Origin of the sequence: Salmonella sp. SG203 (assembly GCF_013350575.1) — a bacterium.
Taxonomy (GTDB): domain Bacteria; phylum Pseudomonadota; class Gammaproteobacteria; order Enterobacterales; family Enterobacteriaceae; genus Salmonella; species Salmonella enterica.
On sequence record NZ_SNMT01000002.1, the window covers coordinates 400,728 to 516,070 of the forward strand.

Annotated in this window: 104 protein-coding genes, 12 tRNA genes and 1 pseudogene (2 of these 117 cut by a window edge); 60 read left to right on the top strand and 57 right to left on the bottom strand. The window is 53.2% G+C overall.

Translation table 11 applies throughout. The annotated features are described in order from the left end of the window. The 3 genes from modB to HV477_RS05045 form a co-directional block, all read right to left on the bottom strand. Window positions 1-17, bottom strand: partial view of a molybdate ABC transporter permease subunit gene (gene modB, locus HV477_RS05035; RefSeq protein WP_000604026.1) — the 5' end (the start) only. Its footprint begins 673 nt before the window's first position; the window shows 17 of its 690 coding nt (coding positions 1-17); its start codon is at window positions 15-17; the stop codon falls past the left edge of the window. Beyond that, a complete protein-coding gene (gene modA, locus HV477_RS05040) occupies window positions 17-790 on the bottom strand; it encodes a molybdate ABC transporter substrate-binding protein (RefSeq protein WP_000951421.1) in 774 nt (257 codons plus the stop codon). Before modA ends, modB begins: the two co-directional genes overlap by 1 nt. Window positions 791-956: 166 nt before the next feature. After that, a complete protein-coding gene (locus HV477_RS05045) occupies window positions 957-1,106 on the bottom strand; it encodes an AcrZ family multidrug efflux pump-associated protein (protein ID WP_000891513.1) in 150 nt (49 codons plus the stop codon). A gap of 128 nt (window positions 1,107-1,234) precedes the next feature. Between HV477_RS05045 and modE the strand changes: the two genes are divergently transcribed. From modE to gpmA, 8 genes are all read left to right on the top strand, one after another. Next, entirely contained in the window at window positions 1,235-2,023 is a 789-nt protein-coding gene (modE, locus tag HV477_RS05050) for a molybdenum-dependent transcriptional regulator (RefSeq protein WP_001147416.1), read from the top strand. Window positions 2,024-2,090: 67 nt separating this feature from the next. Next, window positions 2,091-3,566, top strand: coding sequence for a molybdate ABC transporter ATP-binding protein ModF (modF, locus tag HV477_RS05055; RefSeq protein WP_021000083.1), 1,476 nt, complete (start codon window positions 2,091-2,093; stop codon window positions 3,564-3,566). Between the two features lie 170 nt (window positions 3,567-3,736). Next, window positions 3,737-4,645: a DUF2167 domain-containing protein gene (locus tag HV477_RS05060; RefSeq protein WP_017465743.1), complete on the top strand. Its 909-nt coding sequence runs from the start codon at window positions 3,737-3,739 to the stop codon at window positions 4,643-4,645. A 222-nt stretch (window positions 4,646-4,867) separates the two neighbouring features. After that, window positions 4,868-5,884 carry a UDP-glucose 4-epimerase GalE gene (gene galE, locus HV477_RS05065; RefSeq protein ID WP_001265465.1) on the top strand — a complete coding sequence of 339 codons (1,017 nt, stop codon included), beginning with the start codon at window positions 4,868-4,870 and terminating at the stop codon, window positions 5,882-5,884. Window positions 5,885-5,894: 10 nt separating this feature from the next. Then, a complete protein-coding gene (gene galT / locus HV477_RS05070; protein WP_000187473.1) occupies window positions 5,895-6,941 on the top strand; it encodes a galactose-1-phosphate uridylyltransferase in 1,047 nt (348 codons plus the stop codon). Between the two features lie 2 nt (window positions 6,942-6,943). Continuing rightward, the gene (galK, locus tag HV477_RS05075) at window positions 6,944-8,092 is read left to right on the top strand and encodes a galactokinase (RefSeq protein WP_079899211.1); all 1,149 of its coding nucleotides are present in this window, start codon (window positions 6,944-6,946) and stop codon (window positions 8,090-8,092) included. Continuing rightward, window positions 8,086-9,126, top strand: coding sequence for a galactose-1-epimerase (galM, locus tag HV477_RS05080; RefSeq protein ID WP_079899210.1), 1,041 nt, complete (start codon window positions 8,086-8,088; stop codon window positions 9,124-9,126). Before galK ends, galM begins: the two co-directional genes overlap by 7 nt. A 223-nt stretch (window positions 9,127-9,349) precedes the next feature. Further along, window positions 9,350-10,102 (top strand): 2,3-diphosphoglycerate-dependent phosphoglycerate mutase, encoded by a 753-nt coding sequence (gene gpmA / locus HV477_RS05085; protein WP_000301556.1) that lies wholly within the window; start codon window positions 9,350-9,352, stop codon window positions 10,100-10,102. A 90-nt stretch (window positions 10,103-10,192) separates the two neighbouring features. Here gpmA and HV477_RS05090 read toward each other — a convergent pair whose 3' ends face one another. The 7 genes from HV477_RS05090 to HV477_RS05120 all read right to left on the bottom strand — a co-directional run bounded on the left by HV477_RS05090 (window position 10,193) and on the right by HV477_RS05120 (window position 17,916). Beyond that, window positions 10,193-10,969 carry an ABC transporter ATP-binding protein gene (locus HV477_RS05090; RefSeq protein WP_001214709.1) on the bottom strand — a complete coding sequence of 259 codons (777 nt, stop codon included), beginning with the start codon at window positions 10,967-10,969 and terminating at the stop codon, window positions 10,193-10,195. Then, window positions 10,969-12,048: an iron ABC transporter permease gene (locus tag HV477_RS05095; RefSeq protein ID WP_000128339.1), complete on the bottom strand. Its 1,080-nt coding sequence runs from the start codon at window positions 12,046-12,048 to the stop codon at window positions 10,969-10,971. The genes HV477_RS05090 and HV477_RS05095 overlap by 1 nt, the downstream gene beginning before the upstream one ends. A gap of 379 nt (window positions 12,049-12,427) precedes the next feature. After that, window positions 12,428-13,126 carry a triphosphoribosyl-dephospho-CoA synthase gene (locus HV477_RS05100; RefSeq protein WP_001005993.1) on the bottom strand — a complete coding sequence of 233 codons (699 nt, stop codon included), beginning with the start codon at window positions 13,124-13,126 and terminating at the stop codon, window positions 12,428-12,430. A 118-nt stretch (window positions 13,127-13,244) separates the two neighbouring features. Further along, a complete protein-coding gene (locus HV477_RS05105; protein WP_023262200.1) occupies window positions 13,245-14,546 on the bottom strand; it encodes an oxalacetate decarboxylase subunit beta in 1,302 nt (433 codons plus the stop codon). 15 nt (window positions 14,547-14,561) lie between these two features. Then, on the bottom strand, window positions 14,562-16,337 hold the full coding sequence (gene oadA, locus HV477_RS05110) for a sodium-extruding oxaloacetate decarboxylase subunit alpha (protein WP_114063897.1): 1,776 nt from the start codon (window positions 16,335-16,337) through the stop codon (window positions 14,562-14,564). A 15-nt stretch (window positions 16,338-16,352) separates the two neighbouring features. After that, window positions 16,353-16,598 (bottom strand): oxaloacetate decarboxylase subunit gamma, encoded by a 246-nt coding sequence (locus HV477_RS05115; RefSeq protein WP_001670696.1) that lies wholly within the window; start codon window positions 16,596-16,598, stop codon window positions 16,353-16,355. A 49-nt stretch (window positions 16,599-16,647) separates the two neighbouring features. Beyond that, on the bottom strand, window positions 16,648-17,916 hold the full coding sequence (locus HV477_RS05120; RefSeq protein WP_175064930.1) for an SLC13 family permease: 1,269 nt from the start codon (window positions 17,914-17,916) through the stop codon (window positions 16,648-16,650). Window positions 17,917-18,138: 222 nt separating this feature from the next. On the opposite strand from HV477_RS05120, the gene HV477_RS05125 reads away from it, so the two are divergent. Next, entirely contained in the window at window positions 18,139-19,122 is a 984-nt protein-coding gene (locus HV477_RS05125; protein ID WP_000282119.1) for a LysR family transcriptional regulator, read from the top strand. Here HV477_RS05125 and HV477_RS05130 read toward each other — a convergent pair whose 3' ends face one another. Next, a complete protein-coding gene (locus HV477_RS05130) occupies window positions 19,123-20,013 on the bottom strand; it encodes a LysR family transcriptional regulator (RefSeq protein WP_000405927.1) in 891 nt (296 codons plus the stop codon). 129 nt (window positions 20,014-20,142) lie between these two features. Here HV477_RS05130 and HV477_RS05135 point away from each other — a divergent pair, with 129 nt between their 5' ends. Then, window positions 20,143-20,988 (top strand): fumarate hydratase, encoded by an 846-nt coding sequence (locus tag HV477_RS05135; protein WP_000086831.1) that lies wholly within the window; start codon window positions 20,143-20,145, stop codon window positions 20,986-20,988. A 14-nt stretch (window positions 20,989-21,002) separates the two neighbouring features. Further along, window positions 21,003-21,548, top strand: coding sequence for a FumA C-terminus/TtdB family hydratase beta subunit (locus HV477_RS05140; protein WP_000970374.1), 546 nt, complete (start codon window positions 21,003-21,005; stop codon window positions 21,546-21,548). 93 nt (window positions 21,549-21,641) lie between these two features. On the opposite strand, the gene aroG is transcribed toward HV477_RS05140, so the two are convergent. Next, complete coding sequence (gene aroG, locus HV477_RS05145) at window positions 21,642-22,694, bottom strand: 3-deoxy-7-phosphoheptulonate synthase AroG (RefSeq protein WP_001109233.1); 1,053 nt, start codon at window positions 22,692-22,694, stop codon at window positions 21,642-21,644. A 319-nt stretch (window positions 22,695-23,013) separates the two neighbouring features. Here aroG and HV477_RS05150 point away from each other — a divergent pair, with 319 nt between their 5' ends. Beyond that, a complete protein-coding gene (locus HV477_RS05150; RefSeq protein ID WP_175064931.1) occupies window positions 23,014-23,400 on the top strand; it encodes a YbgS-like family protein in 387 nt (128 codons plus the stop codon). 110 nt (window positions 23,401-23,510) lie between these two features. Continuing rightward, window positions 23,511-24,449, top strand: coding sequence for a CDF family zinc transporter ZitB (zitB, locus tag HV477_RS05155; protein WP_079899380.1), 939 nt, complete (start codon window positions 23,511-23,513; stop codon window positions 24,447-24,449). Here the strand turns inward: zitB and pnuC are convergent. The 27 genes from pnuC to HV477_RS05290 all read right to left on the bottom strand — a co-directional run bounded on the left by pnuC (window position 24,446) and on the right by HV477_RS05290 (window position 48,692). Then, window positions 24,446-25,165 (bottom strand): nicotinamide riboside transporter PnuC, encoded by a 720-nt coding sequence (pnuC, locus tag HV477_RS05160; RefSeq protein ID WP_000345361.1) that lies wholly within the window; start codon window positions 25,163-25,165, stop codon window positions 24,446-24,448. The two genes, zitB and pnuC, sit on opposite strands and share 4 nt — an antisense overlap. A gap of 24 nt (window positions 25,166-25,189) precedes the next feature. Further along, window positions 25,190-26,233, bottom strand: a complete 1,044-nt coding sequence (nadA, locus tag HV477_RS05165; protein WP_024792426.1) for a quinolinate synthase NadA — start codon at window positions 26,231-26,233, stop codon at window positions 25,190-25,192. Between the two features lie 392 nt (window positions 26,234-26,625). Further along, window positions 26,626-26,701: transfer RNA gene (locus HV477_RS05170), tRNA-Lys, on the bottom strand. Between the two features lie 134 nt (window positions 26,702-26,835). Next, a tRNA-Lys gene (locus HV477_RS05175) sits at window positions 26,836-26,911 on the bottom strand. Window positions 26,912-27,053: 142 nt separating this feature from the next. Then, window positions 27,054-27,129 (bottom strand) — tRNA-Lys (locus HV477_RS05180). Window positions 27,130-27,132: 3 nt separating this feature from the next. Beyond that, a tRNA-Val gene (locus HV477_RS05185) sits at window positions 27,133-27,208 on the bottom strand. 136 nt (window positions 27,209-27,344) lie between these two features. Next, a tRNA-Lys gene (locus HV477_RS05190) sits at window positions 27,345-27,420 on the bottom strand. 164 nt (window positions 27,421-27,584) lie between these two features. Beyond that, on the bottom strand, window positions 27,585-28,373 hold the full coding sequence (gene cpoB / locus HV477_RS05195) for a cell division protein CpoB (protein WP_000097552.1): 789 nt from the start codon (window positions 28,371-28,373) through the stop codon (window positions 27,585-27,587). A gap of 9 nt (window positions 28,374-28,382) precedes the next feature. Continuing rightward, on the bottom strand, window positions 28,383-28,907 hold the full coding sequence (gene pal / locus HV477_RS05200) for a peptidoglycan-associated lipoprotein Pal (protein WP_001176621.1): 525 nt from the start codon (window positions 28,905-28,907) through the stop codon (window positions 28,383-28,385). Between the two features lie 34 nt (window positions 28,908-28,941). Further along, window positions 28,942-30,234 carry a Tol-Pal system beta propeller repeat protein TolB gene (gene tolB, locus HV477_RS05205; protein ID WP_001562341.1) on the bottom strand — a complete coding sequence of 431 codons (1,293 nt, stop codon included), beginning with the start codon at window positions 30,232-30,234 and terminating at the stop codon, window positions 28,942-28,944. A gap of 123 nt (window positions 30,235-30,357) precedes the next feature. Then, entirely contained in the window at window positions 30,358-31,536 is a 1,179-nt protein-coding gene (gene tolA / locus HV477_RS05210) for a cell envelope integrity protein TolA (protein WP_114063896.1), read from the bottom strand. A gap of 64 nt (window positions 31,537-31,600) precedes the next feature. Continuing rightward, a complete protein-coding gene (tolR, locus tag HV477_RS05215) occupies window positions 31,601-32,029 on the bottom strand; it encodes a colicin uptake protein TolR (protein WP_000124676.1) in 429 nt (142 codons plus the stop codon). A 3-nt stretch (window positions 32,030-32,032) separates the two neighbouring features. Continuing rightward, window positions 32,033-32,725: a Tol-Pal system protein TolQ gene (gene tolQ / locus HV477_RS05220; RefSeq protein ID WP_000131318.1), complete on the bottom strand. Its 693-nt coding sequence runs from the start codon at window positions 32,723-32,725 to the stop codon at window positions 32,033-32,035. Beyond that, window positions 32,722-33,126, bottom strand: a complete 405-nt coding sequence (gene ybgC / locus HV477_RS05225) for a tol-pal system-associated acyl-CoA thioesterase (protein ID WP_001046240.1) — start codon at window positions 33,124-33,126, stop codon at window positions 32,722-32,724. Before ybgC ends, tolQ begins: the two co-directional genes overlap by 4 nt. Window positions 33,127-33,354: 228 nt before the next feature. Continuing rightward, on the bottom strand, window positions 33,355-33,648 hold the full coding sequence (ybgE, locus tag HV477_RS05230; RefSeq protein WP_000148790.1) for a cyd operon protein YbgE: 294 nt from the start codon (window positions 33,646-33,648) through the stop codon (window positions 33,355-33,357). Further along, the gene (gene cydX / locus HV477_RS05235; RefSeq protein WP_000270278.1) at window positions 33,648-33,761 is read right to left on the bottom strand and encodes a cytochrome bd-I oxidase subunit CydX; all 114 of its coding nucleotides are present in this window, start codon (window positions 33,759-33,761) and stop codon (window positions 33,648-33,650) included. The genes ybgE and cydX overlap by 1 nt, the downstream gene beginning before the upstream one ends. A 14-nt stretch (window positions 33,762-33,775) precedes the next feature. Further along, window positions 33,776-34,915 carry a cytochrome d ubiquinol oxidase subunit II gene (cydB, locus tag HV477_RS05240; protein ID WP_000568258.1) on the bottom strand — a complete coding sequence of 380 codons (1,140 nt, stop codon included), beginning with the start codon at window positions 34,913-34,915 and terminating at the stop codon, window positions 33,776-33,778. 15 nt (window positions 34,916-34,930) lie between these two features. Next, the gene (gene cydA / locus HV477_RS05245) at window positions 34,931-36,499 is read right to left on the bottom strand and encodes a cytochrome ubiquinol oxidase subunit I (RefSeq protein WP_000884369.1); all 1,569 of its coding nucleotides are present in this window, start codon (window positions 36,497-36,499) and stop codon (window positions 34,931-34,933) included. Window positions 36,500-38,081: 1,582 nt separating this feature from the next. Then, window positions 38,082-38,951 (bottom strand): succinate--CoA ligase subunit alpha, encoded by an 870-nt coding sequence (sucD, locus tag HV477_RS05250; protein ID WP_000114631.1) that lies wholly within the window; start codon window positions 38,949-38,951, stop codon window positions 38,082-38,084. After that, on the bottom strand, window positions 38,951-40,117 hold the full coding sequence (sucC, locus tag HV477_RS05255; RefSeq protein ID WP_001048590.1) for an ADP-forming succinate--CoA ligase subunit beta: 1,167 nt from the start codon (window positions 40,115-40,117) through the stop codon (window positions 38,951-38,953). Before sucC ends, sucD begins: the two co-directional genes overlap by 1 nt. A gap of 141 nt (window positions 40,118-40,258) precedes the next feature. Further along, window positions 40,259-41,467, bottom strand: coding sequence for a 2-oxoglutarate dehydrogenase complex dihydrolipoyllysine-residue succinyltransferase (gene odhB / locus HV477_RS05260; RefSeq protein WP_000099858.1), 1,209 nt, complete (start codon window positions 41,465-41,467; stop codon window positions 40,259-40,261). Window positions 41,468-41,481: 14 nt separating this feature from the next. Beyond that, window positions 41,482-44,283 (bottom strand): 2-oxoglutarate dehydrogenase E1 component, encoded by a 2,802-nt coding sequence (sucA, locus tag HV477_RS05265; RefSeq protein WP_001181504.1) that lies wholly within the window; start codon window positions 44,281-44,283, stop codon window positions 41,482-41,484. Between the two features lie 525 nt (window positions 44,284-44,808). After that, a complete protein-coding gene (gene sdhB, locus HV477_RS05270) occupies window positions 44,809-45,525 on the bottom strand; it encodes a succinate dehydrogenase iron-sulfur subunit SdhB (RefSeq protein WP_001537859.1) in 717 nt (238 codons plus the stop codon). Between the two features lie 16 nt (window positions 45,526-45,541). Then, window positions 45,542-47,308: a succinate dehydrogenase flavoprotein subunit gene (gene sdhA / locus HV477_RS05275; RefSeq protein ID WP_000775561.1), complete on the bottom strand. Its 1,767-nt coding sequence runs from the start codon at window positions 47,306-47,308 to the stop codon at window positions 45,542-45,544. Continuing rightward, window positions 47,308-47,655 (bottom strand): succinate dehydrogenase membrane anchor subunit, encoded by a 348-nt coding sequence (sdhD, locus tag HV477_RS05280; protein ID WP_000254356.1) that lies wholly within the window; start codon window positions 47,653-47,655, stop codon window positions 47,308-47,310. Before sdhD ends, sdhA begins: the two co-directional genes overlap by 1 nt. Beyond that, window positions 47,649-48,053 carry a succinate dehydrogenase cytochrome b556 subunit gene (gene sdhC / locus HV477_RS05285; RefSeq protein WP_000263340.1) on the bottom strand — a complete coding sequence of 135 codons (405 nt, stop codon included), beginning with the start codon at window positions 48,051-48,053 and terminating at the stop codon, window positions 47,649-47,651. The genes sdhD and sdhC overlap by 7 nt, the downstream gene beginning before the upstream one ends. Before the next feature lie 393 nt (window positions 48,054-48,446). Then, entirely contained in the window at window positions 48,447-48,692 is a 246-nt protein-coding gene (locus tag HV477_RS05290) for a hypothetical protein (protein ID WP_001539488.1), read from the bottom strand. 100 nt (window positions 48,693-48,792) lie between these two features. On the opposite strand from HV477_RS05290, the gene HV477_RS05295 reads away from it, so the two are divergent. Both HV477_RS05295 and HV477_RS05300 read left to right on the top strand, forming a co-directional pair. Further along, on the top strand, window positions 48,793-50,076 hold the full coding sequence (locus HV477_RS05295) for a citrate synthase (protein WP_000785808.1): 1,284 nt from the start codon (window positions 48,793-48,795) through the stop codon (window positions 50,074-50,076). A 136-nt stretch (window positions 50,077-50,212) separates the two neighbouring features. Beyond that, window positions 50,213-51,259: an AbrB family transcriptional regulator gene (locus tag HV477_RS05300; RefSeq protein WP_023237461.1), complete on the top strand. Its 1,047-nt coding sequence runs from the start codon at window positions 50,213-50,215 to the stop codon at window positions 51,257-51,259. A 54-nt stretch (window positions 51,260-51,313) separates the two neighbouring features. Here HV477_RS05300 and nei read toward each other — a convergent pair whose 3' ends face one another. The 5 genes from nei to ybgI all read right to left on the bottom strand — a co-directional run bounded on the left by nei (window position 51,314) and on the right by ybgI (window position 55,292). Further along, window positions 51,314-52,105, bottom strand: coding sequence for an endonuclease VIII (nei, locus tag HV477_RS05305; protein ID WP_001113968.1), 792 nt, complete (start codon window positions 52,103-52,105; stop codon window positions 51,314-51,316). A gap of 121 nt (window positions 52,106-52,226) precedes the next feature. Beyond that, entirely contained in the window at window positions 52,227-52,961 is a 735-nt protein-coding gene (gene pxpA, locus HV477_RS05310) for a 5-oxoprolinase subunit PxpA (protein WP_001017922.1), read from the bottom strand. Continuing rightward, window positions 52,951-53,883 carry a 5-oxoprolinase subunit PxpC gene (gene pxpC, locus HV477_RS05315; protein ID WP_000932043.1) on the bottom strand — a complete coding sequence of 311 codons (933 nt, stop codon included), beginning with the start codon at window positions 53,881-53,883 and terminating at the stop codon, window positions 52,951-52,953. Before pxpC ends, pxpA begins: the two co-directional genes overlap by 11 nt. Further along, window positions 53,877-54,533 (bottom strand): 5-oxoprolinase subunit PxpB, encoded by a 657-nt coding sequence (gene pxpB, locus HV477_RS05320; RefSeq protein WP_001188371.1) that lies wholly within the window; start codon window positions 54,531-54,533, stop codon window positions 53,877-53,879. Before pxpB ends, pxpC begins: the two co-directional genes overlap by 7 nt. Before the next feature lie 15 nt (window positions 54,534-54,548). Next, window positions 54,549-55,292, bottom strand: coding sequence for a radiation resistance protein YbgI (ybgI, locus tag HV477_RS05325; RefSeq protein ID WP_079899338.1), 744 nt, complete (start codon window positions 55,290-55,292; stop codon window positions 54,549-54,551). Window positions 55,293-55,620: 328 nt separating this feature from the next. Here ybgI and HV477_RS05330 point away from each other — a divergent pair, with 328 nt between their 5' ends. Further along, window positions 55,621-57,102: an MFS transporter gene (locus tag HV477_RS05330; RefSeq protein WP_001041123.1), complete on the top strand. Its 1,482-nt coding sequence runs from the start codon at window positions 55,621-55,623 to the stop codon at window positions 57,100-57,102. Window positions 57,103-57,140: 38 nt separating this feature from the next. On the opposite strand, the gene phrB is transcribed toward HV477_RS05330, so the two are convergent. Next, the gene (gene phrB, locus HV477_RS05335) at window positions 57,141-58,562 is read right to left on the bottom strand and encodes a deoxyribodipyrimidine photo-lyase (RefSeq protein WP_001142016.1); all 1,422 of its coding nucleotides are present in this window, start codon (window positions 58,560-58,562) and stop codon (window positions 57,141-57,143) included. Between the two features lie 111 nt (window positions 58,563-58,673). Next, entirely contained in the window at window positions 58,674-58,880 is a 207-nt protein-coding gene (locus HV477_RS05340; protein ID WP_000401435.1) for a YbfA family protein, read from the bottom strand. A 336-nt stretch (window positions 58,881-59,216) separates the two neighbouring features. Here HV477_RS05340 and kdpF point away from each other — a divergent pair, with 336 nt between their 5' ends. The 10 genes from kdpF (at window position 59,217) to HV477_RS05390 (ending at window position 71,828) form a co-directional block, all read left to right on the top strand. Next, window positions 59,217-59,306 carry a K(+)-transporting ATPase subunit F gene (kdpF, locus tag HV477_RS05345; protein WP_001670793.1) on the top strand — a complete coding sequence of 30 codons (90 nt, stop codon included), beginning with the start codon at window positions 59,217-59,219 and terminating at the stop codon, window positions 59,304-59,306. Then, on the top strand, window positions 59,306-60,985 hold the full coding sequence (kdpA, locus tag HV477_RS05350) for a potassium-transporting ATPase subunit KdpA (protein WP_079899337.1): 1,680 nt from the start codon (window positions 59,306-59,308) through the stop codon (window positions 60,983-60,985). The genes kdpF and kdpA overlap by 1 nt, the downstream gene beginning before the upstream one ends. A 20-nt stretch (window positions 60,986-61,005) precedes the next feature. Continuing rightward, a complete protein-coding gene (gene kdpB, locus HV477_RS05355) occupies window positions 61,006-63,054 on the top strand; it encodes a potassium-transporting ATPase subunit KdpB (RefSeq protein WP_000088026.1) in 2,049 nt (682 codons plus the stop codon). An 8-nt stretch (window positions 63,055-63,062) separates the two neighbouring features. Beyond that, window positions 63,063-63,647 (top strand): potassium-transporting ATPase subunit KdpC, encoded by a 585-nt coding sequence (kdpC, locus tag HV477_RS05360; protein ID WP_001518103.1) that lies wholly within the window; start codon window positions 63,063-63,065, stop codon window positions 63,645-63,647. Continuing rightward, on the top strand, window positions 63,644-66,328 hold the full coding sequence (gene kdpD, locus HV477_RS05365) for a two-component system sensor histidine kinase KdpD (protein WP_000997473.1): 2,685 nt from the start codon (window positions 63,644-63,646) through the stop codon (window positions 66,326-66,328). Before kdpC ends, kdpD begins: the two co-directional genes overlap by 4 nt. Beyond that, window positions 66,325-67,002 carry a two-component system response regulator KdpE gene (gene kdpE / locus HV477_RS05370; protein WP_000186059.1) on the top strand — a complete coding sequence of 226 codons (678 nt, stop codon included), beginning with the start codon at window positions 66,325-66,327 and terminating at the stop codon, window positions 67,000-67,002. The genes kdpD and kdpE overlap by 4 nt, the downstream gene beginning before the upstream one ends. Before the next feature lie 277 nt (window positions 67,003-67,279). Then, window positions 67,280-67,384 carry a leader peptide SpeFL gene (gene speFL, locus HV477_RS05375; RefSeq protein WP_015632840.1) on the top strand — a complete coding sequence of 35 codons (105 nt, stop codon included), beginning with the start codon at window positions 67,280-67,282 and terminating at the stop codon, window positions 67,382-67,384. 379 nt (window positions 67,385-67,763) lie between these two features. Continuing rightward, window positions 67,764-69,962, top strand: a complete 2,199-nt coding sequence (speF, locus tag HV477_RS05380) for an ornithine decarboxylase SpeF (RefSeq protein ID WP_001292402.1) — start codon at window positions 67,764-67,766, stop codon at window positions 69,960-69,962. After that, window positions 69,959-71,278 (top strand): putrescine-ornithine antiporter, encoded by a 1,320-nt coding sequence (gene potE, locus HV477_RS05385; RefSeq protein ID WP_000042658.1) that lies wholly within the window; start codon window positions 69,959-69,961, stop codon window positions 71,276-71,278. Before speF ends, potE begins: the two co-directional genes overlap by 4 nt. A 64-nt stretch (window positions 71,279-71,342) precedes the next feature. Next, the gene (locus tag HV477_RS05390; RefSeq protein ID WP_000070053.1) at window positions 71,343-71,828 is read left to right on the top strand and encodes a pyridoxamine 5'-phosphate oxidase family protein; all 486 of its coding nucleotides are present in this window, start codon (window positions 71,343-71,345) and stop codon (window positions 71,826-71,828) included. A gap of 129 nt (window positions 71,829-71,957) precedes the next feature. Here the strand turns inward: HV477_RS05390 and pgm are convergent, their stop codons facing one another. Both pgm and seqA read right to left on the bottom strand, forming a co-directional pair. Then, a complete protein-coding gene (pgm, locus tag HV477_RS05395; RefSeq protein WP_000974387.1) occupies window positions 71,958-73,598 on the bottom strand; it encodes a phosphoglucomutase (alpha-D-glucose-1,6-bisphosphate-dependent) in 1,641 nt (546 codons plus the stop codon). A 24-nt stretch (window positions 73,599-73,622) separates the two neighbouring features. Next, window positions 73,623-74,165 carry a replication initiation negative regulator SeqA gene (gene seqA / locus HV477_RS05400; RefSeq protein ID WP_000848395.1) on the bottom strand — a complete coding sequence of 181 codons (543 nt, stop codon included), beginning with the start codon at window positions 74,163-74,165 and terminating at the stop codon, window positions 73,623-73,625. A 184-nt stretch (window positions 74,166-74,349) separates the two neighbouring features. Between seqA and ybfF the strand changes: the two genes are divergently transcribed. From ybfF to tcuC, 9 genes and pseudogenes are all read left to right on the top strand, one after another. Then, window positions 74,350-75,120, top strand: a complete 771-nt coding sequence (gene ybfF / locus HV477_RS05405; RefSeq protein WP_000773245.1) for an esterase — start codon at window positions 74,350-74,352, stop codon at window positions 75,118-75,120. A 133-nt stretch (window positions 75,121-75,253) separates the two neighbouring features. Further along, window positions 75,254-75,547 carry a LexA regulated protein gene (gene ybfE, locus HV477_RS05410; protein WP_001040939.1) on the top strand — a complete coding sequence of 98 codons (294 nt, stop codon included), beginning with the start codon at window positions 75,254-75,256 and terminating at the stop codon, window positions 75,545-75,547. A 150-nt stretch (window positions 75,548-75,697) separates the two neighbouring features. Next, window positions 75,698-76,228, top strand: coding sequence for a flavodoxin FldA (gene fldA / locus HV477_RS05415; RefSeq protein ID WP_001018620.1), 531 nt, complete (start codon window positions 75,698-75,700; stop codon window positions 76,226-76,228). 203 nt (window positions 76,229-76,431) lie between these two features. After that, window positions 76,432-76,517 (top strand): annotated as a pseudogene (locus HV477_RS28200) (ryhB-regulated fur leader peptide). Then, window positions 76,510-76,962, top strand: coding sequence for a ferric iron uptake transcriptional regulator (gene fur / locus HV477_RS05420; RefSeq protein WP_000131699.1), 453 nt, complete (start codon window positions 76,510-76,512; stop codon window positions 76,960-76,962). Before HV477_RS28200 ends, fur begins: the two are co-directional and overlap by 8 nt. A 114-nt stretch (window positions 76,963-77,076) precedes the next feature. Beyond that, the gene (tcuR, locus tag HV477_RS05425) at window positions 77,077-78,003 is read left to right on the top strand and encodes a tricarballylate utilization LysR family transcriptional regulator TcuR (protein WP_000423371.1); all 927 of its coding nucleotides are present in this window, start codon (window positions 77,077-77,079) and stop codon (window positions 78,001-78,003) included. Between the two features lie 97 nt (window positions 78,004-78,100). Next, a complete protein-coding gene (gene tcuA, locus HV477_RS05430; protein WP_000228705.1) occupies window positions 78,101-79,504 on the top strand; it encodes an FAD-dependent tricarballylate dehydrogenase TcuA in 1,404 nt (467 codons plus the stop codon). After that, window positions 79,491-80,630 (top strand): tricarballylate utilization protein TcuB, encoded by a 1,140-nt coding sequence (gene tcuB, locus HV477_RS05435; RefSeq protein ID WP_017465563.1) that lies wholly within the window; start codon window positions 79,491-79,493, stop codon window positions 80,628-80,630. Before tcuA ends, tcuB begins: the two co-directional genes overlap by 14 nt. A 50-nt stretch (window positions 80,631-80,680) precedes the next feature. Beyond that, entirely contained in the window at window positions 80,681-81,985 is a 1,305-nt protein-coding gene (gene tcuC, locus HV477_RS05440) for a tricarballylate/proton symporter TcuC (RefSeq protein ID WP_000057014.1), read from the top strand. A 48-nt stretch (window positions 81,986-82,033) separates the two neighbouring features. On the opposite strand, the gene chiQ is transcribed toward tcuC, so the two are convergent. From chiQ to nagE, 4 genes are all read right to left on the bottom strand, one after another. Beyond that, complete coding sequence (chiQ, locus tag HV477_RS05445) at window positions 82,034-82,366, bottom strand: ChiQ/YbfN family lipoprotein (protein ID WP_000722260.1); 333 nt, start codon at window positions 82,364-82,366, stop codon at window positions 82,034-82,036. 49 nt (window positions 82,367-82,415) lie between these two features. Further along, window positions 82,416-83,822, bottom strand: a complete 1,407-nt coding sequence (chiP, locus tag HV477_RS05450; protein ID WP_001258803.1) for a chitoporin — start codon at window positions 83,820-83,822, stop codon at window positions 82,416-82,418. Between the two features lie 661 nt (window positions 83,823-84,483). Next, window positions 84,484-86,151: a glutamine--tRNA ligase gene (gene glnS, locus HV477_RS05455; protein ID WP_079899180.1), complete on the bottom strand. Its 1,668-nt coding sequence runs from the start codon at window positions 86,149-86,151 to the stop codon at window positions 84,484-84,486. A 210-nt stretch (window positions 86,152-86,361) separates the two neighbouring features. Further along, a complete protein-coding gene (nagE, locus tag HV477_RS05460; protein WP_079899181.1) occupies window positions 86,362-88,314 on the bottom strand; it encodes a PTS N-acetyl glucosamine transporter subunit IIABC in 1,953 nt (650 codons plus the stop codon). A gap of 326 nt (window positions 88,315-88,640) precedes the next feature. On the opposite strand from nagE, the gene nagB reads away from it, so the two are divergent. The 13 genes from nagB (at window position 88,641) to HV477_RS05525 (ending at window position 96,274) form a co-directional block, all read left to right on the top strand. Further along, window positions 88,641-89,441, top strand: coding sequence for a glucosamine-6-phosphate deaminase (gene nagB / locus HV477_RS05465; protein WP_001237059.1), 801 nt, complete (start codon window positions 88,641-88,643; stop codon window positions 89,439-89,441). Between the two features lie 59 nt (window positions 89,442-89,500). Then, a complete protein-coding gene (nagA, locus tag HV477_RS05470; RefSeq protein ID WP_023245076.1) occupies window positions 89,501-90,655 on the top strand; it encodes an N-acetylglucosamine-6-phosphate deacetylase in 1,155 nt (384 codons plus the stop codon). A gap of 4 nt (window positions 90,656-90,659) precedes the next feature. Beyond that, window positions 90,660-91,880: a DNA-binding transcriptional regulator NagC gene (gene nagC, locus HV477_RS05475; protein ID WP_000187578.1), complete on the top strand. Its 1,221-nt coding sequence runs from the start codon at window positions 90,660-90,662 to the stop codon at window positions 91,878-91,880. A gap of 46 nt (window positions 91,881-91,926) precedes the next feature. Further along, window positions 91,927-92,679, top strand: coding sequence for a ribonucleotide monophosphatase NagD (gene nagD, locus HV477_RS05480; RefSeq protein WP_000153143.1), 753 nt, complete (start codon window positions 91,927-91,929; stop codon window positions 92,677-92,679). Window positions 92,680-92,968: 289 nt separating this feature from the next. After that, a complete protein-coding gene (gene asnB, locus HV477_RS05485; RefSeq protein WP_000337034.1) occupies window positions 92,969-94,633 on the top strand; it encodes an asparagine synthase B in 1,665 nt (554 codons plus the stop codon). A gap of 221 nt (window positions 94,634-94,854) precedes the next feature. Next, window positions 94,855-94,931: transfer RNA gene (locus tag HV477_RS05490), tRNA-Met, on the top strand. A gap of 8 nt (window positions 94,932-94,939) precedes the next feature. After that, window positions 94,940-95,024, top strand: a tRNA-Leu gene (locus tag HV477_RS05495). Between the two features lie 23 nt (window positions 95,025-95,047). Next, a tRNA-Gln gene (locus HV477_RS05500) sits at window positions 95,048-95,122 on the top strand. 35 nt (window positions 95,123-95,157) lie between these two features. Beyond that, window positions 95,158-95,232 (top strand) — tRNA-Gln (locus HV477_RS05505). 15 nt (window positions 95,233-95,247) lie between these two features. Beyond that, window positions 95,248-95,324 (top strand) — tRNA-Met (locus HV477_RS05510). A gap of 46 nt (window positions 95,325-95,370) precedes the next feature. Beyond that, a tRNA-Gln gene (locus HV477_RS05515) sits at window positions 95,371-95,445 on the top strand. 43 nt (window positions 95,446-95,488) lie between these two features. Beyond that, window positions 95,489-95,563 (top strand) — tRNA-Gln (locus HV477_RS05520). Between the two features lie 135 nt (window positions 95,564-95,698). Continuing rightward, on the top strand, window positions 95,699-96,274 hold the full coding sequence (locus tag HV477_RS05525) for a hypothetical protein (protein WP_058805521.1): 576 nt from the start codon (window positions 95,699-95,701) through the stop codon (window positions 96,272-96,274). Window positions 96,275-96,340: 66 nt separating this feature from the next. Here HV477_RS05525 and ubiF read toward each other — a convergent pair whose 3' ends face one another. Then, window positions 96,341-97,516: a 3-demethoxyubiquinol 3-hydroxylase gene (gene ubiF / locus HV477_RS05530; RefSeq protein ID WP_079899182.1), complete on the bottom strand. Its 1,176-nt coding sequence runs from the start codon at window positions 97,514-97,516 to the stop codon at window positions 96,341-96,343. A gap of 143 nt (window positions 97,517-97,659) precedes the next feature. Here ubiF and miaB point away from each other — a divergent pair, with 143 nt between their 5' ends. The 12 genes from miaB to HV477_RS05590 all read left to right on the top strand — a co-directional run bounded on the left by miaB (window position 97,660) and on the right by HV477_RS05590 (window position 111,039). Further along, entirely contained in the window at window positions 97,660-99,084 is a 1,425-nt protein-coding gene (miaB, locus tag HV477_RS05535) for a tRNA (N6-isopentenyl adenosine(37)-C2)-methylthiotransferase MiaB (protein ID WP_001519200.1), read from the top strand. Between the two features lie 204 nt (window positions 99,085-99,288). Next, complete coding sequence (locus HV477_RS05540) at window positions 99,289-100,335, top strand: PhoH family protein (RefSeq protein ID WP_001018045.1); 1,047 nt, start codon at window positions 99,289-99,291, stop codon at window positions 100,333-100,335. Next, the gene (ybeY, locus tag HV477_RS05545; protein ID WP_000084477.1) at window positions 100,332-100,805 is read left to right on the top strand and encodes an rRNA maturation RNase YbeY; all 474 of its coding nucleotides are present in this window, start codon (window positions 100,332-100,334) and stop codon (window positions 100,803-100,805) included. The genes HV477_RS05540 and ybeY overlap by 4 nt, the downstream gene beginning before the upstream one ends. Before the next feature lie 157 nt (window positions 100,806-100,962). Next, complete coding sequence (gene corC, locus HV477_RS05550) at window positions 100,963-101,841, top strand: CNNM family magnesium/cobalt transport protein CorC (protein ID WP_001278615.1); 879 nt, start codon at window positions 100,963-100,965, stop codon at window positions 101,839-101,841. A 19-nt stretch (window positions 101,842-101,860) separates the two neighbouring features. Beyond that, window positions 101,861-103,399, top strand: a complete 1,539-nt coding sequence (gene lnt / locus HV477_RS05555) for an apolipoprotein N-acyltransferase (protein ID WP_079899209.1) — start codon at window positions 101,861-101,863, stop codon at window positions 103,397-103,399. A gap of 355 nt (window positions 103,400-103,754) precedes the next feature. After that, window positions 103,755-104,663, top strand: coding sequence for an amino acid ABC transporter substrate-binding protein (locus HV477_RS05560; protein ID WP_001518176.1), 909 nt, complete (start codon window positions 103,755-103,757; stop codon window positions 104,661-104,663). Between the two features lie 159 nt (window positions 104,664-104,822). After that, window positions 104,823-105,563, top strand: a complete 741-nt coding sequence (gene gltJ / locus HV477_RS05565) for a glutamate/aspartate ABC transporter permease GltJ (RefSeq protein ID WP_000020930.1) — start codon at window positions 104,823-104,825, stop codon at window positions 105,561-105,563. Next, window positions 105,563-106,237, top strand: a complete 675-nt coding sequence (gene gltK / locus HV477_RS05570; protein ID WP_000272794.1) for a glutamate/aspartate ABC transporter permease GltK — start codon at window positions 105,563-105,565, stop codon at window positions 106,235-106,237. Before gltJ ends, gltK begins: the two co-directional genes overlap by 1 nt. Further along, the gene (gltL, locus tag HV477_RS05575) at window positions 106,237-106,962 is read left to right on the top strand and encodes a glutamate/aspartate ABC transporter ATP-binding protein GltL (protein WP_000631369.1); all 726 of its coding nucleotides are present in this window, start codon (window positions 106,237-106,239) and stop codon (window positions 106,960-106,962) included. Before gltK ends, gltL begins: the two co-directional genes overlap by 1 nt. Before the next feature lie 116 nt (window positions 106,963-107,078). Beyond that, window positions 107,079-108,014, top strand: coding sequence for a pyrimidine-specific ribonucleoside hydrolase RihA (rihA, locus tag HV477_RS05580; protein ID WP_001578322.1), 936 nt, complete (start codon window positions 107,079-107,081; stop codon window positions 108,012-108,014). Window positions 108,015-108,045: 31 nt separating this feature from the next. Then, window positions 108,046-109,284, top strand: a complete 1,239-nt coding sequence (locus HV477_RS05585) for a hypothetical protein (RefSeq protein WP_079899183.1) — start codon at window positions 108,046-108,048, stop codon at window positions 109,282-109,284. A gap of 75 nt (window positions 109,285-109,359) precedes the next feature. Further along, entirely contained in the window at window positions 109,360-111,039 is a 1,680-nt protein-coding gene (locus tag HV477_RS05590) for a molecular chaperone HscC (protein WP_000368035.1), read from the top strand. Window positions 111,040-111,060: 21 nt separating this feature from the next. Here the strand turns inward: HV477_RS05590 and HV477_RS05595 are convergent, their stop codons facing one another. The 4 genes in view from HV477_RS05595 to HV477_RS05610 are tightly spaced (at most 11 nt apart) and all read right to left on the bottom strand, a layout consistent with a single transcriptional unit that may run on beyond the window. Then, complete coding sequence (locus HV477_RS05595) at window positions 111,061-112,524, bottom strand: J domain-containing protein (RefSeq protein WP_079899184.1); 1,464 nt, start codon at window positions 112,522-112,524, stop codon at window positions 111,061-111,063. Further along, window positions 112,521-113,225, bottom strand: a complete 705-nt coding sequence (locus HV477_RS05600) for a DUF1266 domain-containing protein (protein ID WP_023182248.1) — start codon at window positions 113,223-113,225, stop codon at window positions 112,521-112,523. Before HV477_RS05600 ends, HV477_RS05595 begins: the two co-directional genes overlap by 4 nt. Before the next feature lie 11 nt (window positions 113,226-113,236). Then, the gene (locus tag HV477_RS05605) at window positions 113,237-114,670 is read right to left on the bottom strand and encodes a J domain-containing protein (protein WP_079899185.1); all 1,434 of its coding nucleotides are present in this window, start codon (window positions 114,668-114,670) and stop codon (window positions 113,237-113,239) included. Then, a protein-coding gene (locus HV477_RS05610; protein ID WP_079899186.1) for a DUF1266 domain-containing protein crosses the window boundary here: on the bottom strand, window positions 114,667-115,343 show its 3' portion. 31 nt of this gene lie beyond the right edge of the window; 677 of the gene's 708 nt are visible here — the last part of the coding sequence; its start codon lies beyond the right edge, outside the window; its stop codon occupies window positions 114,667-114,669. The genes HV477_RS05605 and HV477_RS05610 overlap by 4 nt, the downstream gene beginning before the upstream one ends.

The following is a 115,343-nucleotide window of genomic DNA, read 5'->3' on the forward strand; positions in this document are numbered from 1 at the left end:
GGATCGGTCAGTATCATTACTTCGTCGTAAATCCATAACGTTTAAAGATTGCCGAGGCCTGCGGTCCTTTCAGGTAATCATAGAACGCGCTGACGGTCGCATTTTTATGCCCCTCCACGATAGCGATGGGGTATTCCACTTTTTTATGTGAATCTTCCGGGAACGTCGCCACCACGTTGACCCCCTTGCTGGCGACCGCATCAGAACCGTATACAATGCCCAAAGGCGCTTCGTTACGTTCGACCAGCGCCAACGCGCCGCGCACATCCTCGCCCGGCGCCAGTTTCGGTTCAAGCGTTTGCCATGCGCCCAACTTTTGCAGCGCTTCTTTGGCATAAATTCCCGCCGGTACGTGTTGCGGATCGCCCACTGCCAGACGCCCGCCGTTCAACAGACGAATCCAGTCCGTTTTGTTGTCGATGGTAAACGGTTTCTGCTCGCTGGCTTTCGGCGCTACCACCACCAGGCTATTGCCAAGCAATGTTTCGCGCGTCGTGGTATCCACCGCTTTTTTATCGGCTGCATAATCCATCCATTTCTGATCAGCAGAGATGAACAGGTCCGCCGGCGCGCCCGCTTCTATCTGGCGCGCCAGCGTTGAAGAGGAGGCGAATGAGGAGACCACATCCACATTTTTCTCTTTTCTATATTCTGCCGCAATGTCTTGCATCGCGTTCGTTAGCGACGCGGCGGCAAATACGGTGATCTTGCCTTCATCCGCCAGCGCATGACCGGCGATGACGAAAGATAATGTTGCCCCTGCGACCAGGCGTAACCAGGAATGCGCCATCTGTAACTCCTTGTGCGTTTCGTTATGTAAACGACAATATAACGATAATCTCAGGGGTTTCCCAGCGGTTATTCATACCCATTAACGATTAAACACAGAAAATATCGGCAGGAAAAGCAGGATCTTGAGTAACAAAAACGCCCGACTGAGCGGGCGTTTGGGGAAATCAGCGGTTCTGTCTGGACTGGTCTTTCTGACCGATACCGGAAAAAATGTTGAACACCTCACCCAGACCGTAAATCAGACCGAGGATGATGGCCATCACTACCGGTACCATGATGACGGCGAATACCAGACTTTTTAATAACTCTAACATGGGCAACTCCAGATATAGTCCTTTTTGTATTTTAACCGCATCACACAGAAAAGCACTCCCCTTTTGTGCGGTCGGCTTTGCGCTGACGCGCTTTTCAGTCACAATAGTCTTTTTACCAGGAGCTGGTTATGCAGGCCGAAATCCTTCTTACCCTGAAACTTCAGCAAAAGCTTTTTGCCGATCCCCGACGTATCTCTCTGCTGAAACACATTGCGCTTTCCGGCTCTATTAGTCAGGGCGCGAAAGACGCGGGAATCAGCTATAAGAGCGCCTGGGATGCGATAAACGACATGAACCAGCTTAGCGAACATATGCTGGTTGAACGCGCAACGGGCGGCAAAGGCGGCGGCGGCGCGGTATTAACCCGCTATGGTCAGCGTCTGATCCAGCTTTACGATTTGCTGGGCCAAATTCAGCAAAAAGCGTTCGATGTGTTAAGCGACGATGACGCCCTGCCGCTTGACAGTCTGCTGGCCGCTATCTCCCGCTTTTCACTGCAAACCAGCGCCCGAAATCAGTGGTTCGGCACCATTACCGCCCGCGATCGCGATCAGGTGCAACAGCATGTCGACGTGCTGCTGGCCGACGGCAAAACGCGGCTCAAAGTCGCGCTGACGGCGCAAAGCGGCGAGCGTCTCGGCCTGGAGGAAGGTAAAGAAGTGCTGATCCTGCTAAAAGCGCCGTGGGTTGGCATTACCCGGGATGCAGCCGTTGCGCGCGCCGCTGACAATCAGTTGTCGGGAACGATCAGCCATATCGAGCGCGGCGCGGAACAGTGTGAAGTGTTGATGGCGCTGCCGGACGGCCAGACGCTGTGCGCCACGATACCGACTGCGGATGCCGCCACGTTAAAGGAAGGCGATGACGTGATTGCCTGGTTTAATGCGGACAGAGTGATTATTGCAACGTTGTGCTAAGCACATTGACATCCGTTGCCGAAAGACGTATCCCTGTCATTTATCGCTGCAAAAAATGGGATGCAAAATGTCATCGTTGCAAATTTCGCAAGGCACGTTTCGTCTGAGCGATACAAAAACACTTCATCTGGATTCGCTGACGCTCAATGCGGGCGATAGCTGGGCATTCGTTGGGGCTAACGGGAGCGGGAAGTCGGCGCTCGCCCGCGCGCTGGCGGGTGAACTGCCGTTATTAACAGGCGAGCGCCAGTGTCGGTTTACCCGCATTACTCGTCTGTCCTTTGAACAATTGCAAAAGCTGGTCAGCGATGAGTGGCAACGTAATAACACCGATATGCTCAGTCCTGGCGAAGACGATACCGGGCGCACTACCGCGGAAATTATTCAGGATGAAGTTCACCATCCTGCCCGCTGTGCGATGCTGGCGCAGCAGTTCGGCATTTCCGCTTTACTCGACAGGCGTTTTAAATACCTTTCTACCGGCGAGACGCGAAAAGCGCTGCTGTGTCAGGCGCTGATGTCTGAGCCGGAGTTATTGATCCTTGATGAACCGTTCGACGGGCTTGACGTGACCGCCCGTCAACAACTGGCGCAACGCCTGACGGCGTTGAACCAGGCGGGTATGACCCTGGCGCTGGTACTCAACCGTTTTGATGAAATCCCGGACTTCGTGCAGTTTGCCGGCGTGCTTGCCGACTGTACCCTGGCGGAGACCGGAACGACGACAGAGTTACTGCAACGGGCGTTGGTCGCTCAACTCGCGCACAGCGAGCGTCTGACCGACGTACAATTACCCGAACCGGACGAACCTTCCGCCCGCCATGCGTTACCCGATGGCGAACCACGGATCGTACTTAACGATGGCATAGTCTCGTATAACGATCGCCCTATCCTCCACCACCTAAGCTGGCGAGTCAATCCGGGCGAACACTGGCAGATCGTCGGTCCTAACGGAGCGGGTAAGTCTACGTTGCTTAGCCTTATTACTGGCGATCATCCGCAAGGCTACAGCAACGATCTTACGCTGTTCGGGCGGCGGCGAGGAAGCGGCGAAACAATCTGGGATATCAAAAAACATATCGGCTACGTCAGCAGCAGTTTACATCTGGATTACCGCGTCAGTACCACGGTACGCAATGTCATTCTCTCCGGCTATTTCGATTCTATCGGCATTTACCAGGCCGTTTCAGACAGGCAACGAAAACTGGCGCAACAGTGGCTGGATATTCTGGGAATCGATAAGCGTACGGCGGATGCCCCCTTCCACAGTCTCTCCTGGGGACAGCAGCGGCTGGCGCTGATCGTGCGCGCGCTGGTTAAACATCCGACAGTGTTGATTCTGGATGAGCCGCTGCAAGGGTTGGACCCGCTGAACCGCCAACTGGTACGTCGTTTTGTGGATGTATTAATTCGCCAGGGAGAGACTCAACTGCTGTTCGTTTCCCATCATGCAGAGGATGCGCCTGCCTGTATTACCCACCGGCTGGAATTTGTACCAGAGGGCGAACGTTATAAGTACGTTTCCGGACGATGCAATAATTAAATGTATTATCAGAATGGCGCCGCGCGCCATTCTGGAACCACTCTCCTTTTATTAAGAATAATAATAACGGTCGATAAGCTTACTATCTCTTGAATCGCTGACCGCCTCATTGTCATAATAATCCTGAAATTTTCGACAATGATGTCGTATGTGAATATAAGGGATTCATTATGGCTTTTCGTTTTCCACAAATAATACTATTTTTACTGGCAGCCATGTTATTTTGCCCCGGCAGTTATGCTGAGCAAAAGCCTACCGCTGCGCAGGAGGCGCGTAAAACCGCCGTTGAGGTCGCTGTTGAAGGCATGAGTCGCGCCGCCGTTGCGGGTCCGACAAAGATTAGTTTAGGTGATAAAGCCACGCTTAATCTGCCGGAAGGATTTACCTGGATACCCGCAAAAGAAGCGGCGGTATTTATGCGTGAAATTGGTAACTATGTTGACGATGAATATTTTTACGGTCTCGTATTTAAAAAGGAAATGAATGGATTTATTTCTATCGAATATGATGATTCTGGTTATGTAAAAGATGATGATGCAAAAAATTGGGATGCCGATGAATTAATGGATAACCTGCGCAAAGGCACAAAAGAAGCAAATAAAGATCGTATTGCAAAAGGCATTGAGCCGATAGAAATTATTGGCTGGATCGAGAAGCCTACCTACGATGCAACCAATCATCGTCTGATCTGGTCCGCCGCCATCCAGGATATCGGCACCAACGAACCACTGAATGAACAAGGCGTGAACTACAACACCTATCTGCTGGGACGTGAAGGCTATTTTTCTTTAAATCTGGTGACTGACAGAGGTTCTGTTAACCATGAAATCCCGTTGGCGAAAAGAATTCTCAGTTCCGTCAAGTTCAACGCTGGACAACGCTACGCTGACTTCAACGAATCAACGGACAAAATAGCGGAGTATGGGCTCGCCGCGCTGATTGGCGGTATCGCGGCCAAGAAAGTAGGGCTGCTTGCTATGCTCGGTATCGCGTTACTTAAATTCTGGAAAGTGACCGCCATCGGCGTCGTCGCTGTCGGGGCGCTCGCCAGGAAGCTACTCTCGCGTAAAAAAGACTGACAGCTCCTGCCCCGTCCGTTTCATTCCCAGGCGCGTAACGCGCCTTTTTTTCGGATAAAAAGCAGAAGCATTCTCAAGCCAGATGATTTGTAATCATTTAATTGATATAAATGCGTAAAATCACCAGCGTGTAAACGATTCCACTAATTTATTACATGTCACACTTTTCGCATCTTTGTTATGCTATGGTTATTCCATACCATAGGCTTAACGGAGCGAATTATGAGAGTATTGGTTACAGGTGGTAGCGGTTACATTGGAAGTCATACCTGCGTACAATTGCTGCAAAATGGTCATGACGTCGTCATCCTCGATAACCTCTGCAACAGCAAGCGCAGCGTGCTGCCCGTTATTGAACGTCTGGGCGGTAAGCACCCGACCTTTGTCGAAGGCGATATTCGCAACGAAGCGCTTATAACCGAAATTCTGCACGATCACGCGATTGATACCGTGATTCACTTTGCCGGCCTGAAAGCCGTCGGCGAATCGGTCGCCAGGCCGCTGGAGTACTATGACAACAACGTCAACGGTACGCTGCGGTTGGTCAGCGCCATGCGTGCGGCCAACGTTAAAAACCTTATTTTTAGCTCCTCCGCCACCGTTTATGGCGATCAGCCCAAAATTCCTTACGTCGAAAGTTTTCCTACCGGCACGCCGCAAAGCCCCTACGGCAAAAGTAAATTGATGGTAGAACAGATCCTCACCGATCTGCAAAAAGCCCAGCCGGAGTGGAGTATTGCGCTGCTGCGTTATTTCAACCCGGTCGGCGCGCACCCGTCGGGCGACATGGGAGAAGATCCGCAAGGTATTCCGAATAACCTGATGCCCTATATCGCCCAGGTCGCCGTGGGTCGTCGCGAATCGCTCGCCGTTTTCGGCAACGATTACCCGACCGAGGATGGCACCGGCGTACGCGATTACATTCACGTTATGGACTTAGCCGACGGGCACGTCGTGGCGATGGAAAAACTGGCGGACAAATCCGGCGTACATATTTATAACCTCGGCGCGGGTGTCGGCAGTAGCGTCCTGGATGTGGTCAACGCCTTTAGTAAAGCCTGCGGTAAACCCATTAATTACCACTTCGCGCCGCGTCGCGACGGCGATCTCCCGGCGTATTGGGCGGATGCCAGCAAAGCCGATCGCGAGCTGAACTGGCGCGTCACCCGCACGCTTGACGAAATGGCGCAGGACACCTGGCACTGGCAGTCACGCCATCCGCAGGGATACCCAGATTAAGGACGTTGTTATGACCCCATTTAATCCCATCGATCATCCGCATCGCCGTTATAACCCGCTTACCGGCCAGTGGGTTCTGGTTTCGCCGCATCGCGCAAAACGCCCCTGGCAGGGGGCGCAGGAAACGCCGTCTCAGCAAATGCTGCCGGCCCACGATCCGGACTGCTTCCTGTGTGCGGGCAATACGCGTGTCACCGGCGATAAAAATCCCGATTACAAAGGGACTTACGTCTTTACTAACGATTTCGCGGCGCTGATGGCCGATACGCCGGATGCGCCGGACAGCCACGATCCGCTGATGCGCTGTCAGAGCGCGCGCGGCACCAGCCGCGTGATCTGCTTTTCTCCCGATCACAGTAAAACGCTGCCGGAGTTGAGCCTGCCCGCGCTGACGGAAATCGTCAGAACCTGGCAGACGCAGACCGCCGAGTTAGGCAAAACCTATCCGTGGGTGCAGGTCTTTGAAAATAAAGGCGCGGCGATGGGCTGTTCGAACCCGCATCCGCATGGACAGGTCTGGGCCAACAGCTTCCTGCCGAATGAGGCCGAACGCGAAGATCGTTTACAAAAAGCCTACTTCGCCGAGCAGCGCTCGCCAATGCTGGTGGATTATGTCCAGCGAGAACTGGCGGACGGCAGCCGCACCGTGGTCGAAACCGAACACTGGCTGGCGGTGGTGCCTTACTGGGCGGCGTGGCCGTTCGAAACGCTACTGTTACCCAAAACGCATGTCCTGCGCATTACCGATTTAAGCGACGAGCAGCGCGACTCTCTGGCGCTGGCGTTGAAAAAGCTGACCAGTCGTTATGACAACCTGTTTCAGTGTTCCTTCCCCTACTCAATGGGCTGGCACGGCGCGCCGTTTAACGGTGAAGAAAACGCACACTGGCAGTTGCACGCACACTTTTACCCGCCGCTGCTGCGCTCTGCGACCGTCCGTAAATTTATGGTCGGCTATGAAATGCTGGCGGAAACCCAGCGTGATTTAACCGCAGAACAAGCGGCTGAACGCCTGCGCGCGGTCAGCGACATCCATTTTCGCGAATCCGGAGTATAAAAATGAATCTGAAAGAGAAAACGCGCGCGCTGTTTGCTGAAATTTTCGGCTACCCTGCTACCCACACGATTCAGGCGCCAGGCCGCGTCAATCTGATCGGCGAGCACACTGATTACAATGATGGTTTTGTTCTGCCCTGCGCTATTGATTACCAGACCGTAATTAGCTGTGCGCCGCGCAACGATCGTACCGTACGGGTGATTGCCGCCGATTACGACAATCAGGTGGACGAATTTTCACTGGATGCGCCGATCGTGACCCACGATAGCCAGCAGTGGTCTAACTATGTGCGCGGCGTAGTGAAACACCTGCAACAGCGTAACAACGCGTTTGGCGGCGTGGATATGGTCATCAGCGGCAATGTGCCGCAGGGCGCCGGGTTAAGCTCCTCCGCCTCGCTGGAAGTGGCGGTGGGCACAGTCTTCCAGCAGCTTTATCACCTGCCGCTGGACGGCGCGCAAATTGCGCTCAACGGACAAGAGGCCGAGAACCAGTTTGTCGGCTGTAACTGCGGCATTATGGATCAGCTCATCTCTGCGCTCGGCAAAAAAGATCATGCGTTGCTGATTGATTGCCGTACGCTCGGCGCCAAAGCGGTTTCCATGCCGAAAGGTGTCGCCGTGGTGATCATCAACAGTAACTTTAAGCGCACGCTGGTAGGCAGCGAGTATAATACCCGTCGTGAACAGTGCGAAACCGGCGCCCGTTTCTTCCAGCAGCCGGCCCTGCGCGATGTCAGCCTTGAGGCGTTCAATGCCGTCGCCAGCGAACTGGACCCGGTAGTCGCAAAACGCGTTCGCCATGTATTGAGCGAAAATGCGCGCACCGTTGAAGCGGCAAGCGCGCTGGAGAAAGGTGATTTGCAACGTATGGGCCAACTGATGGCGGAGTCCCATGCCTCAATGCGCGATGATTTCGAAATTACCGTCCCGCAGATAGACACGCTGGTAGACATCGTCAAAGCGACCATCGGCGATCGAGGCGGCGTGCGCATGACCGGCGGCGGCTTTGGCGGCTGTGTTGTCGCGCTGATCCCGGAAGATCTGGTTCCCGCTGTGCAGCAGGCCGTTGCGCAACAGTACGAAGCGAAAACCGGAATCAAAGAAACCTTTTATGTATGCAAACCGTCACAAGGAGCAGGACAGTGCTAAATGAAACGCCCGCACTGGCCCCCGATGGTCAACCGTACCGCCTGCTAACCCTGCGCAACAGCGCAGGGATGGTGGTAACGCTGATGGACTGGGGAGCCACTCTTCTTTCCGCCCGTATTCCGCTGTCTGACGGCAGCGTTCGGGAAGCATTGCTGGGCTGCGCCAGCCCGGAACACTACCCTGAACAGACGTCATTCCTCGGCGCCTCTATTGGCCGTTACGCGAACCGTATCGCCAATAGCCGTTATACGTTTGCCGGCGAAACCGTACAGTTAAGCCCAAGCCAGGGCGAGAACCAGCTACACGGCGGACCGGAAGGCTTTGACAAGCGCCGCTGGCAAATTGTGAACCAGAACGATCGCCAGGTATTATTCGCGCTCACCTCTGATGACGGCGACCAGCGCTTTCCTGGCCATCTTTGCGCCACGGCGCAATATCGTCTGACCGATGACAATAGAATCTCCATCACCTACCGGGCGACGGTCGATAAACCCTGTCCGGTGAATTTGACCAACCACGTCTATTTTAATCTGGACGGCGATCGGACCGACGTGCGCCAGCATAAGCTGCAAATTCTGGCGGATGAGTATCTGCCGGTAGATGAATCCGGTATTCCACGCCAGGGGCTAAAATCGGTAGCCAATACCTCGTTTGACTTCCGGATGCCAAAAGTCATTGCCAGCGAGTTTCTCGCCGATGACGATCAGCGCAAGGTTAAAGGCTACGATCATGCTTTCCTGCTACAGACGCAGGGTGATGGCAAAAAGCCGGCGGCCCGTCTGTGGTCACAGGATGGAAAGCTACAAATGATGGTTTACACCACCGCCCCGGCGCTACAGTTTTATTCCGGCAATTATCTGGCGGGTACACCTTCCCGCGGACCGGAACCTTATGCCGACTGGCAAGGGCTGGCGCTGGAAAGCGAACTGCTGCCGGACAGCCCGAATCATCCTGAATGGCCGCAGCCTGACTGTATCCTTCGCCCTGGCGAGGAGTACGCCAGCCTGACCGAGTATCAGTTTATTCCGTTCTAACGATATGCCGCTACATGCCCGATGACGCAAGCTTATCGGGCCTACGCGCCATTGCCCTGCTCAAACCTCCACCACTTAAAGACAAAATCGCAACTCTGAGTTCACAAGAACCTTACACTGCGCCACTATTTTCGCTATGGTTATGCGTAAGCATTGCCGCCAACACCTCGCGGCAATATAATGAGAATTATTATCATTACATATGATTTATAGGAGTGAGAGTATGGCTGTAACTAAGCTGGTTCTGGTACGTCACGGTGAAAGTCAATGGAACAAAGAGAACCGTTTCACCGGCTGGTATGATGTTGACCTGTCTGAAAAAGGCGTAAGCGAAGCAAAAGCAGCGGGTAAACTGCTAAAAGAAGAAGGTTTCAGCTTTGATTTTGCCTACACTTCCGTACTGAAACGCGCTATCCATACGCTGTGGAACGTACTGGATGAACTGGATCAGGCGTGGCTACCGGTGGAAAAATCCTGGAAACTCAATGAACGTCACTATGGCGCGTTGCAGGGGCTGAATAAAGCGGAAACGGCAGAAAAATATGGTGACGAGCAGGTTAAGCAGTGGCGCCGCGGTTTTGCCGTGACGCCGCCGGAACTGACCAAAGATGATGAGCGTTATCCGGGTCACGATCCACGTTATGCCAAACTGAGCGAGAAAGAGCTGCCGTTGACCGAAAGTCTGGCGCTGACCATCGACCGCGTTATTCCTTACTGGAACGACACCATCCTGCCGCGTATGAAGAGCGGTGAGCGCGTGATCATCGCCGCTCACGGTAACTCATTGCGTGCGCTGGTGAAATACCTGGATAACATGAGTGAAGATGAGATCCTTGAGTTAAACATCCCGACCGGCGTGCCGCTGGTGTATGAGTTCGACGAAAACTTCAAGCCGCTCAAACATTACTATCTGGGCAACGCTGACGAAATCGCCGCGAAAGCGGCTGCCGTGGCGAATCAGGGTAAAGCGAAGTAATCACCTTTGCCGGATGGCGGTATAACTGCCGTATCCGGCCTACGAGCAATGGGTAGGCCGGATAAGCGCAGCGCCATCAGGCAATATGTCTTAAACAGCGATCACGCCGTCCAGCACCACCTGCAATTTACCCTGCGAACAGCGCTCCACGCGTCCTCGTACCCGGTACACGTCAGCCAGACGCTCCGCAGTAATCACCGTCTCCGGCGCGCCGCTGGCGACCAGCCTGCCGTCTTTTAGCATCAGGACATGGTCACCATGACGCAGGGCAATATTAATGTCATGCGCCACGACTATCGTCACCCTATTTTGCGCCTGGGTATCCCGACGCACGAGATCCATTACGTGAAACTGATAGTTTAAATCCAGCGCGCTGAGCGGCTCATCCAGCAACAGAAGTTCAGGGCGACGAATCAGCGATTGCGCCAGACCCACTAACTGCCGCTGACCGCCGGAAAGCTGGTCGAGATACTGCAACGCCAGATGCGTTATGCCCAATTGCTCAAGGATAGCCAGTATCTGCGCTCTGCCCTGCGCATTGTCTCTGCCGCCTGATGCCCGCAGTACCACGATAATCGACTCCAGTACATGCAGATGTACGCCCTGCGGTAATGACTGCGGCAAAAACACAACTTTCTGCGCCCGCTCGGCAAACGATAACGACATGAGATCTTCGCCATCAAGCAGCGCCTCGCCGTCGGCGTTATTCAGCCCGGCCAGCGAACGTAGTAACGTCGATTTACCACAGCCGTTCGGCCCCAGCAAAATGGTAATTTTCCCGCGCGGCAGTAAGGGAACGTTGAGATCTGCAATAACCGGCTGAGTGGAATAGCCGGCGCTAAATGAGCGGAGCATTAACCCGCGCATCAGAGACTCCCCCGATGTCGCAATACAATGCTTAAAAAGAACGGAACCCCGACCAGCGAGGTGACAATCCCCACCGGCACCATGACGCCCGGAATACTATTTTTCGCCGCAATAGAGGCCAGCGATAACACCAGCCCGCCTATCAGCACGCTGCCCGGAAGGTAGAAACGGTGATCTTCCCCCAAAAGTATTCGTGCAATGTGCGGTGCAACGAGACCAATAAAACCAATCGGCCCGACGAAAGCTACCGCCAGCGCTGATAACAAGCTGATACGCAACAATGACAGCAGGCGTAAACGGCGGACATGAATCCCAAAGCTCATCGCCCTCTCTTCGCCCAGACGTAATGCCGTGAGTTGCCAGGCGCTTCGTAACGCGCAAAAAAGCACAGCAATAAACACCACGGCCAGTACGCCCAATTTTTCCCACGACGCGCGGACCAGGCTCCCCATCGTCCAGAATACCAGCCCCTGCAGCGTATCTTCATCAGCCACAAACTGCATAATGGCGACCAACGCGTTAAAGGTGAATACCAGCGCAATACCGAACAACACCACTCCGGATGCGGCGACGCCTGTCCAACGGGTAATACCGTCCAGGAGTAACGCGGATAACAGCGCAAAGATGAACGCATTGGCCGGGATAAACCAGGCGGCAGGAATACCGGGAATACCGATCCCCAACACAATCGCCAGCGCAGCGCCAAAAGCCGCCGCGGACGATACGCCGAGGGTAAACGGCGTCGCCAGCGGATTATTTAAAATGGTTTGCATTTCGGCGCCCGCTAACCCTAACGCCATGCCCACCAGTAGGGCCATCAGGGCATAGGGTAAACGAATATCCCAGACAATAACGTGTATGCCCGCATTCACCTTTTCCGGCTGGAAAAGCGCCTGCCACAGCGCACTGAGCGGTAAACCAGAAGACCCACAGGTTACATCCACCATCAGTGAAGCCATCATCGCCAGCGCAATAGCTAACATGAGCACGGCCCGTTTGCGTATGATCTGGCGATAGCGCGGAATGACGGGCGTGGAAGCGAGACCGGGGGCTAAAAGTGATTTGTCCTGACAGGTCATGGTTCGGGCTACGTTATTAATCAGAGGAGAATTATAGCGCCGAATTATTCCGTTATATATTTATTTATATTTCGATTGATGACACGGTGGGCTATCTCATCGGTTTCCAATAAATATCCTCCGGCATAGCCCTGTCTCTTGATCAGACCTCCTGATCAAGAGACAGGGCCTGGCTGGGGGTTTTCCATAGACAAAAAAAGCGTGGAGCCATCCACGCTTGAGGCTGCTGACAAAATGTAACCAGGTGGCAATGTTCCAACCACGGACCTACAAAAAGTACGTAATCTGTTGATATTCTCATTTCGTAAGTCAGGCAAAGCGCTAGCTGCCTCTCGCAGAAATGCCAACACAACAGATAATTGTCAGCAGTCCTCATTTTTCAGTCAGCAAATATCGGCCCGGCAGGGAATTTCGCCAGAAACCCGGTGACGGCCAGCAGCGACCACAGCCCGGGCCACTCAATCTGGCGCTCCCGCAGTTCATCATCCAGCGTCATAAGCGCAAACTCACCTTTATCGCCCAGCACGCCGCCCTGCCAGAGCAGCCGCTGCGCCTGCTGCCGCGCCCAGGGAGAATCGCTCTTCCAGGCCAGCAGGTGCAGCAGAGCCTGCTGCAGGCAGACACCGTGAGAATGTTGATCCCGCAACAGCCGCCGGTAAACCGGCAGCGATATGCTGCGCACGGTATAAAAACCGCTGCGGGTTTCGCTGTCAACATCTGCCATGCCAGCACAGAACTGACTGGCCAGGTCACATAAACGATTGTGCGTCAGCGGCTGGCGCAGGGCATCCAGACGACCTGCTGCGGCACACAGCAGCCCGCTCCTTTGCCGTTCTTGTGGCAGCGAATCAGGCAAAACCGCTACCGTTTCAGCCGCCCCGGCCTGCGCATGCTGTACGCCCGCGTCATAACAACGGACAAAGAAATCATGGCTGCCACGGACGATTGACGGGTGCGCCAGCAGATTCAGCGCCGGGTGCAGTTGTTCAAGCTCGTCCAGTGACGCCAGCGTGTAATTGACAACCACATCTTTTGTCGATGCCCGGCCTTCCGGACGAAATGCTATGGTTTCATTCATCAAAGTCTCCTTATGGGACATTCCCGGAGGCGATGCTGCGCATCTGTCCGGGCTACAGATCCATGCAATCCGGTAGCCCGGACAGGCGCAACGCGCCGCCTCCGGGAAAGGAACAGATTTACATCGCCAGCACGTACTTCAGCATCACCCCGGCGGCTATCGCCGAGCCAATCACCCCCGCCACGTTCGGGCCCATCGCGTGCATCAGCAGGAAGTTCTGCGGGTCTGATTCCAGGCCCACTTTGTTCGATACGCGTGCCGCCATCGGCACTGCCGACACCCCCGCCGAACCGATAAGCGGGTTGATTTTGTTCTTACTGCACAGGTTCAGCAGCTTCGCCATCAGCACCCCGGCCGCCGTCCCAATCCCGAACGCAATCACACCCAGCAGCAGAATGCCCAGCGTCTGCGGCTGCAGGAACTTGTCCGCCACCAGCTTCGCGCCCACCGACAACCCGAGGAAGATGGTCACGATATTAATCAGCCCGTTCTGCACCGTGTCGCTCAGACGCTCCACCACCCCGCTTTCACGCATCAGATTGCCAAAGCAGAACATCCCCAGCAGCGGTGCGGCGTCCGGCAACAGCAGGGCCACCAGCATGAGCAACACCACCGGGAAGAGGATTTTTTCCCGCTTGCTGACGGTGCGCAGCTGCACCATGCGGATTTTCCGCTCCGTCTCGCTGGTCAGCGCCTTCATAATCGGCGGCTGGATTAGCGGTACCAGCGCCATATACGAGTACGCCGCCACCGCGATGGCCCCCAGCAGCTCCGGCGCCAGCTTGCCCGACAGGTAAATCGCCGTCGGGCCGTCCGCGCCGCCGATAATGCCGATGGCCGCCGCCTGCGGCAGGGTGAAGCTGATAAGGCCGAAGTAGTTCAGCGTCAGCGCCCCCAGCACCGTGGCGAAGATGCCGAACTGCGCCGCCGCGCCCAGCAGCAGGGTGCGCGGGTTGGCCAGCAGCGGGCCGAAGTCGGTCATCGCGCCCACGCCCATAAAGATGACCAGCGGCGCGACACCGGAGCCAATCGCCACTTTGTAGAACAGCGCCAGCACCCCCGGCGTGTAGCCCATGTCCACCGCCAGGTTCTCCATCTGGCTCTGCACCGACGGCAGCGCCAGCGCTAATGCCTCTTTAATGGCGTGCACGTCCGGCGCGCAGTTAAGCTTCGCGGCAATCACCGCCAGCTGCCCGGCGTCGTGATGCGCCAGCAGGCTCTCCAGCGCGGTCAGCGCCATACCCGCTTCCGGGATGTTGGAGAGCAGACCGCCGAAGCCTATCGGCAGCAGCAGTAACGGCTCGAACTTCTTCGCTATCGCCAGCCACAGCAGCAGCAGGCTCACCAGCAGCATGATGGCCTGGCCTGCGCCAAGGTGCATCAGCCCCATGCCCTGAAGCAGGGCGTTCAGACTTTCCATTTCCGCTCCTCGTCCTTACGCCAGCGTCATCAGGGTGTCGCCGACGGAAACCGCATCGCCGGACTTCACCGCGATACCGCGTACCGTCCCGGCCTGCGCGGCGCGGATTTCGGTTTCCATCTTCATGGCTTCCAGAATCAGCAGCACATCGCCTTCGGCCACCGTCTGGCCCTCGGTGGCAATCACCTTCCAGATGTTGCCCGCCAGCGGGGCGGTGACCGGGGTGCCGGCGCCTGCGGGAGCGGCAGCCTGAACCGGTGCGGAAGAGGCTGCCGGAACAGCCGTAGTAAGCTGGCTGATATCGCCGCCGTCGCTGACCTTCACCACAAAGGCTTTGCCTTCCACTTCCACGGTGTAGATACCGGAGGCGGCAGGCTTCTCTGCTTTTGCCACCGGCTGCGCGGCTTCCGCCTGCGGCAGTGGCTCAAACGCCGCCGGGTTATTGCGGTTCTCAAGGAATTTGAGGCCGATTTGCGGGAACAGCGCCACGGTGAGCACGTCGTCGATGGCGTTTCCCGCCAGAGTGATGCCCTTCTCCTGCGCCTGGCGCCTGACGTCCGCTTCCAGTTCAGCCAGTTCCGGTTTGAGTAAATCCGCCGGACGGCAGGTCACCGGGGCGCCCCCTTCCAGCACGCGGGCCTGTAACGCGGCGTTAACCGGCACCGGCGTGTGGCCGTATTCGCCTTTCAGTATCCCGGCGGTTTCTTTGGCAATGGTTTTGTAGCGCTCGCCGGTCAGGACGTTGAGCACCGCCTGGGTGCCGACAATCTGCGAGGTGGGGGTCACCAGCGGGATAAAGCCGAGGTCCTCGCGCACGCGGGGGATTTCCGCCAGCACCTGGTCGAGTTTGTCCGCCGCGTTCTGCTGCTTCAGCTGGCTTTCGAGGTTGGTGAGCATCCCGCCCGGCACCTGGGCCACCAGAATGCGGCTGTCGTAGCCTTTCAGCTGGCCTTCAAAGGCGTGGTACTTTTTGCGCACCTCGCGGAAGTACGCGGCGATATTTTCCAGCTTCAGGATATCCAGCCCGGTGTCGTGCTCAGTACCTGCCAACGTCGCCACCAGCGCTTCGGTGGCCGGGTGGCCGTAGGTGGCGCTCATGGACGAAATTGCCGTGTCGACGCCGTCGACGCCCGCCTCGATAGCCTTCAGCAGGGCCATCTCCGCCATCCCGGTGGTGGCGTGACAGTGCAGATGCAGGCGTACCTCAAAACGTTTTTTGATTTCGCTGACCAGCTCATACGCCGCCATCGGCGTGAGAATGCCGGACATATCCTTGATGGCGATGGAATCGACGCCGGTTTCCAGCAGCTGTTCGGTCAGGTCCAGCCAGGTCTGCAGGGTGTGGGCCGGGCTGGTGGTGTAGGAGAGGGTGCCCTGGGCGTGCGCCCCGTGGCTGCGCACCGCCTGCAGTGCGGCTTTCATATTGCGCGGGTCGTTCATGGCATCGAAGACGCGGAACACGTCCATGCCGTTTTTCACCGCCCGCTCAACGAAGCGTTCCACCACGTCATCGGCGTAGTGGCGATAACCGAGCAGGTTCTGACCACGCAGCAGCATCTGCAACGGGGTTTTGGGCATGGCTTTTTTGAGTTCGCGCAGGCGCAGCCACGGGTCTTCGCCGAGGAAACGGATGCAGGCGTCAAAGGTGGCGCCGCCCCAGCACTCCAGCGACCCGTAGCCCACGTCGTCGAGCGCGGCGGCAATCGGCAGCATATCGTCAAGGCGCAGACGGGTGGCGAAAAGGGACTGGTGGGCGTCACGCAGGACGACGTCGGTAATGGAAATGGTCATGGATCCCTCCGGGAATTAAGCATTAAGGCGGTGATGGTGAATGGCGGCGGCAATCACCGGCTTTAAGCGGGTGAAGTCGTCCACGGGCGCGGCGGCGGCAGGTGCCAGTTTTGGCGCCGGAGCCGGTTCAGGGAAGAAACGGTTGACGGCGGCGGACATGCCGCGGATGGCGAAAATCAGCAGGAACAGAAACGCCAGCACGAACCCCATGCCGAGGAACATCAGAGTGAAGCCTTCACCTAATAGCACCGAACTATTCATAATAAAGTCTCAAATTTAATAATCTAAAATAGAAAAGTAATATCAGGCATTAATAGAATGGATAAAATACCGGTAGTAAAATCATACTAACGATAAAACAAACCAAACTAATCGCCAATCCGGGTTTTAAGAAATCTTTAAATTTAACATTCCCCGGGCCAATAATCATTGAGTTTGCTGGAATAGCCATTGGGGTACAAACAGCAACACTACTCGCAATAAAAACAGCAATAACAACTGCACGAGGGTCTGCGCCAATAGACTGTGCGATAGTCCATCCTACCGGGCATAACAACGTACATGCTGCAGTGTTACTCATTACTTGAGTCAAAGCCCATGTAAGTATCCACAATGACGCCATAATAATCATAACGCCAGAATCTCCGGTTACTGAAATAACGGCATTGGCAATCATTTCTCCAGCACCAGTAGAATTAAGCGCGGCACCTAAAGGCATCATAAACGCAAGCATGAAAACAGTTAGCGTTTCAAAAGAATTAAAAGTTTCCTTTTGTGTTAAAACGCCAGCGAATACAAGAACAATAGCCGCACAACATGCAATAATATGCATTGGAGGCAGAAACTTAATATAATCAGTTGCCACCATTCCAGCGATAGACAGAATAAAAACGGCTAAAGTTAAATTTCTATGCCAGGCCGGAATTTGGCTATAATCCATTTGAGAATCAGATTGTGTATTTCCATCACGATCTGCGATGAGTTTTGAACCGAAGAAATAGAGAAATATAGAGCATGCAATCAGCAAAGGAATACCAATTTTAGCGTATTCGAAAAATAGCACCGACAGACTTCCCTTACTAAAAGTTTCAATAGTATTTTTAGCAATCAGATTTCCTGGCGAACCGATAATAGAAATGTCAGCACCGATTGTTGCCCCAAAAACCAGAGGCATAAGAAGTTTAATAGGCTTAATCTGACTACTGGCGGCAATACCTAAAACAATAGGAATTAGCACAGCAACTGTTCCGCTATTAGAAACAAAGGCAGACATAACTCCACCAATAAGAAAAATCAATACACTAAGGCTTCTTTCTGTTTTAGCATATTTTAGTAAAATTTTACTTGATTGCCATGCCAAACCTGTTTTAAAAAATGCCGCACCGAGTACACACATGGCGACGATAAGAATAACATTCGCATTTACGATTGAAGCAAAAATATCCTTAGCATCGATAACACCGGTAAAATAAAGTGCCATTGGGACCATAAATGCAACTAATCCCATAGGAAGACGATCGCTAACAAAGATAATTATTGCAACCACTAAAACCAACAAAGTAATAATCGCTGGTGACATGTATACGTCCTTATATTATTAGGGTACAAAAACAACTCATTACAGTCATGAATACAACTGCAACAAGCATAAATCACATGTTATACTAAAATTACATCTAATTAATTTCTATTGAGAAAGAATACACTCACATAAATAACAACACTTACCCGACAAAGGCATAACATATTCTTACTGCTTTTGTTTTTGTTTAATCAAATAATTTCCTCTTAAAATCTGTCTGTGTATAATGCTACTTATATAAATGAAACTCATCCAATGCTAATAAGGTTGCAGCTTATGCAATATCGGCATCACCTCGAACTAACATGGCTCGAAGACTGTCTGGCTCTAAAAGAAACGTTGAATTTCTCAAAAGCGTCTGCCTCAAGATATGTGACTCAACCCGCATTTAGTCGTCGGATACAATCTCTCGAAGAATGGGTGGGTACGCCCCTTTTTGAAAGAAGTAAACGGGGAGTCACCCTTACCAAGGCCGGAGAAGTATTTACAGACCAGCTTCCCGAACTGATCCACTCCTTGTACACATTGAAAAGTGATACCCTTGAGGCCGCAGGTAATAAACAACCTAGTCTTGTTTTTTCAGCAACGCATGCTTTGTCTTTCTCTTTTGTACCGCACTTGTTAAAGCAAAGTGATAAAATTGCAAAATTTGGTTCATTTCGTCTTTTATCTGACTCATTGAATGCGTGTGAAAAAATGATGCGGCAGGGAGATTCACAATTTTTGCTGTGTCACCATCACCCACATATGCATCTAAATTTAAATAAAAATAACTTTATGAGCATTCGTCTTGGGTTTGATACATTAATTCCATTCAGTAAACCAGACTCAGAAACGTTAAAACCGTTGTGGAATATAAATAATAAGATTCAATTCCCTTACCTTTCTTTTTCATCACAATCAGGTCTGGGAAGAATAATAGCAAATACAGCGTCTATTAACAGAATTACCCATAATATAAATGTTGCCTTTGTGGCCGATCTGGCAGCAACACTATTGGCAATGGTCAGATCTGGCGATGGTGTTGCCTGGATACCTCAAAGCCTTGCCAGGCAAGATATAGAGGCTAAAACTATTGTTACTGCAGCGGAAAAAGAAAGCAATTTATGGGTACCCATAGAAATAAGACTTTATAGACCAGCCAAGAGAATGCCTCCAGATGCCGAAGAGCTATGGGAAATTTTTGTTGAAGAACAAATATAATTATTTAATTGTAAAATGTTCTTTAATATAATCCTCAATGAATTTAATTAACGCTCTGGTTGCATATGATAAATATTTATCTTTCTTCCAGGCCAAACCAATCGTAACATAAGTCGGCTCAGTCATGGCCTTGGTTATTACTTTTTCGGCTTTAAGATCGACAGCGTCCAAAATGAAAGAAATTCCTTCATTTTTAGCAACCAGATCTATGTTGGTTTGAACCCTGTTTGATGATAGAAAAATATGTGTATGAATTCCTCGCTTTGTACATTCTTCAATAATCGTTTTTCTATGCCAGGAATCTTTTTTCATTAGTATCAATGGCTCATATTGTAGATCTTCCCAATCGATACTATCCTTTTTTGCCAGGGGATGTTTATCTGACATACATACCACGTGCTGCTGAGTCATTAATGGTACCGTAACTAATTCTTTTGGACAGTCATTAATAATAACAATAGCAAGATCCAGCTCTCCAGCAGAAAGTTTATCATGTAAACCAAAAGTCCCCTCTTCAACAAGAGAGAGTTCCATCTCTGGATAAATCTCTCGGAAATGCTTGAAGAGCGGTGAAAAAAGAAACAAACTTATCATCGGTGGGATCCCCAAAGTTACTATGCCACCATTTTCATTACGATAATCTTTCATTTCCGCTACGCTATTTTTTAACGCAATAAGGATAGGTTCAATTTTTTGTAAGAAAAACATGCCCTCCTCAGTAAGGACAAGTTTATTTTTCTTTCTATCAAATAATGTCACCCCTAATTCAGTCTCTAACTTCTTAATAGCAATGGTGATATTAGGTTGAGAAACAAAATGCCGCTCAGCAACTCTGGTTAAGTTACCTAACAAAGAAGCGCTTACAAAATATTCTAATTGTCTAATTTCCATCTATTTTCCACTACTATAAATAAAATTTATCATTTAATAAAAATAACATATTTCCTTCCTACAATGAATACGAATATCATGAAAATGTGATCAATGGATAAAACAATGCAACATAGCACTGGAGGGAGTATGAGTCGTATATTAAATACAGAAATTATCATTCCGGTTATCGAAAAACTTGTAAAAAAAGCTTGTTATGAACTGGATGATAATCTCATGTGTTCTTTTCGTAAAGCATATGATAAAGAAGAGTCAAAGATCGGCAAGGAAACCATTAAGATATTAATTGATAATGGAGAGTATGCAAAAAAAGAACAACTTGCATGCTGCCATGATACCGGCACTTGTATCGTTATAATGGAAATTGGACAACATGTATGCTGGGAAGGTAAGCCGCTTAAAGATCAGGTGAACCAGGGTGTTCGCCAGGGCTATGAAAATGGATACTTAAGAAAATCCATGGTTGCAGATCCATTAGAACGTATTAATACTAATGATAATACTCCTGCAATTTTACATACTGAAATTGTTGATGGTGACCGAGTGACAATTACCGTTATGCCAAAGGGCGGCGGTAGCGAAAATATGGGAACTTTTAAAACATTGCTTCCCGGCGATGGTATTGATGGTATAAAAGATTTTGTTCTGGAAACTGTCCGTCGTGTAGGAGGCAATCCATGCCCTCCTTATATTATTGGTATCGGCGTTGGCGGTACAATGGATCACTGTTCGTGGATGGCTAAGAAAGCATTATTACGCCCTCTTGGTGAGTTCAATGCTAAACCACTTTATGCCCAGCTCGAAGCTGAATTATTAGAGGCCGTGAATAATACAGGGATCGGCCCTTTAGGTATGGGCGGGCGTATTACGGCGTTAGGCGTGCATGTCGATTACTATCCTTGCCATATCACTGCACTGCCAGTCGCAATCAATTTCCAATGTAATGCAAGCCGCCACGCTAGTGAAATCATTTAATACCTGGAGAAGCTATGATGGAATTAACATTACCATTGACTAAAGAGAAAGCGAAAACTCTTAAGGTCGGCGATATATTATTTCTCACTGGATTTGCTTACACCTGCCGTGACGCCGCGCATAAAAAAATCGAAGTAGCGCTTAGTAACGGAGAAAAATCACCGGTCGATTTTCAAAACCAAACGATTTACTATGCTGGCCCCTGCCCTGCCAGACCTGGTTTACCTATTGGCTCCAACGGTCCTACAACGGCCGCGCGTATGGACCCATTTGTAGAAATGATGTTTCAACAAGGGGCAACTGCGTTTCTTGGCAAAGGCGATCGTGCTGATTATGTCGCTGAGCTTTGTAAAAAATACGGTGGGGTTTCGCTACTCGGGATTGGAGGAGCGTCTGCAATTAATACAAAACATGTTAAATCAGTAGAAATTGTTGCCTACGAAGAATTAGGAACAGAATCCATTAAGAAGTTATATTTTGACCGCTATAGAGTCATTGTAGGAATTGATTCGGAAGGAAATACTCTCCAGAAGCAGGAAGTACCCAAGTACGCCAAATAATAATACATTAATATTGGCAATATCGGTCCGGTAGGCTGTTACCGGACCGATATGTTTTCTATCCTGCACTTCACCACAGGATAGAAACTAAACTTAGCCGCGACGGGCTTTTACCGCTGCCGACAACTGACGAAGCAGCGCATCGGTATCTTCCCAGCCAATACAGGCGTCAGTAATGCTTTTACCGTAGGTCAGCGGCTGACCGCTTTCCAGACTCTGGTTTCCTTCTACCAGATGACTCTCTACCATCACGCCAATAATCGCTTTTTCACCGCCCGCTATCTGCTGACAGACATCGGCGCAAACCTCCATCTGCTTTTGAAATTGCTTACAGGAGTTGGCATGGCTGAAATCGATCATGACCTGCGGCGTCAGTCCCGCTTTGATGAGGCCTTCTTTCACCTCAGCAACATGTTGCGCGCTATAGTTTGGCGCTTTACCGCCGCGCAGAATGATATGGCAGTCGCCGTTGCCGCTGGTATTCACAATCGCCGAATGACCCCATTTAGTGACGGAGAGGAAGCAATGCGGCGCGCCGGCGGCGTTGATGGCGTCAATGGCGACTTTAATCGTGCCATCAGTACCATTTTTAAAACCGACCGGACAAGAGAGGCCAGACGCCAGTTCGCGATGAACCTGGGATTCAGTAGTCCGCGCGCCAATGGCGCCCCAGCTCATCAGATCGGCCAGATATTGCGGCGTGATCATATCGAGGAATTCGCCGGCGGCAGGCAGGCCGCTGTCGTTAATATCCAGCAGCAGTTTGCGCGCAATACGCAGACCGTCGTTAATCTGGAAGCTGTTATCCATGTGCGGATCGTTAATCAGCCCTTTCCAGCCGACGGTAGTACGCGGTTTCTCAAAATAGACGCGCATGACAATTTCAAGCTCGCCTTGAAGCTCATCGCGTAGCGCCAGCAAACGGGCGGCATACTCTTTCGCCGCTGCCGGATCATGAATTGAACAAGGACCGATCACAACCAGCAGACGATCGTCATTGCCTTTGAGAATTTTATGGATGGCTTTGCGCGCGTGAGCAACGGTATTCGCTGCATTTTCCGTAGCGGGAAACTTTTCCAGCAGCGCGACCGGAGGTAATAACTCGTTGATTTCTTTAATGCGTAAATCGTCGTTCTGATAATTCATGTTTATTCCAGTGTTGCCGTACTTATCCCAATGAATGCAATCCCTCCAATCTATCTCTTCAATTAAATAGTGTAAACGGGCTTTTACACTTTGAACGGAATAATCCTAGAATTCAGGAAAAAAACGCACAAATGTAGCGAAAAATGGGATCTAACCTACACTTTTTAACTGTAACCACTCTGTTTATGAATTATTGCAAGATTCTCTGCTGCGTTAACCCGCGGCGGCGAACGCTTTTTATCCCTTATTTGAGGATTTGACTGACACGTGCACTGTTGGAAGAGGTTATCCGACATATCCACCATAACAGGAGCATCTTATGAAAATGACAAAACTGACTACGCTTTTACTCACCGCTACCCTCGGCCTTGCCAGCGGCGCAGCGTTAGCTGCTGAATCTAACGCGCAATCCAGTAATGGCCAGGCGAACTCGGCGGCAAATGCCGGTCAGGTTGCCCCGGACGCCCGCCAGAATGTAGCGCCGAATGATGTGAATAACAACGACATCAATACCAACGGCAATACTAACAGCACGATGCAGCATCCAGACGGTTCACCCATGAATCATGACGGAATGACCAAGGATGAAGAGCATAAAAATACCATGTGTAAAGACGGTCGCTGCCCGGATATTAATAAAAAAGTGGAAACCGGTAATGGCGTCAATAATGACGTGAATACCAAAACCGACGGTACCACACAGTAATGCAGAAAAAAGTCTGATAACGGGAGAGCTTTCGCTCTCCTTTTTATTTTGTCAGCGAAAAATCAGTATGATGTCTACAGTATTGATGAGAATAACAAAGGAATGACGTTATGGCGCACTCACACTCTCATGCCGATTCACACCTGCCGAAAGATAATAATGCTCGTCGCCTGCTTTTCGCCTTTATCGTCACTGCCGGATTTATGCTCCTTGAGGTGGTGGGCGGGATACTCTCCGGCTCTCTGGCGTTGTTGGCGGATGCGGGACATATGCTCACCGACGCGGCGGCCCTTCTCTTTGCGCTGCTGGCGGTTCAATTTTCCCGTCGTCCCCCGACTGTTCGCCACACTTTTGGCTGGCTAAGACTCACCACACTGGCGGCTTTTGTGAATGCCATTGCGTTGGTGGTCATTACCCTTCTCATTGTCTGGGAAGCGATAGAGCGCTTTTACACGCCACGTCCGGTGGCGGGCAATCTGATGATGGTGATTGCGATCGCGGGTCTGCTGGCGAACCTGTTTGCGTTCTGGATTCTCCATCGGGGAAGCGATGAAAAAAACCTGAACGTGCGCGCTGCCGCGCTACATGTGATGGGCGATTTGCTGGGTTCCGTCGGCGCAATAGTCGCCGCGCTGATCATTATCTGGACGGGCTGGAAGCCAGCGGACCCGATTCTCTCTATTCTGGTTTCGGTACTGGTGTTACGCAGCGCCTGGCGTTTGTTAAAAGATAGCGTCAACGAATTGCTGGAAGGCGCGCCGGTTTCACTGGATATTAATGCCTTACAGCGCCATTTAAGCCGGGAAATCCCCGAAGTCCGTAACGTACACCATGTGCATGTCTGGATGGTCGGCGAAAAACCGGTCATGACATTGCACGCTCAGGTCATTCCGCCACACGACCATGATGCGCTGCTGGAACGTATCCAGGATTTCCTGATGCACGAATACCATATTGCGCACGCTACGATTCAGATGGAATATCAAGTGTGTCACGGCCCGGACTGTCATCTGAATCAGACGCCATCCGGGCATGTTCATCACCATTAACGGGAAAGCGCGCGCGATCCTCGCTCCCGCGCGCTGTTTATCCACAGGCGACTACCGTTCACGGCGATAAATGTCAGGATCAGATATTCCAGCGACATCGCATAGACGCCCTGCAAAGCAAAAATCACCACACTGATTACGTTGATTATCACCCACAGGAGCCAGTTTTCGACATATTTGCGTGTCATCAAAATCATCGCCACGATAGACAGCACCATCATGCAAGAGTCCCAGAACGGGAAAGCGTCCGGTTGCAGTACAGGCATTGTCACCTGTAACCCCAGCATCTGCATAATGGCGACGGCCACGCGCGTCAGGACGGCGAATACGGGATCGATATATCGCGTCATCAAACCGATAGCTATCACACATATCGCCAGCCATGCCATTGCTTTTGGCAACGGCAGCCAGCGGATTTTAAGCTCGGCCTCATTATCCTTTGTTTGCCGCGACCACGCATACCAGCCATAAATATTGGCGGCAAAGAAAAAGAGTTGCAGCAACAGGCTGGCATAAAGCTGGATCTGAAAGAAAATAATCGCAAACAGGGTAACGTTAACCAGTCCAAAAAAGTAGTTGCTGATCTTCTCCAGACTGGCAAGCCAAATACAGAGCAGGCCGGCGATGGTTCCTACCGCTTCGATCCACGAGAGATCGTACCCGCCAGCGCCAATCGGAATATGAATCAGTATGTTGTGCGTACTAAAAAAATCCATTCTCTCCCCCAAAGATTTCCGTCTTTACGCCCGAAGTGTAGCCGCAAAATCCAGCATCCGGTTGAGGGGCAGTAATGCGCCCTCGCGTAGCGCCGCATCAACCTGTATTTCATGCGCCGCGCCTCCCTGCTCCAGCCCTTCAGCAATGGCTTTCAGGCCATTCATCGCCATCCACGGACAGTGCGCGCAGCTACGGCAGGTCGCCCCCTCGCCAGCCGTGGGCGCTTCAAGCAGCTCTTTTTCAGGCACCGCCTGCTGCATTTTGTAGAAGATGCCGCGATCGGTCGCCACGATAAGCTGTCTGTGCGGCAGCGTTTTTGCCGCCTTAATAAGCTGACTGGTGGAGCCCACCGCATCGGCCATCTCGACAATGGACTGCGGCGATTCAGGGTGAACCAGAAGAGCGGCATCGGGATAGATTTTTTTTAAACGGGTCAACGCCTGGGTTTTAAACTCATCATGCACGATACACGCCCCTTGCCAACACAGTACATCGGCCCCGGTCTGTTTTTGCACGTAATTCCCCAGGTGTCTGTCCGGAGCCCAGATAATTTTTTCCCCCAAACTATCCAGATGCTCAATCAATTCTACGGCGATACTGGAGGTCACAACCCAGTCCGCACGCGCTTTAACGGCAGCCGAGGTGTTAGCATAGACCACGACGGTTCTTTCAGGATGCGCATCACAAAAAGCGCTAAATTCGTCTATTGGGCAGCCTAAATCCAGCGAACATTCCGCCGCCAGGGTAGGCATAAGAATGGTTTTTTCCGGGCTGAGGATTTTGGCGGTTTCCCCCATAAACCGTACGCCCGCTACCAGCAGCGTGGATGCGGCGTGCTTCGCGCCGAAACGGGCCATTTCCAGTGAGTCGGAAATACAGCCGCCGGTTTCTTCTGCCAACTGTTGAATTTCCGGATCGGTGTAGTAGTGCGCCACCATGACGGCATTGCGCTCTTTGAGCAACCGCTTGATTTTCTCACGATAAAATTGCTTTTCATCGTCGTTCAACGGCGTTGGTTTCGGCGGAAACGGATAGATTGCAGCTTGTGGGTCAAACATTACGCTCATCGTGGCTTCTCGTTTTTCTGACTTAACGAAATAACCGAATGAAAGCGAAATAAACGCCATAATCGGTTAATTTGTTTTATATGCTAAACAAGATAGCCGATCCAATAAGGAAAGTCACAATAATTACGTGGCCCGTGTCTGATGGCGGCGTAACGTTTTATCTGGCCTGCGTGAGCGGTGCCGTCTGTAGGCCTGATAAGCGCAGCGCATCAGGCAAGACCCAAACCTGCGGCAGGTTCGAATCTTCCATATCGCAGATAGCAAAAAAGCGCCTTTAGGGCGCTTTTTTACATTGGTGGGTCGTGCAGGATGACTCGGCTTCGCCTCGCCCTACGGGCCGTTGCTGACGCAACGTTATCCTTCACGTTCAACATCTGAGTTTGATGTTAAATTGGTGGGTCGTGCAGGATTCGAACCTGCGACCAATTGATTAAAAGTCAACTGCTCTACCAACTGAGCTAACGACCCCTTGGATAAGGGTTACTGCTTCAATCATTCAGGATGGTGGGTCGTGCAGGATGACTCGGCTTCGCCTCGCCCTTCGGGCCGTTGCTAAAGCAACATTATCCTTCACGTTCTCTACCAGTTACCACCTTGTATATTGGTGGGTCGTGCAGGATTCGAACCTGCGACCAATTGATTAAAAGTCAACTGCTCTACCAACTGAGCTAACGACCCATACGGGTGCTGCCTGAAAGATTTTACTCGAACCATCTAAAGATGGTGGGTCGTGCAGGATGACTCGGCTTCGCCTCGCCCTACGGGCCGTTGCTGACGCAACGTTATCCTTCACGTTCAACATCTGAGTTTGATGTTAAATTGGTGGGTCGTGCAGGATTCGAACCTGCGACCAATTGATTAAAAGTCAACTGCTCTACCAACTGAGCTAACGACCCGAGTGGTGGGTGATGACGGGATCGAACCGCCGACCCCCTCCTTGTAAGGGAGGTGCTCTCCCAGCTGAGCTAATCACCCGATACTACGCTGGACATTACTGACTAACCGAAATTAGTGGTGGGTTGTGCAGGATGACTCGGCTTCGCCTCGCCCTACGGGCCGTTGCTGACGCAACGTTATCCTTCACGCTTTATTCTCGTTTCCACCGAACGATTGGTGGGTCGTGCAGGATTCGAACCTGCGACCAATTGATTAAAAGTCAACTGCTCTACCAACTGAGCTAACGACCCACTTTTACGTTGCTTTCGAGTTGTTTAATATCCCGTGGCAACGGCGGCATATATTACTGATTTCAGATTTGAGCGCAACAAAAATTTCGACGCTGAGGGCTCAACTGCTTAGGAATCGCACGACGCGACCAGAAAAAAGGCGTTTTCTGGTCGCATGGTACGCATTACATCGCGTTAAGACGCTTTTGCGCCTGTTTCGCGCCATCAGTGCCAGGATATTTGTTAATCACCTGCTGATAAACCGCTTTCGCTTTTGCCGTATCACCTTTGTCCTGCATGATAACGCCAACTTTGTACATCGCGTCCGCAGCCTTCGGCGACTTAGGATAGTTTTTTACTACCGAGGCGAAATAATAGGCGGCGTCATCTTTTTTACCCTTGTTGTAATTCAACTGGCCCAGCCAATAATTGGCGTTCGGCTGATAAGTAGAATCAGGGTATTTCTTGATGAAGTTCTGAAACGCCACAATCGCATCATCCTGGCGAGACTTATCCTGCACCAGCGCAATTGCCGCATTGTAATCGGTATTCGCATCGCCACTTTGTACCGGCGCCCCTGAGGTTGCCGTACCGGCATCCGGGGCGGGGGTCGCAGTGGTTGCCGCCCCGCTCTGGTCACCAGCTGCTGGCTGCGCTGCGCCGCCATTATTTAAGCTCCCCAGCTGCAGCATAATTTGCTTCTGGCGCTCCATCACCTGATTCAGTTGATACTGATTTTCCTGGATTTGGCCGCGCAAAGAATCGATATCGGACTGATTATCGGAGAGCTGCTGCTGAAGTTGGGTTAAAAGCTGGCTGTGAGCGTTAGAGATACGCTCAAGTTGAGTGACGCGGTCTTCGACCGAGCCTGAGCCGACACTACTGATTGGCGCCTGAGCAAAAGCGGCCCAGGGGGCCGCTATGCCAACCAGTAACGACAGACTCAACAGGTGATGTCTGAAGTTACTGCTCATGCAATTCTCTTAGTAAACCAGTACAGCGCGACGGTTCTTAGCGTAAGCCGCTTCGTCGTGGCCCAGTACGGCAGGTTTTTCTTTACCGTAAGAAACGATGGAGATCTGGTCAGCGGAAACGCCTTTACCCTGCAGGTACATTTTAACGGCGTTAGCACGACGTTCGCCCAGGGATATGTTGTACTCCGGAGTACCGCGTTCGTCCGCGTGACCTTCTACGGTGACTTTGTAAGACGGGTTGCTACGCAGGAAGTTAGCGTGCGCATCCAGCATTGCCGCGAAATCAGAACGGATATCGTACTTGTCGAGATCGAAGTAAACGATGTTGTTCTGCTGCAGCTGCTGCATCTGCAGACGCGCTTGCTCTTCAGATGACATGTTGCCGTTGCCGTTAGCGTCCATACCAGTGCCGGCGCCGTTCAGCATGCCGCCTTCGCTACCGTCATTGCTGGCGTTCTTGTTGGAAGAACATGCCGCGATTGCCATAACAGGCAGGGCAATCATCAGGCCCTTCAGCACTTTGTTCAGTTGCATTTCTTTAATTCCTTTAGTAATCAATTAATTATTATCACAGATACGGCGACCAGGCAGGCGATTTCACCTGACCATCAGTTGCCGGAAGACGCGCTTTGAAACGCCCATCTGTAGAAACCAAATTCAGCACAGATCCCATCCCCTGAGAAGAGCTGTAGATTACCATCGTGCCGTTAGGTGCCAGACTTGGCGTTTCATCCAGGAACGTTGACGACAGAACCTGTACGCCACCCGTCACCAGATCTTGTTTGGCAATGTGCTGCTGCCCGTTATTTGAGCTTACCATTACCATAAATTTACCGTCGCTGCTGACATCCGCATCCTGGTTTTGCGAACCTTCCCAGGTAATACGCTGCGCCGCACCGCCGTTAATGTTCATTTTATACACTTGCGGACGTCCAGCCTGGTCAGAAGTAAAGGCCAGAGTCTGGCTGTCCGGGAACCAGGTCGGCTCCGTATTGTTGCTACGGCCGTCCGTTATCTGACGAATCTGGCCGGAAGCAAGATCCATAACGTACAGGTTCAGACTTCCGGTTTTCGATAACGCGAACGCCAGTTTCGTCCCATCCGGCGAGAAGGCCGGCGCGCCGTTGTGACGCGGGAAGGACGCAACCTGACGCACTGCGCCGTTTGCCAGCGTCTGGATAACCAGCGCGGAGCGACCGCTTTCAAATGTCACGTAAGCCAGTTTTGAGCCGTCCGGAGACCACGCCGGAGACATCAACGGCTGCGGAGAACGGTGCACCACAAACTGATTGTAACCATCGTAATCCGACACACGCAGTTCATACGGGAACTGACCGCCATTAGTCTGTACCACATAGGCGATACGAGTACGGAACGCGCCCTTAATGCCCGTCAGTTTTTCAAAGACTTCGTCACTAGCGGTATGACCTGCATAACGCAGCCACTGCTTGTTCACTTTATAAGAGTTTTGCGCCAGTACGGTACCCGGCGCGCCGCCAGTGTCAACCAGCTGATAAGCAACATTGTAGGAACCGTCCGGATTCGGCGTGACCTGTCCAACGACGACGGCATCAATACCCAGCGCAGACCATGCGGTAGGCTGAACTTCCTGAGCGGTGGCTGGCTGCTGCGGCAGTCGGGACCGGTCTAACGGATTAAATTTACCGCTGTTGCGTAAATCTGCCGCCACGATGCCGCCGATATCTTCAGGCGCAGCGCCCGGCCCGGCCCATTTAAAAGGCACAACGCCAATCGGTCGCGCCGAGTCCACCCCCTGGGTGATCTCGATACGGACTTCTGCGTGCAGCACCGCCGCCCACAGCATCAGAAAACCAAATGCTACTCGTAATGCCTGCTTCATCATATCTCCCATACCTGGGCCTGCGACCCACGATAATTTAGCAGAATGTTAACAAACTCAAATACACAAAACCACCAGGACCAGTAACAACTCAACCGCTCCAACTTCCATAAAGAAAAGTATCTACAGTTTAAAGTCTAGTTTGGCATCCTTTATTTTCTCATAAACAGCCTGGCTTGGCGGTTTAGGAATTTTCGCGGTTTTTGCCGCCATTAACGCCGCCTGACAAAGCGCCGGATCGCCGCCCTCAGACGTAATGCTTTTTAATGAGCCATCCGGCGCCAGGCTAATATGCAAGACACATTGTTTGCCCTGATACAGGCTCGCATCATACAGACGGCTCTGAATCGCGACCTGAATCTGTTTCGCGTAGGCGCTGATATCAGCGCCTGTCGCCCCACCGTTAGCGCCCGATGTACCGCTATCTTTCGATGGCTGGCCATTCCCTTTCGCGCCGCCGCCGGTTTTCGGCGCATTCTTACCCGAGCTGAGATCGCCAAGCAGATCGTCGACGCCTTCTGCGGCGGCCGCTTTTTCGGCAGCCGCTTTCTTCTTAGCGTCCGCCGCTGCTTTCGCCGCCGCGGCATCCGCTTTCTTCTTCGCCTCCGCCGCCGCTTTCGCCGCCTCGGCATCCGCTTTCTTCTTCGCCTCCGCCGCTGCTTTCGCCGCTTCGGCCTCCGCTTTCTTCTTCGCCTCCGACGCAGCTTTCGCCGCTTCGGCCTCTGCTTTCTTCTTCGCGTCTGCCGCCGCTTTCGCCGCTTCGGCTTCCGCTTTCTTCTTCGCGTCCGCTGCCGCTTTTACCGCTTCGGCCTCTGCTTTCTTCTTCGCGTCCGCCGCCGCTTTCGCCGCTTCGGCCTCCGCTTTTTTCTTCGCGTCCGCCGCCGCTTTCGCCGCTTTTTCGGCCTGTTGCTGCTGCTGTTGCGCCAGTTTTGCCGCTTCTTCAGCCTGCTTTTGCTGCTCCTGAGCCGCTAAACGTTCTTTCTCAAGTTGTTTCAACCGCTCCTGTTCAGCAGCCTGCTTCTGCTGCAGCTCCTCTGCTTGCTGCTGTTGCAACTTTTTACGCTCTTCTTCCGCGCGTCTGGCGCTGGCCTGTTGATCCTGCTGACGGTTGTACTGCTGCACAACGGCGCCAGGATCGACCATCACCGCGTCGATAGCGGAACCACCGCCGCCGCCGGCAGAAGCCTCTATATGCTCATCAAACGAACTCCAGATCAGCACTGCAAATAAGATGATATGCAGCACGGCTGAAATAATTATCGCCCGTTTGAGCTTGTCGTTTTGTTCGGTTGCCTTTGACACTCTCGGTTCCCAAAAAACTGTTCGCCTGTTACTCGCCGTCTTTCAAGCCAACGGGACGCAGACTTCAGATTGGCTGCGTCATTAAGCCAACCGATTTTACGCCCGCGCTGTGTAACAAGTTCAGCGCTTTAATTATTTCATCGTACGGCACCTCTTTCGCGCCGCCGATTAAAAAGACTGTTTTCGGATTAGCCTGCAGATGACGCTTTACTTCTGCGATCACCTGTTCAGACGGCAGTTGATCCATTCGATCTTTATCAACCACTACGCTGTATTGCCCTACTCCGGAAACCTCAATAATGACCGGTGGATCGTCGTTACTACTGACCGCCTGCGACTGATTCGCCTCCGGCAAGTCGACTTCCACGCTCTGGGTAATGATCGGCGCGGTTGCCATAAAGATCAGCAGCAGCACCAACAGTACGTCGAGCAGCGGTACAATATTGATTTCGGACTTAAGTTCGCGACGACCTCGTCCACGCGTTCTGGCCATGGCTTACCCCTTGTTGCTTTCGCTTACGGTAAACGCCTGGCGGTGCAGAATCGCGGTGAACTCTTCCATAAAGTTGTCGTAATTCAGTTCCAGCTTGTTCACGCGCTGATTCAGTCGGTTGTAAGCCATAACCGCAGGGATAGCGGCAAACAGACCAATCGCCGTGGCAATCAATGCTTCGGCAATACCCGGCGCAACCATTTGCAGAGTCGCCTGTTTCACCGCGCCCAGGGCGATAAACGCATGCATAATCCCCCATACGGTGCCAAACAGACCGATATAAGGACTGATAGAGCCTACCGTGCCAAGAAACGGGATATGCGTTTCCAGCGTTTCCAGCTCTCGGTTCATGGAGATGCGCATCGCACGCGACGCCCCCTCTACCACTGCCTCCGGCGCATGGCTGTTGGCGCGATGGAGCCGGACAAACTCTTTGAACCCGCTATAAAAGATTTGTTCCGAGCCCGACAGACTATCGCGTCTCCCCTGGCTTTCCTGGTACAGACGCGATAGTTCGATTCCGGACCAGAATTTATCTTCAAACGCTTCCGCCTCACGCGCAGCGGCGTTCAGGATACGCGTTCGCTGGATAATGATGGCCCAGGATGCTATTGAAAAACCAATCAAAATCAACATGATAAGTTTAACCAGAAGGCTTGCCTTCAGGAACAAATCAAGGATATTCATGTCAGTCACTGCTTAAACTCCGCGACAATAGACTTAGGAAGCGCACGAGGCTTCATTTTGAGTGGATCAACGCAAACAATCAGAACCTCTGCTTCATTTAGCAGCGTGTTCTCTGCGTTGACAATGCGTTGCGTGAAAACCAAAGCGGTGCCACGCATTGACGTAATTTCTGTTTGAACTTCAAGCATATCGTCGAGCCGCGCAGGCGCATAGTATTCCAGCGTCATCTTGCGCACTACAAAGGCGACCCGCTCCGCCAGCAGCACCTGTTGGCTGAAGTGATGGTGACGCAGCATCTCCGTGCGCGCTCTTTCATAAAAAGCGACATAGCTGGCGTGATAAACCACACCGCCGGCGTCCGTGTCTTCGTAATAAACTCGAATTGGCCATCGAAACATATACTTATTCATCCCTGCAGCCTCTTTGTTGGCGTCATCCGCTTGCCGCCGTAATGCCTCAAGAATGCCGTTGTATATCGCCTTGTATTCACTTTACATCCCGGTAATGCAACAAAAGTAGAGCTTTTAAACGTTGCTACTATACGCGTGGGAATGAGGCTTGGGAATGGGGGGAAGTTAAGGGAGAGTAAAAATATATGGGCTTATGCAAGCCCCTATATTTTTAAGGAGGTTTCTTATTCACAAGAAGAAGAAAATCAGGCCGACGATAAGGACGATATCCGCAAGGAGCGGACAAAAAATCCCTTGCCAGTGTACGGATTCAGGGCGAAAACCCACGCCGTGGATTATGCCTGCGCAAACCGCCCACATCAGCAATAATCCGTGCCAGATTTCAAGCGTGCTGGTCCTGGCGGCAAACCGTGACGGGTCCCAGAACATACATCCTGCCAGCACTATCGCCATCACGAAGGAAAGCGCCCTTAACGGGCGCTTGTCCATTACCGCATACAGTTTTGCGATAATATGGGTCATTAGCTTTCTTCTTGACCGGTTTTACCCGCTTCAACGTGCTCAAGCGCCAGGGCGGTAATGATCCCGAATGCACAGGCAAGAAGCGTTCCCAGAATCCATGCGAAATACCACATTTTAAGCTCCTTACTTAGTACAGAGAGTGGGTGTTGCTTTCAATATGTTCTTTAGTGATACGACCGAACATTTTCCAGTAACACCAGCTGGTGTAGATCAGAATGATCGGTACGAACACCGCCGCAACCCAGGTCATCAGGTTCAGCGTCATCTGGCTGGATGTCGCATCCCACATGGTCAGGCTGGCATTCATCATCGTGCTGGACGGCATCACAAATGGGAACATAGCGATACCCGCCGTCAGAATAATGCAGGCCAAGGTCAGCGAAGAGAACAGGAATGCCCACGCGCCTTTCTCCATACGGGAAGTCAGGATAGTCAGCAGCGGCAGAACCACGCCCAGAGCCGGAACCAACCACAGGATCGGAGCATTATTAAAGTTCACCAGCCAGGCGCCAGCTTCACGCGCCACTTCTTTAGTCAGCGGGTTAGAGGCGGCATGATGGTCAATCGCGGATGTCACGACATAACCATCAATACCATACATTACCCAAACGCCCGCCAGCGCAAAGCACACTAATGTCACCAGCGCCGCAATCTGCGAGGTGGCGCGCGCGCGCAGGTGCAGTTCGCCAACGGTGCGCATTTGCAGGTAAGTCGCCCCCTGCGTGATGATCATCCCTACGCTTACGATACCCGCCAGCAGACCAAACGGGTTCAGCAACTGGAAGAAGTTACCGGTGTAGTACAGACGCAGATACTCATCTACATGGAACGGTACGCCCTGCAACAGGTTGCCAAAGGCCACGCCAATCACCAGCGGCGGCACAAAGCTACCGATGAACACGCCCCAGTCCCACATGTTGCGCCAGCGCGGGTCTTCAATCTTGGAACGGTAATCAAAACCGACCGGACGGAAGAACAAAGACGCCAGTACCAGGATCATCGCCACATAGAAACCGGAGAACGCCGCAGCGTAAACCATCGGCCAGGCAGCAAACAACGCACCGCCCGCGGTGATCAACCACACCTGGTTACCGTCCCAGTGTGGAGCGATAGAGTTAATCATAATTCGACGTTCGGTGTCGTTACGACCGAGGAAACGGGTGAGCATCCCCACCCCCATGTCGAACCCATCGGTGACAGCGAAACCAATTAGCAAAATGCCAACCAGCAGCCACCAGATAAAACGTAGTACTTCATAATCGATCATTTGACGACTCCTGTCTTAGCGTGCCGGCTGAGAAGTCACGGTGGACTGCTCAAAGTGATAGCGACCGGTTTTCAGGCTGCTTGGGCCAAGGCGTGCAAATTTGAACATCAGGAACAATTCTGCCACCAGGAACAGGGTATACAGGCCGCAAATCAGGAACATGGAGAACAGCAGATCGCCCACGGTCAGCGATGAGTTCGCCACAGCTGTCGGCAACACTTCGCCGATCGCCCACGGCTGACGACCATACTCGGCGACGAACCAACCTGCTTCAACCGCAATCCACGGCAGTGGAATACCGTACAGCGCCGCACGCAACAGCCATTTTTTCTCACCGATGCGGTTACGAATCACGCTCCAGAAGGAGAGTGCGATAATCGCCAGCAACAGGAAGCCGCACGCCACCATAATACGGAAAGCGAAGTACAGCGGCGCAACGCGAGGAATAGAATCTTTCGTCGCTTGCTGGATCTGCGCTTCGGTCGCGTCAGTCACATTAGGCGTATAGCGTTTCAGCAGCAGGCCGTAACCGAGATCTTTCTTCATGCTGTTAAACTGGTCGCGAACGGCCTGGTCGGTAGAACCGGCGCGCAGCTGCTCCAGCAGTTCATAGGCTTTCATCCCGTTACGGATACGCTCTTCATGCTGAACCATGAGATCTTTCAGACCAATAACCGGCGTGTCCACGGAACGCGTAGCGATAATGCCGAGCGCATAAGGGATCTGAATCGCCAGATGGTTTTCCTGTTTGTCCTGGTCAGGAATGCCGAACAGGGTAAAGGAGGCCGGAGCAGGTTGCGTTTCCCATTCTGCTTCAATCGCAGCGAGCTTGGTTTTCTGCACGTCGCCCATTTCGTAACCGGATTCGTCACCGAGTACGATAACGGACAGTACGGCAGCCATACCGAAGCTGGCGGCAATAGCAAAGGAGCGTTTAGCAAAGGCGAAGTCACGACCTTTCAGCATGTAGTAAGCGCTGATACCGAGGATGAACATCGCGCCGGTGACATAGCCGGACGCCACAGTGTGAACAAATTTCACCTGTGCTACCGGGTTCAGTACCAGTTCAGAGAAGCTCACCATTTCCATACGCATGGTTTCGAAATTGAAATCCGCAGCGATTGGGTTTTGCATCCAGCCGTTCGCTACCAGAATCCACAACGCGGAGAGGTTGGACCCCAGAGCCACCAGCCAGGTGACGCACATATGCTGAACTTTACTCAGACGATCCCAGCCGAAGAAGAACAGACCTACAAAGGTGGATTCGAGGAAGAAGGCCATCAAACCTTCGATGGCCAGCGGCGCACCGAAGATGTCCCCAACATAGTGGGAGTAGTACGACCAGTTTGTCCCGAACTGGAACTCCATGGTCAAACCGGTAGCCACACCCAGAGCAAAGTTGATACCAAACAACTTGCCCCAGAACTTGGTCATATCTTTATAAATCTGTTTGCCGGAAAGGACGTATACCGTTTCCATAATGGCCAGCAGGAACGCCATACCGAGCGTTAGCGGCACAAACAGGAAGTGGTACATCGCGGTCAAGGCAAACTGTAAGCGCGACAGTTCGACTATATCTAACATCATGACTCCTTGCTCATCGCATGAAGACTCCGAGAGTGAACCCCGTTAGAAAGGGTCACACGCATGCCCCAATACAAATTTATTTGCGGCCTTCCATCGTACTATCCCCTCGGGAAGGAAACAGTAATGATGAAAAGTTACAAACATGTTAATAAAAAACCCAAATTGATCCCGCAAATATATTACGCCGTAAAACCCTTACAATAAACAGGTTTTTAGTGGGTCAGATTTGCTTTTTTCGACAGCGATCAATTTATGGCTAATCTATCGCTTTTCAGGGAATTTGATCACGGACAATTTAACCAGTTTTGATGCTCTTTTCCAACATTTAAATATTGATTAAAATCAATTTTTAAAGTTAATGTTAATAATGTTTATTCATTGAATGCATGGTGAATTTTTTGTTAACTTTTTGTTTTTGCAAAGAGTAATTCCAAACCCCCTGTAAAAAGAGGCTTATTCGGTAAGGCTAAACATTTTGTGCGTTTTTTACTGCCCCGCATCCCGTAAAAAACATTCCACATTGATGTTCAATTATTGCTAAATAGCTCACAGATTTTTTCTGTAGGTTATCAACACTTATTATTTTATACATTTAGTCTATTTTTATTTTACTTATAATTAACACCGCAAAGAAACTATCTCATTGCACACGCGCCATCATCCCACCGGGATTACCCTGCCCCAACTTCCCTTTCCCGACGACTAACGGCCAGGATCATCTTGCCAGGTTATCGCCTTAATTATCGCTAATAAGCTTTCCAGATAGCCAGAAACAAACATTTTATTCGCTAATTTTTCTTTATTTCAATAACACCGTATTTGCCTCTCCATAATTATTATAGTGAAGATTCTGTTATCACCTTCACAGATTTACCCTCAATTTCTACGTCACTCATAGTAATAATTCTGTTTATTCGCAGCCATAAATACCCTTTAAACATGATTAATCACGAACGAATAGTGTCAATAAGTTCTTAATAATTTTTAAAGTTAACCTCTTTTAACCAGCAAAAGTTCATATGATTTATTAAACGATATCTTTAATACTTCATGGAAATAATGTCGGTACTCTTATGATTAAAATAGCTGTTTTATTCTGCCATTAAACAAGCAGTCTGTGTAAGCGCGATACATCTGAGGAGACATGTAGTTCGCGCTCAGGCAAACATGCGCGGCCACAGAGTCAAGCGTCAATTTACTATAGAGGTTAGCGTCAACATAGTGTAATGCTGCAATGCGTTTTTTTCATGGCGGAAAGCGCATAATCCGTCTCCAGTGAGGTCGGCAGGTATTTCACTAAGACAGCATCTGTATTTGCTGCAAAAGAGTTAACCAGCAAACTGAGTAAATTTACTGCCGCTGCCAGACGGTTATTATCAATTATTTTTAGACTCCACCATGTTTTTTTAATGAGGCATTATTTTCCTATAGTTCAATATTTACAAAGCCAATAATTTTATATCCCGGATGCTTCACCCGTACTTTGCCACAAACAATAAAGCCATAAAAAAGGCCACCGTAAAGGTGGCCAACCATGTCGAAAACGGACATTTATCTGTTCCCGCAGGAACAGCGAGTTTTATTTTATAATTGCTTTCAGCGCTTCGCCGATATCGGCCAGGCTGCGAACGGTTTTCACGCCCGCGGCTTCCAGCGCGGCGAATTTTTCATCCGCAGTGCCTTTACCACCGGCAATGATGGCGCCCGCGTGGCCCATACGCTTGCCTTTCGGCGCGGTAACACCCGCGATATAGCCAACAACCGGCTTGGTCACGTGGTCTTTAATATAAGCCGCCGCTTCTTCTTCTGCGCTACCGCCGATCTCGCCGATCATCACAATCGCTTCAGTCTGCGGATCTTCCTGGAACAATTTCAGAATGTCGATGAAGTTAGAGCCCGGAATCGGGTCGCCGCCGATACCCACGCAGGTGGACTGGCCGAAACCGTAGTCGGTGGTCTGCTTAACCGCTTCGTAGGTCAGCGTGCCGGAACGGGAAACGATACCCACTTTACCCGGCTTATGAATATGACCCGGCATGATGCCGATTTTGCATTCGCCCGGGGTGATCACACCTGGGCAGTTCGGGCCGATCATGCGTACGCCCGCTTCGTCCAGCTTCACTTTCACGGTCAGCATATCCAGAGTCGGAATACCTTCGGTGATGGTGATAATCAGTTTGATGCCTGCGTCGATCGCTTCCAGAATGGAGTCTTTGCAGAACGGCGCCGGGACGTAGATAACGGATGCGGTCGCACCGGTAGCTTCTACCGCTTCGCGCACGGTGTTGAACACCGGCAGACCCAGATGCGTGGTGCCGCCTTTGCCCGGCGTTACGCCGCCGACCATTTGCGTACCGTAAGCAATCGCCTGTTCGGAGTGGAAAGTCCCCTGGCTACCGGTGAAGCCCTGGCAGATAACCTTGGTATCTTTATTAATTAAAACGGACATTATTTCCCCTCCACTGCGGCAACAACCTGCTGAGCTGCATCCGTCAGACTTTTCGCTGCAATAATATTCAGGCCACTGTCAGCCAGTTTCTTCGCGCCGAGTTCGGCGTTGTTGCCTTCCAGGCGCACCACCACCGGAACGTTCACGCCCACTTCTTCCACCGCGCCGATGATACCGTCGGCAATCAGGTCACAACGGACGATACCGCCGAAGATGTTAACCAGAACCGCTTTCACGTTGTCATCCGAGAGGATAATTTTAAACGCTTCGGTGACGCGCTCTTTGGTTGCGCCGCCGCCTACGTCAAGGAAGTTAGCCGGTTCGCCGCCATGCAGCTTAACGATGTCCATGGTGCCCATCGCCAGACCCGCGCCGTTCACCATGCAACCGATGTTGCCGTCCAGCGCGACGTAGTTCAGTTCCCACTGTGCCGCCTGCGCTTCACGCGGGTCTTCCTGAGACTGGTCGCGCATTTCGCGCAGATCCGGCTGGCGGAACAGCGCGTTGCCGTCAGCGCCCAGCTTGCCGTCGAGGCAAATCAGATCGCCCTGCTTAGTAATCACCAGCGGGTTGATTTCGATCAGCGCCAGGTCGCGCTCAAGGAAAATGGTTGCCAGGCCCATAAAGATTTTGGTGAACTGCTGCACCAGTTTACCTTCCAGACCCAATTTGAACGCCAGTTCCCGTCCCTGATACGGCATCGGGCCGGTCAGCGGATCGAGTGCGACTTTATGGATCAGATGCGGGGTTTCCTCCGCGACTTTTTCGATCTCTACGCCGCCTTCGGTAGACGCCATAAAGACCACGCGACGAGAACTACGGTCAACTACCGCGCCGAGGTACAGTTCTTTGCCGATGTCGGTCGCCGCTTCAACCAGAATCTGGTTTACCGGTTGGCCATTAGCGTCTGTTTGATAGGTCACCAGACGTTTGCCCAGCCAGTTTTCCGCGAAGGCGCGAATCTCTTCTTTGCTTTTTACTACCTTCACACCGCCCGCTTTGCCGCGGCCGCCAGCGTGAACCTGACATTTCACTACCCACGGGCCGGCACCGATTTTAGACGCGGCTTCTTCGGCTTCACGCGGAGTAGTACAGGCATAACCCACCGGCGCCGGTAAGCCATAGCGGGCAAAAAGTTGTTTTGCCTGATATTCATGTAAGTTCATGTGTTCTGTCCATCCTTCAGGTAATCGTTATCTTTAGACCTGTAGGCCTGAAAGCTGCGCGCCATCAGGCATTACACCATCGCCGGATGGCGGCGTGAACGCCTTATCCGGCCTACAGGTAGCAGGTGATGCTCTTGCTGACTACACGTCCAACAGCAGACGGGTCGGATCTTCCAGCAACTCTTTGATGGTGACCAGGAAGCCCACGGATTCGCGACCATCGATCAGGCGATGATCGTAAGAGAGCGCCAGGTACATCATCGGCAGGATTTCCACCTTGCCATCCACCGCCATAGGCCTGTCTTTAATAGCATGCATTCCCAGAATCGCGCTCTGCGGCGGGTTGATGATCGGGGTAGACATCAGCGAACCGAATACGCCGCCGTTGGTAATGGTAAAGTTACCGCCGGTCAGGTCTTCTACGGTCAGCTTGCCGTCGCGGCCTTTGACAGCCAGTTCTTTAATTTTTTTCTCGATGTCAGCCATGCCCAGCGTATCCACGTCACGTAATACCGGCGTGACCAGGCCGCGCGGCGTAGACACCGCCATGCTCACATCAAAGTAGTTGTGATACACCACGTCATCGCCGTCGATAGAGGCGTTCACTTCCGGATAACGCTTCAGCGCTTCCACTACCGCTTTCACGTAGAAGGACATAAAGCCCAGGCGGATACCATGACGTTTTTCAAACACTTCGCCATACTGCTTACGCAAATCCATAATCGGCTTCATGTTGACTTCATTGAAGGTCGTCAGCATGGCGGTGGAATTTTTCGCTTCCAGCAGACGCTCGGCCACGCGCTTACGCAGGCGGGTCATTGGCACGCGTTTTTCGCCGCGCGCGCCCAGAGCGGGTTGTGCTGCAGGTTCAACAGCGGGTGCTTTAGACTCGCCTTTCGCCAGATGTTTTTCCACATCTTCACGGGTCAGACGCCCACCCACACCAGTGCCTTTAATGGCGCTGGCTTCCAGATTGTGTTCAGCCAGCAGGCGACGGATCGCCGGGCTGAGCGCATCGTTGTTTTGTTCTTCCAGCGAAGCCTGCTGGCGCTGTGCCGGCGTAGACGCTTTCTCTTCAGATTTCGCGCTGGTCTCTTTACCCGCGCTGTTGCCTTCACGCAGGCGACCCAGGATCTGGCGAGAGGTGACAGTGGTCCCCTCCTCTTCCAGAACCGCATCCAGAATGCCGTCCGCTGATGCCGGTACTTCCAGTACCACTTTGTCAGTTTCGATTTCTACCAGCACTTCGTCACGAACAACCGCATCACCCGGTTTTTTATGCCAGGTGGCGACGGTCGCGTCCGCTACGGACTCAGGCAGGTCGGGAACAAGAATATCTACGCTACTCATTATTTATCCTTTATTTAATCGACGTTCAGCGCGTCATTAACCAGATCTTGTTGCTGTTTCTGGTGAACGGACATATACCCTACCGCCGGAGAGGCGGAGGCCGGGCGACCTGCATAACGCAGAGCGGCCCCAAACGGAATCACTTCACGGAAATGATGCTGACTGCAGTACCATGCGCCCTGGTTGAGCGGCTCTTCCTGGCACCAGACAAAATCATGGACGTGAGCGTATGGTTGCAGCGCTTCCTGCACCGCTTTATGCGGGAACGGATAGAGCTGTTCGATGCGCACGATAGCGACATCTTTCTGGTCGTTTTTGCGACGTTGTTCCAGCAGGTCGTAATAAACCTTACCAGAACACATTACCACGCGTTTTACGGCTTTAGGGTCCAGCTCGTCAATTTCGCCAATGGCCGGCTGGAAGGAACCGTTCGCCAGTTCATCAAGCGTGGAAACCGCCAGCGGGTGACGCAGCAGCGATTTCGGCGACATCACCACCAGCGGACGACGCATCCCGCGCAGCGCCTGACGGCGCAGCATATGGTAGACCTGCGCCGGGGTGGACGGCACGCAAACCTGCATATTCTGCTCGGCGCAAAGTTGCAGATAACGTTCCAGACGCGCGGAAGAGTGCTCCGGCCCCTGCCCTTCATAGCCGTGCGGCAACAGCATCACCAGACCGCACATCCGGCCCCATTTCTGCTCGCCGGAGGAGATGAACTGGTCAATCACTACCTGCGCGCCGTTGGCAAAATCGCCAAACTGCGCTTCCCAGATAGTCAGGGTACGTGGTTCCGCCGTGGCATAACCGTATTCAAAAGCCAGTACCGCTTCTTCAGACAGCACGGAGTCCCAGACTTTAAACTGTCCCTGACCGCTGTGAATATGCTGCAACGGCGTATACGTTGAGCCGTTCGTCTGGTTGTGGATCACCGCATGACGATGGAAGAAGGTGCCGCGACCGGAGTCTTCCCCGGACAGGCGCACCGGAATGCCTTCATCGACCAGCGTGGCGTAAGCCAGATTTTCCGCGCCGCCCCAGTCAAACAATTTCTCGCCTGCCGCCATTGCCTGACGGTCGCCATAAATTTTCGCCACGCGAGACTGCATTTCAATGGCTTCCGGCACGGTGCTGATACGTTTTGCCAGCTCCTGCAGACGCTTCATCTCAACTTTGTTCGGGTAGCTTTCGTCCCATTCGTGGTTGAGATATGGCGACCAGGTGAAGGAGTGCATGTTCATCGGACGCCACTCTTTCACTACGCACTCGCCAGCATCCAGCGCATCGCGATAGAGGTTGACCATTTCGGTGGCATCTTCCAGCGTTGCGACCTTATCAGCTTCCAGTTTGTCGGCGTAGATTTTACGCGGCGTCGGATGCTTTTTGATTTTCTGGTACATCAGCGGCTGGGTTGCGCTTGGCTCGTCGGCTTCGTTGTGGCCGTGACGGCGGTAGCACACCAGATCGATAAAGACATCGCGTTTAAAGGTATTACGGAAGTCCAGCGCCAGACGGGTCACAAAAGCGACGGCTTCCGGATCGTCCGCGTTGACGTGGAAAATCGGCGCCTGGACCATTTTACCGATATCGGTGCAGTAAGGCGTTGAACGCGCATCCAGTGGGTTAGAGGTGGTGAAGCCCACCTGGTTGTTGATAACGATACGTACCGTACCGCCCACTTCGTAACCGCGCGCTTTCGACATGTTCAGGGTTTCCTGAACCACGCCCTGGCCGGTCACCGCGGCGTCGCCGTGAATAGTGATCGGCAACACTTTGTTGCTGCTCGGTTCGTCCAGTCTGTCCAGACGGGCGCGCACGGAGCCCATCACCACCGGGCTCACAATTTCCAGATGCGATGGGTTAAACGCCAGCGCCAGGTGAACCAGACCGCCTTCGGTTTCGATATCTGACGAGAAGCCCATGTGATACTTCACGTCGCCGGTACCCAGATGTTCTTTATGCTTACCGGCAAATTCGTCGAACAGATCCTGCGGTTTTTTACCCAGTACGTTGATCAGCACGTTCAGGCGACCGCGGTGCGCCATCCCCAGCACCACTTCGCGAGTGCCGCTGTTACCCGCATGGCGAACCATCTCTTTCAGCATGGGTATCAGCGCATCTCCCCCCTCGAGCGAGAAACGTTTCGCACCCGGGAATTTGGCGCCCAGATAACGTTCCAGCCCTTCAGCGGCGGTCAGTTCGTTCAGGAAGCGTTTTTTCTCGTCAGCGCTAAAGGCCGCACGACCGGATTCGATGCGCTGTTGGATCCAGCGTTTCTCTTCGGTGCTGGTGATGTGCATATACTCAGCGCCAATCGGGCCGCAGTAGGTCTGTTTGAGCGCGTCGAGCAGCTCGCCCAGCTTCATCGTCTCTTTGCCGCTGGCAAAGGAGCCGACATTGAAGGTTTCCTGGAAATCGGCCTCGGTCAAATCATGGAAAGAAGGGTCCAGATCCGCCACGCGTTCTTGTTTCCAAAGACCCAGCGGATCGAGGTTTGCATGCTGATGGCCACGGAAACGATAAGCGTTAATAAGCTGCAGGACTTTAACCTGCTTCACATTGGTGTCAGGGTCGGAAATCGTAGAAGAGTGACGTGAGCCAGCCAACGCCTGCCGCCGGAAATATTCACGTGTTTTTGAATGGAGTTGATCCGGTTTGACTCCGGTACCAGGTAACTGCTGGAACGTCAAACGCCAGTTAGCGTCTACCGAGTCAGGATCGGTTAAGAAGTCTTCATAGAGCTGTTCTATCCAGCTCTGATTCGAACCAGAGAGGTAAGAAGAGTCCAACCAGGCTTTCAAAGCGCTGTTCTGCATCGTGATCCCTTAAGCATCTTTTCTGCTTATTTAATACTCTAAATAGGTCACGTTTCAGGAAGGCGGCAAGCTTGCGAATCCCTGGGAGCTTACATCCAGTAAGTGACCGGGGTGAGCAAGTGCAGCCAACGCACATGCAACGTGAACTATGACGAGTATTTCGCCGTGGATACTAACCACGCATACGCTGTATGCGTGCCGGGGTTCACTTGTTGCGGACTGTCGTGTCATCTGCGTCCGCTAAGGAACCTTTAAAAACTGTCTAATAATCTTCGCTGTTCAGGCTACGACTGCGTTGCGGCCTTCGCTCACTCCGGTCACATAGTTAACTATGCTCCCGAAGATTCGTTCAGACCGCGCCTTGTCTCGCTCTGAACATCTCGATTATTACTAATCATATGGCAGTTTTTAGAGGTTTCCTGCACTTCTATTGCCCGATGGCGCCTGGCTTATCAGGCCTACAGAATACGTAACCTGTAGGCCGGATAAGACGGTACGTCGCCATCCGGCAACCACTACAACTACTTATGCGCTACGCTGCAACAGCATCGACTTAATATGGCCGATAGCGCGCGTCGGGTTCAGTCCCTTAGGGCATACACTGACGCAGTTCATAATGCTGTGACAGCGGAATACGCTGAATGCATCGCTCATCCCTTCCAGACGACTGTCGGTCTCGGTATCACGGCTATCGATCAGGAATCGATACGCCGCGAGCAGCCCCGCCGGACCGATAAACTTATCCGGGTTCCACCAGAATGACGGGCAGGATGTTGAGCAACAGGCGCAAAGAATACATTCATACAGCCCATCGAGTTTTTCACGCTGCTCCGGCATCTGCAGATGCTCACGAGCCGGTGGATTTTGCCCATTATTCAATAAGTAAGGCTTAATCTTCTCATATTGTGCGTAGAATTGCCCCATGTCTACCACCAAATCGCGGATCACCGGCAAACCGGGCAGCGGGCGAATCACAATCTTCTTACCCGGCTGAGTCAGCGCCGAAATAGGGGTAATACAGGCCAGACCATTCTTACCGTTCATATTCAAACCATCAGAACCACACACGCCTTCGCGGCAGGAACGGCGGAAAGAAAGGCTGGGATCTTTTTCTTTAAGCTGGATTAACGCATCCAGCAGCATCATGTCGCGCCCTTCTTCGCCTTCCAGGGTGTAATCCTGCATACGCGGAGCGTTATCGACATCCGGGTTATAACGATAAATCGAAAATTCGAGTTTCATCATCCTGTCTCCGCAATTAATAAGTACGAATCTTCGGCGGGAACGCCGGACGCAGTTTCGGCTCCATATTGACGCTTCGGCGCGTCATGGATTCCGTTTGCGGCTGATACAGGGTATGACACAACCAGTTGGCATCATCACGCTCCGGGAAATCGAAGCGGCTATGCGCGCCGCGGCTTTCCGTTCGGAAGTTGGCTGATACGGCAGTGGCGTAGGCGGTTTCCATCAGGTTATCCAGCTCCAGACACTCAACACGCTGGGTATTAAACTCGCTGGACGTGTCATCCAGACGGGCGTTTTTCAGACGCTCGCGGATCACTTTCAACTGCTCAAGCCCTTTCGCCATCGCGTCGCCTTCACGGAATACGGAGAAGTTATGCTGCATACACTCCTGCAACGCTTTGCGGATAGCCACCGGATCTTCGCCATTGCGGTTATTGTTCCAGCGATTCAGGCGCTCCAGAGAACCTTCAACGTCAGACTCGCTGGCGTCGCGCAGCACGCCCTGCTCGGCGATGGATTCCTGTAAATGCAGCCCCGCCGCGCGGCCAAAGACCACCAGATCCAGCAGTGAGTTACCGCCCAGACGGTTGGCGCCGTGAACCGATACACAGGCGATTTCGCCTACCGCAAACAGCCCCGGAATCACCACATCTTCGCCCTGCTCGTTCACGGTCAGCGCCTGACCGGTCACTTTAGTCGGAATACCGCCCATCATGTAGTGGCAGGTCGGGATAACCGGAATCGGCTCTTTCACCGGGTCAACGTGGGCGAAAGTACGGGACAGCTCCAGGATACCCGGCAGGCGAGATTCCAGCACCTCTTTACCCAGGTGATCCAGTTTCAGTTTAGCGTGCGGCCCCCACGGACCATCACAGCCGCGACCTTCACGGATTTCGATCATGATGGAACGCGCCACCACGTCACGACCCGCCAGGTCTTTGGCGTTCGGCGCATAACGCTCCATAAAGCGCTCGCCGTGTTTGTTCAGCAGGTAACCGCCTTCGCCGCGGCAGCCTTCTGTCACCAGCACGCCCGCCCCGGCGATGCCGGTCGGGTGGAACTGCCACATTTCCATGTCCTGCACCGGGACACCGGCACGCAGCGCCATACCGACACCGTCACCGGTGTTGATGTGAGCGTTGGTGGTGGACTGGTAGATACGGCCTGCGCCGCCGGTCGCCAGCACCGTCGCGCGGGCTTTGAAGTACACCACTTCACCGGTTTCGATGCACAGTGCGGTACACCCCACCACCGCGCCATCCTGGTTTTTCACCAGATCCAGCGCATACCATTCGGAGAAAATCGTGGTGTGGTTTTTCAAATTCTGTTGATACAGCGTGTGTAGCAAGGCGTGACCGGTACGGTCAGCCGCCGCCGCGGTACGTGCCGCCTGCTCGCCGCCAAAGTTTTTCGACTGGCCGCCGAACGGGCGCTGATAGATACGTCCATCATCAAGACGGGAGAACGGTAGCCCCATGTGCTCCAGTTCCAGAATCGCTTCCGGTCCGGTCTTACACATATATTCGATGGCATCCTGGTCACCAATGTAGTCCGACCCCTTAACGGTGTCGTACATGTGCCATTCCCAGTTATCTTCATGGGTATTGCCGAGCGCCACGGTGATACCGCCCTGCGCGGAAACGGTATGGGAACGGGTCGGGAAGACTTTCGAGAGCAGCGCACAGGTTTGGCCGCTCTGGGAAATTTGCAGCGCCGCGCGCATACCTGCGCCACCGGCACCAATCACAACAGCATCAAATTCTCTGACTGGCAGTTTCATTACACACCCCACACCACAACAAATCCATAGATGACGTAAACCACCAGCGCAACAACAATAACGAGTTGCAGTATCAGACGCACTGCCAGTGGTTTAACGTAGTCGGTTAACACCTGCCACATGCCGATCCAGGCATGAATCAAGATGGAAAAAAGCGCCAGCAGGGTGAAGACTTTGGTGAAGGCCGATGAGAAGAAACCGGTCCAGGCTTCAAAGGTCAGTTCGCCGCTCGTGGCGAAAAAACCCACCATGTAGATGATGTATAACGTCAGAACGATAGCGGTAGCACGGACCAGGATGAAGTCATGTACGCCATTGCGTCCTAATGCGGAGGCGTTGCTTACCATACGAGGACTCCTGCGAGAAGTGAAAGCACGACAGTGATAACAAAAGAGATTTTGGCAGAGCGTTGACCCGCTTCGAATGTTTCTTCCAGATAGCCAAAATCCATTAACATGTGACGAATTCCCACGATGACGTGATACGCCAGCGCGGTAAGGATGCCCCACATGATAAATTTAACGATGAAGCCGTCCATGATATCGGCGGCCTGCTGGAATCCTTCCGGAGAAGAGAGGCTGGTGCCCAGTAGCCACAGTAGTATGCCGACGGCGATGAAAGTAATCACACCGGATACGCGATGGAGAATGGACGCTATCGCTGTGATGGGGAACCGAATCGTTTGTAGATCCAGATTGACAGGTCTTTGTTTTTTCACATTTCTTATCATGAATAACGCCCACATGCTGTTCTTATTATTCCCTTAAGACTTCGGTTACAGAGGTGAATCTACCTGTAGCCAGAAAGACGACGGGATTTCCTTCCTCCGGTCTGCGTGCGGGTCAGACAGCGTCCTTTCTATAACTGCGCGTCATGTAAAACACTGCTTCCAGTAGCTAAAACGACACGTTACAACGCTGGGTGGCTCGGGATTGCAGGGTATTCCGGAGACCTGGCGGCAGTATAGGACGTTCACAAAATCATTACAATTAACCTACATATAGTTTGTCGGGTTTTATCCTGAACAGTGACACAGGTCACGATAACAACATTTTTTTAATTTTCAATCATCTGATTTGACAAACATTAAACAAAATTGTTACAAACAACACCAGAAAAAGCATATAATGCGTAAAAGTTATGGGGTCACTCTTTCACCTGTTAATAAGTTATGCAACAGTACAATGATATTGACCCATTCTTTCAGGACAGTTATTAGTGATAGACAGGTTACATTACTCGGATTGCTACGTTCCTGATTTGCTGCTAATTCGAAATTAATCAAGCCGTTACCTGCAAGCGCCCATTGCTCTGTACCCAGGTCATCCCCTCTTTCACAGAGCGGCGAGCCAAATAACAAACTGGTAACGGTTGATTGATGCATACACAGAATCTTCCCTGCACTAACGACAAGGAAGATGACGTGGAGAAGGCAAGTCTGAGTTCCGGCAGTCTTAAGCAATAAGGCGCTAAGGAGACCGTAAATGGCTGATACAAAGGCAAAAATCACCCTTACTGGTGATACTGCTATTGAACTGGATGTGCTAAAAGGTACACTCGGTCAAGATGTTATTGATATTCGTAGTCTCGGTTCAAAAGGAATTTTTACTTTTGACCCTGGTTTCACCTCTACCGCATCCTGCGAATCTAAAATCACCTTCATCGACGGCGACGAAGGCATTTTGTTGCATCGCGGTTTCCCGATTGACCAGCTTGCTACCGATTCCAACTATCTGGAAGTCTGTTACATCCTGCTGTACGGCGAAAAACCGACGCAGGAAGAGTATGACGAGTTCAGAACGACAGTCACCCGCCATACGATGATCCATGAGCAAATCACTCGCCTGTTCCATGCTTTCCGTCGCGACTCACATCCGATGGCGGTAATGTGCGGGATCACTGGCGCGCTGGCGGCGTTCTACCACGACTCGCTGGATGTGAACAATCCGCGCCACCGTGAAATCGCGGCGTTCCGCCTGCTGTCCAAAATGCCGACCATGGCGGCGATGTGTTACAAATATTCCATCGGTCAGCCGTTTGTTTATCCGCGCAACGACCTTTCCTACGCCGGTAACTTCCTGAACATGATGTTCTCCACGCCGTGTGAAACCTATGAAGTGAATCCGGTACTGGAGCGCGCGATGGATCGTATTCTGATCCTGCACGCTGACCATGAGCAGAACGCCTCTACGTCAACGGTACGTACCGCAGGTTCAAGCGGCGCCAACCCGTTCGCCTGCATTGCCGCCGGGATCGCCTCCCTGTGGGGACCCGCGCACGGCGGCGCCAACGAAGCCGCGCTGAAAATGCTGGAAGAAATCAGCTCTGTTAAACACATTCCAGAATTTGTTCGTCGTGCGAAAGACAAGAATGATTCTTTCCGCCTGATGGGCTTCGGTCACCGTGTTTACAAAAACTACGATCCGCGCGCCACCGTGATGCGTGAAACCTGCCACGAAGTGCTGAAAGAGCTGGGCACCAAAGACGATCTGCTGGAAGTGGCGATGGAGCTTGAGCACATTGCGCTGAACGACCCGTACTTCATCGAGAAGAAACTGTACCCGAACGTAGACTTCTACTCCGGCATCATTCTGAAAGCGATGGGCATTCCATCTTCGATGTTCACCGTGATCTTCGCCATGGCGCGTACCGTTGGCTGGATTGCACACTGGAATGAAATGCACACTGACGGCATGAAAATCGCCCGTCCTCGTCAGCTGTATACCGGCTACGATAAACGCGATTTTAAATCGGCGCTGAAGCGTTAATTGACAACCGGATGGCGAGGCAACCCTCGCCATCCGGTACATTTTCCCTTTTTTCTTATCCTCATTATTTTATTCTTACCCCGTTACTCTCTATGATTAATTAAGGTTTCGCTAAATATCATTCAGGGAGCATGGAATGCCGATTCTGCAGTGGTTTTTGTTGTTCCTGTTATCGCTGCTCATTTCCCTTATTTTTCTCTGGCTGCACCTTCCGGCGGCAATGCTGCTCGGTCCAATGATTGCGGGTATCGTGTTGAGTTTGCGAGGTAGTACGCTACAACTTCCGCGCGGTATTTTTCTCGCCGCGCAGGCAATTCTCGGCTGTATGATCGCCCAAAATCTAACCGGTTCGATATTGACCACCCTCGCCCTCTACTGGCCGGTCGTGCTTTTAGTGTTGCTGGTGACGCTGCTTTCCAGCGCGGTAGTCGGCTGGCTGCTGGTACGTTACAGCTCGCTGCCCGGCAACACCGGCGCATGGGGGTCTTCGCCGGGCGGCGCGGCGGCAATGGTAGCGATGGCGCAAGATTACGGGGCGGATATCCGCCTGGTGGCGTTTATGCAGTATCTACGGGTACTGTTTGTGGCTGGCGCGGCGGTGCTGGTGACACGCCTGATACTCGGCGACAGCGCGGCAGCGGTCAGCCAACAGGTGATCTGGTTTCCGCCGCTTAGCGGTAATGTATTGACGACGCTGTTATTAGCGATCGTGGCGGGCATTGCCGGTCGCCTGATGCGTATCCCTTCCGGCACGATGCTGCTCCCCATGTTGGCAGGCGCGCTTCTCCATTCGCAAGGCATCATTGAGATTGAATTACCCGAATGGCTGCTGGCCGTGGCGTATATGGCGATAGGCTGGCGTATTGGGCTGGGTTTTGACAGACAGGTGTTTTTTATGGCGCTGCGGCCATTGCCGCAAATCTTATTGTCAATTTTCGCGCTGATGGCGATTTGCGCCGCGATGGCGTGGGGAATGGCTTACTACATGCAGATTGATTTTATGACGGCTTATCTCGCCACCAGTCCCGGTGGTCTGGATACGGTTGCCGCGATCGCGGCAGGAAGCAGTGCCGATATGGCGCTCATCATGGCAATGCAAACCCTACGGCTGTTCAGCATTCTGTTAACTGGGCCAGCAGTGGCCCGTTTTATATCAACCTATGCGCCCAAACAACCTTTGTAGGGCTGATAAGCGTCGCGCCATCAGGCAATAGCCGCTCGCCGATGGCGGTTCCGGCTATTTCTGGCAATGCGGGCACCAGTAAAACGGGCGTGAGGACAGTGTTGTCTTTTCAATAATGCCGCCGCACCGCTCGCACACTTCGCCGTCACGGTGGAAAACCTTAAAGCGAAACAGTGCGCCATGATGCTTGTTCTCATCCGCCTGACCGCGAGTCGTGTAGGACAGGCGCGGAATATCCAACAGCGCGTGAGAAAGCGCATTCAGTTGCGCCTCGTTGAGATCTTTCGCTTTATGCTGTCCGGTTAACCCTACCTGCCAGAGGATTTCAACGCGCAGATAATTCCCCAATCCCGCCAGAAAGGCCTGATCCAGCAACAGTCCGGAAAATTGTCGGTTGCGAAAACGCGGCGACAGCAATCGAGCTTTAACCTCTTCCGGAGTGAGACGCGCGTCCAGCACATCCGGACCGACTCGCTGTAAAAAGGGGTGCGTCGTGAGCTGCTCTGCTGTCAGCATTTCGATATCAGACGCGCTATAAAGCAGAATAGTTTTATCCGCCGTTTGTAGCCTGACGCGCAATATACGCGTGGTCTGCGGTATTTCACCAGTATCGATCACCCGCCATACGCCATAGAGTTGGTTGTGGCTGTAGAGCGTCAGGCCATTTGAAAAGTGGGTCAATAACGCTTTTCCCCGCGTCTCTATCCGGGTAACAAGTTGACCGGTAAGCTGCGATTCATACGGTTTTAACTGTGCAAAGGCAAACCAGACATCGGTTAAGGGTTTGCCTTTGATTGCCGCCTCCAGATTATCCGCCGCACGACGAATTTCCGGGCCTTCAGGCATAATAATATCCTTTGTTAACAGTTGATTAATGGACTACACCGCCTCTGACTATCGGGAATGCACATCGAACGCCATAATGAATATCCACAGCCGTAATATAATAGCTTCAATCGTCGGGCTCTCAGGCAATAACGTGTATATTACGCGCATTGAACGCGGCGCGTAACCTGCGAGCGAATGCAAGCGCATACTCGCCGTCGCCATGAATGCACACCGTTTGCGCCGTGACAGTCGTCCACACGCCAGTAACGCTTTTCACTCTCCCGGCTTGTACCATATCCAGCGTTTGCGCCAGCGCCTGCTCTTCGTCGTGAATCAGCGCGCCAGGTTGCATGCGCGGCACCAGGCTACCGTCGGCCTGATAGCCGCGATCGGCAAACACCTCCTGCCGCGTCACCAGGCGATGGCGCTCACCGGCCCGGATCAGCTCACTTCCCGCCAGTCCAACCAGTATCAGTGACGGATCATAGTCGTGTACCGCTTTCGCAATCGCCTGTGCCAGATGAGGATCTTTCGCCGCCTGGTTATAGAGCATACCGTGCGGTTTGACATGGCGCATCACGCCGCCTTGCGCCTGGACAATCGCCCCCAGCGCGCCGATTTGGTACAGCGTCTGGGCGTATACCGTTTCCGGCGGCAAAACCATCGCCGTCCGCCCAAAATTATCCCGATCCGGAAAGCTGGGATGCGCGCCGATCGCCACGCCGTTTTTCAGCGCCTCGCGCACACAGGTCAGCATGGTTTGCGCATCACCGGCGTGAAAACCACAGGCGATATTGGCGGAGGAGACCAGCGTTAATAATTCGCTGTCGCTGGCGCAACCTTCGCCCACATCCGCATTTAAATCAATGTTCATGCTGAAGCCGCCAGGTAAGCTGTTCCAGATAGCGCTGACGCTCATGGCGCGCGTTGAGCGCCTCTTCCAGCGAACATTGCACAAAATGGATCGGTTGTCCTAGCGGGATCTGCGCCAGATGGTACATATCTGCCTCGATGATGCAGGCAATGCGCGGATAGCCGCCAGTTGTCTGGGCATCATTCATTAGCACAATAGGTTGGCCGTTGTAAGGCACCTGCACGACACCGGGCAGCAAACCGTGCGACAGCAGTTCGCGATCCGTTGTCCGCGTTAACGATTGTCCCTGCAAACGATAGCCCATGCGATTACTTTGCGGACTGAGCTGCCATGGCGAACGCCAGAACGCTTCTTGCGAGGCGCGATCGAATTCACGGTATTCCGGCCCCGGCAGCGCACGGATGCGATTCCCCCACAGTAACTGCTTCACGCCCTGCGGCCCGCTAAACTGTCGCGATGGTTTACCTGTCGCCAACCGATCGCCATCTTTTAGCAGCCGTCCTTCCAGCCCACCGATACCGGACTTCAGATCGGTACTACACGATCCCATCACCTCCGGCACAGCAATACCGCCAGCCACCGCCAGATAGCTACGCATCCCGTGAAGCGGTCGATGCAGCGTAAGACGTTGACCCGCTTTTACCGGCAATCGCCAGCCTGTCCAGACCGGTTGATCATCCAACTGCGCTTCGCAGCCTGCGCCGGTAAGAGCGAACCAGGTCTCATTTTCAAATTCGACAACCAGTTGACCGAGAGTGATTTCCAGCGCCGGGGCATTCGCATCGTTCCCGACCAGGAGATTAGCGGTCTGAAAGGCGGGTTTATCCAGCGCACCGCAGTGACTCAGCCCCGACTGACGAAAGCCGTGACGCCCGCTATCCTGCACGGAGGTATAAATCCCCGCGCGAATAATATTCAGCATATTCCCTCCTTTTGCGGCACAAAGCGTACGCTATCGCCAGGGCGTAGCAGAACCGGAGGCTCCCGCATCGGATCGAATAACTTCAACGGCGTGAGGCCGATCAGCTGCCAGCCGCCCGGCGTGGATAATGGATAAATCCCCGTCTGCGCGCCGCCGATGCCGACAGAACCGGCCGGAACCTGCAGGCGCGGCTCCGCACGTCTGGGCATATGGAGCGGTTCTGGTAAATTCCCAAGATAGGGAAAGCCAGGCTGAAAGCCTAAAAACCAGACGACATACTCAACGGAGGCATGTAGCTCCACGACCTGCTTTTCACTCAAACCGCTGTGCCGTGCCACCGCCGCCAGATCCGGCCCGCCTGCGCCGCCATAGATCACCGGGATCTCAACCGAACGCGAGTCCGGCTCCAGCGCCTCGCTCTCTTCCCACCAGCGCTGCAGACGCTCAATCGCATCCAGCGCCAGGGTTTGCGGTTCCCGCAAGATCACGGTGATATTGTTCATCCCGGGAATGGCTTCCACCACGTTCGGCATATCGACCAGACGCTGCGTCAGACGCCAGATGCGTTTCTGGCTCGCCAGCGTAATCGGCGGTTCAAGTTCCAGGACGACCGCCGTTTCGCCTAACAGATAACAACGCGCTCGCTGCACTTTATTACCTCTCAGTTATGCCGGGTTAGGGATATCAATAAACGTCACATCCAACGCCGTGTTTTCGTTCAACCATTCGCTCAGGGCGCGAATACCGCCGCGTTCAGTGGCATGGTGCCCGGCGGCATAAAAATGCAGCCCCTGTTCGCGCGCGGAATGAATGGTCTGTTCAGACACCTCGCCGGTAATAAAAGCATCCACGCCGAAGCGGGCGGCGCTATCAATAAAACTTTGCCCACCGCCGGTACACCAGGCGACACGCTGCACATTCTCTGGCCCGGTATCGCCGCACCATAGCGGTTTACGCCCCAGACGCGCTTCAATCCATGAGGCCAGTTCCAGCCCCGGCACCGGCATTGAGAGTTCTCCCCACGGCACCAGCGGCTCAATTTCTCCTTTCACGGTAATGCCCAATAGCGCCGCCAACTGCGCATTGTTGCCCAGCTCAGGGTGCGCATCCAGCGGCAGATGCCAACCGTAAAGGTTAATATCATTTGCCAGTAACGTTTTTAAGCGACGGCGTTTCATGCCGTGAATAACCGGAGACTCGCCTTTCCAGAAGTAACCATGATGAACAATAACCGCATCGGCCTGCAAACGCACCGCCTCATCGAGCAGCGCCTGACTTGCGGTCACGCCGGTAACGATTTTCTGTACCGTCTCTTTTCCTTCGACCTGTAAACCATTCGGCGCATAATCGCTTATTGCCGCACTGTTCAGCTTGTCGTTAATCAGTTGTTCCAGCTCGGTGTTTTTCATCATCGCTCCCTTTAACCCACGTTCTACTTTCCCGTTACGGGTTCAGTCTCCGTTAACATAGCCTTCCGTTAGCCGTTCGTCGATAAACATTTGTTTGACACATCAAGAAACAATCACCTCCGGGTTTGGCGCAAATTACTTAGCAAAACACGATCGGTTTCATGTATATTTATGCAATCAGAACGCATATTGCAGAAAAAATCAGTTCTGTATCATGTTGGTAACTTTAAGGAAACACGGCGATACGGCAGGCTTAATAAGCCCACAAAGAAAGGCATTATCTGAGAATGCCGCGTTCTTGCCGCAGCGTCTCTATCCCGGAAATACGATGAATAAACAAGCATCTCAACCCCGCGCTATTTACTACGTTGTCGCCCTGCAAATTTGGGAGTACTTCAGCTTTTATGGTATGCGCGCCCTACTGATTCTTTATCTCACCAATCAGCTAAAATACGACGATAACCACGCCTATGAGTTATTCAGCGCTTATTGTTCGCTGGTCTACGTAACGCCGATTCTTGGCGGCTATCTGGCGGATAAGGTGCTTGGCAACCGAATGGCAGTCATGCTGGGCGCATTTTTAATGGCTATAGGTCATTTAGTGCTGGGCGCCAGTGAGATCGCGCCGACATTCCTTTATCTGTCGCTGGCGATCATTGTCTGCGGCTACGGCCTGTTTAAATCGAATATTAGCTGCCTGCTGGGCGAACTGTACCAGCCGGAAGATCCGCGCCGCGACGGCGGGTTCTCGCTGCTTTACGCAGCGGGTAATATTGGTTCGATCGTGGCGCCTATCGCCTGCGGCTATGTGCAAGAGGAGTACAGTTGGGCGATGGGCTTTGCGCTCGCTGCCATTGGTATGCTTGCGGGGTTAGTGATCTTCCTGTGTGGAAATCGTCATTTCACCCACACCACCGGCGTTAATAAAGCCGTGTTGTGCGCCAGAAACTACCTGCTGCCGAACTGGGGCTGGCTGTTAATTTTGCTGGTAGCGGCGCCGTTGCTGATTACCGTTCTGTTCTGGAAAGAATGGTCAGTCTATGCCTTAATTGTGGCGACCGCGATCGGCCTGGTCGTGCTGGCAAAAATTTATCGTCAGGCGCAAACGGCCAAACAGCGCAAAGAACTGGGGCTGATTGTCACCCTGACCCTGTTCAGTATGCTGTTCTGGGCGTTTGCCCAGCAGGGCGGCAGTTCTATCAGCCTGTATATCGACCGCTTTGTGAACCGCGATATTCTGGGCTATTCCGTTCCTACCGCCATGTTCCAGTCGGTGAACGCCTTTGCCGTGATGCTGTGTGGGGTCGTCCTGGCCTGGCTGGTTAAAGAGAGCGTAAGCGGTAATCGCACCGTGCGTATCTGGGGCAAATTCGCGCTGGGTCTCGGTCTGATGAGCGCCGGATTCTGTATTCTGACCCTGAGCGCACGCTGGTCCGCCGCTTACGGACACTCTTCAATGCCGCTAATGGTGCTGGGACTGGCGGTGATGGGCTTTGCCGAGCTATTTATCGACCCGGTCGCCATGTCGCAAATTACGCGCATTGATATCCCCGGCGTCACCGGCGTATTAACCGGAATTTATATGCTGCTGTCCGGCGCGATAGCTAACTATCTGGCAGGCGTCATCGCTGACCAGACCTCGCAAAGCGCCTTCGACGCCAGCGGCGCGGTTAATTACGCCATCAACGCCTATGTGGATGTTTTTGAACAGATCACCTGGGGCGCGTTAGCCTGCGTAGGGGTTGTCCTGCTGATTTGGCTGTATCAGTCCTTCAAATTCAAAAGCCGCGCGCTGGCCGTCGAATCCTGATAGCAGAATGCCCGGTAGTTTGCGCTACCGGGCCTGTATCACGCCCCTTTTCTCGCCGCCTCATAGGCGGAAAGCGTTGCGATTCTCGCCTGTTTGTGCTCCACAATAGGCCGAGGATAATCAAGCACGACTCCCGCTTTTTCCGCCCACCGCCACGGCTCGTGAATCGCTTTTCCAGGGATATCGCGTAATGCCGGTAGCCACTGGCGGATAAATTCGCCGTCGCGATCGAACCTCTCTCCCTGAGTCGTGGGATTAAAAATACGAAAATAAGGCGCGGCGTCAGTACCGGTTGAGGCGGCCCACTGCCAGCCGCCATTATTGGCGGCAAGATCGCCGTCAATAAGCTGCGACATGAAATAGCGCTCCCCCAACCGCCAGTCAATCAACAGATCTTTTACCAGAAAGCTGGCGGTAATCATGCGTAAACGGTTATGCATCCAGCCCGTCGCGTTAAGCTGGCGCATCGCCGCATCGACAATGGGATAACCGGTTTCGCCTTTCTGCCATGCCTGAAAATAGTGCGGGTTTTCCTGCCACGCGACGCGTTTTGTCCAGCGGATAAACGGCTGGTGTTTGCATAATGCCGGATACCAGGTCATTAAATGACGGTAAAATTCCCGCCAGATGAGCTCATTCAACCAGACGCTTCCCGGCCCGCCGTCCAGCGCCTGCGGCTGCTCCGCCAGTAATCGGTGCAGGCACTGTCGCGGCGACAGGCCGCCCGTCGCCAGGCTGGCGGAAAGCCGACTGGTGCCGTCAACCGCAGGGAAATCGCGCCGTAACGCATACTCGTCTGCGCCCTGCGCGCAAAACTGACGTAGCTGCGCGATGACCGCGTTTTCTTCCACCGGGAAAAGCGCGGCGTCAAACGCCTGTTGCGGGTAGTTAAGCGAGACTGGCGTTAAGGGTGTAGAAAGCGCGCCGCTCACCCGGATCTTCGGGGCCGGAACGCACGGCGGGATATCTTCTTTTAGCCGTTTCAACCAGGCATTTTTAAACGGCGTAAAAACTTTATACATTTCATGATTGCCGGTCATCACCGCGCCGGGTGCCAGAATCACGCTATCGTCAAAGCCTTCGCAGATGACAGAGGGCAGCGTTTTTTCCACCGCCGCATCACGCTGACGCTCGTTAAACTCATACTGATAGTTATAAAACAGATGGCTGACGTCATGCTGCCGGCAAACGTTTTTAACCGTCTCAATACTGGCGTTAAAATCCGCCACTTCATGAAACAGCAACGGAATGCCTTTCTCTGCAAGGGCCGTCTGTAGCGCATTGAGCTGCGCGCTGATGAATGCCGCCTGCCGCGGCGCCATATCATGGGCCTGCCACTGCGCGGGGGTGGAAATATAAAGCGCCAGCACCCGCGCGGATGCATCGCGGCAGGCGGCGGCCAGCGCAAGGTTATCCTGTAAACGCAGATCGCGCCTGAACCAGACTAAATGGGTGGGCATACAACTCCTGAAAGATAAAACGTCACGGCGAATAGCGTTAAACAGTGTAGACCCTGGCGCATAAAAAAACCGCCAGCGTGGCGGCTGACGGTTTTTTCAGGCTGGTCGCGATTAATAAAAGTCGCAGGTGGCTTTTTCAGCCTGCGCCATCCATACCGGTTTATCACTGGTTTTCGACCAGACACGGTGCAGATAACTATAAAAACGCGCGCGGTCTTTCCAGAAGAGCATCACCGGCAACGCCAGCACGCCTGCGGTCACCGCGAAAGCACGACGGGCAAAAATGACATGCGCCGGATAGTCTTTATAGTGTTCCATACGTTTCCCCCCTTTATACCGACGCTATCCGCCCCGGTATAGATTGAATCGGTGAATAGCACCGAAAAATTGAACCTCGTTACCTGATTAAAATAGTACCGTTTTCGGTGTAATTTTACTACTCATCCGACCACTTATTTTCACGCTTTTCCAGCAGATTTACATTCAAAGCGTAAATTAGTTACGAAAAGATTAAATTAATACTAATCATTAGTTAAATAATGGTCTTTGCCATTTTTATACTTTTTTTACACTCCGCCCGCCAATTTTTGCGAAATCTTTGCAGCCAAAAAATTACCTTTCTCAGGAGTAAAACAATGCCACTGGAGGTGCTCTGTGAGTGCAGGCGTGATAACCGGCATCGTGCTGGTTTTCTTACTTTTAGGTTATCTGGTCTATGCCCTGATTAATGCGGAGGCGTTCTGATGGCCGCGCAAGGATTTTTACTGATCGCCAGTTTTTTACTGATTTTATTGGTACTGGCGAAACCGTTGGGTTCGGGCCTGGCAAGGCTCATCGCCGCCGTTCCGTTGCCGGGCGTGGCTGGCGTTGAGCGTATCCTCTGGCGGACTCTTGGCATTACCGACCACGAAATGAACTGGCGTCAGTATTTACTGGCGCTACTGACGCTCAATCTGCTGGGACTGGGCATCCTGTTTTGCCTGCTATTCTGGCAGGAGTGGCTGCCCTTAAATCCGCAGCGGCTACCGGGGCTGTCCTGGGATCTGGCGCTGAATACCGCCGTCAGCTTTGTCACCAATACCAACTGGCAAGCCTACAGCGGCGAAAGCACGCTGAGCTACTTTAGCCAGATGGCCGGGCTGACGGTGCAAAATTTCCTGTCGGCGGCGACCGGGATTGCGGTGGTTTTTGCGCTTATCCGCGCCTTTACGCGCCAGAATGTGCACACGCTGGGTAATGCCTGGCAGGATCTGGTACGCATTACGCTATGGATATTATTTCCTGTCGCGTTAATTATCGCGCTGTTTTTTATCCAACAAGGCGTACTGCAAAACCTGTCGGCTTATCAGCCCATCACCACCCTTGAAGGCGCTAAACAACTTTTGCCGATGGGTCCGGTTGCTTCGCAGGAGGCGATCAAAATGCTTGGCACCAACGGCGGCGGTTTCTTTAACGCCAACTCTTCGCATCCGTTCGAAAACCCCACCGCGCTCACTAATCTGGCGCAGATGCTGGCGATATTTTTGATTCCAGCCGCGCTCTGTTTCGCCTTTGGCGAAGCGGCGGGCGATCGCCGTCAGGGACGCGCGCTACTGTGGGCAATGTCATTCATTTTTGTAGTCTGCATAGCGGTAGTGATGTGGGCGGAAGTTCAGGGAAATCCACATCTGTTGGCGGCAGGCGCGGACAGTAGCGTCAACATGGAGGGTAAAGAAACACGCTTTGGCGTGCTGGCCAGCAGCCTGTTTGCCGTCGTCACGACCGCGGCGTCCTGCGGGGCGGTAAATGCCATGCACGACTCGTTTACCGCTCTGGGCGGTATGGTGCCGATGTGGCTGATGCAAATTGGCGAAGTGGTCTTTGGCGGCGTCGGTTCAGGGCTGTACGGCATGTTGCTGTTTGTCCTGCTGGCGGTGTTTATCGCGGGGCTGATGATCGGTCGCACGCCGGAGTATCTGGGGAAAAAAATCGACGTGCGCGAAATGAAAATGACCGCACTGGCGATTCTGGTCACGCCGATGCTGGTCTTGTTGGGTTCAGCGCTGGCGATGATGACGGATGCCGGACGCAGCGCAATGCTGAACCCTGGCCCGCACGGTTTTAGCGAAGTGCTATATGCCGTCTCCTCTGCCGCCAACAATAACGGTAGCGCCTTTGCGGGTCTGAGCGCTAACTCGCCTTTCTGGAACTGTTTGCTGGCGTTCTGCATGTTCGTCGGCCGTTTCGGCGTGATTATTCCTGTCATGGCCATCGCCGGATCGCTGGTCAGTAAAAAAGTACAGCCGGCCAGTCAGGGAACGCTGGCGACCCACGGCGCGCTATTTATTGGACTGCTCATCGGCACGGTACTGCTGGTCGGCGCGCTGACGTTTATTCCTGCCCTGGCGCTTGGCCCGGTAGCGGAACATTTCTCTTTACCTTGAGCGATGTGGAGTACATTGATATGAGTCGCAAGCAACTGGCGCTGTTTGAACCTGTTTTACTCGTACAGGCGCTAACGGATGCCGTAAAAAAATTAAGCCCACGCGCCCAGTGGCGTAACCCGGTGATGTTTGTGGTCTGGGCCGGCAGCGTGCTAACCACTCTGTTAACGCTCGCTATGGTAACAGGACAAATAGCGGGAAGCGCCTTGTTTACAGGGATTATCAGCCTGTGGTTATGGTTCACCGTACTGTTCGCCAATTTTGCCGAAGCGCTGGCGGAAGGCCGCAGCAAAGCTCAGGCAAACAGTCTGAAAGGAGTGAAAAAGACCGCGTTCGCTCGCCGCCTGCGCGCCCCGCGCCATGATGCGCAGGCCGATAACGTGCCCGCCGCTGAACTGCGGAAAGGCGACATTGTCCTGGTCAAAGCGGGCGATATTATTCCCTGCGACGGCGAGGTCATCGAAGGCGGCGCCTCGGTGGATGAAAGTGCGATTACCGGCGAATCCGCGCCCGTGATCCGTGAGTCCGGCGGCGATTTCGCCTCTGTCACCGGCGGAACGCGAATTCTTTCCGACTGGCTGGTGATTGCCTGTAGCGTCAATCCTGGCGAAACCTTTCTTGACCGGATGATCGCGATGGTGGAAGGCGCGCAGCGGCGGAAAACGCCTAACGAGATTGCCCTGACGATTTTGCTCATCGCCCTGACCATTGTCTTTTTACTGGCGACCGCCACCCTGTGGCCCTTCTCCGCCTGGGGCGGTAACGCGGTCAGCGTCACCGTGTTGGTGGCGTTGCTGGTGTGCCTGATCCCCACCACCATCGGCGGGCTACTCTCCGCCATTGGCGTAGCCGGAATGAGCCGAATGTTGGGCGCGAACGTCATCGCCACCAGCGGCCGCGCCGTAGAAGCCGCGGGCGATGTCGACGTGCTGCTGCTGGATAAAACCGGCACTATCACGCTCGGCAACCGCCAGGCGTCCGATTTTATACCCGCCCGAGGGGTGGACGAACGCACGCTGGCTGACGCCGCGCAGCTCGCTTCGCTGGCCGACGAAACGCCGGAAGGTCGCAGCATTGTGATCCTCGCCAAACAGCGCTTTAACCTGCGTGAACGCGATGTGCAGTCGCTTCATGCCACCTTTGTTCCGTTTACCGCACAAAGCCGCATGAGCGGGATTAATATCGATAACCGGATGATCCGTAAAGGCTCGGTGGACGCGATTCGGCGTCATGTCGAGAGCAATGGCGGCCATTTTCCCGCCGATGTCGAGCAAAACGTCGAGAACGTGGCGCGCCTGGGCGCGACGCCGCTGGTGGTCGTGGAGGGCGCGCGCGTACTGGGTGTTATCGCCCTCAAGGATATCGTTAAAGGCGGTATTAAAGAACGTTTCGCCCAGCTGCGAAAGATGGGTATTAAAACGGTGATGATCACTGGCGATAACCGCCTGACGGCGGCAGCGATTGCCGCCGAAGCCGGTGTGGACGATTTTCTTGCCGAAGCCACGCCGGAAGCCAAGCTGGCGCTGATCCGTCAATATCAGGCGGAAGGACGGCTGGTCGCCATGACCGGCGACGGCACTAACGATGCCCCGGCGCTGGCGCAGGCTGACGTCGCGGTGGCGATGAACTCCGGCACCCAGGCGGCGAAAGAAGCCGGTAATATGGTGGATCTGGACTCTAACCCAACCAAGTTGATTGAAGTGGTGCATATCGGTAAGCAGATGCTGATGACGCGCGGCTCGCTCACCACCTTCAGTATCGCGAATGATGTAGCGAAATATTTCGCCATTATTCCCGCCGCGTTTGCCGCTACCTATCCGCAGCTAAACGCGCTCAACGTGATGGGGCTGCATTCGCCGAACTCCGCCATTCTGAGCGCGGTGATCTTTAACGCCCTGATTATTATTTTTCTGATCCCGCTGGCATTAAAAGGCGTGAGTTATAAGCCGCTTTCCGCATCGGCCATGCTGCGCCGTAATTTATGGATCTATGGTCTGGGTGGTCTGGTGGTGCCGTTTATTGGTATCAAAGTGATTGATGTGCTGCTGACCCTGCTGGGTCTGGCGTGAGGTGTATGATGATCGGTTTACGTCCTGCTTTTTCGACAATGTTATTTCTGCTGTTATTGACCGGCGGCGTGTATCCGCTTCTGACCACGGCGCTGGGGCAGTGGTGGTTTCCCTGGCAGGCTAATGGCTCGCTGATTCATAAAGACAATGTGATACGCGGCTCAGCGCTTATCGGACAATCGTTTACCGCCGCGGGTTATTTTCATGGCCGGCCCTCCGCCACCGCCGATACGCCTTATAATCCACTGGCGTCGGGCGGAAGCAACCTGGCCGCCAGCAATCCCGAACTGGATGCGCAAATACAGTCCCGCGTCGCCGCGCTACGCGCCGCTAACCCCCAGGCGAGTTCCGCGGTTCCGGTTGAGCTGGCGACGGCCTCGGCAAGCGGGCTGGATAATAATCTGACGCCCGGCGCCGCGGCATGGCAAATCCCCCGCGTGGCGGCGGCTCGCCAGCTTCCCGTTGAACAGGTCGCGCAACTGGTTGCAGAATATACGCACAGGCCGCTGGCGCGCTTTCTTGGGCAACCGGTGGTGAATATTGTTGAGCTTAATCTGGCGCTGGATGCGCTACAGGGACACAGAGCGAAATGAACGACGAACCCTTGCGTCCTGATCCGGATCGCTTGTTGGAACAAACGCCCCCGCCCCACCGGGGGAAGTTGAAAATTTTCTTCGGCGCCTGCGCAGGCGTCGGAAAAACCTGGGCGATGCTGGCGCAAGCGCAGCGGCTGCGAGCGCAGGGGCTGGATGTGGTGATCGGCGTGGTAGAGACGCACGGCCGTGAAGAGACCGCCGCACTACTTGACGGGCTGACCATTCTGCCGCCAAAACGTCACTCGCACCGGGGGCGGCAAATTCGCGAATTTGACCTGGATGCCGCCCTCGCCCGGCGTCCGGCGCTGATTTTAATGGATGAGCTGGCGCACAGTAACGCGCCTGGCTCACGCCATCCTAAGCGCTGGCAGGATATTGAAGAGCTGCTGGAAGCGGGAATCGACGTTTTCACCACCGTGAACGTACAACATCTGGAAAGTCTGAACGATGTGGTGAGCGGCGTCACGGGGATTCAGGTGCGCGAAACCGTCCCCGATCCCTTTTTTGATGCCGCTGATGAAGTCGTACTGGTCGATCTGCCGCCCGACGATCTGCGCCAACGGCTCAACGAAGGTAAAGTGTATATCGCCGGTCAGGCGGAACGCGCTATTGAACATTTTTTCCGCAAGGGCAATCTGATCGCCCTCCGCGAGCTGGCGCTACGCCGGACAGCCGATCGCGTGGACGATCAGATGCGCGCCTGGCGCGCGCATCCGGGCGAAGAAAAAGTATGGCATACCCGCGATGCGATTTTACTGTGTATCGGGCATAACACCGGCAGCGAAAAACTGGTGCGTACCGCGGCGCGTCTGGCCTCCCGGCTCGGCAGCGTCTGGCACGCCGTCTATGTCGAAACGCCAACGTTACACCGCTTACCGGAAAAACAACGGCGGGCTATTTTAAGCGCGCTGCGCCTAGCGCAGGAGCTTGGCGCGGAAACCGCCACCCTGTCCGATCCCGCCGAAGAGAAAGCGGTCGTGCGCTATGCCCGCGAGCATAATCTGGGGAAAATCGTCATGGGCCGCCCGGCGTCGCGACGCTGGTGGCGACGTGACGCTTTCGCCGACCGTCTTGCCAGGCGCGCGCCGGATCTCGATCAGGTGATCGTCGCGCTGGAAGAGCCGCCAGCCCGCGCATTGGCGCAAACGCCTGATAACCGTCCTTTTAAAGAGAAATGGCGTGGGCAGATTCAGGGCTGTCTGGTCGCCGTGGCGCTTTGCGCCATCACCACGCTTATCGCTATGCAGTGGCTTGTCACCTTCGACGCCGCCAATCTGGTGATGCTCTATTTGCTGGGCGTAGTGGTGATTGCGCTGCTTTACGGGCGCTGGCCGTCGGTGGTGGCGACGGTGATTAACGTGGCGAGTTTCGATCTCTTTTTTATCGCGCCACGCGGTACGCTCGCCGTTTCGGACGTGCAGTATCTGCTGACTTTTGCCGTGATGCTGACGGTTGGTCTGGTGATTGGCAATCTTACTGCCGGGGTGCGCTATCAGGCGCGCGTCGCCCGTTATCGGGAACAGCGTACCCGCCATTTATATGAAATGTCTAAAGCGCTGGCCGTCGGGCGTAGCGAACATGATATCGCCGCGACCAGCGAGCGGTTTATCGCCTCGACGTTTCAGGCGCGCAGCCAAATTTTATTACCTGATACTAACGGTAAGTTGCTGCCTCTCACCCACCAGCAAGGCATGACGCCGTGGGACGACGCAATTGCGCGCTGGAGTTTTGATAAAGGCCAGCCTGCCGGCGCAGGCACCGATACCCTCCCTGGCGTGCCTTATCAAATCCTGCCGCTGAAAAGCGCCGATAAAACATACGGTCTGGCTATCGTCGAACCGGGTAATTTGCGTCAGTTAATGGTGCCGGAGCAGCAACGCCTGCTGGAAACATTCACTCTGCTTGTCGCCAACGCGCTGGAACGACTGACGCTGACCGCCAGCGAAGAACAGGCGCGTCTCGCCAGCGAGCGAGAAAGTATTCGCAACGCTCTGCTGGCGGCGCTGTCGCATGATTTACGCACGCCACTGACGGTATTGTTCGGCCAGGCGGAAATTTTGACGCTGGATTTAGCCAGCGCAGGATCGCCCCACGCGCGTCAGGCCAGTGAAATCCGCCAGCATATTCTCAACACCACCCGGCTGGTGAATAATTTGCTGGATATGGCGCGTATTCAGTCCGGCGGGTTTAATCTTAAAAAAGAGTGGCTGACGCTGGAAGAGGTCGTCGGTAGCGCGTTACAGATGTTAGAGCCGGGTTTATTGCATCCGATTACATTGTCGCTGCCGCAACAGTTAACGCTTATCCATGTCGATGGCCCCTTATTTGAGCGCGTCCTGATCAACTTGCTGGAAAACGCCGTTAAGTACGCCGGGCCGCAGGCCAGTATCGGCATTGATGCTGCGGTTAAGGACGATCGTTTACAACTGGATGTCTGGGATAACGGGCCGGGTATTCCTGCGGGGCAAGAACAGAAGATTTTCGATAAGTTCGCCCGCGGCAACAAAGAGTCCGCCGTCCCCGGCGTGGGGCTGGGGCTGGCGATTTGCCATGCTATCGTAGAGGTACACGGCGGCACGCTTACCGCCTATAATCGACCGCAGGGCGGCGCCTGTTTCCGTGTGACGCTGCCGCAAGGAAAACCACCTGAACTTGACGATTTTCATGAGGATATGTGACAAACGTTCTGATTGTTGAAGATGAACAGGCCATCCGCCGCTTTCTGCGCGCCGCGCTGGAAGGCGACGGCCTGCGCGTGTATGAAGCTGAAACATTACAACGTGGTTTACTGGAAGCCGCCACGCGAAAGCCCGATCTGATTATTCTCGATCTCGGCCTGCCGGACGGCGACGGAATCGATTTCATTCGCGACCTGCGTCAGTGGAGCGCAATACCGGTGATTGTCCTTTCCGCCCGCAGCGAAGAAAGCGATAAGATTGCCGCGCTTGACGCCGGAGCTGATGATTACCTGAGCAAGCCATTCGGCATTGGCGAGTTGCAGGCGCGTTTGCGTGTCGCGCTGCGACGGCACGCCGCCAGCCCTAGCGCCGATCCGATCGTCCGTTTTTCCGGCGTGACGGTCGATCTCGCCGCACGGTTGATCCACCGTGGCGACGAAGAAATCCATCTGACGCCGATTGAGTTCCGCCTGCTGGCGGTATTACTCAATAATACCGGCAAAGTATTAACCCAACGGCAGTTATTAAACCAGGTCTGGGGGCCTAACGCCGTGGAGCATAGCCACTATTTGCGCATCTATATGGGACATTTACGCCAGAAACTGGAACAAGATCCCACCCGCCCACGCCATTTTATTACCGAAACCGGAATTGGCTATCGCTTTATGCCGTGAATAGCTATTCATTATTTTTAAATAACTTCTAATTTTTATGTCATTTATTTTCGGCGTCGCGAATAATTATTTTCGCGGCGATATTATATTTTATGGAGCATATAAAAAACATATAATTAACATTTAAGAAACAATCCGTTATTTCACAGCACGATATGCATAATCGCCGACTAATTATTTTTCAAATGATCGTTTTTTGTTGATCTGGTTCACAGATTGCTGGCGCTTCCTGGATAAAATATCCATGCTTTCAATAAATCAATGAAAGGACCTCAAAATGGAAAATAATAATCGTTTTATGCCCCATATAAGGCGGACAACGCATATTATGATGTTTGCCCACCGTAATAGTTTCGACTTTCATTTCTTTAATGCCCGGTAGTTTTTCTGCTACGGGTACTTCAGCATACAGGTCTTTCCGACCCTTATGTCATTCAGGTCTATTGCCTAAATAACTCGAATTGTTAAAAGCGACAGTACGGTAATTCCTTTACGCCCAGCCAGCTAACTATGTGGTTTGAAAGAAGAAATTCCGACTCAGCGCAATTTTAGTTATCGCGGTTTCTGCCTGTATATCGTAGTACTCAACTCCTTAAATCCTGAATTTCCTGCAACCGGACGGGTTGGGATTTATTACATCTAAAATAAAGCTAATTTACTGATTTTTTTATCAGCGGGATAGCTTTGATTTTTTCCGGAAGAATCAGTTTCTCATGCGAGAAATTGAGGGCCTGCTATTACCTGAAATAAAGAGATGAAAAATGTCAGAATTAAAAATTGCCGTTAGCCGTCATTGCCCGGATTGTTTTTCTACACACCGTAATATTGTAAATGTTGATGAGAGTCGTTTCATCGACGTGGCTGCCATCGTGTTATCCATCGACGACATTGAACACGGAAAACTCGATGAAATCGACGCAACGGGTTACGGTATTCCCGTGTTTGTCGCGACTCATGACGAAGGACGCGTACCGCCTGAGTATTTGCCGCGTATCTCTGGTGTATTCGAATATAATGAATCCCGTACTGCCTTCTATGGTCGCCAGTTGGAAACCGCAGCAAGCCACTACGAAACGCAGTTACGTCCGCCGTTTTTCCGCGCGCTGGTGGATTATGTCAACCAGGGCAACAGCGCATTTGACTGCCCGGGACATCAGGGCGGCGAATTCTTCCGCCGTCATCCTGCCGGTAATCAGTTCGTGGAATACTTTGGCGAAACGCTCTTCCGCTCCGACCTATGCAACGCGGACGTGGCGATGGGCGATCTGCTGATTCACGAAGGCGCGCCTTGCATTGCGCAGCAACATGCGGCGAAAGTCTTTAACGCCGATAAGACCTACTTTGTGCTGAACGGGACCTCCTCCTCTAACAAAGTCGTACTCAACGCGCTGTTAACGCCGGGCGATCTGGTACTGTTTGACCGTAACAACCACAAATCTAACCACCACGGCGCATTATTGCAGGCGGGCGCAACGCCAGTTTATCTGGAAACCGCGCGTAACCCGTATGGTTTTATCGGCGGGATCGACGCTCACTGCTTCGAAGAAGATTACCTGCGCGAGCTGATTAGCGAAGTCGCGCCGCAGCGTGCCCGCGAAGCACGTCCATTCCGTCTGGCCGTCATCCAGTTAGGCACCTACGACGGTACCATTTATAACGCCCGTCAGGTCGTCGATAAAATTGGTCATCTGTGCGACTACATCCTGTTTGACTCCGCCTGGGTCGGCTATGAACAATTTATTCCGATGATGGCCGATTGTTCGCCGCTGCTGCTGGAACTGAACGAAAACGATCCGGGTATTCTGGTGACGCAGTCCGTTCATAAACAACAAGCCGGTTTCTCCCAGACCTCGCAGATCCATAAAAAAGATAGCCATATCAAAGGGCAATCGCGCTACGTTCCGCATAAGCGCATGAACAACGCCTTTATGATGCACGCCTCCACCAGCCCGTTCTATCCGCTGTTCGCCGCGCTGGACGTTAACGCCAAAATGCACGAAGGCGTCAGCGGTCGCAATATGTGGATGGATTGCGTGGTTAACGGCATCGATGCCCGTAAATTGATCCTCGAAAACTGTCATCACATCCGTCCGTTCGTACCGGAACTGATTGATGGTAAGCCGTGGCAGTCATACCCGACGTCAGAGATCGCCAGCGATCTGCGCTTCTTCCACTTCGTTCCGGGAGAACACTGGCATGCGTTTGAAGGCTATGCCGAACATCAGTACTTTGTCGACCCTTGCAAACTGCTGCTCACCACACCGGGCATTAATGCAGCGAGCGGCGAATATGAAGACTTTGGCGTTCCTGCCACGATCCTCGCCAACTTCCTGCGCGAGAACGGCGTTGTGCCGGAAAAATGCGACCTCAACTCCATTCTGTTCCTGCTGACGCCGGCAGAAGACATGGCGAAGTTACAACAGCTTGTCGCCCTGCTGGCTCGTTTCGAAAAACTGCTGGAAGCTGATGCGCCGTTAGCGGAAGTATTACCGTCCATCTACAAACAGCATGAAGCGCGTTATGCCGGCTATACCCTGCGTCAGCTTTGCCAGGAGATGCACGATCTCTATGCGCGGCACAACGTGAAACAGCTGCAAAAAGAGATGTTCCGTAAATCGCATTTCCCGAAAGTCAGTATGAATCCGCAAGAGGCCAACTATGCCTATCTGCGCGGCGAGGTCGAACTGGTTCGCCTGCCGGAAGCGGAAGGTCGTATCGCGGCTGAAGGCGCTCTGCCTTACCCGCCGGGAGTGCTGTGTGTAGTTCCGGGTGAAATCTGGGGCGGTTCTGTCCTGCGTTACTTCAGCGCCCTGGAAGAAGGGATCAACCTGCTGCCGGGCTTTGCGCCTGAACTGCAGGGCGTTTATATCGAAGAACACGACGGCCGTAAGCAGGTCTGGTGCTACGTCATTAAACCTCGTGACGCGCAGCGCTCCCTGCTGAAGGAGGAAAAATTATGAGTAAACCTAAATCCAATAAAATGGGTGTCGTGCAGCTCACAATTCTGACTATGGTCAACATGATGGGCTCCGGGATCATCATGCTACCGACCAAACTGTCTGAAGTCGGCACGATATCCATTATCTCCTGGCTGGTCACCGCCGTCGGCTCGATGGCGCTGGCCTGGGCGTTTGCGAAATGCGGTATGTTTAGCCGTAAATCCGGCGGCATGGGCGGTTACGCCGAATATGCCTTCGGTAAATCCGGCAACTTTATGGCGAACTATACCTACGGCGTCTCGCTGCTGATCGCCAACGTGGCTATCGCCATCTCCGCTGTCGGCTATGGCACCGAACTGTTCGGCGCCGCGCTGACGCCGCTCCAGATCGGTCTGGCGACTATCGCCGTATTGTGGGTTTGTACCATCGCAAACTTTGGCGGCGCGCGTATTACCGGACAGATCAGTAGCGTTACCGTTTGGGGCGTCATCATTCCGGTTGTCGGCCTGTGCATCATTGGCTGGTTCTGGTTTAGCCCCAGCATGTACGTAGCGTCATGGAACCCGCACCATGTTCCGTTCTTTAGCGCGGTCGGTTCTTCCATCGCCATGACGTTGTGGGCATTTCTTGGACTGGAATCCGCCTGCGCCAACGCAGACGTGGTCGAGAATCCGGAAAAGAACGTCCCCATCGCGGTACTGGGCGGTACGCTGGGCGCGGCGGTCATCTATATCGTTTCGACTAACGTGATTGCCGGGATTGTGCCGAACATGGATCTGGCGAACTCCACGGCGCCGTTTGGTCTGGCGTTTGCACAGATGTTCACGCCTGCGGTAGGTAAAGTGATCATGGCGCTGATGGTAATGTCCTGCTGCGGCTCGCTGCTGGGCTGGCAGTTCACTATCGCCCAGGTCTTTAAATCCTCCGCTGACGAAGGCTATTTCCCGAAAGTCTTCTCTCGTGTAACGAAAGTCGACGCGCCGGTACAGGGGATGCTGATTATTGTGATTATTCAGACTGGCCTGTCGCTGATGACCATTAGCCCGTCGCTGAATAGTCAGTTTAACGTCCTGGTTAACCTGGCGGTGGTGACGAACATTATTCCGTATATTCTGTCGATGGCCGCGCTGGTTATCATTCAGAAAATGGCGAATGTGCCGTCATCAAAAGCGAAAGTCGCTAACTTCGTGGCCTTCGTTGGCGCCATGTATAGCTTCTACGCGCTATATTCCTCCGGTGAAGAAGCCATGCTGTACGGCTCAATTGTGACCTTCCTCGGCTGGACGTTATACGGCCTGGTCTCACCGCGTTTTGAATTGAAAAATAAACACGGCTGATGGCGCGCCCGGGCTGCGGTAACGGTAGTCCGGGCATTTTCACTCTTTGAATAAGATAATAGAAATGAGTAATCCAGAACGGGAAGTCACTGATATAGCAGAAATACTGGCTATTCTCAGTAAACACGAAGTGTGTCGGATAGGGTTTAACGACAATCTCTGTCCGTATGTTGTCCCCGTAAATTTTGGCTACGAGTATCAGAACGGACGCTGGATATTTTATTTTCACGGCGCACGCACCGGGAAAAAGATGCGTCTGTTACGTAAGAACCCGGCAGTATGCATTGAAATGGACGGCGACCATGCATTACTACGTGCCGATGACCCCTGTGATTATAGCTACGCCTACACCAGCGTTTTCGCCACCGGACTGGCATCGATATTGCAAACGCGCGAGGAGATGCGCCACGGCCTGGACGTCATTATGCGCCAGACCGATCCGGGAAAAACCTTCAGTTATCGGGAAGATATGATGAAAGCGGTTTGCGTGGTGCGTATCGAATGCGACGCCCTCACCTGCCGCCGACATCTGGCGACTCAGAGCGAATAAGTCAGATATCACAAGCGCCTTATCCGGCCTGGAGGCGATTTACAGGCCTGATAAGCACAGCACCATCAGGCAAAGAGACGTTAATATAAAAAAGGAGCCTTACGGCTCCTTTTTCTTCCATATCGCCCATCAGGCGTTTTTCAATACTTCGCTAACGATTTCAACGGCTTCTTTCTCAATCTGCTTGCGATGTTCTTCCCCCAGGAAGCTTTCGCAATAGATCTTGTAAGCGTCTTCCGTACCGGATGGACGCGCGGCGAACCAGCCGTTGTCGGTCATTACCTTCAGGCCGCCAATCGATGCGCCATTACCCGGCGCTGCGGTAAGACGCGCGGTGATCGGGTCGCCTGCCAGAGTGCTGGCGCTGACCATTTCCGGAGACAGTTTAGACAATGCCGCTTTCTGCGCGGAGGTCGCGCTCGCCTGCAGACGGTTATAGCTCGGCGCGCCAAAACGCGCTGCCAGTTCATTGTAATGCTCTTGCGGGTTTTTCCCGGTAACGGCGGTGATTTCCGCCGCCAGCAGGCACATGATGATACCGTCTTTATCGGTAGACCACGGCGTACCGTCGAAACGCAGGAACGAAGCGCCCGCGCTCTCTTCCCCGCCGAAACCAAAGCTGCCGTCGAACAAACCGTCAACAAACCATTTGAAGCCAACCGGCACTTCTACCAGCTTGCGTCCCAAGTCATTCACCACGCGGTCAATCATCGCGGAAGAGACCAGCGTTTTACCGACAGCCACGTCTTTACCCCACAGCGGACGATGCTGGAACAGATAGTTAATGGCGACCGCCAGATAATGGTTCGGGTTCATCAGCCCTGCAGGCGTCACGATGCCATGACGGTCGTAGTCCGGGTCGTTGGCGAAGGCCAGGTCAAACTTGTCACGCAGCGCCAGCAAACCCGCCATCGCACATTCGGAGGAGCAATCCATACGGATCGCGCCATCTTTATCAAGGTGCATAAAGCGGAAGGTTTGATCAACCTGATCGTTAACTAACGTCAGGTTAAGTTTGTAATGCTCAGCGATACGTTTCCAGTATTCAATACCGGAGCCGCCCAGCGGATCGACACCCAGCGTCAGACCGGCTTTCTGAATCGCCGCCATATCAACGATATCCGCCAGCCCTTCGACAAATGGCTGCACCAGATCTACCGCTTTAACGTGGCCCGAGGCCATTGCCGCATCCAGAGAGATGCGCTTAACGCCTTGCAGGCCGCCCGCCAGCAGCGCATTGGCGCGATCTTCTACCACTTTAGTGACGTTGGTGTCCGCCGGGCCGCCATTGGGCGGATTATATTTAATACCGCCATCTTCCGGCGGGTTGTGCGACGGCGTAATGACAATACCATCAGCCAGCGGGCCGCCTTTTTTGTTATGGACCAGGATAGCATTTGACACGGCAGGCGTTGGCGTGAAGCCATTATTTTCCTGCACGATAACGTCTACGCCGTTTGCCGCCAGCACTTCCAGCACGGAAATGAAGGCCGGTTCCGAGAGCGCATGGGTGTCTTTCCCCACATAGCAGGGGCCGGTAATGCCATTCTTCGCCCGCTCTTCAGCAATCGCCTGGGCGATCGCCAGAATATGCGGTTCGTTGAAACTGTGACGACCTGCGCTACCGCGATGGCCGGAAGTGCCAAATTTCACGGCATGTTCTGCATTCCCTGCCTCCGGTTTCAGTACATAATACTGCGCCGTCAGTTGGGCGACGTTAATCAAATCACTCTGTTGCGCGGGTTGTCCTGCGCGGTTGTGGATTGCCATTGCCTGGTCCTTCTAATGCAAGGATTAAATTGTTCCGCAAACCTTTTCAATCAATTCCGCCGGGAATTGCATTGACTGCATGATGTGTTCGATCATGCTGCATTTACGGCCGGTGTTGGTGTTGGTGATCACCCAGTACGGCGTGCCGGGAACGTGCTTAGGTTTAGTTTGATTCCCATTTTTCAGCAGCGTTTGTTCATCCGCCGCAAAATAGACGCGCGTGCGGCCATGCAACGACTCCGTCGCCTCCGCAAACGCGTGGTGATCCAGTGAATAGAGTGTAGTCAGAATCAGCATAAAGCGGTTGACCGCTTTTTTCTGCTCGGCATATTCGTCAGACAACAACAGCTCACGCATCGCGCGAACTTTGTCTTTTACCGGGTTAACCGGTTTCGCTTCGGCAACGGGTTGCGCCGCAGGCGTCCCCTTCACCGCTGAAGCCGTTGGCTGTGTCGTGGCGGAAAACTTCAACATACGCCGTAAAATGTCGGATGCGCTCTCGCCGATATGCTTGGTGTGGCTGGCAATATAGCTATAGAGTTCATCATCAACTTCAATCGTTTTCATCTTAATCCAGTGCGATGTCTTTGCTGAATACAAGTCATTGGGATTATAGGAACAAATCCCAACAGCGGATAGCGTTAAGCCCGGCTGACAAAAAAACTCGGAGTAAACCTTAGAGGTTGCAGCCCAGTGGCAGAATGGTCAACATAATACCCTAACCCGACAGAGCGAAAAAAAGAACTTTGCCATGAAATTAAACATCCGAGCGCAATCTGCACAAAACCTGCACAATAATTCCCCCATCGTTCTCGTTCATGGTCTGTTTGGCAGCCTGGACAACCTCGGCGTACTGGCGCGGGATCTGGTGACCGATCACGACATTATTCAGGTCGATATGCGCAATCATGGTTTATCGCCGCGCGATCCGGTCATGGATTATCCGGCAATGGCCCAGGATCTTCTGGATACGCTTGACGCGCAGCAGATTGAAAAAGCGACGTTTATTGGTCATTCCATGGGCGGAAAAGCGGTAATGGCGCTGACGGCGCTGGCGCCCGATCGCATCGATCGTCTGGTCGCGATTGATATCGCCCCCGTGGATTATCACGTTCGCCGCCACGATCGCATTTTCGCGGCCATTAATGCCGTCAGCGAATCCGACGCGACATCCCGCCAACAGGCGGCAGGGATTATGCGCCAACACCTCAACGAAGAAGGCGTGATCCAGTTTCTGTTAAAATCCTGGGCTGAAGGCGAATGGCGTTTTAATGTTCCGGTATTATGGGAGCAGTATCCGCATATCGTCGGCTGGGAAACCATTCCGCCCTGGGAACATCCGGCGCTGTTTATTCCAGGCGGTAACTCGCCGTACGTGACCGAAGCGTACCGCGACGCGCTGCTGGCGCAATTCCCTTTGGCGCGCGCGCATGTGATCGCCGGCGCGGGCCACTGGGTACATGCCGAAAAACCAGAGGCGGTTCTGCGCGCCATCCGCCGTTATCTGCACGATAAACGCTAACTGATTAAAAACTCATCGCCTGTGCGCGATTACGCGCGCGGGCGTTGGCGTCGCTTCCTCGCTGATGTATGATGGCGCGCTATCCATCCGGGCATAAGCCTGGCTGATTGTTTCCCCCGAAGTCACCAAAATCATGGCCAAAGAACAAACGGACCGTACGACATTAGATCTGTTCGCGCACGAGCGTCGCCCGGGACGACCTAAAACGAATCCGCTTTCGCGCGATGAACAGTTACGCATCAACAAGCGCAACCAGTTAAAACGCGACAAAGTTCGTGGCCTCAAGCGTGTCGAATTAAAACTCAACGCACAAGCGGTTGACGCGCTGAATGAGCTGGCCGAAGCGCGCAACATTAGCCGCAGCGAGCTCATTGAAGAAATATTAATGAAGCAGCTTATGGCGCTGCGCGGCCAGGGTTTAGTCTGAAAATAAGTTTTGTTTCATATTTCGTGTAGCAGAGCGTGCAGTCCCGCGTGATTGCTGTTTCCGCATATCTGCCTGTTCTGCTATGATTGCCCTTATCCGTGGGCAATTCGCCACCACCATTTCAATAAGTTTCAAGAGGTTATTTTACTCATGGCAATCACTGGCATCTTTTTCGGCAGCGACACCGGTAATACCGAAAATATCGCAAAAATGATTCAAAAACAGCTTGGTAAAGACGTTGCCGATGTGCATGACATTGCAAAAAGCAGTAAAGAAGACCTGGAAGGGTACGACATTCTGCTGCTGGGCATCCCAACCTGGTACTATGGCGAAGCGCAATGTGACTGGGATGACTTCTTCCCGACTCTCGAAGAGATTGACTTTAACGGTAAGCTGGTGGCGCTGTTTGGCTGTGGCGATCAGGAAGACTACGCGGAATACTTCTGTGATGCGCTGGGCACGATTCGCGACATTATTGAGCCGCGCGGCGCCACGATTGTGGGTCACTGGCCAACCGCAGGCTATCATTTTGAAGCCTCTAAAGGTCTGGCTGACGACGATCATTTTGTCGGTCTGGCGATTGACGAAGACCGTCAGCCTGAACTGACCGCCGAGCGTGTTGAAAAATGGGTTAAGCAAATTTCGGCTGAATTGCACCTCGACGACATCCTCAACGCCTAATCTTATGCGGCGCAGCGTTATATCTGCGCCGCATCAATAGACAAGACCAATCAAAATAATTGCTACAAATTTGTAACTTTCGCACCCATCCCTGTACAATGTCCGGGTGTAATCAGGTGGCGCCAGAATTTGCAGGCAAAACCACAGTTTTATTAACATCTGCGAGAGACTTGCGGTTTTCATTTCGGCATGGCAGTCCTATAATGATACGCATTATCTTGAGTGCAATTTCTGTCACTTCTCTAATGAAGTGAATCGTTTAGCAACAGGACAGATTCCGCATGACTGACAACAATACCGCATTAAAGAAGGCTGGCCTGAAAGTAACGCTTCCTCGTTTAAAAATTCTGGAAGTTCTTCAGGAACCAGATAACCATCACGTCAGTGCGGAAGATTTATACAAACGCCTGATCGACATGGGTGAAGAAATCGGTCTGGCAACCGTATACCGTGTGCTGAACCAGTTTGACGATGCCGGTATCGTGACCCGCCATAATTTTGAAGGCGGTAAATCCGTTTTTGAACTGACGCAACAGCATCATCACGACCATCTTATCTGCCTTGACTGCGGAAAAGTGATTGAATTTAGTGATGACTCTATTGAAGCGCGCCAGCGTGAAATTGCGGCGAAACACGGTATTCGTTTAACTAATCACAGCCTCTATCTTTACGGCCACTGCGCTGAAGGCGACTGCCGCGAAGACGAGCACGCGCACGATGACGCGACTAAATAAGTATAAATCTTTCGAAGAGCCAACCGCCCGGTTGGCTTTTTTATATCCTCCCCTTTCCTGCCGCTTGATGTTGATTTAATGTAAAAAACGCTATCGCATCTCAGGAGAGCAGGAATGGAGCTTCGCCAGTTACGCTATTTCGTGCGTATTATTGAAACCGGCAGTATGGGCAGCGCCGCACAGGATCTTGATATTGGCGTTTCAGCCTTAAGTCAACAGATGTCCCGTCTGGAAAACGAGCTTGCTATCCGTCTGCTGCAGCGCACCTCGCGCGGCGTAACGCCAACCAACGCCGGGCTGGCCTTTTATTCACAGGCGCAACTCGCCCTGCGTCATGCCGACGACGCGATTCTCGCCGCCAGAGAAGCGCGCCTTTCCGGTCATGTGAGCGTAGGAATGGCCCCCAGTACCGCCTCCATACTGGGTATACCGTTTATCCATGCCATGCAGGAAAACTATGCCGATGTCCGACTGCATGTGGTGGAAAGCTTGTCCGGTAATCTGGAAAGAATGATCAATACCCGCCAGATTGATTTAGCCGTTGTCTTTCAAAAAGATAAAATCCTGCGCTGGAGCGCCAGACCGATCCTTGAAGAACAGCTTTTTCTGATTGGCTCCCATGCCCTGCTGGCGGCGCTTCCTGATAACCCGATCACACCTGAACAACTGGCAGGCATTCCGCTCATTATGCCAAGCCAGGGACATGGGCTGCGCGGCAGGCTGGACGCTGTCTGCCAGGAACATGCGCTTAACGTTGAAATCGTCGCGGAAATTGACGGCCTGGCGTTGTTGATGCGCGCCGTGCGCGACGGTCTTGGCGCCACGTTGCAGCCCGGCGCGGCGATTTCTCATCTGGATAACGACGCGCTACGCGTGATCGGCGTCCATAATCCGGTACTCAGCCGCCCCAATTTTTTAGTCAGCCTGTCGGATGATGAACTGACGCCCGCCGGCCTTGCCGCCAGAGTAGTCCTTACCAAAGTTATGCGTCAGTTAGTCGACGCCGGTGAATGGCCAGGCGCAACCCTTTACGCTTACTAAACCCCTGTTTAGCGCTACCTGATAGCGCGCCGCTTATTTATCCGTATACATTTCAATTACAAATTTAACAAATAGTTAAATGGTACGGGAGTATAAGATGGTTGATGTACTGGTGATAGGCGGAGGCAATGCCGCATTATGCGCCGCCCTGACCGCACGGGAAGCGGGCGCATCGGTTCTGCTGCTGGAGGCTGCCCCGCGGGAATGGCGCGGCGGAAATTCTCAGCACACACGAAACCTGCGCTGTATGCATGATGCGCCGCAGGATGTGCTGGTAGAAAGCTATCCTGAAGAGGAATTCTGGCAGGATCTGTGGCGAGTCACCGACGGCAACACCAACGAGGCGCTGGCGCGGCTGGTCATTCGCACCTCTTCGCAATGCCGCGACTGGATGCGCAAACATGGCGTTAACTTTCAACCGCCGCTATCTGGGGCGCTCCACGTTGCGCGCACCAATGCGTTTTTTATGGGCGGCGGAAAAGCGCTCGTCAATGCCTATTACCGTAGCGCCGAACGGCTGGGCGTACAGATTCGCTATAACACGCCGGTTCACGCGCTTGAACTTCATGACGGCGAATTCGTGGCAGCTCTGGCGGGTAGCGAACGTATTACCGCCAAAGCCTGCGTATTAGCGGCTGGCGGTTTCGAATCAAACCGTGAATGGCTGCGGGAGGCCTGGGGAGAAAACGCCCGCGGCGAATGGCCCGCGGATAATTTCCTGATTCGCGGCACGCGTTTTAACCAGGGCGTATTACTCAAATTTATGATGGATGCCGGCGCGGATATCATTGGCGATCCGTCCCAGTCGCACTGCGTAGCGATTGATGCCAGGGCGCCGCTGTACGACGGCGGTATTTGTACTCGCGTGGATTGCGTATCGCTGGGTATTGTCGTGAATCGCGACGCCGAACGTTTTTATGATGAAGGCGAAGATTTCTGGCCGAAGCGTTACGCTATTTGGGGGCGGCTGGTGGCTCAACAGCCAGGACAAATTGGCTATTCGATTATTGACAGCAAAGCCATCGGCCACTTTATGCCGCCGGTTTTTCCTGGCGCGCAGGCCAATACGCTGGCTGAGCTGGCCTGCCAGTTGGGGCTGGACGCGGAAAAATTTACCCATACCGTCACGCAGTATAACCAGGCCTGCCAGCCCGGTCATTTTGATCATACCTTGCTTGATGACTGCGCCACTAAAAACCTGACGCCGGCGAAAACCCACTGGGCGCGCCCGCTTGATGCGCCGCCCTACTACGGTTATGCGCTGCGACCCGGCATCACGTTTACCTACCTGGGCCTGAAAGTCAATGAACGTGCCGCGGTGCATTTTGCCGGTCATCCAAGCCGCAACCTGTTTGTTGCCGGCGAGATGATGGCAGGAAATGTTCTGGGCAAGGGGTATACCGCAGGCGTAGGCATGTCTATCGGCACAACCTTTGGCCGCATTGCGGGAATAGAAGCCGCCCGCGCGGCGCACAAGGAGGCGCAGCATGAAACAGCTTGAAAAATTAATCATTGAGGCCACCGTGCTTACCGAACCGGAAGCCGAGGTCGAACGCGTCATGCAAGTGTGTAACGCGTGTCGCTACTGCGAAGGTTTTTGCGCGGTATTTCCGGCGATGACCCAGCGGCTCGAATTCGGTAAAGCCGATATTCATTATCTGGCGAATTTATGTCATAACTGCGGCGCCTGCCTGCACGCGTGCCAGTACGCGCCGCCCCATGAATTTGCCATTAACGTGCCGAAAGCGATGGCGCAAGCCCGCCTGGAGACGTATCAACAGTATGCCCAGCCCGCCGCTTTTGGCGCGTTATACCGTCGGGCGGGGATCACCGTCGCGCTGGCGCTGATAGTCGGTCTGACGCTCTTTTTATTACTGACGATGGCGCTGAAAGGGTCGCTGATTCATCCGCCGCTGGCCGGTGACTTCTATCAAATTTTTCCGCATAGCCTGCTGGCATGGATGTTTGGCTCAGTTTTTGTGCTGGCAATCGGTTTGCTTATGGCGGGCGTAATCCGCTTCTGGCGTGAGATCTCGCCGGGTGTACCGCGTTCGGCGGAGATTGCGGAAGCGTCGCACAATGCGTTAACGCTGAAATATCTCGACGGCGGTCACGGCAAAGGCTGTAACGAAGCGGACGATGCGTTCACGCTGCTGCGCCGTCGCTTTCATCACTTTACCTTCTACGGTTTTATGCTCTGTTTTGCCGCCACGGTCGTGGCGACGGGCTATCACTACGTCGCCGGTTGGGAAGCGCCCTACCCGTTCTTTAGCCTGCCGGTCATGCTCGGCACGCTGGGCGGTATCGGTCTGCTTATCGGCCCGGCCGGGCTACTGTGGCTCAATCTGCGGCGGTCGCCGTTACATGGCGATGTGCGCCAGAAACCCATGGATCGCGGCTTTATTCTGCTGCTGTTCTTAACCAGTCTTACCGGGCTGGCGCTGCTGGCAGGCAGAGACACCAGCGGAATGGGCATACTGCTGGCGCTCCATTTAGGCGTGGTGATGGCGCTCTTTCTCACCCTTCCCTACGGAAAATTCGCCCACGGATTTTTCCGCTGCGCGGCCTTACTCAAATGGGCAGTTGAGAAGCGACGCGGAAAACATGCGGGGGATACAGGCAACTGACCCGCAACATCTTACCCATAAAACAATAAAGACAGTGGAGAGCAAACCCTATGGCACAACACACACCTGCAACATCGCGCGCCGGCACGTTCGGCGCAATACTGCGCGTGACAAGCGGCAATTTTCTTGAACAGTTTGATTTTTTCTTGTTCGGATTTTACGCCACCTATATCGCCAGAACGTTTTTTCCGGCGGAAAGCGAATTTGCCTCATTAATGTTGACCTTTGCCGTCTTTGGCTCCGGTTTTTTAATGCGCCCCGTCGGCGCGATTGTGCTTGGCGCCTATATTGACAGAATCGGACGTCGTAAAGGGCTGATGGTGACGCTGGCGATTATGGGCTGCGGTACGTTGCTCATCGCCCTCGTCCCCGGCTACCAAACGATCGGCCTGGCAGCGCCTGCGTTGGTGCTGTTGGGCCGGTTATTACAAGGATTTTCTGCGGGCGTTGAGTTAGGCGGCGTCTCGGTCTATCTGTCCGAAATCGCAACGCCAGGCAATAAAGGGTTTTATACCAGCTGGCAATCCGCCAGTCAGCAGGTCGCGATCGTTGTCGCCGCGTTGATTGGTTATAGCCTGAATATCACGCTGGGACACGACGCGATATCGGAGTGGGGCTGGCGAATTCCGTTCTTTATCGGCTGTATGATCATTCCGCTGATTTTTGTTTTACGTCGTTCATTACAAGAAACAGAGGCGTTTTTACAACGCAAGCATCGCCCCGACACCAGGGAAATTTTTGCAACTATCGCCAAAAACTGGCGTATTATTACGGCCGGAACGCTGCTGGTGGCGATGACCACCACAACGTTTTATTTTATCACCGTTTATACGCCGACCTATGGCAGAACCGTGCTTAATCTCAGCGCGCGGGACAGTTTGATCGTCACCATGTTGGTGGGGGTGTCCAATTTTATCTGGTTACCCATTGGCGGCGCGATTTCCGACCGGATTGGCCGTCGCGCCGTGTTAATGGGCATTACGTTGCTGGCGCTGATCACCACCTGGCCCGTCATGCAGTGGCTGACCGCCGCGCCCGACTTTACCCGCATGACGCTGGTACTGCTGTGGTTCTCTTTCTTTTTTGGCATGTATAACGGCGCAATGGTCGCGGCGTTAACCGAAGTGATGCCAGTCTATGTGCGTACCGTTGGTTTCTCGCTGGCCTTTAGCCTGGCGACGGCGATTTTTGGCGGCCTGACGCCGGCCATCTCTACCGCGCTGGTAAAGTTAACCGGCGACAAAAGCTCGCCCGGCTGGTGGCTGATGTGCGCGGCATTATGTGGACTTGCCGCGACGGCGATGCTGTTTGTACGTCTGAGTCGCGGCTATATCGCGGCAGAAAATAAAGCCTGAAAAAACCACGGGCGGAAAACATTCGCCCGTGGGTGGCAAGGCAGGGTTTTATTGCACGTTATTATGACTGCGAATTTCCTGCCAGACCTTATCGCAGTCAGCCTTGACCGCCTGATCGTTACCCGTGCGCGTCGCCTGAATGCACTGCTGATAGTCCAGTACCCGCACACTTTCTTCGTTAGCAAATTGCTGATGTTTGCGCTCTTTTTTAAGGACATTCAGTACGCTTTGGCAGGCCTCTATCTTCTCAGGCGAGCCCTGTGCTGTATTGATACAGGCGCTGTACGCCTCTTTCAGCCGGCTATCTTCTTCCGGCGCGGGTGATGACGCGCAGGCCGTCAAACCGGCGGTCATGCTGGCGATGAGTAAAATTTTTTTCATAGGTCGTTCCTCAACAGCGCGGCAGACCGGCAGCCTGCCGCATCTGACATCAGAAAATAGTGAATGGCGCAATAACGATAAATTTCACGTCACGTTCATCCTGGAAGATGTTGCCGTAACCACCGCCCCAGCTTGGAATATTGGAGTGGTTGTCATATTCGGTGAAGTGCAGTTTGAACATGGTGCCTTTGGCACGCCCCTCCTGCAGGGTATAGACCGCATCCAGACTGTATGAGGACTCTTCGATAGTGCGGTTTTTGTCGTAGTAAGCATCCGGGTTACTTTGCCAGGTTGCCGGTTTAGCATCCCAGGCGTAAACGTAAGACGCGCCCACAGCCCAGCCCGGCAGATTCCAGTTTTTCAGGTCATACATCGCGCCGAAGAAAACCGCCTTTTCACCGTTAGCGTTAAAGTCGGAGCGGTTATCCCACCAGATATCCAGACGACCGTTTGAAGAGGCGTAGGTTGGCGTCATACGTTGCAGAAAATAGCCCTGCTGACCGTCCGCTTTCACCCAGGTGCCTTCCAGACGCAGGTCAACCACTTCCGCGACTTTGTAGCCGAAGGTCAACGCCTGCAGCCAGGCCGTACCGTCGTAAATATCATTCACGCTGCGATCGTCTACTTTGTCGCGCGCGCCGTAGAACTGGTAACTGGTGGTGAACGGATTGCCGCCTAAATCAAATTTATAGCTGGCCTTCGCGAAATATTGATCGACATAGCCTTCGGACTGACCAAACGCCGCTTCCAGCACCAGATCATTTTTGAAGTCGTACTTCGCGCCGATGGAGTGGAGATAATCTACATTGGTTTTTTTATCCGCCTGATAAAACTTATCCATTTCGGTATGCCACGGCGCTTTATATTCGTTAGTCCACATGTAGGAAAAACTTAACGCGCCCGCATCGCCATAGTCAAAACTGGCGCCAGCTTCCGCACCCTGATAGGTACCCGGCATAAAACTCCAGTGCGGCGCTAACAGCGTCTGACCGGTAGGCTGAATATAACCGGCGCGCGCCCAGACCGGGCCATATTTAAATTTCGCTGCGGCTTTATAAAGACTGATACCGCTCTTATCGCCGGAATAGTCTTCGTCGTAGCCTTTATTCTTTTTCGAGAAGGCAATTTCGTTTGGATGACCGCTGTCGCCGTTTTCTGCCATTTCAATCGCGGTAAACGCCGCGATATCCAGACCGAACATATCCGCAGCGTAACCAGACTGAAAATCCAGGTTAGCGTTCCAGGTCGCATGAGAAAGGTTAGTTTTATATTTGTCGCCGTCGGTCACATCTTTGCGATCGCGTTCACGCTGCCAATAATAGATGCCGCCCGTTAACGTGGAGTCGTCGAAAAAGCCGGAGGCTTGCGCCTGCGGAACAACGATCCACCCCGACATTGCTGTGATACCGGCGATAGCCAGAGCCAGCGTACTACGTTTGCCACTAAACGTACGCATAAGTTAATCCTCTTTGACGTATAAATTGCTGCCGACAAAAGCGAACAGCGAAAAAATAAAAATAAAAAGTAGCGCTGAGAAACCTCATTTACTACGTTAAATAGACTATTTTTCGCGATGCGAATTATCAATCTCTTTCTGTAACCAGTATGTAATAATATGAGCAACCGCACATATTTAATTGCTTTCTGTTACATTCGACTGCTGGTGGGGGAAGCAGACCGCCAGAAAGAAAATTGACTTGTTTTCCATAGGCATGAAAATAATTGTCTCCTGTTGACCTGACGCTTATAACATTTAGATTAATAATCATTTATCAGATCAATAATTTTCAGAGAATAATTAATTCGCCTCGCAAAAAAGAGAATCGACTTAGAGCCTATCCCACCAGGCGTTATTGGCGCAGCCAGTTTGGACACGGACAGCGCGCAAAAACCGGAGCGTACACGTAGTACGTGAGGTTTGACTCGCTACGCTCGCCCTTCGGGCCGCCGCTAGCGGCGTTCAAAACGCTAACGCGTTTTGGCGAGCACTGCCCAAGTCCAAAATGGCAAGTAAAATAGCCCTAATGGGATAGGCTCTTGGAAATGCAGAGAAAAAACGCCGCAAAACGCGGCGTTGACAAGGTATTTTTTACAGCATTCGCCTGTTGGCGCAGTGCTTATTCGCCCGCTTTCGCCCAGGTATCACGCAGGCCCACGGTGCGGTTAAAGACCAGCTTATCGGCCGTTGCATAGCGGCTGTCAAGGCAGAAGTAACCTTCACGTTCAAACTGGAAAGCTTTCCCTGCTACCGCCGCTTTCAGCGACGGCTCGCCATACCCCAGCTTAATCACTAATGATTCGGGGTTGATAACAGACAGGAAGTCCTCCGCGGCGCCCGGATTCGGCACGCTGAACAGACGGTCGTAGAGACGAATTTCAATCGGCAGCGCATGTGCTGCGCTAACCCAGTGGATTACGCCTTTCACTTTACGCCCGTCAGCCGGATCTTTACTCAGCGTATCGGCATCATAGGTACAGAAGATGGTGGTGATATTCCCTTCGGCATCCTTCTCTACGCGCTCCGCTTTAATGACGTAGGCATTACGCAGACGCACTTCTTTGCCCATCACCAGACGCTTGTACTGCTTGTTCGCTTCTTCGCGGAAATCTGCGCGATCGATCCAGATCTCACCGCTAAACGGCACTTCACGGCTGCCCATCTCCGGTTTATTCGGATGGTTAGGCATGGTAACCATTTCGCTCTCGCCCTGCGGGTAGTTTTCGATAACCAGTTTTACCGGATCGATTACCGCCATCGCGCGCGGCGCGTTTTCGTTCAGATCTTCGCGAATGCAGGATTCCAGCGACGCCATCTCAATGGTGTTGTCCTGCTTGGTGACGCCGATGCGTTTGCAGAACTCACGAATAGAAGCCGCGGTATAGCCGCGACGGCGCAGACCGGAAATAGTCGGCATACGCGGATCGTCCCAACCTTCGACGTGTTTGTCGGTCACCAGCAGGTTCAGCTTACGCTTGGACATCACGGTGTATTCCAGATTCAGGCGCGAGAATTCGTACTGCCGCGGGTGAACCGGAATGGTGATGTTGTCCAGCACCCAGTCGTACAGACGACGGTTGTCCTGGAACTCCAGCGTACACAGAGAATGAGTAATGCCTTCCAGCGCATCGCTGATGCAGTGAGTAAAGTCGTACATCGGATAGATGCACCACTTCGTGCCGGTCTGATGATGCTCGGCGAATTTAATGCGATACAGCACCGGATCGCGCATCACGATAAACGGCGACGCCATGTCGATTTTAGCGCGCAGACAGGCTTTACCCTCTTCAAAACCGCCGGTACGCATTTTTTCAAATAGCGCGAGGTTCTCTTCGACGCTGCGATCGCGGAACGGGCTGTTTTTACCCGGCGCGGTCAGCGTACCGCGGTATTCGCGGATCTGCTCCGGCGTCAGCTCATCAACGTAGGCCAGGCCTTTATTGATCAGCTCGACCGCATAGGCGTGCAGTTGGTCAAAGTAATCGGAGGAGTAGCGAATATCGCCAGACCAGTGAAAGCCTAACCACTCGACGTCGTTTTTGATCGAATCAACGTACTCGATATCTTCTTTTACCGGGTTGGTGTCATCGAAACGCAGGTTGCACTGGCCCTGATAATCTTGCGCGATGCCAAAGTTCAGGCAGATAGATTTCGCGTGGCCGATATGCAGATAGCCATTCGGCTCCGGCGGAAAACGGGTATGGACAGTGGTATGTTTACCACTCGCCAGATCTTCATCAATAATCTGACGAATAAAGTTAGTCGGGCGGGCTTCAGCCTCACTCATCGTGGATTCCTCAAAGCGTAAACAACGTATAACGGCATATGATCTTATAAGCCGGACAGACTGACAACCTTTAGTTACTTAAAAAGTGGCTTTGCAGAAAATATTGGGGCTAATTGCGGTAAAAAAAAGCGGCGAAGGTTTCCCTCTGCCGCTTATGTTTCCTGTGATATCGCCGGATGGCGTCTTACGCCTTATCCGGCCAGGAAGCGATTATTTGCTCTTGATCTCGTACAGTGGCGTTTGACCCGCTACCACGTGACCATCCGCTTTGATGACCAGAGCGCTGAAGTCATCGCTGTTGCTGCAAACAACCGGACTTATCATGGAACGCGCATTGGCATTCAGGAAGTCCAGATCCAGTTCCAGCACCGGCTGACCCGCCGTGACTTCCGCACCCTCTTCGACCAGACGCTTGAAGCCCTGACCGTTCAGCGCGACGGTATCGATACCCATATGGACAACGATCTCCGCGCCTTTTTCGGTTTCTAGACAGAACGCGTGGTTAGTGTTGAAGATTTTCACGATAGTGCCCGCCGCCGGAGAAACCACGGTTTTATCGGTGGGTTTCACCGCCACGCCGTCGCCGACCGCTTTGCTGGCGAAAGCTTCATCCGGTACCTGATCCAGCGCCACTACCTCACCGGTAATCGGAGAGACCAGTTCAGCGATAGTTACCGCATTCGGCACCGCCTGGGGTTTGGCCGCCGGAGCAGGTGTTGCAACGTGAGCCGCATCAGCAGACGCTGCCGCGACCGGTCCCCGCGCCACCACTTTCTTCATTTCATCGCCAATCGATTCCGCTTTCGCGCCGACAATAACCTGAATGGTCTGTTTGTTCAGTTTCACCACGCCGGAAGCGCCGAGGCGTTTGCAGGCCGCATCGTTAACGCGAGCAGAGTCATTCACGGTCAGGCGCAGACGGGTAATACACGCATCGATCGCTTTCAGGTTGTCCGTACCGCCAACCGCAGCAATATAGCTGGTCGCCAGTTGCGTTAACCCTTCTTCGGTGTTGCTGTTGGCTTCTTCCGTTACCATCTCATCAACTTTATCTTCGCGGCCCGGCGTTTTCAGGTTAAACATACGAATAACCGCGCTGAACAGCAGGAAGTAGATGATAAAGAATACAACGCCCATCACCAGCAACATCCAGACGTTATTGCTGGCCGCTGGCAGGTTATACATCAGAACATAGTCGATCGCGCCTGCCGAGAAAGAGAAGCCCGCATGGATACCCAGCAACGTCGCGACGAACAGGCTGATACCAGTCAAAATGGCGTGCAGGAGGTACAGCAGCGGCGCCAGGAACATAAACAGGAATTCCAGCGGCTCGGTTACGCCGGTCAGAAACGCGGTGATCGCGACAGACAGCAGCATACCGCCCACCATCGGACGACGTTCTTTCGGCGCGGCGAAATACATCGCCAGAGCGGCGCCCGGCAGACCAAACATCATGATCGGGAAGAAGCCGGACATAAACATCCCCGCCGTGCCGTCGCCAGCATAGAAGCGGTTGATGTCGCCGTGGAATACAGTGCCTGCGGCATTGGTGAATTCGCCAATCTGGAACCAGGCGATGGTGTTCAGTACCTGATGCAGACCGGTGGGGATCAGCAGACGGTTGATGAAGCCAAAGATACCGGAACCCAGCGCGCCTGCGGAAACGATCCATTCACCGCCCGCATGGATGCCATGCTGTACCGGCGGCCAGACGTAACCGAAAATAGCGGCCAGCACCAGACAGAAAAAGCCCGTTGCGATCGGTACAAAACGTTTTCCACCGAAGAAACTGAGAAAATCAGGCAGTTTGATACCAGACCAGCGATTATAAACCGCGCCGCCGACCAGACCGGTAATAATCCCCGCCAGCACGCCCATGTTGATTTCCGGGTTAATCGTCACCATCGCTTTGGTCATGACGAAGTAACCCACGGCTCCCGCCAGCGCTGCCGCGCCCGCGCTATCTTTAGACCAACTGGAGGCCACGCCGATAGCGAAAACCAGCGCCAGGTTATCGAAAATAGCCCCGCCCGCTTGCGCGATAAACGGCATATTCAGCAAATCTGGTTGGCCGAATCGCAGCAACAACGCTGCCACCGGCAACACGGCGATAGGGAGCTGCAACGCCCTACCCAGCCGCTGGAAAAAACCTAAAATATTCATCTTATTCCCCCTACGAGACGCCGATATGGCTTCTTTGAAGCCGTTTTTTATTGTGCTGCAAACGTTAAAAACGTGATGTTCTGTAATCGAACGGTGAGATCATCTTCTGCAGAGTGTGTGGAAAATTAATTCGCCTCGCAAATTAAACGGGTGTTTTTTGTGATTATAATCACTAAATATCGTAATTACCCCCACCATCCACTGGCTAACACGGAAAACTTATTTTATGATTCAAAAAATCAGGACGGATTGAACACGAACCCTGGATATCCAGGTTACGCTTAATACGATCCGCCAAATTTTGACATTGATTATTGAGGTGAAGAATGAGACTGATCCCCCTGAGTACCGCAGAACAGGTTGGCAAATGGGCCGCTCGCCATATCGTTAACCGTATTAATGCGTTCAAACCGACCGCCGATCGTCCGTTTGTCCTTGGACTGCCTACCGGCGGCACGCCGCTAACGGCGTACAAAGCGCTGGTTGAGATGCACAAAGCGGGCGAGGTCAGCTTTAAGCATGTGGTCACCTTTAATATGGACGAATATGTTGGCCTGCCGAAAGAGCACCCGGAAAGCTACCACAGCTTTATGCATCGTAACTTTTTCGATCACGTTGATATTCCAGCAGAAAACATCAATCTTCTCAACGGTAACGCACCGGATATCGATGCGGAATGCCGTCAATATGAAGAAAAAATTCGTTCTTACGGTAAAATCCATCTGTTTATGGGCGGCGTCGGCAACGACGGTCACATCGCCTTTAACGAACCGGCGTCTTCCCTGGCTTCCCGTACCCGTATCAAAACGTTAACCCATGATACTCGCGTAGCGAACTCCCGCTTCTTTGACGGCGACGTAAACCAGGTGCCGAAATACGCGCTGACGGTAGGCGTGGGCACGCTGCTGGATGCGGAAGAAGTGATGATTCTGGTGCTGGGCCATCAGAAAGCCCAGGCGCTGCAGGCGGCGGTTGAAGGCAACGTCAACCACATGTGGACCATTAGCTGCCTGCAACTCCATCCGAAAGCGGTTGTGGTATGCGATGAGCCGTCCACAATGGAACTTAAAGTTAAAACATTGAAATATTTCAATGAATTAGAAGCAGAAAATATTAAAGGTCTGTAATGTTGTCTCCGCCCCGCCAGTCAATGCGGGGCGGTAAATTTTTGATATCGGGGGTCAGAATGTATGCTTTAACCCAGGGCCGGATCTTTACCGGTCACGAAATTCTTGATGACCATGCGCTTGTTGTCGCTAATGGCCTGATTGACCGCGTTTGTCCGATGGCCGAACTGCCGCCGGGAATAGAACAACGCTCATTGAATGGGGCCATTCTCTCCCCCGGTTTTATTGATGTGCAGCTAAACGGCTGCGGCGGCGTGCAGTTTAACGATACCGCAGAAGCCGTCAGCGTTGAAACGCTGGAAATTATGCAGAAAGCCAATGAAAAATCGGGCTGTACTAACTTTCTGCCAACGCTTATCACTACCAGCGATGAATTGATGAAACAGGGCATTCGCGTCATGCGCGAATACCTGGAAAAACATCCGCACCAGGCGCTGGGTCTCCACCTGGAAGGCCCCTGGCTTAATCTGGTAAAAAAAGGCACCCATAATCCTGATTTCGTGCGTAAACCAGACGCTGCGCTGGTCGATTTCTTATGCGATAATGCCGACGTCATCACCAAAGTCACTCTCGCGCCGGAAATGGTGCCTGCTGACGTAATCGCTAAACTGGCGAATGCGGGCATTGTGGTTTCCGCAGGTCACTCCAACGCGACGTTAAAAGAGGCAAAAGCGGGCTTCCGCGCCGGGATTACCTTTGCGACTCACCTGTTTAACGCGATGCCGTACATTACAGGGCGTGAGCCGGGCCTTGCTGGCGCTGTTCTGGACGAAGCGGATATTTATTGCGGCATTATCGCCGATGGCCTGCATGTCGACTACGCCAACATTCGCAATGCCAAACGCCTGAAAGGCGACAAACTTTGTCTGGTGACAGACGCCACCGCACCGGCGGGGGCCAATATTGAGCAGTTCATTTTCGCAGGTAAAACAATATACTACCGCAATGGACTGTGTGTGGATGAAAACGGTACGTTGAGCGGTTCGTCCTTAACCATGATTGAAGGCGTACGCAACCTGGTCGCGCATTGCGGCATCGCGCTGGATGAAGTGCTGCGCATGGCAACGCTCTATCCGGCACGCGCTATCGGCGTTGATAAACATCTCGGTAGCATTGCGCCGGGTAAAGTCGCCAACCTGACCGCGTTCACCCACGATTTTAAAATTATCAAGACCATCGTTAATGGTGACGAGGTCGTTGACTTGAGTAAGTGAGAATATGACACCAGGCGGACAAGCTCAGATAGGTAACGTTGATCTCGTAAAACAGCTTAACAGCGCGGCCGTTTACCGCCTGATTGACCAGCATGGTCCTATCTCGCGCATACAAATTGCCGAGCAAAGCCAGCTTGCTCCCGCCAGCGTAACGAAAATTACGCGTCAACTCATTGAACGCGGGCTGATCAAAGAAGTCGATCAGCAGGCCTCTACCGGAGGCCGCCGCGCTATCTCTATCGTCACGGAAACCCGCAACTTCCATGCCATTGGCGTCCGCCTGGGGCGTCATGACACCACTTTAACGCTCTACGATCTGAGCAGTAAAGTGGTCGCTGAGGAGCATTATCCGCTACCGGAGCGCACCCAGGAGACGCTGGAACATGCGCTGCTCAACACTATCGCCGTCTTTATTGATAGCTGTCAGCGTAAAATTCGTGAATTGATCGCTATCTCGGTGATCCTGCCAGGGCTTGTCGATCCGGAAAGCGGCGTGATTCGTTACATGCCACACATTCAGGTTGAAAACTGGGGACTGGTTGAAGCGCTGGAAAAACGGTTTCACGTTACCTGTTTCGTGGGACACGATATTCGTAGCCTGGCGCTGGCGGAACACTACTTCGGCGCCAGTCAGGATTGCGAGGACTCGATTCTGGTGCGTGTTCATCGTGGTACAGGCGCCGGGATTATCTCCAACGGACGCATCTTCATTGGCCGTAACGGCAACGTCGGCGAAATTGGGCATATTCAGGTGGAGCCGTTGGGCGAGCGCTGCCACTGCGGTAATTTCGGCTGTCTGGAAACCATTGCCGCCAATGCGGCGATTGAACAACGGGTGCTGAATTTGCTTAAACAAGGGTATCAAAGCCGTGTTCCGCTTGACGACTGCACGATTAAAACCATCTGTAAGGCGGCAAACCGGGGTGACAGCCTGGCCTCGGAAGTCATTGAGCATGTTGGTCGCCATTTGGGCAAAACGATCGCCATTGCTATCAACCTGTTTAATCCGCAAAAAATCGTCATTGCCGGCGAGATCATTGAAGCCGATAAAGTCCTGTTGCCCGCTATCGAAAGCTGTATCAATACTCAGGCGTTAAAGGCATTTCGCAAAAATTTGCCGGTGGTACGCTCCACGCTGGATCACCGTTCTGCTATCGGCGCATTTGCCTTAGTTAAACGCGCCATGCTCAACGGAACATTGCTGCAACGTTTGCTGGAAAGTTGATGCGCTCTTATAGTATCGGATTATTCACAAATTCCCTGGGTAGTTCATGACCATCAAGAATGTAATCTGCGATATCGACGGCGTGCTGATGCACGACAACGTAGCCGTACCTGGTGCGGCGGAATTTCTGACGGGGATTCTGGAAAAAGGTCTGCCGCTGGTGCTGCTGACCAATTACCCGTCGCAAACCGGCCAGGATCTGGCGAACCGTTTTGCTACCGCTGGCGTTAACGTGCCGGACAGCGTGTTTTATACGTCAGCAATGGCGACAGCCGATTTTCTGCGCCGTCAGGAAGGTAAGAAAGCGTATGTCGTGGGCGAAGGCGCGCTTATTCACGAGCTCTATAAAGCGGGTTTTACCATTACCGATGTGAACCCTGATTTTGTCATTGTTGGAGAGACCCGCTCCTACAACTGGGACATGATGCATAAAGCGGCATTTTTCGTCGCCAATGGCGCGCGCTTTATCGCCACCAACCCGGATACCCACGGTCGCGGCTTTTATCCGGCCTGCGGCGCGCTGTGCGCAGGCATTGAAAAAATTTCCGGCCGGAAGCCGTTTTATGTCGGCAAACCCAGCCCGTGGATCATCCGCGCGGCGTTAAACAAAATGCAGGCGCACTCGGAAGAGACCGTTATCGTCGGCGACAACCTGCGCACCGACATTCTGGCGGGGTTCCAGGCCGGTCTGGAGACCATTCTGGTGCTTTCAGGCGTATCAACAATCAATGATATTGACAGTATGCCGTTCCGCCCAAGCTGGATTTACCCTTCCGTCGCCGAGATAGACGTTATCTAAACCTGTCCCCTGCCCGATGACGCGCCGCTTTCAGGCCTACGGTTCGAACAACATTGTAGGCCTGATAAGCGAAACGTCATCAGGAAAAACATAATTCAATTAAACCACGATAAAACTGAAGATCCATCAATAAACCCGCGCAATACGTAATCATTTTTCACTAATCAACAATGACGATTGCATTTTTCATTTTTCAGACCGTAATCCCCTTGCGCCTTCCACGCCTTTGCGGCATTTTTTAGTCAAGCAAACACAAAAAGTACGACGCAACAGATTAACGGAGAAGGCTATGTGTTCTATTTTCGGCGTATTCGATATCAAAACAGATGCAGCGGAACTGCGTAAAAAAGCCCTTGAACTGTCACGCCTGATGCGCCATCGCGGCCCGGACTGGTCCGGCATCTACGCTTGCGATAACGCGATTCTCGCACATGAACGTTTGTCGATTGTTGATGTTAACGCCGGCGCCCAGCCCCTGTATAACGCCAGAAAAACCCACGTGCTGGCGGTGAACGGTGAAATTTATAACCATCAAACGTTACGCGCGGAGTATGGCGATCGTTACGCGTTCCAGACAGGCTCCGACTGCGAAGTTATTCTCGCGCTATATCAGGAAAAAGGGCCGGATTTCCTTGACGATTTACAGGGGATGTTCGCCTTCGCCCTGTATGACAGCGAAAAAGACGCTTATCTGATTGGTCGTGACCATATCGGTATTATTCCGCTCTACATGGGCTATGACGAATTCGGCAACTTCTACGTAGCGTCAGAAATGAAAGCGCTGACCCCGGTCTGCCGCACCATTAAAGAGTTCCCGGCGGGCAGCTACCTGTGGAGCAAAGACGGCGAAATTCGTCAGTACTATCAGCGCGACTGGTTCGATTACGATGCGGTAAAAGACAACGTCACCGACAAAAACGCGCTGCGCCAGGCGCTGGAAGAATCCGTGAAAAGCCACCTGATGTCCGACGTGCCCTATGGCGTGCTGCTCTCCGGCGGTCTGGACTCGTCGGTTATTTCGGCAATCACCAAAAAATTCGCCGCCCGTCGCGTCGAAGATCAGGAGCGCTCCGAAGCCTGGTGGCCACAGTTGCACTCTTTTGCGGTCGGTCTGGAAGGTTCGCCTGACCTGAAGGCGGCCCAGGAAGTGGCTAACCACCTCGGCACCGTGCACCATGAAATTCACTTCACCGTGCAGGAAGGCCTTGATGCCATTCGTGATGTTATCTATCACATTGAAACCTATGACGTGACCACTATCCGCGCCTCAACGCCGATGTATCTGATGTCGCGTAAGATCAAAGCGATGGGCATCAAAATGGTGCTCTCCGGCGAAGGTTCCGATGAGGTGTTTGGCGGCTACCTGTACTTCCATAAAGCGCCGAACGCCAAAGAGTTACATGAAGAGACGGTCCGTAAGCTACAGGCGCTGCATATGTATGACTGCGCCCGCGCCAACAAAGCGATGTCCGCCTGGGGCGTGGAAGCGCGCGTACCGTTCCTGGATAAAAAATTCCTCGACGTGGCGATGCGTATCAACCCACAGGATAAAATGTGCGGCAACGGCAAGATGGAAAAACACGTGCTGCGCGAGTGCTTCGAGTCTTATCTGCCAGCAAGCGTCGCGTGGCGTCAGAAAGAGCAGTTCTCTGACGGCGTAGGCTACAGCTGGATCGATACGCTGAAAGAAGTGGCGGCGAAACAGATTTCCGATCAACAACTGGAAACCGCCCGCTTCCGCTTTCCATACAACACGCCGTCGTCTAAAGAGGCGTACTTGTACCGGGAAATTTTTGAAGAATTGTTCCCGGTGCCGAGCGCGGCGGAATGCGTACCCGGCGGCCCGTCCGTGGCCTGTTCTTCCGCCAAAGCCATTGAGTGGGATGAAGCATTCAAAACGATGGATGACCCGTCAGGCCGCGCGGTCGGCGTGCATCAGTCGGCGTACCAGTAAATTAACGATGACGAAAGAGCCCTTAGTGGCTCTTTTTTTATAGCAAACCACTTTCGGAAAAACGATTAATAACCAATAATTGCCGAATATTGCGCCACGCTGTTCGCAACCTAACCAAACAGACACTTTCCGACGTTTTTCGATGAAAAAGAGGTTGACGCTTCAAGGCTCAATACGCATAATGCGCCCCGCAACGCCGATAAGGTAACGCGAAAAAAGATGGCTACGTAGCTCAGTTGGTTAGAGCACATCACTCATAATGATGGGGTCACAGGTTCGAATCCCGTCGTAGCCACCATCTTTTTTGCGGGAGTGGCGAAATTGGTAGACGCACCAGATTTAGGTTCTGGCGCCGCAAGGTGTGCGAGTTCAAGTCTCGCCTCCCGCACCATTCACCGATAAGCGTTGTACGGATGGGGTATCGCCAAGCGGTAAGGCACCGGTTTTTGATACCGGCATTCCCTGGTTCGAATCCAGGTACCCCAGCCATATTTCTTCGAGTTTGCGGTTCACCGCGACGGTATTGGGGTATCGCCAAGCGGTAAGGCACCGGTTTTTGATACCGGCATTCCCTGGTTCGAATCCAGGTACCCCAGCCATCGAAGAAATCATCTGGCTACGTAGCTCAGTTGGTTAGAGCACATCACTCATAATGATGGGGTCACAGGTTCGAATCCCGTCGTAGCCACCATATTCAGAACGCGTCGAGGTATTCGACCGGTTCGAAAATAATTTGTTGGGGTATCGCCAAGCGGTAAGGCACCGGATTCTGATTCCGGCATTCCGAGGTTCGAATCCTCGTACCCCAGCCAGTTTTAAAGACGCTCTGCTAATGAGCGCAAGAAGTACGACAATTGGGGTATCGCCAAGCGGTAAGGCACCGGATTCTGATTCCGGCATTCCGAGGTTCGAATCCTCGTACCCCAGCCACTTTTAAAAAGCTCGCTTCGGCGAGCTTTTTGCTTTTCTGCGTTTATAAATTCCGAAAGAGGTTTCCCCCTCAATGCCCTGCTATCAGTAAAACGCTATGATAAAGCCTTACAGGGAGCGTTCGGTAACCTCACAATGAATTACCAGTTTTGTTGGTATCTCTTTTTGCAGCCATTAACATTTTTTATGGCCGTCTTGCTCTGCGCTTTCACCTTCATTGATATCACGGCCAGCGCCGCCTGGTTGATTATTTTGGGTCTGGTTTACCCCGTGGCAGTGTCAATGAGGCTACATATACTGCACCAGAAAAAGGCGGTCATGCTACGCCAGAATAGTGCGGAATGGATAGTGTATCTGCCAGGGATCCCTGTGCAAGAAAAACAAAGCGCGCTGATTAATGTCGCGTTTTCCTCGAAAACGGCGCTGCGTGGATTCTATATTCGCGCCCTGTCCAGCAAAGTCATTCTTCACATCATCACTTTTTATATTCTGTGGTTTGATGTCCAACATGCAACACTGACGTGGTATCGGATTCTCGCCGCATTAATCACTCTGGCGATTCTTGTAAAATCAATGAGTTCCACATTACTGATGCTACATAAAGTAGTACGTTGCCAATACAACGTATGCACAATTGAAATGGCATCACCTTGGTATGAAATTGATTTCAAAGGGAAATTAGGTTTATGTGCTTTATTTGCAGTAAAGTAAGATGTCAATACGCTTACCCGACCTGCAATTGAGCGTTTTTACAAACCGGGTAAGGCATTCAGCGGGTTACAATCCCAACGCATACTTCAGCGCCTGACGTTTTAGCACGCCTGCGCGCTGCGCCGCCATCAGCCCCATATTGCGTAAAATACGCAGCGGCGGCAGTTCATTGCTGAACCCGGCATAGAACAGATCCATTCCACTTTGCATCATAAAATTATCTGCCATGCGCCGCGTCTGATAGCGTTTCAACACCGAATGGCTGGCCCAGGACTCGCCATAGCTACGGGCACTCGCCAGCACATCAATCAACGCATCAACATCCCGATACCCCAGGTTGACGCCCTGCCCGGCCAGCGGATGAATGGTATGCGCCGCGTCGCCTACCAGCGCCAGCCCCGGTTGCGCATACTGCAACGCGTGACGACGGGTTAGCGGAAACGCGCCCGCCGCGACAGGCATCACCGCCCCCAGACGCGCCGGAAAGTGCTGGTTAATTTCCACCTGCAATTGCGTCATCGATAAACTCTGTAGCTGGCGAATACGTGCCGGAGCGTCATACCACACCAGCGACGCCCAATCGTCGAACAGCGGCAAAAAGGCGCGCGGCCCCGTTGGCGTAAACTGCTGCCAGGTGCTGTCGCCTGGCGCATTTTCACACTTGACGGTGATAAGCATACACGACTGCGCATATTGCCAGGCATGAATGCCAATTCCCGCCATTTGCCGAACCTGCGAATTCGCGCCGTCGGCGCCAATCACTAACTTCGGCGTGATACATTCGCCGTCGGCCAGTTCCAGCGCATAACCATCGTGGCGGCGGTGCAATGCCGCCAGTGAAGCCGGAACGCGCAGCGTCACGCCGGGGTGCGCTTCCAGCGCCTGCCATAGCGCCTGTTGCAGGACGTTGTTCTCTACCATATAGCCTAACAGCGGCAGCTTGAGTTCAGCGGCGTCGAACACCACATGGGCGTTTTCCCACTCCCAGGTCTCCAGTCGCCGATAAGGATGGCTACGCATCCCCTGCACCGCCTCCCAAACGCCCAGTCCCTTGAGCAGCGCCACGGATGCCGCGCTAATGGCCGAAATCCGCACGTCAGGCTGGCTGTCAGCCACAAACGGCGCAGGCGCGGCATGTTCTATTACCATCACCGTAAACCCTTGCTGCGCCAGACCCAGCGCCAGCGCGCCGCCGACCATTCCCCCGCCGACAATGGCAATTTCCGTTGGTTGATTTGTCATGGTCATTCATCCTGTTACGTTTTAGACAAGTTTACAGGATTTTTTACCCATTAGGGCTGACGTCAGTCATACTGGTCACAACCGCGCCAAAGCATTACACTATGCGCCCTGCTTTTCAGCCACTATTTCGCAAGAGCAAGTCGATGACTAAAAAACTCCATATTAAAACCTGGGGCTGTCAGATGAACGAGTACGATTCATCGAAGATGGCCGATCTGCTGGACGCCACCCACGGCTATCAACTGACCGACGTGGCGGAAGAGGCGGATGTGCTGCTGTTGAATACCTGCTCAATCCGCGAGAAGGCTCAGGAAAAAGTCTTCCATCAATTAGGTCGCTGGAGACTGTTAAAAGAGAAAAATCCCGATCTGATTATCGGCGTCGGCGGCTGCGTGGCTTCCCAGGAAGGCGAGCACATTCGTCAACGCGCCCATTACGTCGACATTATTTTTGGCCCGCAAACCTTACACCGCCTGCCGGAGATGATTAACTCCGTGCGTGGCGACCGCAGCCCGGTGGTCGATATCAGCTTCCCGGAAATCGAGAAGTTCGACCGTTTGCCGGAACCGCGCGCAGAAGGCCCGACCGCGTTTGTTTCTATCATGGAAGGCTGCAATAAATATTGTACTTACTGCGTGGTACCGTATACCCGCGGTGAAGAAGTCAGCCGTCCCTCAGACGATATCCTGTTCGAAATCGCCCAGTTAGCGGCGCAGGGCGTGCGTGAGGTCAACCTGCTGGGCCAGAACGTTAACGCCTGGCGCGGAGAAAACTACGACGGCACCACCGGCACCTTTGCCGATCTGCTGCGTCTGGTTGCCGCCATCGACGGCATTGACCGTATTCGCTTTACCACCAGCCATCCGATTGAGTTCACCGACGACATTATCGAGGTGTACCGCGATACGCCGGAGCTGGTCAGTTTCCTGCATCTGCCGGTACAGAGCGGTTCCGATCGCGTGTTGAATCTGATGGGGCGCACCCACACTGCGCTGGAATATAAAGCAATCATCCGTAAACTGCGCGCGGCGCGGCCGGACATTCAGATAAGCTCTGACTTTATCGTCGGTTTCCCTGGCGAAACTACCGATGATTTCGAAAAAACCATGAAGCTTATCGCTGACGTCAACTTTGATATGAGCTACAGCTTTATCTTCTCTGCGCGTCCGGGAACGCCGGCTGCCGATATGGTTGATGACGTACCGGAAGAAGAGAAAAAGCAGCGTCTGTATATTCTGCAAGAGCGTATCAATCAGCAGGCGATGGCATGGAGCCGCCGTATGCTCGGCACGACACAGCGCATTCTGGTGGAAGGCACGTCACGTAAAAACATTATGGAACTGTCTGGCCGTACCGAAAACAATCGGGTGGTGAACTTTGAAGGCACGCCGGAGATGATTGGTAAGTTTGTCGATGTGGAAATTACTGACGTCTATCCGAACTCCCTGCGCGGAAAAGTGGTGCGTACCGAAGATGAAATGGGGCTGCGCGTCGCCGAAACGCCGGAGTCCGTCATTGCCCGTACCCGTAAAGAAAATGAGCTAGGCGTAGGATTCTACCAGCCTTAACCCTGCTGAAAAGGCAATAATGCCCGATGGCGCTACGCCTGTCGGGCTTCCTGGTCATGGCCTGTCGCCCGACGGGCCTTGCAATTTTCTCTCTTCATCCCCATCTTCATTGCAATGCTTGCGCCTTTTCCCTATGGCGTGAATAATTTCCTTAGATGCCGGTAAATGTTCAGCGTCCGGCGATACAGACACAAGAGGAACAGTTTGAATATAGACACTCGCGAAATTACCCTTGAGCCCGCAGACAACGCCCGTCTGTTGAGCCTTTGCGGGCCGTTTGATGACAATATTAAACAGCTCGAACGTCGTCTCGGTATTGAAATCAACCGCCGTGACAATCACTTTAAACTGACCGGTCGTCCGATTTGCGTGACCGCGGCGACAGATATTTTGCGAAGTCTGTATGTCGATACCGCACCGATGCGCGGCCAGACTCAGGATATCGAACCGGAACAAATTCATCTGGCGATCAAAGAAGCGCGGGTGCTGGAACAGAGCGCGGAAAGCGTGCCTGACTATGGCAAAGCGATCAATATCAAAACCAAGCGCGGCGTGATTAAACCGCGTACCCCGAACCAGGCGCAGTACATCGCCAATATTCTCGATCATGATATTACCTTTGGCGTCGGCCCGGCGGGTACCGGTAAAACTTATCTTGCGGTCGCCGCTGCGGTAGACGCCCTGGAGCGCCAGGAGATTCGCCGTATTCTACTGACCCGTCCGGCGGTGGAAGCGGGCGAAAAACTCGGCTTTCTGCCAGGCGATTTAAGTCAGAAGGTGGACCCGTACCTGCGTCCGCTGTATGACGCGCTGTTCGAAATGCTCGGCTTTGAAAAAGTCGAGAAACTGATTGAGCGCAATGTGATTGAAGTCGCGCCGCTGGCCTATATGCGCGGACGCACATTAAACGACGCCTTTATCATTCTGGATGAAAGCCAGAACACCACTATCGAACAGATGAAGATGTTCCTGACGCGTATCGGCTTTAACTCGAAAGCGGTGATCACCGGCGACGTGACGCAGATTGACCTGCCACGCAACACCAAATCCGGCTTGCGTCATGCCATTGAAGTGCTGGCGGAAGTCGATGAAATCAGTTTCAACTTCTTCCACAGCGAAGACGTGGTGCGCCATCCGGTCGTTGCCCGCATTGTTAACGCCTATGAAGCCTGGGAAGAGGCCGAACAAAAACGCAAAGCGGCGTTGGCGGCGGAGCGTAAGCGTGAAGCCCAGGAGCAGGAACAGAAATGAGCCAGGTGATCCTCGATTTACAGTTGGCCTGTGAAAACCACGCGGGCCTGCCGGATGAAGCTCAGTTTCAACGCTGGCTGGACGGCGTTATTCCGCAGTTTCAGGAAGAGGCGGAAGTCACAATCCGTCTGGTGGATGAGGCCGAAAGCCACGACCTTAATTTGACGTACCGCGGGAAAGATAAACCCACTAATGTTCTCTCCTTCCCGTTTGAAGCGCCCCCCGGCATTGAAATGCCGCTACTGGGCGATCTGATTATTTGCCGTCAGGTCGTGGAGCAGGAAGCGCAGGAACAGAGCAAGCCGCTGGAGGCGCACTGGGCGCACATGGTCGTGCACGGTAGCCTGCATTTGCTGGGTTACGATCATATCGACGATGACGAAGCGGAAGAGATGGAGTCTCTCGAAACGGAGATTATGCTTGCTATGGGCTATGAGGATCCGTACATTGCCGAGAAGATTGCAGAATAGTAGCTTGCCGGATGGCGGCGCTTGCGCCTTATCCGGCCTACATTCATGCCTTTTGTAGGCCTGATAAGCGTAGCGCCATCAGGCAAAACATGCCGTCACAGCTGAGTATACGCATGACGAGCTTTGTATTAACTAACATGAGAACCCATACGACGCCATGAGCGACGACAATTCACACAGTAGTGACACAGTAAACAGTAAAAAGGGATTTTTTTCCCTGCTACTCAGCCAGCTTTTCCACGGTGAACCTAAAAACCGTGATGAGTTGCTGGCGCTGATCCGTGATTCCGGGCAGAACGAGCTTATCGATGAAGATACGCGCGATATGCTCGAAGGCGTAATGGACATCGCCGACCAGCGCGTTCGCGATATTATGATCCCGCGCTCCCAGATGATTACCCTGAAACGCAACCAGACGCTGGACGAATGTCTCGATGTTATCATCGAGTCCGCCCACTCGCGTTTTCCGGTGATCAGCGAAGATAAAGATCACATTGAAGGGATTCTGATGGCCAAAGATTTGCTGCCGTTTATGCGCAGCGATGCCGAAGCCTTCAGCATGGACAAAGTGTTACGCACCGCGGTTGTCGTACCGGAAAGCAAACGGGTTGACCGTATGCTCAAGGAATTCCGCTCCCAGCGCTACCATATGGCCATCGTTATCGATGAGTTTGGCGGCGTTTCCGGCCTTGTGACTATCGAAGACATCCTCGAACTGATTGTCGGTGAAATTGAAGATGAGTATGACGAAGAAGACGATATCGACTTCCGTCAGCTTAGCCGCCATACCTGGACGATTCGCGCGCTGGCGTCGATTGAAGACTTCAATGACGCTTTCGGCACCCACTTCAGCGATGAAGAAGTCGATACCATCGGCGGGCTGGTGATGCAGGCGTTCGGCCATTTACCGGCCCGCGGCGAAACCATTGACATTGATGGTTACCAGTTCAAAGTGGCGATGGCCGATAGTCGTCGTATTATTCAGGTGCATGTCAGGATCCCGGATGACTCGCCCCAGCCAAAACTGGACGAATAACAGCAATAGTGGACTAAAAATGGCATTTGCCTCGTTAATTGAACGCCAGCGTATTCGCCTGCTGCTGGCGTTATTATTCGGCGCCTGCGGAACACTGGCTTTCTCTCCGTATGACGTCTGGCCCGCAGCGATAGTGTCGCTTATCGGGCTGCAGGCCTTAACGTTCAATCGCCGCCCGCTCCAGTCTGCCGCCATCGGCTATTGCTGGGGACTCGGACTTTTCGGTAGCGGGATTAACTGGGTTTATGTCAGTATCGCGCAATTTGGCGGCATGCCGGGCCCGGTTAACGTTTTTCTGGTGGTGCTGCTTGCAGCTTATCTCTCGCTGTATACCGGACTGTTTGCCGGGATTTTGTCGCGCCTGTGGCCAAAAACCAACTGGCTGCGCGTCGCTATCGCCGCGCCTGCAGTATGGCAAATCACCGAATTTTTACGCGGCTGGGTGCTGACCGGCTTCCCCTGGCTGCAATTTGGCTATAGTCAGGTCGACGGCCCGCTAAAAGGCCTGGCGCCGGTAATGGGCGTCGAAGCGATCAACTTCCTGCTGATGATGGTCAGCGGCCTGTTAGCGCTGGCACTGGCGACGCGGAACTGGCGTCCGCTGGCTGTCGCCGTGATTCTGTTTGCTTTGCCCTTTCCGCTACGTTATATCCAGTGGTTTACGCTGGAACCTACCAAAGCGACCCAGGTATCGCTGGTGCAGGGCGATATTCCGCAGTCGCTGAAGTGGGACGAAAACCAGCTACTGAATACGCTAAAAATTTATCTCAACGAAACTCGCCCAGAGTTAGGCAAATCACAGATTATTATCTGGCCTGAGTCGGCGATTCCGGATCTCGAAATCAATCAGCAGCCTTTCCTTCGTTCGCTGGACGAGATGTTACGCGAAAAAAATAGCACGCTGATCACCGGTATTGTCGATGCGCGTCTCAATAAACAGAATCGATACGACACCTACAATACGATTATTACGTTGGGCAAGGATAATCCATACAGTTATGACTCGCCCAATCGCTACAATAAAAATCACCTTGTGCCCTTTGGCGAGTTCGTTCCGCTGGAGTCTATCCTGCGTCCGCTGGCGCCGTTCTTCGATCTGCCCATGTCCTCCTTTAGCCGCGGCCCTTATATCCAGCCGCAGTTACATGCGCACGACTATAAGCTGACGGCGGCAATCTGCTATGAAATTATTCTTGGCGAACAGGTGCGGGATAACTTCCGCCCGGACACCGACTATCTGCTGACGATTTCTAACGACGCCTGGTTTGGTAAGTCCATTGGCCCGTGGCAACATTTCCAGATGGCGCGGATGCGTTCGCTGGAGCTGGCGCGTCCGTTGCTGCGCAGTACTAATAACGGTATTACGGCGGTGATTGGCCCGCAGGGCGAAATTCAGGCGATGATCCCGCAGTTCACACGCCAGGTACTGACCACCCACGTCACGCCAACCACGGGGTTAACTCCCTATGCCCGTACCGGCAACTGGCCGCTATGGGTACTGACCGCGCTGTTTGCTTTTGGCGCGGTAGTGATGAGTCTGCGACAACGACGGAAATAATCTCTCCCCAGGCCGGATAGCGCTTCATTTATCCGGCCTGAAAATCCTCCTTTTTTCCCTCATTCTGGCACGTCTATTGCTTTGTTAAACATGGCAAACCTGTTCTGGCTGCTTGTGCAACCTGGTCGCACCAAAATCGATCATCGGTAGCACCTGAACGGTGCAATGTAGGATTTTTGCCTCTGAACGGTGCGGCGCACTTCGCAAAAATAAACAATATCGCAGCAAAATATTTACAACAAGCCACACTAAATGTTAACAAACACACATAACACTGCACGCGCAAGTTGCAGGCAATAACAACATCACAATAGCTATCAATGCGTCGACGGCGCAGATGATAAAGGAGTTGGATATGCAATTACGTAAGCTAACCACAGCAATGCTGGTCATGGGACTGTCTGCGGGCCTTGCGCACGCAGAAGATGGCGCGCCTGCCGCTGGTAGCACCCTGGACAAGATCGCTAAAAATGGCGTGATCGTCGTCGGGCATCGCGAATCTTCTGTGCCCTTTTCTTATTACGACAACCAGCAGAAAGTGGTCGGCTATTCCCAGGACTACTCCAACGCCATTGTGGAAGCGGTAAAAAAGAAACTTAACAAGCCCGATCTGCAGGTGAAGCTGATCCCGATCACCTCGCAAAACCGTATTCCGCTGTTGCAAAACGGAACCTTCGATTTTGAATGTGGTTCAACGACTAACAACCTTGAGCGCCAGAAACAGGCCGCTTTCTCCGATACGATTTTCGTCGTCGGGACGCGACTGCTGACTAAAAAAGGCGGCGATATTAAAGATTTCCCGGATCTGAAAGGCAAAGCGGTCGTCGTCACCTCCGGGACGACCTCTGAAATACTGCTGCATAAGCTTAACGAAGAGCAAAAGATGGGGATGCGTATTATTAGCGCGAAAGACCACGGTGACTCGTTCCGCACCCTGGAAAGCGGTCGCGCCGTCGCCTTTATGATGGATGACGCGCTGCTGGCCGGCGAGCGCGCCAAAGCCAAGAAACCGGATAACTGGGAGATTGTCGGTAAACCGCAGTCCCAGGAAGCCTACGGCTGTATGCTGCGTAAAAACGACCCTGAGTTTAAAAAGCTGATGGACGATACCATCGCTCAGGCGCAAACCTCCGGCGAAGCGGAAAAGTGGTTTGATAAGTGGTTTAAAAATCCGATCCCACCGAAAAACCTGAACATGAATTTCGAATTGTCTGACGAGATGAAAGCCCTGTTCAAAGCACCGAATGATAAAGCGCTTAACTAACTAAAACTAAATGGGACGGGACTCCTGTCCTCTCGATTGTCGCTCAGCACGGACAGACTATAAGCCTGATGGTCGTTCCCCATCGGGCCTGAAGCCGCAAATCGCCGGGCAACAATCTTCGAGGGTAGCGCTGCTACCCTTTTTTTTCGGAGTAGATGTATGTCAATAGACTGGAACTGGGGTATTTTTTTACAGGAAGCCCCCTTCGGCAACACCACCTATCTCGGCTGGCTATGGAGTGGTTTTCAGGTCACCGTAGCCCTTTCGATTACCGCCTGGATTATCGCTTTCCTGGTAGGATCTATTTTCGGCATTTTACGTACCGTTCCCAACCGTTTCCTCTCCGGACTGGGCACATTGTACGTAGAACTGTTCCGCAACGTGCCGCTGATCGTGCAATTCTTCACCTGGTACCTGGTGGTGCCTGAACTGTTGCCGGAAGATCTTGGCATGTGGTTTAAGGCGGAACTCGATCCCAACATTCAGTTTTTCCTCTCCTCAATGATCTGTCTGGGATTGTTTACCGCCGCCCGCGTTTGCGAACAGGTGCGCGCCGCGATTCAGTCTCTGCCTCGCGGACAGAAGAACGCGGCGCTGGCGATGGGGCTAACGCTGCCGCAGGCTTATCGCTATGTCCTGCTGCCGAATGCCTATCGCGTTATCGTGCCGCCAATGACGTCAGAGATGATGAACCTGGTGAAAAACTCGGCTATTGCCTCAACCATCGGCCTGGTGGATATGGCGGCGCAGGCAGGCAAACTGTTGGATTACTCGGCGCACGCCTGGGAATCCTTCACCGCCATTACGCTGGCCTATGTGCTGATTAACGCCGTTATCATGCTGGTCATGAGCCTGGTTGAACGCAAAGTCCGCCTGCCGGGCAACGTGGGGAGCAAATAATGTACGAATTTGACTGGAGTTCGATTATCCCCTCACTGCCTTACCTACTGGCCGGGTTGGTCATCACGCTGAAGATCACCGTCACCGCCGTTATCGTGGGGATAGTCTGGGGAACCATTCTGGCCGTCATGCGCCTCTCAAGCTTTGCCCCTATCGCCTGGTTTGCTAAAGCGTATGTTAACGTTTTCCGTTCCATCCCGTTGGTGATGGTCTTGCTGTGGTTCTATCTGATTGTACCCGGCTTTCTGCAAAACGTGCTGGGACTATCGCCGAAAACCGATATCCGCCTGATCTCCGCGATGGTGGCATTCTCTATGTTTGAAGCGGCCTACTATTCCGAGATTATTCGCGCCGGTATTCAAAGTATTTCCCGCGGGCAGTCCAGCGCCGCGCTGGCGCTGGGGATGACCCACTGGCAGTCGATGAAGCTCATTATTCTGCCGCAGGCGTTTCGGGCGATGGTGCCGCTGTTGCTTACGCAGGGCATCGTGCTATTTCAGGACACCTCTTTAGTTTATGTACTCAGCCTGGCGGACTTCTTCCGCACCGCGTCGACTATCGGCGAGCGTGACGGAACTCAGGTCGAAATGATTCTGTTCGCCGGCGCCGTTTATTTTGTTATCAGCCTGAGCGCGTCGTTGCTGGTCAGCTATTTGAAGAAAAGGACAGTTTAATGATTACCCTGAAAAATGTTTCAAAATGGTATGGTCACTTTCAGGTGCTGACCGATTGTTCAACAGAAGTGAAAAAAGGTGAGGTGGTGGTAGTCTGCGGGCCATCGGGTTCCGGTAAATCCACGCTGATTAAGACCGTCAATGGTCTGGAACCGGTGCAAAAAGGCGAAATTACCGTTAACGGCATTATAGTGAACGACAAAAAAACCGATCTGGCGAAACTGCGTTCCCGCGTAGGCATGGTATTCCAGCACTTCGAACTGTTTCCCCACCTGTCGATCATCGAAAACCTGACGCTGGCGCAGGTGAAAGTGCTGAAACGCGATAAGGCCGCCGCCCGCGATAAAGGCCTGAAGCTGCTGGAGCGCGTTGGCCTGTCTGCGCATGCCAACAAGTTCCCGGCGCAGCTTTCCGGCGGCCAGCAGCAGCGCGTGGCGATCGCCCGCGCGCTGTGTATGGACCCCATTGCCATGTTATTCGATGAACCGACTTCCGCACTCGATCCGGAAATGATCAACGAGGTACTGGACGTGATGGTCGAACTGGCGAACGAAGGGATGACCATGATGGTGGTGACGCACGAAATGGGCTTTGCCCGTAAAGTGGCTAACCGGGTGATCTTTATGGATGAAGGTAAAATCGTCGAAGATTCGCCAAAAGAGGAGTTCTTCGCTAACCCCAGTTCCGATCGCGCAAAAGACTTCCTTGCGAAAATCCTGCACTAATCTTCCCGGCGCGCACGTCAGAGTGCGCGCTATCTCACGCTTTACCGCTTCGCTTCTCGAAACGTATCCAGCCGGGCGTTAACCTTGTCACAAAGTACCGCTTACAAGGAGCCACAATGGCACTGCCCATTATTATTGATTGCGATCCGGGTCATGATGACGCGATCGCCCTCGTTCTCGCCCTCGCCTCCCCTGAACTGGAAGTGAAAGCGATCACCTCTTCCGCCGGCAACCAGACGCCGGAGAAGACCCTGCGCAACGTGCTGCGGATGCTGACGCTGCTCAAACGCCCGGATATTCCGGTGGCGGGCGGCGCGGTGAAACCGCTCATGCGCGAACTGATTATCGCTGATAACGTTCACGGCGAAAGCGGTCTTGACGGCCCGGCGCTGCCCGAGCCGTCATTCGCCCCGCAAAGCGGCACTGCCGTTGAGCTGATGGCAAAAACACTGCGCGAGAGCGCACAGCCGGTCACCATCGTCTCTACTGGCCCACAGACCAACGTGGCGCTGCTGCTGAATAGCCATCCGGAACTGCATACGAAAATCGCCCGCATTGTGATCATGGGCGGCGCAATGGGATTGGGTAACTGGACGCCCGCTGCGGAATTTAATATTTACGTCGACCCGGAAGCGGCAGAAATTGTCTTCCAGTCAGGCATTCCGGTGGTGATGGCCGGGCTGGACGTCACCCATAAGGCGCAGATTCACGCCGCCGATATCGAGCGTTTCCGCGACATCGGCAATCCAATTTCGACGATCGTGGCTGAACTACTCGACTTCTTCTTTGAATATCACAAAGACGAAAAATGGGGATTTGTCGGCGCACCGCTGCACGACCCGTGCACCATCGCCTGGCTGCTCAAGCCCGAGATTTTCACCACCGTTGAGCGTTGGGTCGGCGTGGAAACCCAGGGGAAATACACCCAGGGGATGACGGTGGTGGATTATTATTTCCTGACGGGGAATAAGCCGAATGCGACGGTGATGGTGGATGTAGACCGCCAGGGATTTGTCGATTTGCTGGCGGAGCGGCTGCAATACTACGCATAAAGCGCAAAGTAGAATCCAGGGATGAACAGCGATGTTTTGGCGTAACAATAGACCTGAAATCAGCCTGCTACAGCACGACGTAGCCCATATAACGTTTTCAGTACGTAACGGAAAAGCATTGCTTCGTCCCTGCGTTATCCACGATCCCGACTCTTACGCCGGTATTCATACGCTCTCCTGGCATGGCTCGCCGCTGATTCGTTTTTACACTGAAGCCTGGTGCCCAACCTGCGCAGAATTTGTTTATGCCGGTTTTAACAATGATGATGAAGGCGCCGCGCAGTTTTTATCCTCACTTGCCGAGTGGAATCGGCCAGGAGTCGGGTTGAACGAAGCATTTACCTCCCTGACGCCGCTATTTTCACTCTTTGCCGATGGCTATTACCGGCTGGAAGAACGCGAACTTTATCCCACAGATGGCAACGGACATTTTTTCTGGGCGGTGGGTAACGAAAAACAACCGAATCCCGCGACCACAGGGCAGTGGATTGCTGACGTGGACTATCACTACCAGTCCGGCGAACCCTGTTTTTTACTGCCAGGCCAGCCCCCATCGCGATTTAACCCACAACGCGCCGGGTATTACCGCGATAAGCCAGAGAGCCACGCGCTGGCCTGGTATATGAATGACAGCTGGCTTTGCGTCCTGCTTGATGGTCACCATAAAGCCACCGCCGCCGCGCTGGAAGGCCGGCCCGTGAAGACCTGGGTCATCAGCCAGCCGGTGGCGATGACATGCTACGAGACGCGACAGCAATACCTGCGATTTTATGACGGCGAGCGCCTGGAAGAAGCCCAGTTTCAGCGCCGCATCCCCCTGAAAATACAGTACGAAAAACTACCGCCATCCCTTTGGGAGGATTACTTTACTCGCCATGACGAACGTTATACCCGCGTCAACTGGCCGAACGCATTGGCTAACTGCGCGGCGAATTATCCCAATCTTGCGGCCTGCGCAGACATTATTGCCGCAGGCGATCTGAGCGAGGCCGGCCTCAACAAAATCATGGCGCAAGGGATCACCGAAGAGGGATTTCCCGCCGTATTGTTACGCGCGCTGTTTTATACCCATTCCCCCTTGTTGATTGATTTTGTCCGTTTTCTGACTCGCACCCCCGGTTATGCTTGCCACTACCCGCTGGCGTTTCGTTTACTGGCCCAGAAACGCACGCCACAGGCCGATGCTTTTTTCCTCGATTTCGCCATCAATGATGACGGCGAGCGCCCGGAGTTGACGAACATTATGGATGAATACTTTCGCCAGGCGTGACATTGATAAAGATCACCACGCCAGAGGGTGGTGTTCTTTATTCTATAAACTCTCTTTCCCGATAAATTAAACGCAATGGATAATGCAACGTTAGCGATTGGTATCGATCTCGGCACCACTAATAGTTTAATCGCCGTCTGGCAAGACGGAGCCGCACAATTAATACCTAATAAATTTGGTGAATATTTAACACCATCCATAATTAGTATGGATGAAAATAAGCAAATTCTGGTGGGAAAACCTGCCGCAGCGCGTAAAACATCTCATCCTGATAAAACCGCTGCCTTATTTAAACGCGCAATGGGCAGTAATACTCACTGGCATTTGGGTGAAGAGTCGTTTAATGCGCCGGAATTATCTTCGCTGGTTTTACGCTCGCTGAAAGAAGATGCGGAAGACTACCTTCAGCAGCCAATCAAGGATGTCGTGATCTCGGTTCCGGCTTATTTCAGCGATGAGCAGCGGAAGCATACACGCCTTGCCGCTGAGCTTGCGGGGTTAAACGCCGTGCGCTTGATCAATGAACCCACGGCGGCGGCAATGGCTTATGGCCTGCATACGCAGCAAAATAGCCGTTCGCTGGTTTTCGATCTGGGGGGCGGAACCTTTGATGTGACCGTTCTGGAATACGCTACGCCGATTATCGAAGTTCACGCCTCCGCTGGCGATAACTACCTCGGCGGCGAAGATTTCACGCATTTGTTGCTTGATGAAGTGCTGAAACGCTGGAATCTCGATAAATCAGCGCTGACGGATAGCGATCTGGCTGCGCTGTATGCCTGTGTTGAAGCGGCAAAATGCGCCAGCAGCTCCCCGCTGCGCATGAGCTGGCTTTATCAGGAGAGCGTTCTGGAAAGCACGTTTTATGACGATGAGCTGGAAGCCCTGTGGCTACCGTTGCTCAACCGGCTGCGCACGCCCATTGAGCAGGCGCTGCGCGACTCCCGACTCAAACCGGAGCAAATTGACAGCCTGGTGCTGGTCGGCGGCGCGTCACAGATGCCGCTGGTGCAACGCATCGCGGTGCGCTTATTCGGTAAATTGCCCTATCAAAGTTACGATCCCAGCACCATCGTGGCGCTTGGCGCCGCAACTCAGGCCGCCTGTCGCCTGCGCCATGAAGACGTTGAAGAGGTGATCCTCACGGATATCTGCCCCTACTCGCTGGGCGTGGAAGTCAACCGACAGGGAGTGCCTGGTATTTTCTCGCCCATCATTGAACGCAATACCACCGTTCCGGTGTCAAAAGTGGAAACGTACTCCACCATGCACCCTGAGCAGGACTCTATTTGCGTCAGGGTATACCAGGGCGAAAGCCATAAGGTGAAAAATAATATCCTGATTGATTCTTTTGACGTCATGCTGAAGCCGAACGGGCACATTCAGGCCATTGATATTCGTTTTAGCTACGATATTAATGGTCTGCTGGAAGTTGACGTGCTGCTGGAAGACGGCAAGAGTGAATCCAGAATCATCAGTCACAATGCCACCTCACTGACGACGCAGCAAATCGACGCCAGCCGCGAGCGCCTGCAGGCGCTGAAAATTTATCCCCGCGATATGCTGATTAACCGGACGTTTAAAGCACAGTTAGAGGAGCAGTGGTCACGCGCGTTAGGCGATGAGCGCGAAATGCTGGGGGAGATTATTACCGATTTCGACGCGGCGCTGCTGTCTAATGATATGCAGCGCGTCGATGATGTGCGCCGTCGCGCCTGTGAATATCTGGGTATTGACGAGCCGAAAGCGCCGTAACGGCGCTTTCACTGCCCCTGTTCAGAAAAAATGGAAGAATCGATTTAACGCGCAGACAATCAACGCGATCAAACCGACAATCTTCATGATTTTCATCACCCCGCCAGATTCCGCCTGACGGGGTGCTTCGGTTTTCGCTTCAGAAGACAATTTTTTCTCAGCCGCCAGCCTGAGCTCTTCCGCCAGCTCCTTTTTGTCGCGAATATCGCCTGGCTTCATGGCGATTTTAGATGACAATGCCTGCGTTATCAGCGCCTCCAGCGGACAGGATTGCCCCTCCTCCAGCCGGATCAGCAGGCGAAAAAAGGCCTTTTCTTTGGGAAACGCTTCCAGCACCACCTGCTCCGCCGTCCGGTACAGATCCAACAGCGGCGTTTCGGGTTCCCCCTGGGTACTCAGCCGTGAATTTGCCCACGCCATCGCTTTTCGCTTATAAAACAGGGAGTCAACAAATGAACGCCCCAGCGGTGATAACCTACCGCTGTGCAAAATGTCGGCCCACAGTAAACGCGTGCGCGCGCTTTCACCGGGCACATATTCGGTATCCGCCATACAGCGCGCTTCGACCGCCATCACCGCCAGCGGGAAGAAATCAGGCCGATGCTGGCGGCACCAGCCCAGCAACAGGTCGTCCGCCTGCGTGGAGGGATAACGCTGCCAGAAATCGCAAAGATCGGCCAACAGGCTTTCCCCTTCACCGCAGAGCAAACGCTGTTTGCACAGGTAATAGTGCGCATCTTCGTTATCCGGCTCCGCGGCCTGCCAGCGACGAGCAATATCGACCAGTTCCGCCATGCCCCACTGCTCGGCGCTAAACCAGTGTAATAGTTTACGATGCAGCTGTTTATCATCGGGAATTATCCAGGCTCCCTGAACCTGCAGAGCGTCGGCAAAATGTTCGGGATAAAAGCGCCAGATACGCTCAAGCTTAAAAAAATAGGCGTCAGTTTGGTCTTGAATAACAAGAGGCAATTTGGCCAGACTTAGCAGATCAAACGCATCGCCCCGCTTTACGGTCTCCAGAAATGCTTCCAGCTCTTCTCCCTCAGCATCATCGTCTGCTTCCTGCGGCTGCCAGTTCAGACGCTGCGCCAACAATGCCAGGCAAGACAGCGAGATCGTTTCCGTTTTCATGGCGATATCGCACAATTGCCAGCGCAGCTTATCTATCTCATCCATCGAACACTGGTTCAATTGCTGAATAAATTTCTGCCATGCCGAGGGCTGAAAGCGATCGCGCTCTGATGCCAGCAATTCCCTGAACGCCACCAGTATTTCATGTTCGTCGCCCACCTCTTCCGTTTTTACATCTTCCGCAGGCGAGGCGGCCCAGTGCTGCGCTTCTTCATAGGCCTGGCGCAATCGCTTAAAACCCTGCGGATCGCTCTCAGGGTGGAATGAGGGCAACAGGGCAAGATAAGCCTGACGGATACATTCCAGATCGGTGGTGGGTTCAATGCCCAGGATTTCCCAACAGATATTCATAAATCGCTCACTCCTTTAAGCGTTTCCGGGCATGTCGGTTGTTCGTTGAGCGGACGCCACGGTAGCTGCGCATAATAACTCTCTGTCGTAGAGGTCAGTTCATTAAACATCCGCGCGCCTGAAGCGTCGTACTTTAGGTGGGCGAAATATGCCTGCATGGCGTCCCCTTCGGCCTGCCAGTACAGCCGACCCAACGAATAGGCGGCAAAATATTGCGTCCAGCCGTCGTAAAAATAGTACGCCCGCGCATAGATACGCGATTGCAGCCACAGGCTTTCCTCTTCCGTCAGCCATTGATTCAACACCCCCATCCGGCATAAAAACCCCATACGCACATAGTCCCAGGCTTTGATACCGCCGCGACCGCAGCATAGTGCGGTTTCGGCAACAAATCGCGCATAAATCTGGCCCTGCTCGCCAAACTGCGCGGTAAATTCGCGCCATTGGCGAGGAGATAGCGTAAACCAGCGGATATAAAAGGGAGCCAAATCTGCCGCATGACCATCGTCCGTCATCCGATAGATGGTTTGAATAAGATCTTCACGGTTATCAATCCCCCATGAATCGGAGAGATCAAAGTGTGTTTTCCCGGTATACATTGCCGGGGAGAAGTGCGAAGGTTTCGCGCCAATGGCACGACTGTTTAGCACCTCCATCGGCGTGGAGAGCGCAAAAAGTAAATATTGTTCTTCCTTGTCCATATTCGATATCCCTAATGCATAAACCGACTCAACACATGGCCGACAACGCCAATAAATAAAATGATTTTAATCACCTGCCAGAGGCCAAAGCCGCCGCCAGATTCCTCCGTACTCGGCGAAGTCACCGTCGTCACCGGTTCTTCATCTGCGACTACAGCTTCACACGGTGTGGCGACAGCCGCAGCCCGCCCCAGCAACCCGCGAATAACCAGCGCTTCCAACGGGCAGATATCCGGCGCATCAAGCTTCGTTACCAGACTCTGTAACAATGCCGCTGACGGCTCCTCGGCGCACGCCAGGCTATCCGCCACCTGATACAACAGCCAGTATGGATGCTGGCTATGCGCCTCACTCATCGCTGGCGCGCCATAATTCAAACGCCGCGCAATAAAACTTTCGCTTAGCGGCGATAATGCGCCGCTGTGCAGCGCCTCGGCCCACAGCAAGCAGGAACGAGCGCTTGAGCCGGGAATATACAGCAGCGGTTCGCCATCGATATCGACCTGCTCGCGCGTCTCAACCGCCATCACCAGCAGCGGGAAAAAGTCCGGTCGATGCTGACGGCACCAGCGCAGCAACAGATCGTCAAGCTGGGTAGAAGGATGCGCCCACCACTGCGCGTAAAGTTCTGGCAGCAGGCTATCGCCTTCACCGCAAAATACGCGCTGGGCTAAGTAGTAATAACCCGGCGTTGCGTTATCGGGTTCGGCTTCCTGCCATGCCAGGGCGACAGGCAGCAGCTCCGCAATACCCCAGTGCAGGGTGCTGAACCAGCGTAACAGACGTCGTTGAAAGCGTAGATTGTCCGGGATAATCCAGGCGCCGTGCTGCGCCATAAGTTGGGCGAAATAGAGAGGATGCTCGAAAAAGGTGTTGTCCAGGGCATCATAAAAAGCAATGGTCTGGTTTTGTACCGCCACTGGCAAATGCAGCAATAGCGAATAATCAAACAGGTCGCCACGGCGGATTTCAAACAAAAGATCCTCCACCTCCTCGGCATCGACATCTCGATTATCACTCCCCTGTTCCCAGGCCAGGCGATCTGACAGCAGTTTCAGACACGAGTACGAAATAGGAAAGGTCTTCATCGCGATAGCGCACAGCCACCAGCGCGATTTTTCGACCTGTGAAATCGATAATTTATTGATCTGTTGGATAAACTCCTGCCATGCCTGCGGCTGAAAGCGCCGTTCGCCATCCGCCAGCAAATCACCGAATATCTCCCTGAGATAATTCACCCACGGGGTATCGGGATCCTCATCAACCACCGTAATGGCGGGCGATGTTGTCCCCTGCAATGCATTCTCATAGGCTTCTCGCAATTGCTTAAAACCCTGCGGATCGGTTTCCGGATGAAATGACGGCAGCAGCGCCAGATAAGCCTGACGAATGGCGTCGGTATCCGTGGTGGCCTCAATGCCAAGGACTTGCCAACAGGTTTTCATAGATCGCTCACCTCCTGAAGCGTGTCCGGGCATTCAGGGTAATGGGGCAGGTAGCGCCACGGCAGCGTGGCGTAAAAACTGTCTTTCCCAGCGATCAGCTTATTCATCATACGTCGCCCCGCGTCATCAAACTCCTTACGGGCGAATGTCTCGCGTAGTAACGGTAGGTTATCGCCATTCCGTAACTGCCAGTACAAACGCCCGGTGTAATAAGCGTTGAAATACGGCAACCAGCCGGAATAATAGCTGAGCGCACGAAGCTGTATCCGCGACTGCAGCCACAGGCTCTCCTCTTCCGTCAGCCATTCATTGAGCACGCCCATGCGGCAGAGAAACCCCATCCGCACATAATCCCAGCTGCGAATACCGCCTTCGCCGCAACACACGGCGGTATCAGCGACGAATCGGGCATAAATGCGATCTCCCTCGTCCAGCGCGTCGGTATACTCCTGCCACTCCTGCGGCGCATACCTAAACCAGCGGCGATATAGCCATTCCAGTTGTGTGGCATGACCGTCATCCGTCCTGCGGGAAATGGTCTGAAGCAGTTCATCGCGATTTTCAATACCCCACGACGATTCAAGATCGAAACGTTTTACACCTAAATACATTTTCGGTGACGAATGTGAAGGTAAACAGTCCTCGTTCAATACTTCCATCGGCGAGGAAAGTG

Bases quoted from the DNA above. Each gene is read 5' to 3' on its own strand.
- galK (WP_079899211.1), top strand. From the start codon at position 6,944: ATGAATCTGAAAGAGAAAACGCGCGCGCTGTTTGCTGAAATTTTCGGC.
- oadA (WP_114063897.1), bottom strand. From the start codon at position 16,337: ATGACCATTTCCATTACCGACGTCGTCCTGCGTGACGCCCACCAGTCC.
- asnB (WP_000337034.1), top strand. From the start codon at position 92,969: ATGTGTTCTATTTTCGGCGTATTCGATATCAAAACAGATGCAGCGGAA.
- HV477_RS05525 (WP_058805521.1), top strand. From the start codon at position 95,699: ATGAATTACCAGTTTTGTTGGTATCTCTTTTTGCAGCCATTAACATTT.
- odhB (WP_000099858.1), bottom strand. From the start codon at position 41,467: ATGAGTAGCGTAGATATTCTTGTTCCCGACCTGCCTGAGTCCGTAGCG.
- miaB (WP_001519200.1), top strand. From the start codon at position 97,660: ATGACTAAAAAACTCCATATTAAAACCTGGGGCTGTCAGATGAACGAG.
- seqA (WP_000848395.1), bottom strand. From the start codon at position 74,165: ATGAAAACGATTGAAGTTGATGATGAACTCTATAGCTATATTGCCAGC.
- HV477_RS05120 (WP_175064930.1), bottom strand. From the start codon at position 17,916: ATGTCACCAGCGATTATTACTTTGTTGGTTTTAGTGGTTGCAATAATT.
- ubiF (WP_079899182.1), bottom strand. From the start codon at position 97,516: ATGACAAATCAACCAACGGAAATTGCCATTGTCGGCGGGGGAATGGTC.
- HV477_RS05140 (WP_000970374.1), top strand. From the start codon at position 21,003: ATGATGGAATTAACATTACCATTGACTAAAGAGAAAGCGAAAACTCTT.
- HV477_RS05150 (WP_175064931.1), top strand. From the start codon at position 23,014: ATGAAAATGACAAAACTGACTACGCTTTTACTCACCGCTACCCTCGGC.
- sucC (WP_001048590.1), bottom strand. From the start codon at position 40,117: ATGAACTTACATGAATATCAGGCAAAACAACTTTTTGCCCGCTATGGC.
- kdpC (WP_001518103.1), top strand. From the start codon at position 63,063: ATGATCGGTTTACGTCCTGCTTTTTCGACAATGTTATTTCTGCTGTTA.
- pxpC (WP_000932043.1), bottom strand. From the start codon at position 53,883: ATGCTGAATATTATTCGCGCGGGGATTTATACCTCCGTGCAGGATAGC.
- pnuC (WP_000345361.1), bottom strand. From the start codon at position 25,165: ATGGATTTTTTTAGTACGCACAACATACTGATTCATATTCCGATTGGC.
- nagE (WP_079899181.1), bottom strand. From the start codon at position 88,314: ATGAATATTTTAGGTTTTTTCCAGCGGCTGGGTAGGGCGTTGCAGCTC.
- glnS (WP_079899180.1), bottom strand. From the start codon at position 86,151: ATGAGTGAGGCTGAAGCCCGCCCGACTAACTTTATTCGTCAGATTATT.
- tcuR (WP_000423371.1), top strand. From the start codon at position 77,077: ATGGAGCTTCGCCAGTTACGCTATTTCGTGCGTATTATTGAAACCGGC.
- fldA (WP_001018620.1), top strand. From the start codon at position 75,698: ATGGCAATCACTGGCATCTTTTTCGGCAGCGACACCGGTAATACCGAA.
- modA (WP_000951421.1), bottom strand. From the start codon at position 790: ATGGCGCATTCCTGGTTACGCCTGGTCGCAGGGGCAACATTATCTTTC.
- HV477_RS05330 (WP_001041123.1), top strand. From the start codon at position 55,621: ATGAATAAACAAGCATCTCAACCCCGCGCTATTTACTACGTTGTCGCC.
- sdhD (WP_000254356.1), bottom strand. From the start codon at position 47,655: ATGGTAAGCAACGCCTCCGCATTAGGACGCAATGGCGTACATGACTTC.
- nagA (WP_023245076.1), top strand. From the start codon at position 89,501: ATGTATGCTTTAACCCAGGGCCGGATCTTTACCGGTCACGAAATTCTT.
- sdhC (WP_000263340.1), bottom strand. From the start codon at position 48,053: ATGTGGGCGTTATTCATGATAAGAAATGTGAAAAAACAAAGACCTGTC.
- HV477_RS05295 (WP_000785808.1), top strand. From the start codon at position 48,793: ATGGCTGATACAAAGGCAAAAATCACCCTTACTGGTGATACTGCTATT.
- HV477_RS05100 (WP_001005993.1), bottom strand. From the start codon at position 13,126: ATGAATGAAACCATAGCATTTCGTCCGGAAGGCCGGGCATCGACAAAA.
- chiP (WP_001258803.1), bottom strand. From the start codon at position 83,822: ATGCGTACGTTTAGTGGCAAACGTAGTACGCTGGCTCTGGCTATCGCC.
- tolR (WP_000124676.1), bottom strand. From the start codon at position 32,029: ATGGCCAGAACGCGTGGACGAGGTCGTCGCGAACTTAAGTCCGAAATC.
- HV477_RS05390 (WP_000070053.1), top strand. From the start codon at position 71,343: ATGAGTAATCCAGAACGGGAAGTCACTGATATAGCAGAAATACTGGCT.
- cydB (WP_000568258.1), bottom strand. From the start codon at position 34,915: ATGATCGATTATGAAGTACTACGTTTTATCTGGTGGCTGCTGGTTGGC.
- HV477_RS05590 (WP_000368035.1), top strand. From the start codon at position 109,360: ATGGATAATGCAACGTTAGCGATTGGTATCGATCTCGGCACCACTAAT.
- pal (WP_001176621.1), bottom strand. From the start codon at position 28,907: ATGCAACTGAACAAAGTGCTGAAGGGCCTGATGATTGCCCTGCCTGTT.
- HV477_RS05600 (WP_023182248.1), bottom strand. From the start codon at position 113,225: ATGGACAAGGAAGAACAATATTTACTTTTTGCGCTCTCCACGCCGATG.
- HV477_RS05135 (WP_000086831.1), top strand. From the start codon at position 20,143: ATGAGTCGTATATTAAATACAGAAATTATCATTCCGGTTATCGAAAAA.
- HV477_RS05095 (WP_000128339.1), bottom strand. From the start codon at position 12,048: ATGACCTGTCAGGACAAATCACTTTTAGCCCCCGGTCTCGCTTCCACG.
- HV477_RS05585 (WP_079899183.1), top strand. From the start codon at position 108,046: ATGTTTTGGCGTAACAATAGACCTGAAATCAGCCTGCTACAGCACGAC.
- galE (WP_001265465.1), top strand. From the start codon at position 4,868: ATGAGAGTATTGGTTACAGGTGGTAGCGGTTACATTGGAAGTCATACC.
- sdhB (WP_001537859.1), bottom strand. From the start codon at position 45,525: ATGAAACTCGAATTTTCGATTTATCGTTATAACCCGGATGTCGATAAC.
- ybfF (WP_000773245.1), top strand. From the start codon at position 74,350: ATGAAATTAAACATCCGAGCGCAATCTGCACAAAACCTGCACAATAAT.
- tolB (WP_001562341.1), bottom strand. From the start codon at position 30,234: ATGAAGCAGGCATTACGAGTAGCATTTGGTTTTCTGATGCTGTGGGCG.
- kdpB (WP_000088026.1), top strand. From the start codon at position 61,006: ATGAGTCGCAAGCAACTGGCGCTGTTTGAACCTGTTTTACTCGTACAG.
- ybgI (WP_079899338.1), bottom strand. From the start codon at position 55,292: ATGAAAAACACCGAGCTGGAACAACTGATTAACGACAAGCTGAACAGT.
- lnt (WP_079899209.1), top strand. From the start codon at position 101,861: ATGGCATTTGCCTCGTTAATTGAACGCCAGCGTATTCGCCTGCTGCTG.
- gltK (WP_000272794.1), top strand. From the start codon at position 105,563: ATGTACGAATTTGACTGGAGTTCGATTATCCCCTCACTGCCTTACCTA.
- modE (WP_001147416.1), top strand. From the start codon at position 1,235: ATGCAGGCCGAAATCCTTCTTACCCTGAAACTTCAGCAAAAGCTTTTT.
- pgm (WP_000974387.1), bottom strand. From the start codon at position 73,598: ATGGCAATCCACAACCGCGCAGGACAACCCGCGCAACAGAGTGATTTG.
- HV477_RS05595 (WP_079899184.1), bottom strand. From the start codon at position 112,524: ATGAATATCTGTTGGGAAATCCTGGGCATTGAACCCACCACCGATCTG.
- HV477_RS05115 (WP_001670696.1), bottom strand. From the start codon at position 16,598: ATGAATAGTTCGGTGCTATTAGGTGAAGGCTTCACTCTGATGTTCCTC.
- potE (WP_000042658.1), top strand. From the start codon at position 69,959: ATGAGTAAACCTAAATCCAATAAAATGGGTGTCGTGCAGCTCACAATT.
- sucA (WP_001181504.1), bottom strand. From the start codon at position 44,283: ATGCAGAACAGCGCTTTGAAAGCCTGGTTGGACTCTTCTTACCTCTCT.
- gltL (WP_000631369.1), top strand. From the start codon at position 106,237: ATGATTACCCTGAAAAATGTTTCAAAATGGTATGGTCACTTTCAGGTG.
- galT (WP_000187473.1), top strand. From the start codon at position 5,895: ATGACCCCATTTAATCCCATCGATCATCCGCATCGCCGTTATAACCCG.
- HV477_RS05090 (WP_001214709.1), bottom strand. From the start codon at position 10,969: ATGCGCGGGTTAATGCTCCGCTCATTTAGCGCCGGCTATTCCACTCAG.
- cydX (WP_000270278.1), bottom strand. From the start codon at position 33,761: ATGTGGTATTTCGCATGGATTCTGGGAACGCTTCTTGCCTGTGCATTC.
- ybfE (WP_001040939.1), top strand. From the start codon at position 75,254: ATGGCCAAAGAACAAACGGACCGTACGACATTAGATCTGTTCGCGCAC.
- ybgC (WP_001046240.1), bottom strand. From the start codon at position 33,126: ATGAATAAGTATATGTTTCGATGGCCAATTCGAGTTTATTACGAAGAC.
- tcuA (WP_000228705.1), top strand. From the start codon at position 78,101: ATGGTTGATGTACTGGTGATAGGCGGAGGCAATGCCGCATTATGCGCC.
- tcuC (WP_000057014.1), top strand. From the start codon at position 80,681: ATGGCACAACACACACCTGCAACATCGCGCGCCGGCACGTTCGGCGCA.
- zitB (WP_079899380.1), top strand. From the start codon at position 23,511: ATGGCGCACTCACACTCTCATGCCGATTCACACCTGCCGAAAGATAAT.
- HV477_RS05560 (WP_001518176.1), top strand. From the start codon at position 103,755: ATGCAATTACGTAAGCTAACCACAGCAATGCTGGTCATGGGACTGTCT.
- nagB (WP_001237059.1), top strand. From the start codon at position 88,641: ATGAGACTGATCCCCCTGAGTACCGCAGAACAGGTTGGCAAATGGGCC.
- rihA (WP_001578322.1), top strand. From the start codon at position 107,079: ATGGCACTGCCCATTATTATTGATTGCGATCCGGGTCATGATGACGCG.
- HV477_RS05290 (WP_001539488.1), bottom strand. From the start codon at position 48,692: ATGCATCAATCAACCGTTACCAGTTTGTTATTTGGCTCGCCGCTCTGT.
- HV477_RS05130 (WP_000405927.1), bottom strand. From the start codon at position 20,013: ATGGAAATTAGACAATTAGAATATTTTGTAAGCGCTTCTTTGTTAGGT.
- cpoB (WP_000097552.1), bottom strand. From the start codon at position 28,373: ATGAGCAGTAACTTCAGACATCACCTGTTGAGTCTGTCGTTACTGGTT.
- sucD (WP_000114631.1), bottom strand. From the start codon at position 38,951: ATGTCCGTTTTAATTAATAAAGATACCAAGGTTATCTGCCAGGGCTTC.
- modF (WP_021000083.1), top strand. From the start codon at position 2,091: ATGTCATCGTTGCAAATTTCGCAAGGCACGTTTCGTCTGAGCGATACA.
- fur (WP_000131699.1), top strand. From the start codon at position 76,510: ATGACTGACAACAATACCGCATTAAAGAAGGCTGGCCTGAAAGTAACG.
- cydA (WP_000884369.1), bottom strand. From the start codon at position 36,499: ATGTTAGATATAGTCGAACTGTCGCGCTTACAGTTTGCCTTGACCGCG.
- sdhA (WP_000775561.1), bottom strand. From the start codon at position 47,308: ATGAAACTGCCAGTCAGAGAATTTGATGCTGTTGTGATTGGTGCCGGT.
- nadA (WP_024792426.1), bottom strand. From the start codon at position 26,233: ATGAGCGTAATGTTTGACCCACAAGCTGCAATCTATCCGTTTCCGCCG.
- nagD (WP_000153143.1), top strand. From the start codon at position 91,927: ATGACCATCAAGAATGTAATCTGCGATATCGACGGCGTGCTGATGCAC.
- HV477_RS05300 (WP_023237461.1), top strand. From the start codon at position 50,213: ATGCCGATTCTGCAGTGGTTTTTGTTGTTCCTGTTATCGCTGCTCATT.
- tcuB (WP_017465563.1), top strand. From the start codon at position 79,491: ATGAAACAGCTTGAAAAATTAATCATTGAGGCCACCGTGCTTACCGAA.
- speFL (WP_015632840.1), top strand. From the start codon at position 67,280: ATGGAAAATAATAATCGTTTTATGCCCCATATAAGGCGGACAACGCAT.
- gltJ (WP_000020930.1), top strand. From the start codon at position 104,823: ATGTCAATAGACTGGAACTGGGGTATTTTTTTACAGGAAGCCCCCTTC.
- HV477_RS05605 (WP_079899185.1), bottom strand. From the start codon at position 114,670: ATGAAAACCTGTTGGCAAGTCCTTGGCATTGAGGCCACCACGGATACC.
- chiQ (WP_000722260.1), bottom strand. From the start codon at position 82,366: ATGAAAAAAATTTTACTCATCGCCAGCATGACCGCCGGTTTGACGGCC.
- HV477_RS05105 (WP_023262200.1), bottom strand. From the start codon at position 14,546: ATGGAAAGTCTGAACGCCCTGCTTCAGGGCATGGGGCTGATGCACCTT.
- gpmA (WP_000301556.1), top strand. From the start codon at position 9,350: ATGGCTGTAACTAAGCTGGTTCTGGTACGTCACGGTGAAAGTCAATGG.
- pxpA (WP_001017922.1), bottom strand. From the start codon at position 52,961: ATGAACATTGATTTAAATGCGGATGTGGGCGAAGGTTGCGCCAGCGAC.
- kdpA (WP_079899337.1), top strand. From the start codon at position 59,306: ATGGCCGCGCAAGGATTTTTACTGATCGCCAGTTTTTTACTGATTTTA.
- HV477_RS05340 (WP_000401435.1), bottom strand. From the start codon at position 58,880: ATGGAACACTATAAAGACTATCCGGCGCATGTCATTTTTGCCCGTCGT.
- speF (WP_001292402.1), top strand. From the start codon at position 67,764: ATGTCAGAATTAAAAATTGCCGTTAGCCGTCATTGCCCGGATTGTTTT.
- corC (WP_001278615.1), top strand. From the start codon at position 100,963: ATGAGCGACGACAATTCACACAGTAGTGACACAGTAAACAGTAAAAAG.
- phrB (WP_001142016.1), bottom strand. From the start codon at position 58,562: ATGCCCACCCATTTAGTCTGGTTCAGGCGCGATCTGCGTTTACAGGAT.
- HV477_RS05060 (WP_017465743.1), top strand. From the start codon at position 3,737: ATGGCTTTTCGTTTTCCACAAATAATACTATTTTTACTGGCAGCCATG.
- nagC (WP_000187578.1), top strand. From the start codon at position 90,660: ATGACACCAGGCGGACAAGCTCAGATAGGTAACGTTGATCTCGTAAAA.
- aroG (WP_001109233.1), bottom strand. From the start codon at position 22,694: ATGAATTATCAGAACGACGATTTACGCATTAAAGAAATCAACGAGTTA.
- ybeY (WP_000084477.1), top strand. From the start codon at position 100,332: ATGAGCCAGGTGATCCTCGATTTACAGTTGGCCTGTGAAAACCACGCG.
- ybgE (WP_000148790.1), bottom strand. From the start codon at position 33,648: ATGACCCATATTATCGCAAAACTGTATGCGGTAATGGACAAGCGCCCG.
- nei (WP_001113968.1), bottom strand. From the start codon at position 52,105: ATGCCTGAAGGCCCGGAAATTCGTCGTGCGGCGGATAATCTGGAGGCG.
- kdpD (WP_000997473.1), top strand. From the start codon at position 63,644: ATGAACGACGAACCCTTGCGTCCTGATCCGGATCGCTTGTTGGAACAA.
- HV477_RS05045 (WP_000891513.1), bottom strand. From the start codon at position 1,106: ATGTTAGAGTTATTAAAAAGTCTGGTATTCGCCGTCATCATGGTACCG.